The sequence below is a fragment of the Deltaproteobacteria bacterium genome (genome assembly GCA_016709225.1).
Lineage (GTDB): Bacteria > Myxococcota_A > Polyangia > Nannocystales > Nannocystaceae > Xiheibacterium > Xiheibacterium phototrophicum.
In genome coordinates this window covers 516,509-631,851 of sequence record JADJEE010000002.1, presented here as the reverse complement: position 1 = coordinate 631,851, position 115,343 = coordinate 516,509, and the positions used below count along the sequence as shown (strand labels likewise).

Here is a 115,343-nt window from a genome sequence, read left to right as displayed (position 1 = left end):
GAGCAGCTGGGCCTGCTGCGCCGACATGCTGCCGGAGTTGTCGATCACGAACAGGAAGTCGACCGCGTGGCAGCCACTGTCGAGGCCGGGCGGCGAGTCGGGGTTGCCGCCGAGGTCGAAGTTGACCGGCGGATCGAAGCCCTCGCTGCTCGAGCCCGTGGTGGTGGTGGTGTCGGTCGCCGTCGTGCTGGCGGTCGTGGTCGCTCCGGTCGTGCCTGCGCCGCTGCCCTCGGACTCCTGACCCGCCGCGGTCATGGTGACCCCGCCGTTCGTGTCGGAGGTCGTCTCGCTCGCGACCGCGTTGGGGTCGGAGCTGCACGCGGCCAGCCACAGCCCCGACAGCACGCCGCCCATCGCTCGCACGCCCCGTGTTCGTCGCATCGGCATCGTCGTCATCGTGTCGGCCCGCATGGAGTTGGATGGCCATCATCCGCCAAAACTGCGGACGCCGCGACAGCAAGTGCCGATCGTGCGGGGCGGTGGTGGCGCCCGTGCGGGGCATTGTCCCCGATCGACCGGGTGCATGCCCGCGGCGCGAGCCCGGCCGGCCGCGTCGCACCGCCGCGCGCGCTCCGGTCGACCCCGTGCCGTCCAGGCGAGCGGGCGGGTCAGCGCACGCTGAAGTGGATCCGCTCGGCGACCGCGGTGCGATCGCCGTCGTGGGGCCGTGCGTACAGCTCGTGATCGCCCGGGCCGACCGCGACGCGGGCGATCAGGCGCCCGCGGGCGGTGGCGACGACGCGGCCGTCGAGCACGAAGTCGACCGCATCGACGTCGAGGCCGCCACCCGTGGCGGCGGCGAGCTCGATGCGATCGGCGATCCCGGGGGTCGCGCGCGGCAGCACGCTGCCCGCGAGCGGGGCCGTGATCGTGAGCGTGGGCGGGCCGTGCTCGCCGTCGTCGCAACCGTCGACGCGATCGTCGGCCAGCCACGGGAGGCCGTCGGCGTCGCGGCCAGGGGCGCCATCGGGCAGACCCTGAAGCCAGGTGCGCAGCTCGGCGGGCATGCGCGCGACCACCTCACCGTGGCCGTCACAGCGCCAGCGCATGCGACCGTCGCGGGCGCGGGCGACCGGCGTGGCGCGGCGGTGGATCGTGCACGCGGCCTGGGGGGCCGCGCCCGGTACGAAGCCCCGCACCACACGGTCGAGGCAGTCGTCGTGCGGGCGCGTACCCGACAGCGCGCAGACCTCGACGCGCTCGAGCGCATCGTGGGCCAGCAGCGGCGCGCGGGTCGGTACGTCGAGCATCGCGCGGCGCATCACGTCGGCGAACAGCGGCCCAGCACCACCGGCGCCCGTGACCTGTCGCGTCGCACGGCCGTCGGCGTTGCCGACCCACACGACCACCGTGCGCTCGTGGGTGTAGCCCGCGGTCCACGCGTCGCGATATCCCGAGCTGGTGCCGGTCTTGGCCGCGAGCGCGAAGCCGATGTCGAACGGGCTGCGGCCCTCGAGCAAGCGCACGCGCGCGAGGGGATCCGACAGCGCGTCGGTGACCGCTGCGGCGACGCCGGCATCGATCACGCGCACGCCGGCCGGCACTGCCTGGTCGAGATCGACGCGCAGCGGGATCGACTCGCCGCCGCGCGCGAGGGTGACGTACGCCGCCGCGAGCTCGCGCAGCTCGACCTCGCCGGTGCCGAGCGCGATTGACAGGCCGTAGTGGTCGGCCTCGCGATCGAGGCTGCCAAAGCCCAGCGCGTGCAGCTGCGCGAGCAGCCGCGCGGCGCCGAGCTCCGCGGCGAGCCGCACCATCGGCACGTTGAGGCTGGCCGCCAGCGCCTCGCGCAGCGCGATGGGGCCGACGTGGCCGCCATCGAAGTTGCCCGGCGCCCACGCCTGACCGCCGCCCTCGATGAACTCGGTCGGCACATCGGCGAGCAGCTCGGTCGGGCTGTGGCCGGCGGCCAACGCCGCGGCCACCACGAAGGGCTTGAGCGTCGAACCGGGCTGTCGACGTGCGCGCACCATGTCGACCGCGCCGTCGATGTCGAGCGACTCGGGGTCGGCGCTGCCGACGTAGGCGAGCACGTCGCCGCTGGCGTTGTCGACCACCATCACCGCGGCATTGCCGACGCCGTGCTCGCCGATCGCCGCCAGGTGGGTGCGCACCAGCCCCTCGACGTCGCGCTGCAATCGAAGATCGAGGGTGGTGCGAGTGACCCCGTGCTCGGCGAGTCGCGACTCCGCCTGCAGCATCGCGATGAAGTGCGGCGCGAAGAACGGGTGCTCGATGGTCTGCACCTCGAGCGGCTCGGCCAGGGCCCGCGCCAGCGCGTCGTCGTCGAGGTGACCGGCGCCGTGCAACTCGTGCAGCAGCGCCCGCTGACGCAGCACCGCGCGTGCGAGGTGCTTGGCCGGATCGAGGGCCGAGGGCGCCCGGGGCAGCACCGCGAGCAGCGCGGCCTGGGCCCACGACAGGTCACGGCTGCGCACCCCGAAGTAGCCCTGCGCGGCCGCCTCGGGCCCCACCAGGCCGTGGCCGTACGGCAGCCGGTTCATGTACTCGACCAAGATGGTGTCCTTGTCGAGCACCTCCTCGAGGTTCTGCGCGCGTGCGGCCTCGCGCAGCTTGAGCTCGAGATCGCGGTCGCCGGGCACGCCGCGGGTGTCGAGCAGCTTCACCAGCTGTTGCGTGATGGTGCTGGCGCCCGAGACCAGACGCGTGTGCCGCAGGTTCTGCTCGAGCGCGCGCGCGAGCGCGGCGCGGTCGATGCCGTCGTGCTCGAAGAACGAGCGGTCCTCGCTGACGAGCGTCGCGGTCACGAGCCGCTCCCCGAGCTCGCCGCGGGTCAGCGGGCGACCGCGTCGGTTGTGGTCGGTCGGCAGCTCGCGCAGCAGCGCGCCGTTGCGGTCGAGCACGCGCTGGCCATCGAACCACCGATCCTCGAGCGCGTCGCTGGGCTCGCCGGCGCGCTCACGCAGGTCGTCCCACAGGCGTCGCCACGACAGCCACGCGCCCGCGATCACCACGGTGGTCGCGATGAGCAGCAGGCGGCGGCGCCAGGCCTTGGTCACGGCTTCACCGTCACCCGTGCGGTGTCGCTGTAGCCGAGGCTGTCGGGCTCGTACATCAGCTCGACGCGGGCGGGCGCCATCATGAAGCTGCCCGGCGTGGTCGCGCGCACCAGATAGGTGGCCGCGACCCAGCTGCCCCACACGCGATCGAAGTAGAGGTTGACGCGGTTGTCGTGAAGCTCGCTGAAGCTGGCCTCGGCCGCGCCCCACGACAGCATCTCGTGCAACGGATGATCGTCGGCCAGGCCGGGCACCTCCGCGACGGTCGCGAGGTCGGGCTGGATCGGCTCGAAGCCGGCAGCGATGCTGTCGGTGATGGCGACGTAGCCGAGGCGGTCGCGCTCGAGGTCCTCGGGCTCCGGCATGCGTGCGAGCAGCGTGACGCGCATGATCTGGCCCGGGTGCACGGCGTCGAGGTCGAGCTCTTCGCCCTTGGGGTCGGTGAGCACGCGATAGAGGTCGGGGCCGTGCGCGGCGGAGGTCGCCGCCAGTGTGCCGACGGCGGCGTACGGGCGTCGCCAGCGGCCGTCGACCATGAAGCCGATCGGCTTGTCGCTGGTGCTGCGCAGGCGCAGCACGCCGGGCCGACCACGCAGGCGCGACATCGGGATGTGGAAGCGCGCCGCACCGGCGCCGATGCGCAGGGTCTCGAGCGCATCGGCGAACAACGGCTCACCGTCGAGGGTCGCCGACAGCTCGATCGGCTCGGCCGTCACGTCGACCAGGTGCTCCGCCAGCGCGATGAGCCCGAATGCGGTCGACTGCGTGGTGTACGAGCCGGTCGAGCGCGCGAGGTGATCGAGCAGCTTGCCCAGCAGCGGCGACGCCGGTCGCAGCCGCTGCAGCGCGAGCGCGGCCTGGGCCCGCGTGCGCTCGGCCGATCCGTAATAGGCGAACTCGCCCTGCACCGGCTTGGCGACGAGCTTGCCCTCGGTGTCGAAGGCCTGCTCGACCTTGTCGAGCAGCTCGCCAACGCGCTTGTCCTCGCCCGGCAAGCTCGACAGCGCCAGCGCGAGCGTGGCCTGACCGAACGGGCCCTGCGCCGCGGCGGTGTCGACCAGTGCGTCGGCGGCCGAGGCCGGCAGCGCCTTGGCCTCCGACAACGACAGCGCCACCGAGGCCCGCACCTCGAGATCGCCGGGGTACATGCTCGAGCTGCCGAGCTGGCCCTCGAGGTAGCTGACCATGCCCTCGCGCATCCCCGCGGGGATCTTCGCGCCGGCCTGCTCGGCCCTCACGATTGCACGCAGGGCGTAGGCGGTGCCGTAGGGGTTCGACGGGTAGGTGCCGGGCCAGTACGCGAGGCCGCCGTCACCGGTGCGCATGCTCGCGAGGCGGTCGACACCGGCCTGGATGCGCTCGTCGATCTGCTTCTGCGTGTAGCGCAGGAAGCCGAGCCGCGGCAGCAGGTCGCGCGCGGCCAGCAGCGGCAGCGTGCTCGAGGTGGTCTGCTCGACGCAGCCGTGGGGATAGTCGACCAGGAACTCGAGTCGCTCGCCGAGCTCGGGCCACATCGCCACGCCCATCGTCACCAACAAGTCGGGCTCGAGCTCGTCGACGAACACGTCGTCGGGCACCTCGAGGCGGATGTCCTGCGCCGCGCTGAAGCTGCCGGCCAGGCGTGGGCGCTCGTCGATGCCGGGCGCCTGCACCGGCAGCGACACCTCGACGCGATCGCGCAGGCCGCCCGCGGCGGTCGCGTCGAATGCGAACACCCGCGTGCCCGCGTCGACGGCGGTGGTCGGGAATGCCACGCGCGCGTGGCCACCGGCGGCGAGCTCGAGCTCGCGTCGCTCGCCGTCGAGCACGACCGTCGCCGTGAAGGCGGCGTCGGTGCCGTTGTGCACCACCGCGGCCGCCTCGAACTGGTCGCCGATGATTGCGAAGCGCGGCACCGCCGGCACCACCATCAGCGGCTTGCGGACCTCGAAGGCGTCCTCCTTCACGGCGCCGCGGCCGTCGTCGTCGAGCACCACCGCCATCATGCGGAAGCGCGTGAGGTTGTCGGGCAGCGGTAGCTCGAGCTTGGCGTGGCCGTCGGCGTCGGTCACGAGATCGGGGCGCCACAGCGCGGTCTGGACGAAGTTCTTGCGGGTCGTGACCAACGAGGCGTCGCCCTCGGAGCCGCCGTCGCCGGCGACGTGGGAGCCCTGCGCCAGCGCGGCCATGACGTCGCGGTTGTCGATGACACGCAGCGACAACCCGCCAGCCGGTCGTAGCGTGGCGATCGGATCGGGGGCGTGGAAGTTCGTCAGCCGCAGCACGCCCTCGTCGACCACGGCCAGCGCGACGTCGGCGTTGGCCACGGGGGCGCCGTTGCGCGTGACCTCGACGTCGATGACGGCGCGATCACCCGGCGCATAGTGGGGCTTGTCGCTGCGGACCGCGAGCTCGAGCCGCGCATCCGAGAGTGACACCGGCAGTCGCACGGCGCCGAACTTCCACTGCGTGCTGGCTTCGGGCGTGCTCTCGATCGGTAGCACGGTCGCGGTCACGAACGCTGCCGGTGCCTGCGCGGCGTCGAGCGGGATGTCGAAGGTCGCGCTGGGGCCTTCGATGCGACGGTGTTCGATCACACGGGTGCCGGCGCCCTCGCGGGTGACGATCGCGATCGCCTTCGCGAAGGGGTTGGTGAGCTCGATCTTGGCGGTCTCGCCGGGCTGGTACTCGCGCTTGTCGGCGACCACCTCGAGCGCGTGACCCGGGCGCTGCGACGGCTGCTCGCCGCCCCACGACCACGCCCAGAAGCCCTCGCGGCCGCCGCGACGACCGTCGACGAAGGCGGTGACCTCGTAGTCGCCGCCGCGCTCGAGCACCAGCGGGCAGCTGACCACCGAGCGGGTCGACTTCACCTTGCAGCGCGCGACCTCCTTGCGCACGGTGTGCCAGTCGTCGGTCCAGCCGCCGCCGGGCCCGGGCTTGCGCGTGCGCTCCCAATCGATGCGCTCGAGCACGGCCTCGATCTCGGCGCCACCGATCGCGTTGCCCTCGCGGTCGGCGACCGCCAGCTCGAGCGGCAGCTCGAGGGTCTTGCCCCGTGGTAGCTCGAGCGAGTGGTCGGTGACGCGCACGCCGGCGTAGCGCTCGGCGTCGAACACGAGCACCTCGTCGCGGGCCGCGATCGCGCGGTGTGACTCGTCCTGCACCGTGGCCTCGAACACGAAGCGCTGCGGCCCGTCGCCGTCGACCAGCTCGATGGCTTGATCGACCTTCAGGTGGCCGCCGGCGTCGAGCACGGCCTCGCCGCTGCGCATCCACGCGGTCGCACCATCACCGCCGCCATCGCCGTCGTCGTCACCGTCGCCATCGCCGTCCTCACCCCAGTCGTCGTCGTCGTACCAAGCGCCCGCGCTGCGGGTATCGAACGACAGGCCGCGCCCGACCATGTCGCCCTGCGGCAGCTCGGCGGGGCGGCGTCGCAGCGTCCACGCCGCGGCGGCGCCGTCCATCGCGGCGCCGAACAGGTAGCGGCCATCGACCTTCGCGGTGAGAGTGCGCGCGGTGACGGCGGCGTCGACGTCGACGGTGAAGCGCGGCGGCTCGAACTCCGCCACCTGCACGGTGGTCGTGGCCCACGCCGTCGCGTCGGTGACGGCGGGCTCGAACGCGATCGTGTAGCGGCCGATCTCGGCGTGCGCCGCGGTGTCGAACTGGCCCGCGTAGCCGCCGTGCTCGGTGGTCCAGCCCCAGGTGTTCAGCACCTCGTCGCCGGTCGGCGATGTCACGCGCACGCGCACCGGGTGCCGGGGCATCGGCGGCAGACGATCGCCGTCGACGGTGCGGGCGATGCCCTTGAAGAAGATCGTCGAGCCCGGGCGATACACGCCGCGGTCGGTCACGACCATCGCACGCACGTCGCCGCCTTCGACCGGCTCGCCCGCCCACTGCGGTGCGAGCGTGCTGGCGTCGGCGCCACCCTGGCCCAGCCGGATCTGCGCGTGCCGGCCCTCGTGCTCGACGTGCAGCAGCCGCTTGATCGCGGGGTCGTCGGTCAGCGGCAGCACCGCGAAGCCGTCGGCGTCGGTGGTGACGCCCGCCAGCGGCGAGGTGTCGATCGAGAAGGTCGCGTCGGCCAGGGGTTGGCCGTCGCCGAGACGGGCGACGTGGACCAACACCGCGTCGGGCGCGGCCTGGGTGTGCACCGCCAGCGCGCGCTCGTCGTACACCGTGACCATCGACAGCGGCGCCCGCGAGGCCGAGCTCCACGACGGATAGCTGACCACGCGTGCGCCGAAGGCGGGCTGGTCGAGCTGCAGTGCGACCAACCACGGTCGATCGCGGCCGACCTTGGCGGCCAGATCGACGGTGGTGACGACGTCTTGATCGAGGGTCGCGGCCGGCCTCAGCTCGATGGTCTCGTCGGGGCTGCGGTTGGGCATCTCGCGCTCGCGCAGCTGCTGCTGGGCGGCATCGAACGACTCGCCGTCGTCGCCGACCCGCCACAGCTTGAGGGTCGCGCGCTCGACGTTGCGCGTGGTGATCGCGACCGCGCCGGCCTGGGTGCCGTCGAGGGTCTGGGCGCCCTCGGCCATGGTCGCGCTGGCGGCGAGCGGCAGCGTGTCGATGTCGAACTCGACGCCGTCGGTGCCCTGGCCGAAGCGGTCGCGCACCGCGGCGACCACCAGGTGGTAGTGCTGCGAGGGCGCGAAGCCGCCGGAGATGTTGAGGCGACCGGTCGAGCTCCACGTGTCGTTCCACACCGAGAGGTTGGGCACCGGTGGGTCGACCGTCACCAGCGTGGGCGCCTCCTTGTTGGAGGCCGCGACCGGGTTCGTATAGGTGATGGCGAAGCTGCCCCCACCCAGGGAGAGCTTGCCCGACGACCAGCTGCAGGTGTCGCTGCTCCAGCACTCCACGCCGCCGAAGGCCATGCGCTCGGCGACCGAGAGCGCAAGCCGGCGATCATAGTCGCTGGCGCCGGGGTCGTTGCGCACCACGGTGAACCTGCTGCCGGGGGCGAGCGCGGCTTTGGGCGTGACGACGACGACGTGACGCTTGTCGATCTTGATGCCCGCGAAGACCGACTTGCTGCCGCGCTTGAGCTTCACCGGCAGCTCGGCACCGCCCTCGGCGTGGCCCCTCTCGAGCGTGACCAGCCCCGCGACCGCGCGCGGGTCGACGGGTTGATCGAACAGCACCTCGATGCGCGGTCGCGTGCCGACCTCGAGCCCGCCCGAAGGCTCGATCGCGACGATGCGCGGCTCGCCGGGCTTGGGCAGGTACGACAGCATCTTGCCGCCGATCCACACCTGCGGGTCGGCCCGGAACCGTGCGGTCCAGCCCTCGAACACCGGGCGCTCGTGCTCGTCGCGCAGGCCCGCGAGCGCGATGGTGTAGTCCGCCTCGGGATCGAAGGGCGCGTCGGCCACGAACTCGAGCGCGCGGTCGCCGATGATGCTGGCCTTGCCGGCGACCGCCGGCGTGATCGTGAGCAGGTCCGCGGCCGTCCGCGCCGGATCGCCGTGGACCTTGCCGTTGAACGAGATGCGCAGCGTCTGGCCGGCGAACTCGAAGTGGTTGTCGTCGTCGAGCTCGGGCGCGGTGATCGCCAGCTTGGCGTCGTCACCGGCGGTGCGCAGACGCCTCGGCATCGCGCGTCGTTCGCGACGCAGCTGCGGCGGCGGGAACGTCAGCGCGTCGACCGCTGGCTCGGCCTGGGCGACGGCATCGGCGGTCGCGGGCGCGGGCCCCTGGGCCGTCGGCGCCGGCTGGCACGAGAGGACGAGCGCGAGCGCGAGGGCGAGGGCCGAAGGACGCCTGTGCATGTCGGGGCACAGTGTGCACGCGTGGCTGGAAACGCGCTGGTTCGCTCGCATGCGCACCGCGACGCGCGTACGGCCTCGGAGATTTCACGCGCGCGCGGGTGGCCGGCCAACCGGACGCGGGCTGGCCCACGGCGAACCGTTGCCACGGCCGGCCGCATGGCCGATAGTCGCTCCCGTCCATGTCCGCAGCTACCCGCTCCCTGTTCTCGCCCAGCGACGATCACGATCTCGTGCGGCAGACGGTGGCCGAGTTCGCGCGGCGCGAGGTCGAGCCGCAGGCGGCCGAGTCCGATCGCCGGGGCAGCTTGAACGTGCCGCTGTTCCGCAAGCTCGGCGAGCTCGGGCTGCTGGGCGTGACCGTCCCCGAGGCGGACGGCGGCGCCGGCATGGACACGACCGCAGCGGTCATCGTGCACCACGAGCTCGCGAAGGCGGACCCCGGCTTCACGCTGGCCTACCTCGCGCACTCGATGCTGTTCGTGAACAACTTCTATTACTGCTCGAACGCCGAGCAGCGCGCGCGCTACCTGCCCAAGGTGATCTCCGGCGAGTGGGTCGCGGGCATGGGCATGACCGAGCCCGGTGCCGGCACCGACGTGCTCGCGATGTCGACCACCGCGGTGCGGCACGGCGACGACTACGTCCTGCGCGGGACCAAGACCTACATCACCAACGCCTGCGAGGCGCACTGCTTCCTGGTCTACGCGAAGCTCGACGGCCGCATCACCGCGTTCGTCGTCGATCGCGACTGCCCCGGCTTCTCGACCAGCGCGCACATCGACAAGCTCGGCATGCGCGGCTCGACCATGGCGGAGCTCATCTTCGATGATGCCCGCGTGCCGGTGACCAACCTGCTGGGTCACGAGGGCGAGGGCATCACGCACATGATGCGCAACCTGGAGATCGAACGCCTGACGCTGGCGGCGATCAGCGTCGGCATCGCCGAGCGCTGCGTCGAGCTGATGGTCGACTTCGCGAGCGAGCGCAAGGCGTTCGGCCGGCCGATCGCCGAGTTCGGGCAGATCCAGCGCTACATCGCCGATGGCTATGCGATGACCGAGGCCGCCAAGTGCCTGGTCTACAACGTCGCCCGCGAGGTCGGGCCGCAGCTGCGCAACCGCGTCGGCTCCGACGCCGCAAAGCTGTTTGCGGGGCCGGTCGGCAAGACCGTGGCGGACTACGCGATGCAGGTCATGGGTGGCGCTGGCTACTGCCGCGAGTATCCCGTCGAGCGCCTGTGGCGGGACGCGAAGCTCATCGAGATCGGTGGCGGCACGCTCGAAGCCCACCAGAAGAATCTCGCCAAGGATCTCACCCGCACGGGCGCCCGACGCGGCCCGCGGAGCTGAGCCTCGCACCACGACGCGCATGCCGTGAGATCGCGCGTGCGCTTCGCTCGCGACGGTGGTGCGGCAAGGGTGGACGCGACGGCCCGATCCGGTGAAGATGCCCGGCGAGGACGGCAATCGCCCGCCCACAGGAGATCCATGCGCACGCAAAACCTTCGTTGGACTTCATGTTTGTTCGTCGCCGCGGCGCTTGCCGTGGGGGGCTGTGCCAAGGACGATGGCGAGGACGATACGGCCGGTGACTCGACCGGTGCGGGCTCGGACTCGTCGGCGTCCGCCAGCGCCAGCATGAGCGACACCTCGGCGACCATGAGCGCGTCGTCGACCACCGCGAGCACGACCGAGGCGACCACCACCGCGACCACCGGCCCGAGCACCGTCTCGGTGACCGACACCGACGCCACCACTGGCACCACGCCGCAGCCCAACGGCTCGATGTGCGCCAGCAACGACGAGTGCGAGTCGATGATGTGCTTCGTCGTCGGTCCGCTCGGCGGCATCTGTGGCGATTGCCTCACCGACGCCGACTGTGCCGCGACCACCGGCGGCGGCTGCAGCATCCCCAACCCGCTGGCGACCCCGGCCCAGGGTGCGAGCTGCAACATGGGCGAGCCGGGCGGCGGCTGCATGAGCGACGATGTCTGCACCGAGGGCGTCTGCGCGGTCGTGCTGGACGTGCCCGGCGTGCTCACGGCGTCGACGTGCAGCGAGTGTGGCAGCGCGGCGGACTGCATGCCCGACCAACTGTGCTCGCCGACCTACGACATCCTCAACCTGAGCGGCGAGAACGTCTGCGTCGACCCCGGCTCGGTCGAGAACGGCATCGGCTGCACGATCGGCACCGAGGGTGACATGGCGTGTGCCTCGGGCCACTGTGCGGTCGCGACCGCGCTCAGCGTGGTCATGCTCGGCGTCTGCAGCGAGTGCTCGGACGACAGCCACTGCGACGCCGGCGAGACCTGCCAGGACGCGGCGATCGACCTCATGATGGGCCTCGTGCCCTCGATGTGCGTCGCGATGTGAATCGTGCACGCGGGATCGGGCTTGGGCCCCGTTCCCGCGTGACGACGGCCGCTTCGGCGGACGTCAACCAGGGGGCGGGTCGGCGCGCAGCGTTGGCCCGCCTTCGTCGCGTTCGTCACCGCTCGTGGCGTAGACGGCGAAGCTGCCCAGCCAGTGCGCGCCGCCGTAGTCCGAGGCGAAGACCGCGTCGAGGCCTGCGCGCAGGTGGTCGTGCGCCCCGCGCTCGAGCGCGGCGATGCGACGGTCGCCCGTCGGCAACGCCCGCGCGATCGCGGCCAGCATCCACGCCCGCGAGAGGTTGAGCCCGTCGGCATGCACGAGCTTGCCGTCGCTGCGGTCGCCGGGGACCGCGGGCATGGGGAGCTCGGTGGGCTCGGCGTCGAGCCCGGGCAACGCGTCGCGCAGCCAGGCCGCGAACGCGTCGGCGTCGAGCACCCGTCGCATCAGGTCGGCGGTCGCGAGCGATGGCGACAGGAAATCCTGCCCGGATGGCTCGAGGTGCAGCGGCAGTCGCCGGTCGCCGCCGTGCAGCGCGAGCACGCGTTCACCCAGCGCGGCGGCGAACGACGGGTCAGCGCGGACGCGGGCCCAGTCGAGCGCGAGCCCGAACGCGAACGCGCTGCAGCTGTGCTCGCCGGTCCGCACGGGCCGCGGCAACGCTTGGGCCCATCGCAGCAGACGCGTGGATGCGAGCTGCCGCAGCGGCGTCAGTGCGGCGGCGAACCCCGCCGCCGCGGGATCGGACCAGCGCGCGAGGTCGGCATCGAGCTGCAGCACCCACGCGAGTCCGTACGGGCGCTCGAAGCCCTCGCGCGCGGGGGCGCCGACGAATGCGGCCTCGGCCGCGAGGGGCTCGGGGGCGAGGTGTCGTCGCAGCGCGTCGCGGGCGGCGGCTTCGTGGGGGCCGGCCCAGCCGCGCCGCAGCAACCGCACCAGCAGCCAGTGCGCGTGCACGGCCGAGTGCCAGTCGAAGCAGCCGAAGAACGCCGGCGTCAGCTCCCGCGGCGGTCGCACCTGCGCGTCACCGGTGATCACGTGCGCAGGCTTGTTGGGGTACTCGCGATCGATGCACTCGAGCGCGAGCCGTGCGTAGCGCGGTGCCTCTGAATCGACGCCCATGGTGGTCTGCGAGCGTCAAGCGTGCCGCAGGCTTCACGCCGTGGCCACCGCTGACTATGCTCGCCGCGGGCAACCTTGTCGGTCCTGCGAACGCTGGTCAACTCCTCCCGTGCGCTCATCACCGGCGCTCGCGAGGTCGCGCGCTTCCGCGAGATCTCGACGGTGTTCATGACCCACGGCTTCGGCTGGGCCATCGCCCAGCTCAAGCTGCGCCGCGAGCTGCAGGTCGAGCTCGCCGGCGGCGACCTGACCCGCGCCGCGCTCTCCGATCCGGACACCGGCAAGCGTCTGGTCGCGGCGTTGACCAAGCTCGGGCCGACCTTCGTCAAGCTGGGGCAGATCCTCTCGACCCGCACCGACGTGCTGCCGCTGTCGATCACGCGCGAGCTCGAGACCCTGCAGGACAACGTCGAGGCGGTGCCGTTCAGCCAGATCGAGGCCCAGCTGGTGCGGAATTTCGGCGCCGACTGGCGCAGCCGCTTCGCCGAGCTCGACGAGAAGCCGCTGGCCTCCGCCAGCATCGCGCAGGTCCATCGCGCGACGCTCGTCGACGGTACCCGCGTCGCGCTCAAGGTGCAGCGCCCCGGCGTGCGCAGCAAGATCGAGAGCGACCTCGGCATCCTCATGGTGCTGGGTGGCTGGCTCGAGGAGGCCATCGACGAGGCCCGCGCGATGGACATCCAGGGCGTCATCACCGGCTTCACCAAGTCGATTTCCGCCGAGCTCGACTTCGAGATCGAGGCCCGCAACCTCGAACGCTTCCGCGCCAACTTCGCGGCCGTGCCGGAGGTGGTGTTCCCCAAGGTCTACGGCGAGCTGTCGTCGACCGAGGTGCTGTGCATGGAGTTCCTCGAGGGCCGCAAGTTCTCCGAGGTGCTCGACAGCGGCGAGGACACCAAGCCGCTGGTCTCGGTCTATTTCAACGCCGCCTACAAGATGCTGTTCTTCGACGGCTTCTTCCACGGCGACCTGCACCCCGGCAACGTGCTGGTGCTGCCCGACAACAAGGTCGGCGTGCTCGACTGCGGCATGGTCGGGCGGCTGTCGCCGGCCGCCAAGGATCGCGTCATCGACATCCTCTACGCGGTCATCAACGAGGACCTCGAGGTGGTCGCGCGGACGTTCTACGACCTGTCGATCCGCACTGGGCCGGTCGACTACGAGAAGTTCGAGGCCGACGTCATCGAGATCGCCGAGCGCTACCTCGTCGGCATCCCACTGTCGGAGATCCAGATCGGCACGCTGTTCGCGGAAATCGTCGCCGGTGCGACGCGCCACGCGGTGCGGATGCCGACCGACTTCACGATGCTGTTCAAGGCGATCATCACCACCGAAGGCATGGCGAAGACCATCGCCCCGGAGGTCGACCCCATCGAGCTGGCGCGGCCGTTCATCACGCAGATGGTGGCCGAGCGCTACAGCCCGGACCGCCTCAAGCAGATCGCGCTGGCCGACTTCAGCATGATCTCGCGGATGTTCCGCTCGCTGCCGCGGACGCTGCCCGCGATGGTCGATGACATCCGCGCCGGCAAGCTCGCCGTGAGTCTGTCGCCGGACTCGCTGGCCGCCCAGGATCGGCTTGCCGTCGCCCGGCAGAAGCGGACCGTCCGGTTGGTCGTGACCGTGACGTTCCTGGCGTGCGGCACCTACTCGCTGGCGCTGGGGCTGCCGGTATGGCCGCTGGTCGGGGTGCCGGCGTTGACCGCGTTCCTGTTCTTCGGCGCGGGCGTGGGGCTCTTCAGCCTCTGGTGGAAGTGACGCCGGGGCGACCCGTCCCGCTGACGGGGCCGTGGGGTCGATGGTAGAAGCGGCCATGGCCAACCCGACTGCCACCTGCGAGACCACGCTCGGCAACTTCGAGATCGAGCTCTTCGTCGACAAGATGCCGATCACCGCCGGCAACTTCATCAAGCTGGCGAAGAGCGGCTTCTACGACGGGCTGCATTTCCACCGCGTGATCAACAGCTTCATGATCCAGTTCGGCTGCCCGCACAGCCGCGATCCCAACAGCGCCCGCGCCGGCACCGGCAACGGCCCCGACGGCTGCATCGCCGACGAGCATCCCGCCGACGCAAAGATCTCCAACGAGCCCGGCACGCTGTCGATGGCCAACACCGGTCGGCCCAACAGCGGCAGCTGCCAGTTCTTCATCAACACCGTCCACAACGATCGCCTCGACTGGTTCACGCCCGGGCAGTCGCGCCACCCGGTGTTCGGCCGCGTGATCTCCGGCATGGACGTGGTGCAGAACATCGAGCGCACCCCGACCGACGGCCGCGACCGGCCGCGCACGCCGGTGTGCATGACCAAGGTGACCGTCCACGGGCTCTGATCCCCGCGCCGCGGGAACCTCCGCCAGCCGCCGGGCAACCTCGCCCCCACGGCGATGGATGCCACTGCAGCCGGCCCTCGCCCGGGCCCGACGGTGCCGCTGGCGAGCCTCGCCGCGCGGCTCGACGCGTCGGGGCTGCGCGGCGTGTTCGCCCGTCATCTCCTGCGACTGCTGCCGCAGCTGCCGGTGCCGGTCGAGGGCGACGTCTTCGCGGTCGGCGGGCCGATGCACGGGCGCTTCGAGGTCGGCTTCGCCTGGTGTGTGGGCGACGATGCCGGCGCACTGACGCGACTGCTGCGGCGCATCGCCGGCCACGGCGAGCTGCGGGCCTACGTCGAGCTCGCGCAGCTCGAGGCGTTGGCCTCGGCGCTGCCGCACACCCGCACCTCCCATGACGTGTTGTTGGTGGCGTCGGGGCGCCGGGCACCGCCGGCGACGGCCCGCGTGATCGCGCTGGATGCCGCCGTGGACCGCAGCGGCGTCGACCCCGAGATCGCGCGGCGCTTGCCTCCGCCGCACATCTGGTCGCGATTCGGCTTCGCGTACCACGGCCTCGTGGTCGACGACAGGGTCGTCGCCGTGCTCGAGACCACCGTCGACGACGGCGAGCACGTCGCCGTGCAGCAGGTGTTCACCGCATCGAGCATGCGCGGCCGCGGCTGCGGCCACGCGTTGCTGACGAGCGTGGTCGAGGCGCAACGACGGCGCGGGCGCACGCCGATCTACGTGTGCGCGGCCGAGAACGAAGCGTCGATCGCGTTGGCGCGCAGCGCCGGGTTCGAGCCACAGCTGCGCCTGGGCCTCGTCGAAGCCGGCTGAGCACCGCTACGCCGCCGTGTGCGGCCGTGCGACCGCGGGAACCCCGGACGCTCGGCGTCGCACGTCGATCGTGTCGGGTGGTCGTTGCTGTCCGCCTGCCGAGGAGCTCGACCATGGACCTCCCGAACGATGTCGATTCCCGTGTGCGCACGTCGGCGTCGCGACGCCCATCGCGTCGGTCGACGACGCAGCTGCCCCACGTCGCGCAGGGGCCGATCGACCGCGAGCGGTTCTGGTCGGAGCTGTTCCCCGCGCAGGTGCCGGTGGTGCTGCGCGGTGCGCTCGCGCGTCATCCCTTGGTCGAGCTCGCGCGCGGCGGCCCCCAGGGCTTCCTCGACGCGCTCGTGCGGCGCGCCGGCCACAACGCCGTCACCGTCACCAGCGCGCCGCCGCGCAGCGGTGGGCGGATGGGCTTCGGCGCGGGCCGGTGGGTCGACTGGGCCAACCGCGAAGCGACCTTCGCGAGCTTCGCCGCCGACGTCGCCGAGGAGCTGCGCGAGCCGACCGGGCACACCTACTACGTGCAGAGCGCGACCGTGCGCGAGTGCCTGCCCGAGCTGTCGCCGCTTGGCGAGCTGCCGATCGTCGATCCGACGCGCATGCTCGACGAGCGACGTCAGCTGTGGATCGGTAGCGGCGGCCAGCGCATCCCCATCCACCGCGACGAGAGTCACTCGTTCGCGGTCATGCTCGCGGGCGCGAAGGAGTTCTTGCTGTTCCCGCCCGAACAGCTGCCCAACCTCCACACCACCGCTCGGCGGGAACTCGCCGGGGATCCGCTGCGCAGCGCCTGTGATCCGCGGCACCCCGATCTCGCGACCTATCCGCGGATGGCCACCGCGCTGGCGAGCATGGTGACTCTGCGCATCGAGCCCGGCGACGTGTTGTTCCTGCCGGCGCAGTGGTGGCACGCGGTCGACTCGTTCGGCTTCAACGCCATGCTCAACACCCGGTGGTTCGACGTGCCGCTGGCGCAGCGTGGCGATCTCACGGCCTGCTTCGCCCACGCGATGCTGACCGCCCGCACCGTGGCGCCGGCGCAGGCCGAACGGCTGCGATCGCAGCTGCACGCGACACTGTTCGAGGACGACGGTGCCCACGCCCGTCGCGACGACACCCGCGCGGCGCTGCACGGCGAGCTGCGGGCGGCGCTGGCGGTCTCGCGTGCGGGGGCCGACCCATCGGCGCTGCGACTGGACGCGCCGCTGCGCTGCAACCCCTCGCTCGAGCTCGAGCTGCACGGCGGTGACGTGCTGCTGCGACAGGGCCACGTGCGTCACCACCTGCCGTGGGCGTGGTTGCCGCTGCTGCGCGCGTTCACGATCCCGAGCACGCCGACGCAGGTGCTCGCGCGGCTGGGCGAACACTATGACTTCGAGCGCGACGAGGCGCTCTGCCGCATCGAGGCGTTGCTCGCCGATGGGGTGCTGCTCGGCGATCCCGGCCCGCGTGCGCCCGAGGGCGACGCACAGCAGCGCGCACGCGTCGACGCCACCGTCGCCCACCTCGCACTGTCGCTCGCGAGCCTGCCGCCGCATCACCTGCATGCGTTCGAGGACATGGTGGAGACCTTCGCGTTCCTGCGTCACGGCGCGCCGTATCCCCACCTGCCGCCCCACGAGCAGGGCCTGCTGGGCGCACCGCTCGGCCCGGTGGCGCGCGCCGTGTTCCACGAGCGAACCCGGCGCAATCTCGTGGAGCGCTTCGCAGACGATCACGCCGGCGACGGGTTCTGGTCCCGTCCGCTCCGGCTCGCGAGCGGCCACCCGCTGCGCATCGGCGTCGACGGCCTGCGTGGCGACGACGAGGCCGCCGGCACGCGTCATCACGTCGGCTGGGGGCAGCTCGAGGTGTTGTCGCACTTCCGTGACGCTTGCACGCCGACCGCTGCGCTCGCGCGGCTGCGCGAGAGCATGCGCATCGAGGCCGACGAGCTGCGGGCGCTGGTGGTGAGCATGCTCGCCGCCGGTGTGCTGCTACCCACGCGGACCGTACCCGCGCCCGCGGATCGGTGATGGCTCGAGGAACCTCGGCGCCCGCCCGAGCAACAGCAAGGATCGGTAGCGAGCGGGGTCGGCGACAACAGCGGATGGAGACGGGACGATGAAGCGCAAGCAAGCTGACAACAAGACCGAACTCGACAACAAGGTCGTCACCATCGAGGTCGTATCCGACGACGCGATGGCGACGGTGGCGGGCGGCCGCGAGTGGGGCTGGTGGCAGGTCCAGCCGCCCACCAACAACAGCTACGGTGGCTACGGTGGCGGCTGGGGCGGTGGCTACGGCGGTGGCTACGGCGGTGGCGGCGGTGGCTGGGGCGGTGGCTACGGCGGCGGCGGCTGGTACTGACGCGCTCGACGATCCACGCGCCACCGGCTCGTGCGGGTGGCTGCGTGGATCGTGCGCAGGGCATCCACCGAAGCGTCGATGTCCACGCGCAAGCAGCCCCGGCGCTGCGCTCACGCGGCGCCGAGCTGGCGCAGCACGAAGGCGAACACGAACGCAGTCTCGGCCAGTGCGGCGTAGCGCCCCGAGGGCCCGCCGTGGCCGGCACCCATGTGCGTGCGCAGCAGGATCTCGGGTTCACCGACGGCGAGCTCGCGCAGCCGCGCGACCCACTTCGCGGCCTCCCAGTAGCCCACGCGAGGGTCGCTCCAGCCGGCCAGCGCGAGCACGGCGGGGTAGCGATGCGGCCCGACGTTCTCGTACGGTGACCACGCTGCGATCGCGTCGTAGTGCTCGGGCAACAGCGGGTCACCCCACTCGTCGCGCTCGATGACCGTCAGCGGCAGCGTCGCGTCGAGCATCGAGTTCAGCACGTCGACGAACGGCACGTCGGCGACCGCGGCTGCGTAGAGATCGGGCGCTGCGTTGAGCACCGCGCCGACCAGCAGCCCGCCCGCGCTGCCGCCGTGCACGGCGATCCGATCGGGGCAGGCGATGCCGATGGCGATCACGTGACGGGTCGCCGCCACGAAGTCGGAGAATGTGTTGGGCTTGTGCAGCAGCCGGCCACCGTCGTACCAGGCGCGTCCCAGCTCGCCGCCGCCGCGGACGTGGGCGATGCCGACCGCGACGCCGCGCTCGACCAATGACAGTCGATTCGAGCTGAAGCGAGCATCGATCGAGCGACCGTAGGCGCCATAGCCGATCAGCATCAGCGGCTGCGGACGACCCACGTCGCAGCGCCGTCGCACGATCGAGATCGGCACCGCGGTGCCGTCGGGTGCGGTCGCGAGGTGACGCTCGGTGACCAGCGCGCCCGCATCGTAGCCGGGCACCTCGTAGTGCTTGCGCACGGTCCAGCTGCGCGCACGCACGTCGTAGTCGACCACCTGCAGCGGCGTGACCATCGACGAGTAGTAGAAGCGGTAGACGGCGGTGTCGAAGCGGCGGTTCGGCCCGGGATCGAGCGCATAGATCGGCTCGGGCATGCCGATGTCGTGGTGCTGGTCACCGGCGAGATCGACGACGTGCAGCTGCGGCACGCCGGCGCGACGCAGCCACACCACCAGGTGATCGGCGAAGGCCTCGACGCGCTCGAGGTGGGTGTCTTCGCGGTGGGGCAGCAGCGGCCGCCAGTGGTGTGGATCGGTGGCATCGAGCGGTGCCCATGACAGCTCGAACTCCGGCGCACCGTCGTTGTGCAGGATGAACACGCGCTCGCCGTGCAGCGCGACCGAGAGCTCGATGCCCTCGCGCCGCGGGATCAGGCGTCGCGGTGGGTTGCACGGTGTTGCAGCATCGACGACGTGCACCTCGGAGCTGGTGCGAGACTCGCAGGTGATGACGATGAAGCGGCCGCTGCGATCGCGCTGCAGCTCGACGTGGAAGCGCTCGTCGGGCTCGTGCAGCACCCGCACGTCGTCACCCAGCGAAATGCCGAGTGCGTGGCGCCACACCTCGCACGGCCGGCGGGCATCGTCCTGCCGCAGGTAGAAGAGGTGGTCACCGGCGGCCGACCACGCCAGCGCCGCGCCGGCGTTCTCGACGACGTCGGGGAGCACCTCGCCGCTGGCGATGTCGCGGATGCCCAGGGTGTAGCGCTCGTCGCCGCGGGTGTCGGCGGCCCAGGCGACGCGGCGATGGTCGGGGCTCGTCACGAGCGCGCGCACGGCCAGGTACGGGTGGCCCTCGGCGAGCGCGTTCTCGTCGAGCACGAGCTGCTCGGGGCCGTCCGCCGTCGCCTCGCTGCGACGCACGTGCACGGCGTAGCTGCGCCCGGCGATCGTGCGCGTGCCGTACGACCAGCCACCGTCGGGGACCGGCACCGTCTCGTCGTCCTCGCGCATCCGCGCCAACATCTCGCGGTAGAGCTGCTCCTGCAGCGGCTGCGTCGGGGCCATCACCGCGTCGGTGTGGGCGTTCTCGGCCTCGAGGTGCGCGCGCACGGCCGGGTCCTCGCGGTCGCGCAGCCACGCCCACGGGTCCTCCCGCGTGCGAGCGTGGATCGTCAGCGTCAGCGGGCGCGGGGCCGCGATGGGGGGCGATGCGAGCTCGGCACGGGATCGGCCGCCCACGGTAGCACGCACGATCACGCCGCGGCGCAGGCACCGACGCCCATCGGTGCGGCCTGGAGCGCGGTGCAGGCGGTGTCCGCTGGACAGGTCTGCTCGCTCAGATCGCACAGCGTCGCGCAGCAACCCGCGCCATCGCAGTCGGCCACCGCTTCGGCGGGCAGACACGCGAGGCCGTCGCCGCAACCGACGCGGAGATCACAGGGGCTGCCCACGGTCCCGATGACGCCGAGATCGATGGCGAGGCACAACGGGCCGAAGTCACTGCCGGTCGAGATCGTGCACGCGGTTCCGGCCGCGCAGGTCGGTGCGAGCGGATCGCAGCTCGGCACGCAGGCGGTGACGCTGGTGCCGTGCATGGCGTAGCACGTGAGCTCGGGATCGCTGCACGATGGCTCGTCCTCGGTGCCGCCGCACTGCTGCACGCAGACGCCCGCGCCGGTGGCGACGTCCACGGCCCAGCAGTACGCGCCCAGCTCGCAGTCGTCGACGCCGGTCCATGGCCCGTCCTGCGCCGTGCATGGCTCGCCGGCGAGGTGGGGGCGCGCGGTGACCTCGCTGCAGCGCGCGTCGGAGCAGCCGCCGAAGGTGCCATCGCCGTTGGCGGACCACGGCACGCACTTCTCTCCTGCCGGACAGTCCTGCGTCCAGACATCGCACTGCGAGATGGTGCAGCCACCGTCCGGGTGCATCCCGAAGGTGGTGGTCCCGACCGTCGGATCGACGGTGTCGTCGCTGCCCGACGCTCCGCTGCTGTCGACCGCGCCGCCCGTGCTGCCGGTTGCGCTCGCACCGGTGGAGCCGCCGCCCGTGCTGGCGGTGCTCGACGAACCGTCGCCGACGGGGGCGTTCGTACCGCAGGCGGTCAACAGGAGGACGGTCGCGGAGCGCAGCCAGGCCATGGGCGGAGTATCGCCCATGCGTCGCGGCCGCGTGAGGGGCGGCGACGCCGACCCGGATCGGGCCCGAGCGCGCAGCCACGAGGGCTTTGCGCTCGCACCGACGCCCGCGCTGCGCTATGCCAGGGACGCAAGGTGGCGATGTTTCTCGCGCAGCTGTGGTCGGTCATGCTCGCGCTCGCGCCGTGGCTGCTGCTCGGCGCTGCGCTCGCGGGCGTGCTGCACGTGTTGCTGCCGCCGGACTTCGTGCGTCGTCATCTCCACGGCGGCGCTGGCGTGTGGAAGGCGGTCGCGCTGGGGGTCCCGCTGCCGCTGTGTTCGTGCGGCGTGATCCCAGCGGCGATGGGTCTGCGCCGCGACGGCGCCAGCCGGGGCGCGTCGATCGGGTTCCTGGTCGCGACGCCGCAGACCGGCGTCGACTCGGTGCTGGTCTCGGCGAGCCTGCTGGGCTGGCCGTTCGCACTGTGGAAGGTCGGCGCAGCGCTGGTCACCGGCGTGGTTGCGGGCGTGGCGGTCGATCGCTTCGATCCCGAGGGCGCGCCGCCGCGCGCGGGCGCCGACGCGGCGGTGCCCCACGCTCGACGGGGCGTCGCCGCGGCGCTGCACCACGGGGTCGAGATCGTGCGCACGATCTGGCGCTGGCTGGTGTTCGGCGTGGTGGCGTCGGCGCTCATCGGCACGTTCGTGCCGCCGTCGTCGTTGGCTGCGATCGCGGGCTGGCCGGGCCCGCTGACGGTGCTCGCGACGCTGGCGATCGCGGTGCCGTTGTACGTGTGCGCCACCGCGTCGGTGCCGATCGCGGCGATGTTGGTGGCCGGCGGCTTCCCGCCGGGCGCCGCGCTGGTGCTGCTGATGGCCGGCCCGGCGACCAACATCGCGACCATCGGTGCGGTCGCCACGGGCTTCGGCCGGCGCACGCTGGCGATCTACCTCGGCACGATCGTCGTGGGCAGCGTGCTGTTGGCGTGGGGCTTCGACGCGGTGCTGAGCGAGCGCGCGGTGCAGCACGTGCACGCCCACATGCACGGCGACGGCGCGTGGTGGGAGCAGTCCGCGGCGGTCGTGCTCACGCTGGCGCTGGCTTGGTTCGCGCTCGAGGATCTCCGGCGCGCGTGGGCGCGGCGGGCACCGGCGCCTGCACCCGAGGTGCCGAGCATCGCGGTCGGCGTGGTCGGCATGCACTGCGAGGGCTGCGTGGCGCACCTCGAGCAGACCCTGCGCGGCGCGCCCGGTGTGCAGGCCTGCGAGGTCACGCTCGAGCCTGGCCGCGCGGTCGTGCGGGGCGACGTCGATCTCGCGACCGTGCACGCGCTGGTGCGCAAGGCTGGCTACACGGTCGACGCCGCCGCCGTTTCCGATGCGGTATCGTCCGCCGGAGCATGAGCGACGACGCGACCCCCCCGAACTTCCTGCGCGAGCTGATCGCGGCCGACGTCGCGGCCGGCAAGCACGGCGGACGCGTGATGACCCGCTTCCCGCCGGAGCCCAACGGCTACCTGCACGTCGGCCACGCCAAGGCCATCTGCGTGAACTTCGGGCTCGCCCAGGAGTTCGGCGGCCTGTGCAACCTCCGCTTCGACGACACCAACCCCGCACGCGAGGAGGTCGAGTACGTCGAGGCAATCCGCAAGGACATCGAGTGGCTCGGCTTCGAGTGGGGCGAGCGCGAGTACTTCGCGTCGGGCTACTTCGAGCAGCTGTACCAGTGGGCCCTGCAGCTCATCGACGAGGGCCTGGCCTACGTCGACAGCCAGAGCGCCGAGCAGATCCGCGAGGGTCGCGGCAACTTCTACAACAAGGGCACCGACAGTCCGTTTCGCGATCGCAGCGTGGCCGAGAACCGCGCGCTGTTCGAGCAGATGCGCGCCGGCGCGTTCGAGGAGGGGGCGTGCGTGCTGCGGGCCAAGATCGACATGGCCCACCCCAACCTCAACATGCGCGACCCGCCGATGTACCGCATCAAGCACGCGCATCACCACCGCACCGGCGACCGGTGGTGCATCTATCCGATGTACGACTACGCGCACGGGCTGTCCGACGCGATCGAGGGCGTGACGCACTCGATGTGCACGCTCGAGTTCGAGGATCACCGCCCGCTCTACGACTGGTTCATCGAGGCGCTCGCGCTGGAGCACCGGCCACAGCAGATCGAGTTCGCCAAGCTCAACTTCTCGTACATCGTGCTGTCGAAGCGGCGACTGCTGCAGCTGGTGCAGGAGCAGCTGGTCGACGGTTGGGATGACCCGCGCATGCCGACCATCTCGGGCCTGCGTCGCCGCGGCGTGACGCCCGAGGCCATCCGCAACATCGCCGAGCGCGTGGGCGTGTCGAAGCGCGACGGTGTCGTGGACATCACGCTGTTCGAGCACGAGATCCGCGAGCACCTCGGCACCATCGCCGCGCGGCGCATGGCGGTGCTGCGCCCGCTCAAGCTCGTGATCGAGAACTACCCCGACGACGGCGAGGACTGGTTCGAGGCGCCCAACCACCCCGAGCGGCCCGAGCTCGGCACGCGCAAGGTCCCGTTCGCGCGCGAGATCTACATCGAGCAAGACGACTTCCGCGAGGTCCCGCCCAAGAAGTGGTACCGCTTCGCCCCCGGCCAGGAGGTGCGGCTGCGCTACGCGTGCCTGGTGACGTGCCGCGAGGTGATCAAGGACGACGCGGGCAACGTCGTCGAGCTGCGCTGCACCTGGGACCCCGAGTCGCGCGGCGGCAACTCCCCCGATGGCCGCAAGGTCCGCGGTACCTCGCACTGGGTGAGCGCGCGCCACGGCGTGCGCGCGACCGTGCGGCTCTACGATCGGCTCTACACCGTGCCCGATCCGTTGGGCGTGGAGGGCCGCGAGTGGAAGGAGTTCCTCAACCCCGACTCGGTCACACGCATCGAAGACGCAGTGCTCGAGCCGGCGTTGGCCGCGGCGGCGCCCGGTGAGCGGTTCCAGTTCGAGCGGGTGGGGTACTTCTGCGCCGACCTCGACAGCCGCGCCGACGCACCGCTGTTCAATCGCACGATCGAGCTCAAGGACAGCTGGGCCAAGCTCGAGACCCGCGAGGGCAAGCCCGGCGCCTAGTACTAGTCGTGCTGGCGAGCGGCGGGCGGGGTTGTCACCGACGGGTGCATGCGTTCGTAGCGGTGCACGCACCCTGAAAGGACGAACCCACCATGCTCCGTCGCACCGCCCTCTGTCTGTTGCTGGCCGGCACCGCGCTGGCCTGCGATTCCGATCCCACCGAGCCCGTGAAGGGCCGCGAGGCCCTCGCGCCGCTGGTCGGCCGCACCATCGAGCTGACCCTCGCCGCCGACGCGGTGGAGCCCGCGCTCGTCGATGCGATCGCCAAGCACGTGGAGGTCGCCACCGGTGCCGAGTCGATCCGCGTGCGGGTCGAGCACGCCGACGACGGCACGCCCGCGTCGCTGACGATCGACGCCTGGGGTCGCACCACGACGACCGACGAGGCCATCGCCGCGGGCCTGCGGGGGCGCTTTGCGCAGCTGGCCACCAGCGCCATCGCGATCTCGCCGGCCGTCGCCGTCGCGCCCGAGGATCGTCTGCCGGCCTTCGCCGTCGATCCCGACGAGGACGCCGACGCGGCGCGGACCCGGCTCACCGAGGAGCTGCGCGCGCAGGGTGTGGCTGGTGAGATCGACGTCGCGGTCGAGGACGACGAGGAGGGCCGTCGCGAGGTCCGCGTGCAGGTCCGCGACGAGCGTCACGAGTAGCGGCAGAGCCTGCTCGGCTCGGACGCCGCTAGCCGCCGTCGAGATCGAGCGCGGCGAAGTCGGGGAGGGGGCCGGCCTCGGGGTCGTAGCCCTTCACGTGCCAGCCGTGCACGATCACGCGCGCGCCGTGCATGAGCGGCACCAGCGGGACCTCGCTCGCGACGCGGGCGAGCACCTCGTCGACCGCCGAGCTGGCGCCGCCGCGGGCGGTCAGGAGCGCGTCGTCGGTGGCGGCGTCGCGCCACCGCGCGAAGTTGCTGGCGACGCCCGGCGAGGCGCCCGTGCCGAGGATGCAGCCCGAGCCGACCGTCGACGACAGATAGTCGATCGGGTCGGCGGTGTCGGCGATCCAGCCGCCCAGCACGAGGTCGTAGTCGCCGCGATCGAGCCGTTCGTTGTAGTCCTCGCTGTCGCTCGAGACGATGGTATCGACCCGCACGCCGACGTCGCGCAGCTGCTGTACCAACGACGCGGCCACGGCATCGGGCCGCGGGAGATACGGCCGCGGGCCCCACACCCGCACCATCCGCAGGGGCGGCGGCGCACCGCGCTCGCGGATCGCCGCGGCCGCAGCTGCGGGATCGTGGCGAAGTCCGTCGTTGCCGCGACCGAGCGCCGGCGGCAGCAGACAGCGCGCGACGAAGGCCGCCGGGTTGGCGTAGCACAGCTCGGTCAGGCGATAGCGATCGATGGCCAGCGCGAGCGCGCGACGCAGCTCGACGTCGGCGAGCCGACCGCGCTCGGTGTTGAAGGCCAGGAACGCGGTGCTCATGCCGGCCTGGAACAGCTTGCGCACGTTCTTCAGCGCAGCGACGTCGTCGCGCGCCAGCGCGAGCGTGAAGTCGATCTCGCCGGCCTCGAGCGCGGCGAGCAGCTCGACCGGACGCCCGTCGGCACCGGCCGCGAAGTAGCGCACCACCACGCGCGGGATCGCGGCGCGCGTGCGGGCGTGGGGGTTCGCCTCCAGCTGGACGCCGTCGTCGGCGGTGGCCGCGATCGCGTACGGACCGGTGCCGATGGGGCCGCGGGGCGTCGGCTTGGCCACCCGCATGCCGATGCCCGAGAGCACGTCCTCGGCGCGGTGGGTCCACGACATCGACTTGAGCAGCAGCCGCGTGCCGCTGAACGAGGCCTCGATGCCGTACGGGACCAGCATCGGGGACAACGACGACACCACGTCGGCGGGCGTCATCGCGCTGCCGTCGGAGAAGCGGACGTCGTCGCGCAGCTCGATCACGACCGCATTGCTGCCGGGCAGTCGCTGCGGCATCGCGCTGGCCAAGCGCGGCTCGACGCGGTCGCGCTGGCGGACGAACAACGGCTCGTAGACCTGCGCGAGCACGAGGTGCCCCGTGAAATCGTGTGCGCGGTGGGGATCGAGCGACGCGATCGGGGTCAGCGTCCCCACCCGCAGCGCCTTGGCGTCGCCCATCGCCGACAGCATACCGCGCCTGCCCGGTGTCGGCGTTCGCGAGCGGGCCCCCGGCACTGGGGCACGCGACGTACACTGCGGCGCAGGATGTCCGCCCGCGCGCCGTACTACACCGAGGATCACGATCGCCTTCGCGAGTCCGTCCGCCGCTTCGTCCAGCGCGAGATCGCACCGCACATCGATGCATGGGACGAGGCCTGCGAGTTCCCGCGGGGGCTCTACGCGGCGGCCGGTGAGCTCGGTCTGCTCGGCCTCGGCTTCCCCGAGGAGCTCGGCGGCACGCCTTGCGACCCGTTCCACCGCATCGTCGTCACCGAGGAGCTCGCGCGCGCCGGCTCGGGCGGCCTGGTCGCCGGGCTCATGAGCCACGGGATCGCGTTGCCGCCGATCGTCGCGCTCGGGAGCGATTCGCTGAAGCGGCGCGTGGTCCCGCCGGTGCTCGCCGGCCAAGCGATCGCCGCGCTCGCGATCACCGAGCCCGACGGCGGATCGGACGTCGCGAGCCTGCGGACCAGCGCGCGACGTGAGGGCGACCACTTCATCGTCAACGGCAGCAAGACCTTCATCACCTCCGGCATGCGCGCGGACTACTACACCGTCGCCGTGCGCACGGGCGGCGACGGCATGGCCGGGATCTCGCTTCTGCTGGTCGAGCGTGGGACCCCGGGCTTCACGCAGACCCCGCTGCACAAGATGGGCTGGTGGTGCTCGGACACCGCGACCTTGTACTTCGAGGACTGCCCGGTGCCGGCGAGCAACCTCATCGGCCCCGAGCACCAGGGCTTCCTCGGCATCATGCAGAACTTCAACGGCGAGCGGCTCGCGATCGCGGCGATGGCGGTGGGCTTCGCCCAGACCTGCCTCGACGAGGCGCTGGCGTGGGCGCGCCAGCGCGTGACCTTCGGCAAGCCGCTCGTCACGCGACAGGTCATCCGCCACAAGCTGGTCGACATGGCCCAGCGCATCGAGTCGACCCGCGCGTACCTCGAGCTGATGGCGTGGCGGGTGCAGCAGGGGCAGTGGCCGATCGCGGAGGTCTGCATGCTCAAGAACGCGGCCACGCAGTGCCTCGAGTTCTGCGCGAAGGAGGCGGTGCAGATCCTCGGCGGCGCCGGCTTCATCCGCGGCTGCAAGTCCGAGCGGATCTACCGCGAGACCAAGGTGCTCTCGATCGGCGGTGGCGCCGAGGAGATCATGAAGGAGCTCGCGGCGCGACAGCTGGGCTGGTGACGCGGGCTGCAACCGCCGCGCGGCGCCTGCTATCGTCCCGCGCAGCATGCCGCGCCTGGGTGATCGCTCCTCGCATCCGTTGCTCCGTGTGCCCGTCTACGCCAACTTCGCCGGCATGTCGCCGCTGTCGGCTCCGGTGCGGGCGGCGATCGACGGGGCCATCGCCACGCTCGAAGCGCAGGGCGCCGCGGCGGGATGGGGCCTGCTGTCGGCCCGCGATGCACTGCGTGAACGCGCCGCGCGGCTGGTCGGCGTGCGCCCCGACGAGATCGGCCTGGTGCCCAACACCACCACGGGGGTGCGGGCGATCGCGTTCGGGCTGCGCTGGCGCCCCGGCGCGCGCGTGATCGGCTTCGAGGGCGAGTTCCCGGCCAACGTCACGCCGTGGCAGCAGGCCGCCGCGATGGCCGGTGGCAGCGTGACGATGTTGCCGCTGCGCCCATGGTTCGACGCGGTCGACGAGGGCCTCGCGGCGCTCGAGCGCGCGCTGGCGCAGGGGGGCGTGCTCGCGGTCGCGGTCTCGGCGGTGCAGTTCAGCAGCGGGTTGCGCATGCCGCTGGCGCGCATGGCCGAGGTGTGCCATCGCCACGGCGCACTGCTGGCGGTCGACGCGATCCAGGCCTGCGGTGTGGTGCCGATCGACTGCCAGGCCGAGGGCATCGACGCGCTCGCCTGCGGCGGCCACAAGTGGCTCGGCGGCGCGATGGGGATCGGCTTCTTGGCGATCCGCGAGCACGCGATGGCGCAGCTCGAGCCGCGGCTGGCGGGTTGGACCAGCCACGAGGACGCCGCGTCGTTCCTGCTCGCGGGTCCCGGCCACCTGCGCTACGACCGGGCCATTCGTCGGCGTGCCGACTTCGTCGAGGACGGCGGCAGTGCCATCGCGTTGGTGCCGGGGCTGGTCGCCGCGATCGACATCCTGCTCGAGCTCGGCGTGCCGGCGATCTTCGATCACGTGCAGGGTTGGATCGACGCCGCGGAGGCGCAGCTGTGCGCGTGCGGGTTCACCAGCCTCCGCGCCCGTGAACCGTCGGCGCGCTCGGGCATCCTCGGGGTCGTGCCGCCCGCGGGTGTCGACGTCGTCGCGCTCCACCAGGCGCTCGAGCGCCGCGGTGTCGCCTGTGCGATCCCCGATGGCGTGCTCCGTTTCGCGCCGCACTGGTCCAACCACACCGACGAGATCCCCGAGCTGCACGCCGTCGTCGACACCGAGACCAGGGCCTTGCGCGTTCCCACGTAGGAACCGGGTGGCCGTTCGCGGCACATTGCGATCGCCACCCCTGCCCAACTGGCGCCGCGGCTTGCTCAAGTCGAGCAATGGCCCCCGTGTGCAGGATCGAAGTCGTTGGAATCCTTGGGCTCCGGTGTCGGCGCCGCGCTTGCTCATGCAGGGGAGCGAGGCCGGCGAAGACGAACGACGGTGGCCGGACCGAACAACGTCAACCTCGGCGGGGCGTCACAAGACAGAGCCTCGCGCATCCAGTTGAACGACCAAGGAGAACGACGATGGCTCTCGGATTCAGTGTGTGGCTCTTCCTGCTTGGTGTGCTCGGCGCTTCCAATCTCATCATTGCGAAGAAGCCCGACGCCAAGGAACTCATTGCCAAGATCGCGCCCTACCAGGGGTGGATGGGCGCAGGCGCGGCGCTCACGGGCGTCTACTGGCTCATCATGGCGGTGCTCAACATGGGCCTGCTCGGCTCGGGCGTCGCCGGCATCATCGGCTGGGTGACCTGGGTGGCGGTTTCGCTGATCCTCGTGTCGCTGGGTCTGTTGCTCGGCGTGGGTGTCCTCAAGACCTTCATCAAGCAGCCCCAGGCGGTCGCCAAGATGGACCTGATGATCACCAAGCTCGCGCCGAAGCAGGGCGTGCTCGGTCTCATCGCGATGGGCCTGGGCGTCTGGTCGCTCGTGTCGAGCTTCATCTTCTAGTCCGCTCGTCCGCGAAGCCCCGCGTCTTGGTGGTCGCGGGGCTCCTCGTACCCGTGGCCGCCATGGTGGCGGTCACGGGTTTTTTTTCGCCGGAGCGGCGCCGAACCGCCCGCAACGCGCGGGCGTGGATGGCTGGAAGGGGCGTACGTGGCACGCAGGGAAGCCGATTCGAACCGAATGACGATCACCTTGGCGCCTGCGCTGGTCGCGTGCGGACCGGTGGTGGTGCACCGCCCCCGACGCGGCTCCCGTGGTATGGTCGGGGTCGATCCCGAGCCAGAAACGGTGGGCAAGCAGGGCGCCAATCCCCCCGAAGAGGAGGGCAAGCTCGACCGCACGACGCTGCGGCCGCAGGACATCGAGGCTGGCCTCAGCCGCGGGTACCGCTTGCTCGTCATCGGCGAGAACCAGCACACCGCGCACCGGCTGCCCCGCACCGGCGACGTGAGCCTGGGCCGTTCGGACAGCGCCGACATCCAGATGCCCGACCCGCTGATGTCGCGGGTCCACGCGGTGTTGCACGTCGGCGCGAACCTGGCCATCAGCGACCTCGGGTCGAGCAACGGCACGCTGGTCCGCGGCAGTCGCATCCCCGCCAACGAGCGGGTGCCGATCTCGGTCGGCGACACCATCGAGGTCGGCTCGACGGTGGTCATCGTGCAGCCCGAGTTCGCCCGCGGGGTTCCGCCGGCGCTCGAACGCGCAGAGGGGGCCGACCGCACCTTCACCGGCCCCGACGATCCGATGGATCGGATCTACAAGCTGGCGCGCCGCATCGCCGGCAGCAACATCAACGTGCTGCTGCTGGGCGAGACCGGCGTGGGCAAAGAGGTGATGGCGCGGACGCTGCACAGCTTCTCGCCGCGCGCCAGCAAGCCCTTCCTCGGGCTCAACTGCGCGTCGCTGTCGGAGACGCTGTTCGAGAGCGAGCTGTTCGGCTACGAGAAGGGCGCCTTCACCGGTGCGCAGCAGAACAAGCCCGGGCTCATCGAGACCGCCGACGGCGGCACGGTCTTCCTCGACGAGCTGGGCGAGATGCCGCTGTCGACCCAGGCCAAGCTGTTGCGCGTGATCGAGGAGCGCCAGGTCATGCGCGTCGGCAGCCTGCGCGCGCGCGAGGTCGACGTGCGCTTCATCGCCGCGACCAACCAGAACCTCGAGAAGGAGATCGAGCTCGGCAACTTCCGCGAGGATCTCTTCTACCGCTTGAACGGCATCTCGCTGGTGATCCCGCCGCTGCGCGAGCGCGCCGGCGAGATCCAGGGCCTCGCCCGCAGCTTCATCGCCGAGGCCTGCAAGCAGGCCGGGTTCGGCAGCCAGCCGGTGCTCTCGCGCGACTCGGTCGAGTGGATGATGAAGCACAGCTGGCCGGGCAACATCCGCGAGCTCCGCAACGCGGTGAACCGTGCGGTGCTGCTTGCGACCGGCGGCGTGATCCAGCCCGAGCACATGCGCACCGAGGCGTACTCCCCCCGTGGTGGTCGCGGCTCCGGTCGCATCCACGACGGGCGGGTCGAGCCCGCGGCGCCGGTCGCCGCCGTCGCGGCTGCACCGATCGCCGCGGTGCCGGCCGTCAGCGATCCCGACGAGGAGGAGCGTCAGCGCATCATGGCGGCGCTGGCGGCCTGCGGCGGCAACCAGACCCGCGCCGCGAAGATCCTCGGCATCGCGCGGCGGACCCTGACCAGCAAGCTCGGCAAGCTGGGCCTGCCGCGACCTCGCAAAGACCGCGAGGACGCGGACGACGACGACGACGACGAGTGACGGATGGCGCGCGTCGTCACGGACGCGCGCGAGCCCCCGCGCCACGCACGGGTGCAGCTCAGTTGGTCGTGACGCCTTCGGCGGCGAACTCGACGACATCGGCCTCGAAGGCGTCGACGTCGGCGATGAGTCCGGCCTCGATGGCGGTCACCGTCCACACGATGCGGTGGTGTGCGGGCGAGAAGCGCAGGAACACGTGGTTGACGTCCTCGTCGCCGAACAGCGGGCGCACGGCCTCGATCGCGCGGCCATGGGGCACGACGTTGCTGACGTCACAGCGCGCGGCACCATCGGCTCGGCAGCGTCGCTCGACCGCTTCGAGGTACGATGGATCGGCCGCGGCACCGCTCGGGCGCACGCGCTCGAGGGCCTCGAGCGCCCCGGGGCAGCGCACCGGCACCACGCGCTCGTCGCTGGCGTAGGCATCCGCAGCGATCTCGACGGCGAGGTGGATCGAAGCGCCAGCGGTGGCGATCGCCAGCGCCAGCAGGGATGCGCGACACTCGAGCCTGCGGAGCGGATTCATCGTGCCCGCGATCTTGGCGGGCGAGCGCGCCGCTGGCAAGGGGATCCGCCTGGGGCTCGGCCGCGGCCCCGCGGCGCGGGCGGCCCCGCGAGGTCCGTGGACTCGATGTGGTCCGCGGGCTCGGGCGCCGGCCGCCGCTCGTCACGGGAGCAGGGTGATGTCGGCGACCACCGGCAGGTGATCCGAGGCGAGCGCCGATGCGACGCACGGCACGGGATCGCCCGCGAGCGCCAGCCACTGCCCCGCGGGGGGCTCGTCGACGCCGTCGTCGCGGCACGCGTCGTAGACGATCGCGTTCACGAGCTGCGGGCCGTCCAGCCAGATGTAGTCGATGCGCACGCCGTCCGATCCCGCGCTCACACCCCAGGTGCCGATGCGGGACGAGTCCTCGTGGGTCGCGTCGATGGCGGTGAGGCCGGCGTTGGACACGGTCGTGAACGGGTCGTAGGTCATGGGCAGCGCGATGTCGCTGCCCAGACGGTACGAGCGCGGCAGTCCCACCGGCGGTGCGTCGAAGACCTGGCCCAGCGAAGGGTCGTCGGTGTTCTCGTTGAAGTCACCCATCACGACCAGCGGCTCACCGGGGTGTCGCGCGTGCATGTCGTCGATCGCCTGGCGTAGGCGCTCGAACTCGACCTGCCGCCGGAATCGATCGAGATCTTCTTGGCCGGACTTGGCGTGCACCGCCAGCAGCCCCATTGCGCAGTCGTCGATCACGATGCGCACGCCGAGGAAGTCGCGGCCGACGTCGTTGGCGTGCTGGTCGCTCGAGAGATCCTCGCCGCTGTAGGAGTCGATCCGCGAGATCGCGTGGGGGCTCATGCACGCGTTGCGTAGCTCGCCGCCGATCGCCGGTGACGGATCGGCCTGGATCGGCTCGCTCCACCCCAGCGACATCGTCAGCGCCCGCAGCGGTGCGGTCTCGCCGTCAGCCAGCTCCTCGATGCAGACCACGTCGGGCTGTAGCCGTGCGAGCACCGAGCCGAGCGCATTCCACTCGTCGCTGCCCTCGAAGCCGACCGACTTCACGTTGAAGGTCGCCACGCGCAGGCTCGCGCCGTGGCAGTCGAGCACCTCGGTGGTGCTGCTGTCGACCGAGTCGCCGCTGCCGTCCTGGGTGGACCCGGCCTGGGTGGTCGCGCTGCCGCCGGTCGTCGCGGTGCCGCTGTCGCTGCCGGTCTCGGTCGCGCTGCCCGTCGCGGGGCAGGCGGCGGCCGGCCGATCGCACGCCGAGCCGTTGGGCAGACACGCCACGCCGTGGGCAGCGACGAGGAGCACAGACCCCGTCGCGCCGAGGATCCGGAGTGCCGCAGCGATGCGCATGCGGGCGCCATCATGGGCCAACGGCGCCGCGCTGACCAGCCCGCGCCGTGCGTCGCCGGACCATCCGCCGGCGGACCATCAGCCGGCAATTGGCACGGCACCGGTCCGTGGCCGCGATCGTTGTCGGTGCGGCACTGCGTCCATGGGTGTGCGGGCATGCCGTCGTCGACGACCACCCACGCGTCCTGGCTGCCGTCGACCAACGACTGCGGCGGCGGGTCGAGCACCAGCACCAGGTCCTCGGCCTCTGCGGGGTAGAGCGATTTCGTGGTGACCTCGGTCCCGAGCAGGTTGCCGCCGGCGCTGGGATCGCCGTCGTAGAAGCCGACGACGACCCCCGCGGGCACCGCGGCGAGGCCGATGTTGCGCACGCGCGCGGTGATCCCGAATTCCTCGGGGCTGCACAGCGGCAGCACCGCAACCACGAGGTCGGGCGCTGCGAACTCGCCCTGGGGCTGCACGTTCTGGCGGAAGTTGTTGAGTCCGTCCACCAACCAGTTCGAGCTCTCGATGGGCGGGATGGTGCCGTCCTCTTCGATGTTGGTCACGTGATAGTGGTGCTGGTTCCACACTCGCCGCGTCCGCACCCAACGACCCTCGAGGTCGCCGAACACCCGCACGCCCTGCTGCTTGGAGCCGTCGGCGGGGCAGGTGATCGACGAGTAGCTGTTGGACACCGCGATGATGTCGGCGTGTCCGTCGCTGTCGACGTCGGTGATGATCGGGTACTCCCACAGCGTGCCGGTGGTGTTGCAGGTCTCGAACAGCACCGCGCCGGTCGAGCCGTCGTAGATGCGCAGGTACTGCTCGTCGCCGTAGACCACCTCGGCCTTGCCGTCGCCGTCGAAGTCGAACACCGAGCTGCCGGTCGCACGCGAGCTGCAGTCGACCGCCGGCGTGAGCCAGATGATGGTGTCGGTCGGCACCATGACGGTCGGATCCATGATGCGCTCGCCGTCGAAGACGGTGTAGCCGACGCCGGCCGCGACGCCGACGTCGGGCGTGCCGTCGCCGTTGAAGTCGGCGACCGTCGGCGGTCCACCACCGTTGCCGCCGTTGCACGGCGGCAGGCCGTCGTTGATGTCGATGCCGCCGCGGATCATCTCGACGCCCACGCCGGGCGTCCACCGCCACACGTAGAGCTCGTGGGTGGTGCGGTTGATCGCCGCGACCTCGGGCGCACCGTCGAGGTCGAAGTCGGCGATGGCATGCTGGTAGCCGGCGATGCCGACGTCGGCGAGCAACGTGCCGTCGGCCTCGAAGATGTAGCGCGGGCCCACCACCTCGAGCACGCCGTCGCCGTCCATGTCGGCGGCCGAGGTGGTCTGCTGGCCGGCGAACGCGGCCTTCTCGAGCCCGGTGGTGCCGTCGTAGATCGACGCCTCGGTGAGCACCTCGGGGAAGCCGTCCTGATCGAAGTCGGCGATCGACGGCATGAAGCAGCCGCTGGCGGTGCTGGCGACCCACAGCAGCGTGCCGTCGTGATCGAACGCCATCGCGCGACCGTCCACGCTGCAGCCGACGACCTCGTTGCCGGGGTCGCCGTCGATGTCGCCGGTGGCGATCGACAGCCCGGGGTTGAGCTGCGGCGACTGCGGGTTGACGGCCCACTTGTCGACCACCACACCCTCGACGATGGAGATCGCGTGCAGCGTGCCGTTGACGGTGTACGCCCCGCCATCGAAGGTCGCGAACACGATCTCGGGGATGTCGCGCTCGTCGACGATCATGTCGCAGTTGTCGTCGTCGAGCTGGATGACCATCGGCGCCATCATCGAGTCGCCGCCGGGCCAGTGGTACTTCACGGTCGGCTCGAAGCCGCCCTCGGGGATCACCTCGCACACGGGGAGACAGTCGATGTCGTCGCCCTCGGGCGGCGGCGTGCCGTCGGGGCACAGCGGCGGCGCTGGCAGGCACTTACCGGTCGCGAGCGCCTCGCCGCCCTGGCACATGCCCATGCCGCCGCCCATGCCCGGCTCGCCCAGCGAGTACTCGCAGTACTCGTCGTCCTCGCACTCGCTGGCGTCGATGCAGGTGGCGCCGGGCGTGACGCACTGCTGGAACGAGCACACGTCGCCGTCGCCGCAGCACACGTCGCCGCACGCCGACTCGAGCGCGCAACACAGCTCGTCGATGCACACGCCTTCACAGGTGGCCGCGCAGCCGCCCGCGGTGCTGTCCTGGCCGCCGCTGCTGGCGGCTGTGTCGCCGGTGGTGCCGGCGGTGCCCTCGCTGCTGCTGCCGATGCCCTGCGTCAGGCTACCCGCGGTCGCATCGCCGTCGTTACGGGGTGCGTCGTCGCCACCGCACGCGACGGCCGTGAGTGCGAGCGATGCAAGGACGGCGGAGATGAGTGGGCGGACACGCATGCAAGCCATGAGCTTGCGGTAGGACGCCCGTCGATGGGGAATTTCTGGGCCGCGCGCGCCGCCCTCGCACGCGCGGGCGTCGCTCGGTGCCCAACGACGCGAAAACCCCCGCGCACCTTCGCAGTGCACGGGGGTCGCATTCGAACGGGGCCTGCGCTTGCGCCTCTCGGCGCGCGGCGCAGGCTCACCGGGCGGGGACTACATGTCCATGCCGCCCATGCCGCCGCCGCCGGGGCCCGGCGCCGCGGGGGCTTCCTTCTTGGGCTTCTCGGCGATCATCGCCTCGGTGGTCAGCATCATGCCGGCCACGCTGGAGGCGTGCTCGAGCGCGGTGCGCACGACCTTCGTCGGGTCGATGACGCCGTCCTCGATCATGTCGACGTACTTGCCGGTGCGGGCGTTGAAGCCGAAGCCGCCCTTGCCGTTCTTGACCTCGTTGACCACCACGCTGGGCTCGCCGCCGGCGTTGGCGACGATCTGGCGCAGGGGCTCCTCGAGCGAGCGACGCACGATGGTCACGCCGAACTGCTGCTCGGTCGAGCCGGCCTCGAACTTCTCCAGCGCCTTCTGGGCGCGGATGAGCGCGACGCCACCGCCGGGGACGATGCCCTCCTCGACGGCCGCACGGGTCGCGTGCAGGGCGTCCTCGACGCGGGCCTTCTTCTCCTTCATCTCGACCTCGCTCGCGGCGCCGACCTTGATCACGGCCACGCCACCGACGAGCTTGGCGAGACGCTCCTGCAGCTTCTCGCGGTCGTAGTCGCTGGTGGTCTCCTCGATCTGCGCGCGGATCTGCTTCACGCGGGCCTGGATGTCGGCCTTCTTGCCGCCACCGTCGACGATGGTGCAGTTGTCCTTGTCGATGGTGATCTGCTTGGCGGTGCCGAGGTCCTTCACCGACAGGTTCTCGAGCTTCTCGCCGAGATCCTCGGTGAGGGCCTTGCCACCGGTCAGCACGGCGATGTCCTTGAGCATCTCCTTGCGGCGGTCGCCGAAGCCCGGCGCCTTGACGGCGGCCACGTGTAGGGTGCCACGCAGCTTGTTCACCACCAGCGTCGCGAGCGCCTCGCCATCGACGTCCTCGGCGAGGATCAGCAGGCTACGGCCCTGCTTGGCGACCTGCTCGAGCACCGGCAGCAGGTCCTTCATCGACGAGATCTTCTTCTCGTGCAGCAGCACGAAGCAGTCGTTGAGGTGGACCTCCATGCGCTCTTGGTCGGTGATGAAGTACGGCGAGAGGTAGCCGCGGTCGAACTGCATGCCCTCGACGACCTCGAGCTCGGTCGTGCTGGACTTGTTCTCCTCGACCGTGATCACGCCTTCCTTGCCGACCTTGCTCATCGCCTCGGCGATCAGCTTGCCGATCTCCTCGTCGCCGTTGGCCGAGATGGTGCCGACCTGGGCGATCTCGCTCTCGCCCTTGGTGGCCTTCGAGAGCTTCTTGATCGCGTCGACCGCGGTCACCACGGCGGCATCGATGCCGCGCTTGATCTCCATCGGGTCGTGACCCGCGGTGACCATCTTGATGCCCTCGCGGAACAGCGCCTGCGCGAGCACGGTGGCGGTGGTGGTGCCGTCACCCGCGATGTCCGAGGTCTTGCTGGCGACCTCCTTGACCATCTGCGCGCCCATGTTCTCGAACTTGTCCTCGAGCTCGATCTCCTTGGCGACGGTGACGCCGTCCTTGGTGACCGTGGGCGAGCCCCACGACTTCTCGATCACCACGTTGCGGCCGCGGGGCCCGAGGGTGACCTTGACCGCGTCGGCCAACACATTGACACCGCGCAGGATGGAGCTGCGGGCGATCTCATCGAAACGAACTTCTTTGGCTGCCATGACTTGGAATCTCCGGTGGGTGGGAAAGCGGGGTTACTTCTCGATGACCGCGAGGATCTCGTCCTCGCGCAGCACGATGTGCTCTTCGCCGTCGAGCTTGAGCTCGGTGCCGGCGTACTTGCCGAACAGAACCTCGTCGCCGGCCTTGACGTCGAGCGCGATGCGCTTGCCGGCGTCGTCACGCTTGCCCTCGCCGACCGCGATCACGAGGCCACGCGCGGGCTTCTCCTTGGCGGTGTCGGGGATGAACAGGCCGCCGGAGGTCTTGCTCTCTTCGGCGACGCGCTTGACGACCAGGCGGTCGTGGAGGGGACGGATCTTCATGGGTACGAGCTCCTTCGGAGGTGAGGTGGTTCGGCGGGTTCGCCTTGGCGAAGTCGACGGCGGCCAACGGCGCGGCGAGGGGGGAGAAAGGCAATGGGTCCCCACCGCGGTCTCGGGCGAAACTGCCAGAGAATCCCGCGCGTTAGCAGTCGCCCTCGGCGAGTGCCAGGCGGCGCGAGCATAGTCTTGCCGTCGGGCCGGTCAACCCCCGCCGAGCGACGAAAGTCGGGCCGGCCCCGGGCCAGGAAGTGGGCTGACTCACGGCCCTGCGGGCCGCGGGCCGGGGCCTCGATCAGCCGACGCGCGGTCGGTGTGCGGCGGCACCGACCGCTGCGCCATGACCTCCGAGGGCGTGCGGCAGCGCATTGCCTACGTGATCGCGAGCCATGCCCGCTCGTACCAGCGCAGGTGCGGCGAGGTCAGCTCGTGCCAGCGCCGGCGCATCCATACGGCCGACTCCTCGGCCTCGCGATCGAAGCGCTGGCACAGCCGCACCAGCGCCCGTCCCCGTGGCCGCTCGATCAACAGCTCCGCCAGCAGCTGCAGGGCGCGCACGCCGTGACCGTGCGCGGGAAGTCCGTGGCAGCGCACGTCCTCGATGAAGCGGTCGGTGCGGTGGGCACCGATCGAGCTCCGCAGCATCGTGCGCAGCAGCTGGTCACGGCACCCCGGCGCGGCGTGTTCGACCAACGCGAAGTGGGCGGCCGCGTAGGCGAGCTCGTAGTGCCCGGTGGCGAGGGCACACACCGCAAAGTTGTTGATCGATGCTGCCGTGGCCGACGCACGCGTGCGCCAGTCGGCGAGCCAGTCGCGGGCGCGCGCGTACTCACCCTGCTTCAGCAGCGCGTAGCCGACGGCGGCCCACGTCGCGGGGGCCGCACGCAAGCGCGTCGACTCGGTGTCCATCCACGGGTCGAGCACACCCCAGAGGGCCGCATCCGCGAGCACCTCGATGAGTCTCGCGAGCACGTGCTCGCTGCAGCCTGCGCCGGCGGGTGACATCGCCGCGAACAAGCGACGCGCGCCCGCCGAGTTGCCGCGTTCGTCGAGCGCATCGATGAGGGCGATGGCGAACGCCGGTGCCACGCCGTTGCCGGCCGCGAGCGCACGAACGACCGCGTGGGTGAGCTTGGTGAGGCGACCGGCGTCGACGTGGGCCGCGACCGCGCGGGCGGCGTGCGTCGGGTCGACGTGCGGGCGACCCCACAGCTCGCGCGTGGTGTCGCCGGCGGCCTCGATGCGTCCGCACGCGAGCTCGAGGGCGACCGCGCGCGCGAGCAGAGCCTCGGGAAGCTCGGCCAGGTCGGCGGCCCGCAGCACCGCGCGGGCGCGGTCGTGCTCGTCCGCTCGCATCGCCATGTCGAACGCGAACGCGCGCACCGTGAGGTCGTCGGGGCATCGCTCGACCAGCGCCTGCAGCTCGAGCGAGGCGCGCTCGCGCAGCGCCTCGATCTGATCGGCCACGCGAACCCGCTGCATGGCGAAGGCCGGGGCTTCGCGCAGCGCCGGCGGCAGGCGCTCGCAGTACTCCCACGCGCGCGTCCATGCACCTTCCTGCGTGGTCCAGTGCAGCAGCGCGGACCAGCCGAACGCGTAGTCGGGGCGCGCCGCGACGACGTGCTGCATCGCCGCGATGGCGCCATCGGTGTCGCCGGCCCAGTGGAGGATCGCGGCGTGCTCGCCCCGCGCGAGCACGCCGTCCTCGAGCAGCGGCTCGATCGCCGCAACGATCGCCAGCGCCGTCGTCGCATCCCCTCGCGTCCGCGCCAGCGCGATGCGCTCGAGCGCCAGCTCCCAGTCGCCGGGCGCGTGGCTGGCCGCGAGGTCCAGCAGACGCTGGATCTCGCGCATCGACGTGTTCAGCTCGGGACGCCGCAGGATCGAGATGCGCGCGTGGGCGAGTGCCGGGAGCTCGGGGTACGCCGCGCAGGCTTGCGCGAGCAGGGTCAGCGCCTGGTCGGGGCGACCTCGGTCCACGAGCAGGTGACCCCGCGTCTCGAGCAGGTCGGCGGCGGTCGGCATGCGGGCGCACGCGGCCTCGAGGATGGCGAGCGATGCATCGTGCTCGCCGTCGTCCCACGCGAGCCGAGCGCGTGCGATCGCCAGCGCCGGCGCGAACGGGGCCAGCGCGAGCGCTTCGTCGAGCAGCTCCACGGCCGCGGCAGGACGGCCCAACCGCGTCAGTCGCATCGCCGCGGTGGCCCGGACCCCGGCGTCGCCACGCAGGTCACGGCACAGCGCGATCGCGACGTCGCAGGCTTCGTCGGCGCATCCGAGTCGCTCGAGCAACGCCTGCTGCGAGAGCCGCAGTCCGCGGTGCAGTGGATGGCGCGCAGTCATGGTCTCGGCGGGCTCGCGCAACCCGGCGAGGGCGGCCTCGTCGCCGCAGGTGAGCTCGAGATCGATGCGTGCCTCGAGCAGGCACGGCGCGCCGGGGCGGCCCGGCTCCCAGCGATCGAGCGCCGCGCGTGCGCGGGCGAGTCCACCCGCCTCGGCGATCGCGACGATCACGGCGGGGGGCACCGCTTCGATGCCCGGCTCGCCACCGGCGATCGCGGCGTCGAGCATCGTCTCGATGGCGTCCAGCTGCGTGGCGCCCAGCTGCGCCGCCAGCTCCAGTCGTCGCCGCCAGTGGTGGGGCAACGCGGGGGCGGCTGCGATCGCCCGATCGAGGCATGCGGCGGCGGCGTTGGGATCGCCCCGCAGCAGTGCCAGCTCGGCGTCGATGGCATGGGTGGCCTCGTGCGTGGGCGCGAGCGCGATGCAGCGCTGCACCGCGGCCTGGAGCTCGGGCAGCCGCGGGTCGTAGCCTCGACCGCCGCGCGAGATGTCGCGCCACAGCGCTTCCGCCAGCGCGTGCGCGGCCCAGACATCGGCGGGATCGCGCTCGATGCGATCGACCAGCCGTGCGCGGTGTTCTCGGTACGAGCCGCTGGCGTCGAGCTGAGCGAGCAGGAGTCGTTCGAGGCCGGCGTCGCGCGGTGCGTCGTCGAGCCATGCGCGCGCGCGGGCGACGGCCGCCGCGCGCCCTCGCGTCTGGGCCAGCGCTTCCAGCAGCAAGCTGCGCGGGTGCAGATCGCTCGCGGCCTCCTCGACCCAGGCCTCGCACAGGTGAATCACGTGTTGTACGCGACCGCCGAGCTGCGCCACCAACGTTGCCGCGCGCAGCTCGTCGGCGGCATCGGCGTGGGCGCGCGCGTCCGCGAGTGCACGCGCAGCATCCTCGTCGCGCCCGAACTCGGCGAGGAACACGGCGGCTTCGGCTGCCAGCGCGCCGTGCCGCGGATGATCGCGGCGCGCCGCGAGCAGCGTCTCGATCGCGCGGGTCGGTTCGCCCAGCTCGCGCAGCGCCACCACGGCGCCCATCACCGGGCTGGCGTCGCCGGCCTCGTGCGCCAGCTCGACCGCGCGGGCGCCCAGCCATGCGACGGCGGTGTCGATGCGCCCCGAGCGTTGCAAGGCCCACGCGTAACGCTCCGCGTAGGCCGGGTTCGTCGGCTGCAGTGCGGCCGCGAGCCGCAGCGGCAGCAGGGCCTCGCTGGACCGTCCGCGCAGCCACGCGAGGTCGCCGAGCGCCGCATAGGCGGCCGCGCAGTGGGGCGAGCGTCGCACCGCCTCGAGCAGCTGCGCTTCGGCGAGCGACCACTGACTCGCGTCGCGCGCGAGACGAACGGCGCGCTGCACTTCGAAGATCGCGAGCGCCCGCCTGCGCCCGCCATCGGAGCGCAGCTCGGCGGGCGCGGGGGCCTCGAGGATCGCGTCGAGGATGCGGGCGTGGAGCTGCGCGTCGCGGCTGTACGCGGCTTCGTGCTCGAGCAGCGCCTGCAGTCGGAGGTTCTGCGGGTGGCGTTCGTGCAGCTCGAGGTAGGCGGCGAGCGCCAGATCATGTCGTCCGCCGCAGCTGTCGAGGCGGGCCCGCGTCGCTGGGCTCACGTGCGAGCGGATGTCGTCGCGCTCGGCGTACGCGCGGGCGGCCGATGCACCGTCGCAGTGCAGTCGTGCCTCGATCTCGACGGCCACCGTGGTGCTCGCCTCGTCGAAGAGGGCCAGCGCCGCGATCTCCTCGATGCGCGAGGCCGGCACCAGCACGCACGCGAGCGGCCCCAGCGGCGCCTCGGCCGAACGCACGGCATCGGCGAGACACTCGAAGGCACCCTCGCTCGGATCATGCCCGATGAAGGTCCGCGCAGCGGCGTCGTAGCCGACGATGGCGCACGCGTGACCCGAGACCGCGTCCTCGAACGTGATGACGAAGGGGAGCCCGCGATCGAGCAGGGCGCACGCGCTCTCCCACGTGGCCGCGAAGTAGCGCGCCTGCAGGTGGTGTCGCGTCGCCCAGTCGCGGACGCGCCACATCGCGGTGCCGCCGTAGGTGATCTCGGCGGCGATCGAGTCCATGTCGATCGCCTGCCCGAGCGCGCCGGTGCAGGTGACGATGCTCGCGGGCACGCAGGTGTCGAGCCGTTGCCGCGGGCGTGGATGGGGCAGTCGGACCCTGCGACGGTCGGTGCCCGGCTCACGAAGTCGCTCGGCGAGGGTGCGATGGAAGCTGCTGTTCGCGAGATCGGCCTGTTGCCGCATCGTCTCGAGGTCGCCGGCGACCCGCGCGGCCTCGACCCGCAGCGCCGCGAAACCGCGGTGGACCGCTGGCACGGCCAGAGGCGCCAGCGCCTCGAGCGACGCGGCCCGGCGCAGGATGTCGCGCGCGAGCGCCTGTGCCTCGTCGGGCTCGGCGTGACGCGCGGTCGCCAGGCGCAGCGCCAGGGCCAGCAAGAGGATCTCGTGCGACTGTCCGCCGCCGTCGATCCACGCGAGCAGCTGCTCGGCGGCCGCCTCGCCACGGTCGACCGCCGCCTGCGCGCCGGCCAACGAGAAGCCGGCGGCAACGAGGCCGGGGGACTGTGCCCACGCGCGCTCGGCAGCATCGACCGCTTCGTCGAAGCGATGTTGCTGCAGCAGCACCTGCGCGCGGCTACTCGCGACGTAGCCGTCGTCGAGCGAGGCGCCGGCGCGCTGCAGCAGCGCCCACGCGGTGTCGAAGTCGCGCAGCGTGCCCCGCACGACCGCCTGGTGCGCGTACCACCAGGAGGCGACCTCATCCGTCGCGCCATCGATCTCGGGCGCGCGCTCGTAGTCCAGCACGGCCCGGTACAGCCCGACCTCGGCGACGCGGATGCGACGGCGCAGCACCACCATCGGGTGTGTCGGTGCCGTGCGCTCGGCATGGCGGAGCAGCGCGCCCTCGAAGCGACCGCCGAGTCGAGCGCTCAAGCGCAGTGCGAGCAGTGTCTCGTCGAGGCCGAGGTGCACGTGGCTGCGCGGCGGCTGCTGCCACCACGTCTTCGTGCATGCGAACGCGTCCAGGGCGCGACCGGCGTCGAGCATCGCCTCGATGCGCGCGTGGAACTCGGGGGACAGGGGGGCAGCGATCGCGAGCGCAGCGTTCAAGCCCGCGGAAGCTCGGCCGCCGCCGTGACGCCGTTGCGCCGCGGGTCAGCATGCTCGCGCCTGCACGCCGAGCCCGGGGACGGCCGACCCGTTGTTCGCCCGCGCCAGAGGTACGCGCGATCGAGTTCGCGCGTTGGCAGACCCAGCCGGCGAGTGCCAACGCAGGCATCCTCCATGGCCCGGAGTCGCGGGTGCGCCCACGCGCGACGATTTCGGGCCTGGCGACTGGCGCGGGGCCGTTGGCGTTCCACAATCTTCCATGGGTCCCAGCTTTTCCGCATGATGGAAGCTGGGGTTCCTCGAGAACCACCGGAGTCTTCGGATGTCGTCGGCGGTCGCAGTTCACCATCACACGTTGGAGTCGTTCTTCTTCGAAGAGCTCGAGCAGGTGCAGGGCCGGACCGGCAAGTCGTTGCCGACCGAGGTGGAGGCCTACGTCGTGCATCTGCTGGCCGGCTACGCGCGGCGCACCGCGGACGCGGGCCGCACCAGCCGTCCGCTCGCGCTCGACTACATGGAGGCCAAGAGCCAGTCGGGCTCGGCACGCGCGTTTGCGCTGCGCACGGTCGGCGATCGAGCGCTGTACATCAGCGGCGTGGTCCCGCGCAGCCTGCATCGCGGCCCCGTGAACGTTCGCTACGTGCACGGCATCGGCGAGTCGGCCTACCGCGAGATCGCGGCGCCCGGGCCGCTGGCGGTGCTCGGCATGCTCGCGGACATGTTCGTCGACGTCGCCGAGGTCATCGGCGACGTGATCGAGCACGGCGCCCACAACGAGCCCACCGACCTGATGGCCCTGTACGAGCGCTGGCGTGCGCAGGGTGATCCGCGCGACGCCAAGCTGCTGGTACGCGCGGGCGTGCTGCTCGACACCGAGGGCTCGGACATCGAGCAGTGACGATGCAGCCGAGCAACCTCTCGCGGCTGTTCGCCGGGCTCGAGGCGCTGTACGGCGCCGACTCCGGCCTCGATCCCCACGCGTTGTTGCTGCCCTGCGAGGTCGGGGACGACGACGTCCGCGAGCGTCTGTTCGTGCACGAGGCCGACGACGGGGTGCTCGAGCTCGGGCTCGCGATCGACGGCCGCACGCTGGCGCAGCTCGAGGCGACTGCGGTCGACGATGCGCTCGCCGACGACGCGCTCGGCGACACGCTGCCGGTGCTCGAGGGCCTGAGCCACCTGGTGTACATCGCCGAGGCCGCGCGCCGCGAGCGGCCGGTCTCGGCGCTCGAGCTCGAGACCCAGGCCGAGGTCGACAAGCTCGCGATCTGCCTGCTGCACCGCTGGGACGACGCCCGCGCGCAGTTCGAGCGCCTGGTACACCGGCTCTACTACCAGTTCGAGCTGGTCGCCGAGGCGGCGCTGCATGATCGCTATCTCACCGCCAATCGCGTGGCGCTACAGTTCTCGCGGCACCTGCGGCCGGCCGTCGAGCGCGGGCGCCTGGACGAGTTGCGGCGACTGTTGCAGCGCTTCTGGCACGGCTCGATGACCGACAAGACCGCGCTCGCGGCGTAGTGCAGCCACCCGTACCGGCGACGTCTCGGCGACGTCCTGCAGCGTTGTACGTAGCCGCGCACGGATGGCTGCGAACCCGCGGGGGTGCGCGGCCAATCCCCAGCCGTGGGCAGGCACATCACGACCATCTCCACCGTCGCGCTCCTCATGGTCTCGCTCGCGTGCGGGACGAGCGTGCGAGACGACGGCGCGGCGTCGTTCGGCGGCATCACCGATGCCGGCACGGGCTCGGCCGCGGGTACCGAGGCCGGGTCGAGTCCCACCAGCGGCGTCGACGGGGGCAATGACGACGGCGGGGTCGACGGGCCCGAAGGTGGCGAGGGCCCGCTGTTCGACACCCCCGACGGTGCGACCGCGGCCGGTGAAGGTGCCGAGGGCTCCGGCTGCCACAAGGTCGATTTCCTGTTCGTGATCGACAACTCGCTGTCGATGGGCGACGAGCAGAGCAACCTCGCGGCTAGCTTCCCCGACTTCATCGCGACCATCCAGCAGCAGGTCGCGAGCGACTGGCACGTGATGGTGATCGACACCGATCCCCAGGACAAGTGGGACGAGAAGCTCGCCGAGTGCCACGACGGCGACTGTGACGGCGAAGACCCCAACGACGCGTGCGGCATCATCGAGCCCCAGGACCAGTGGACCTGCGGCGCGCTGCCCGACCCGGACCCCTGCGACGGCGCGCTCGGGGCCGGCATCGATCACGACGACGGCGTCGAGCGGGGTGCGTGCGGTCTGGCCGGTGGCCGGCGGTGGTTCGACACCACGCAGCCCGACCCCGAGGCCGCATTCGCGTGTGTCGCCAATCTCTACAGCGGCAACAGCCCCGAGCTGACCATGGCCGGCACGCTCACCGCGGTGTCGGAGCCGCTGGTCGGGGCCGGCGGCTGCAACGAGGGCTTCCTGCGCGACGACGCGGTGCTGGTGGTGACCTTCATCAGCGACGAGGAGGACGCGGGCGACTCACCCGGAGATCCGATGTCCTGGTACGCGGACCTGCTCGCCCGCAAGGGTGGCAATCAGAGCGCCATCGTGGTGCTCGGACTGCTCGGCGACACCAGCTTGCCCGGCGCCGTGTGTCCGCCCGACAGCGTGCCGGGCTCCAACGGCGGCGAGTACTCGCCGCGGCTGATCGACTTCGTCGATGCGTGGGGCGACCGCGGCCTGTGGGGCAGCGTCTGCGCGCCCGACTACGGGCCGTTCTTCGAGCAGGCCGTGGGGCTCATCGACACCGCCTGCGACGAGTTCGAGCCCGAGGGCTAGATCGCGCGGGCGCGTGGCGCCGCGTCGGTTCACGACGCCGCGAGGCCTGGCGGTAGCCACCGCTGGCCGGTTGCACAGTCGACGTGGGCCAGGCGGATCCCGGTGTCGCCGAGCTCGAGGGTGCCGAAGACGATGGGCAGCTGGAAGCGCCGCGGTCCCACCGAGCCGGGGTTGAACACCGCGAAGCCCTGATCGCGCCCGATGAACGGCACGTGGGAGTGGCCGCAGATCACGAGATCGGCGCGGCGCGCCCGGGCCAGGCGGACCACGTCGGCGCGCAGGCGCGGACCGTTGACGGCGATGTGCACGAGGAGGACCCGCAGCACGCGGGCATCGTCGCGCTGCAGATCGAGCACGACGACGTCGGGGGTCTCGTCGCGGTGGGCGTCGATGTTGCCGCGCACCACGATCAGCTCGGCGTGGGCGGCGAGCCGATCGAGCACGATCGGATCGCCGATGTCACCGGCGTGGAGGATCGCCCGCGGCGCGTACTCCCGCAGGCGATCGTCCAGCGCCGGATGGGGATTGCCGTGCGTGTCGGCGACCACGGCGAGGCGCGCCGTGCCCGGCGGGAGCGGCAGCACCGTGTGGCGTTCTCGGATCGACGCGCGCGGCAAGCTTGGCAAAGGTAGCGCGACCGCTCAGCGAGCGGTGACCTCGACCTCCACGATCCGGCCGTCGGCGCGCTCGATGCTCGCAATGCGGCTGGCCTTGCCCGGGCGCAGCCGCGGGCGGGCCTCCACCATGATGTCGTCGCCGCCGCCGCGGCACTGCAGCTGGATCTCGAAGACCCCGGCCTCGCGGCCGTGCTCGGTCCGCACGCGGCACTCGCGGCGGTTGTCGCCGCCGCTGACGAAGGCCTCGAGCTTGCCGTTGTCGGGCAGGGTCAGGCGCGTGCGCTGCTTCTTGGCGGTGCCGCGCTCGATGATCTCGATCTCGATCGTGCGGGGCCCGTCGTCGTCGCCACGCACGACGGCGTGGGTGGGTGCACGGGTCGGGGACGCGCCGGTGTCGGCGGCCGAAGTCGTCATGAGGGCGGGGAGCAGGAACTCGAGGAGGGTGGCGGTTGCGTCCATGGCCGCTGCCGCTTCGCAAGGACCGCGCCAGTGCCACACGACGAGGAGTTGCGGCGAGGGACGCCGCCCGGCATCGGCCAGCCGCTGACGAAACGTCGCGGGCGCGACCGCGCGCGAGGACGTCGCGTCAGCAGCGGCTCCGTGGCCGCCCGCGACGATCTTCGCCAGGAACGTGCGCGGTCGAAATGAACCTGGCACACCAGGGCGTCAGGCTCTAAAGAAAGCATGTTGCCCATCGTCGCAATCGGCCTGTCGTTCTGGCTGGACCTGGTGGTCGCGGGCGCGACGCCCGAGCCGCCCGAGCCGCCCGAGCCGCCCGATCCGCTCGACATGGCGCGGCGCCACGCGCCGGTCGAGCTGGAGGAGACCGAGTTCCTGCAGCTGTCGGCGCGGGACGAGGCGCAGGACTCCGCGGTGCGCGTGCGGGTGTTGGTCGAGCCGCGCTACGCGGAGCTCGCCGACGCATTCGCCGACACGGTGGCGGCGACGCTCGCCGACGCCGACGGCTGGCCGGCCGCGGGGTTGTCGTTCGCGGTGGTCGAGACGGACTGGGACATCACGGTGGTGTTGGCCCAGCCGAAGACGACCGATGCGCTGTGCGCTCCGCTGCGCACGGGCGGCACGTTCTCGTGCGGTCGCAAGGGCCGTGCGGTGATCAACGCCCGTCGATGGTTGCACGGCGCGGCCGGCTACCGCGGCAAGCTCGACGAGTATCGGACCTACGTGATCAACCATGAGGTCGGACACCTGCTGGGCTTCGACCATCGCCCGTGCAAGGCCAAGCGTCGGCCGGCGCCGGTGATGTCGCAGCAGACCAAGGGCCTGGGCGGCTGTGTGGCCTCGGCGCGGCCCAGCGCGGCCGAGATCGCCGCGCTCGCGAGCCGACCTGCGCGCTTCGAGTGACGACAGGCGACGCGCCGTCGCAGGGCCACGAGGCCGCCGGCTCAGAGCTTTGCCGCCACGCCGGCGCGGCTGACCAGCCAGCGCGCGTTGCCCTCGGCGTCGGGCCACACCACGATCTCGAACTGCACGCCGTCCTGCGGATGCGTCGTCGAGAAGGCCACTTCGGAGTACCGCTCGAGTGGGAAGGTCTTGCCGAAGTCGGTGAACGCGATCTCCAGTCCGCTGCCCGTGTCGGTGATGGTGATGTGTCCCAGCTGCCACTGGTCGTACCAGGCGCCGGGGATCGAGCCGAGCGTGAGCGGCGTGGGATCGACGGCGGGGAACTCGATCGGTCCGGCGTAGTGGTCGACGATGGCGTAGGTCATCTCGCCGGGATTCCAGGTGTCGCCGTTGGTCGTGACCGCGACGCCGAAGCCGAGCTCGGGCACCACCTGGATGTCGGTCAGGTAGCCCGAGATCGATCCGCCGTGCGAGACCAGCACTGGCGCGGCGCCCTCGTCGACGAAGAGACCGTAGCCGTAGTGCGCACCGGGCCACTCGAGCGTCGGTGCTTGCGGCGAGGCCATCTCGGCCAAGGTGCCGTCGGCGATGCCGTCGGCGTGACCGGTGGCGAGCGCGCGCACCAGCGGTCCGAGATCCTCGGCACTGGCCCACAGACCGGCGGATGGTTGCAGCGACTCGCCGGCGAGCAACAGCGGCCCGACCCAGCCTTGGCCCTGGGCGTGGCCGCGCGCGAACGTCCGCGTGGCGGCGATCGACGCATCCATGGTCGCATGCGGCATGCCGAGCGGGGTCAGGACGCGGCTCGCGACCGCGCCGGCGAAGCTGCCACCATCGGCGCTCGCAGCCACGAGGCCCGCGAGGGTGAAGCCGCGGTTGGAGTAGTTCCACACCGCGCCGGGCTCGGCCCACAGCGGCTGGTTGCCGTTGCTCACGAAGGAGTCGAGTAGCCCGTCGACCTCGACGAACGGCTCGGTCGGCCAGTCGCCGATCCCCGAGGTGTGCGTCAGAAGATGGCGGATCGTGATGCTGGCGGGGTCGAAGCCGGTGCGCAGCGCGAAGCTGGGGACGATCTGCGGCACCGGTGTGTCGAGCGTGAGCGCGCCCTCGTCGCGCAGCGAGAGCACGGTCATCGCGGTGACGATCTTCGAGCACGATGCGAGGTTGAACAGGGTGTCGGTGGCGACGGCGTTGCCCGCGTCGTCGGCGACCCCGAAACCCTCGGCGAACACGACCTCGCCCTGGTAGACGACCGCGACCGCCAGGCCCGGCGTGTTGGCGATCGCGGTGTTGGCCTGCTCGATGACGAACTGTGGATCGAAGTCGGTGCCGACCCCGGTGGTGCTGCCGGTGTCGACGCTGGCGGTCGTGTCCGCGGCGTCGCCGGACGAATCACCTGGGTCGGTGCCGGTGCCGGTGCCGTCGGCGGGCGCCGTGTCGCCGGGCCTGGTCGCACTGTCGTTCGCGTTCGGGTCGCCGCAGCCGGCGAGCAGGCTCAGTGCGATCGTGGACAGGCAACGGGAGGCCATGATCGAGCTGTGGACGCGGCACCGGTGTTGGTTCCCGCGGCCACGCCGGGGCGGCCCGCGCTCGCGCGCCGACCCGCCCGCTTCGAGTGACGTCAGGCGACGCGTCGTCGCCGACCCACGAGGAGCACGGTCCCGAGCAGCGCCAGCGGGGCCACGTCGCGGGCGGTGGTTCGCACGGTGCACGCGCAGCCGCCATCGTCGTCGCCGGTCTGCGGTGTGCCGCCGCCGGTGCCATCGTCGCCGGTGGGGTCGTCACCGCTCTCGCCACTGCCGCCGCCGGACGACGACGCCGAGCCGCCACCGCTGGCGGTGCTGTCGGCGGGCGCGTCGGTGCCGACGTAGATCGTGACCTCGTCCGCACCCTCGTTGCGGTCGTGATCGATCGCCTCGACGCGGATCACGTAGGTGCCCTGCGGGAGATCGGCGAGCTGCCAGCTGGTCTCGAACTGGTAGGCGTTGGAGATCAGCGGATCGGCGCCCTCGGGCGTCACCACCAGCCGCCAGCCCGCGCCCTCGTGGTCATCGGTGACCTCGGCCGCGACCGCGACGTCGGCCCCCGCGGGCAGCTCGGTGCCGTCGGCGGGCTCGGTGATCGTGACCTCCGGTGCGGTCACGTCGGGCGCGTTGGGCCCGAAGAAGGCCAGCAGCTCGGCGTCGTCGTTCTGCATGCCCGAGTCGTCACCGCAGAACGCATCGTGCACGTAGGTGCAGCTGATGCCGCCGGTCGCGTCGTTGTACGGCGTGCACGCGCTCGACCAGATCTTCTGACCACCCGAAGCGAACGGATACATGATGTGCTCCGAGCCATCGATGTGGTCGAGGCCGAACGCGTGCGCGGCCTCCTGCAGCGCGGTGTTGCCGAGCGTCAAAGCGCTGCTCGAGGCCTCGGTGAACGCGAAGGTCGTGTCGCGCCACCACACGTCGCCGCAGTCGGAACTGCACGAGACGCCGAGCGTGCCGGGGTCCATGCCGATGTCGGTGGGATCGCCGCCCATCATCACCATCGAGTAGGGCAGGTGAGCCGGTGGCGCGCTCTCGTAGGCGATGCGCACGGCATACGGTTCCATCGCGGCCTGGAACACCTGCACCATCGACATCGCCGAGCTGTTGGTGCCCGCGAACGCCGGGTAGTCGATGTCGACCGGGCCGACGCAGCCGGCCTGCATCTCGGCGGCATTGGTGCCCGAGCCGAGCGTGCCGCCGAAGAAGTTCAGATAGATGGTCGCGTAGTGCGGCGGCTCGTCCCACGGCGCGGCGGTGTCGCGCACGCGATCGCGCAGCTGCGCCGGCACCTGCGGCACGCGGGGGCGGATGACGTCGCCATCGAGCACCAGGTCTTGGGTCTCGAGGTGCTCCTGCAGCGCGGCGCGACGCGCTGCGATCTCGTCGGCGTCGAGCGGCCCACGTGGCGTCACCTCGCGGCCGAAGATGCGTTCGGCGTGTGCGGCGGGCGACGCGAGGGCGACCAGGGCGACGGCGACGAGCGAGACACCATGACGAGCGCGTAGGGACACGCCCCATCGTCGCATGGATCGCGGCTGCTCGGGCAGCGCCGGCGTCGCGCCTTCACGGCGTCGCGAGGTACTTCGCCGGATCCTTCTGGACCTCGAGCAACGCCTTCTCGGCGCAGAACACGTAGGTCTTACCCTCGTAGTCCCAGCGCGGCGAGTCGGCCGCGACGCGAAAGCGACGGCCGCTGTACGGGCAGATCGTCACGTCGCCGGTCTGGGCCTCGGTGTTCGGCACCAGCGTGGCCTCGTCGAGGGGATCCGCGGCGTCCGTGGTCGTGGGCGGCGTCGTCGCCGGCGAGGACTTCTCGCACGCGGCGAGCGCGAGCAGGAGGACGAGCGTGCGCGGCATCGCGGGCAGCATGCCATCGTCGCGCGCGCCGGTCATCCGTCACGCGGCGCCGAGAAGGGCCACGCACGCGGCGGTGCGGTTCTACCAGGCCCTGCTCGTCACCACGACGGCCCTTGGCGGCGACGCGCGCGGACGATCGCCTCGATCACGCGCAGCAGCACCGCCCCGGGCACGACGAACAGCAGGCCCACGCGCAGCACCAGCAGCGCGACGCCGAGCAGCAGCGCCCCACCGGCGCCCGCGGGCGCGAGCAGACGCTCGATGAGGTCTGTCCGCGCGGCGATGTCGATCAGGAGCGCATGCAGGACGACGAGCCCGAGCACCACCGCGGCGCAACGCAGGATCGTGGTGCGCACGGGCGACGCAATGCGCACGGCCGTCGTCGAACGCACGCTCATGGCCGCCTCGCGGTCAGCATGGTCAGGAGGATTGCGTTGCCGAGGGGTCCACCCGTGACGAAGCGGCGCTTGCCGTCGTGCTCGGCCGGGATGCCGAACAGCGACGCGGTGCGGACGAGCTCGACGAAGCGATCGGTGTCGCCGCGCCGACGCGCAGCCGCGATCGAGAACCCGGTGCCCGAAACCGACAGGCCGAGCACCACGGGCCCCGAGTCGATGTCGCCGTGGCCGGCGTGGCCGGGGGCGTACTCGCGGATCCCCCCGAATCCGAACAGCGACGCCGCGCCGACCTCGAGCACCGCCCGGTCGAGGTCGTCGGCGAGATCTCGATCGGCGAACGACCAGAAGTAGCCCGCGAGCGCGGTGCCCGAGGCCCGCGGCGCGTCGAGCGGGCTGCCATCGGGCCCCAGCGACTGCACGAGGTAGCCCGAGTCGGGATCGATCCACCGCGCGCGGTAGATCGACGCCATGCGCTGCACGAGGGCGCTGCGATCGACGCCGGTGATCCGTCCATGCTGCGCGATGGCCCCGACGATCGCGGCGAGGTCACACGGATACGCCTCGCCCGGGTACGTCTGCACGATTCCGAGCGGCTGGGCCTCGACGCGGCGCACCAACGCGTCGACGAGACGATCGTGCGCTCCGGTGTGGATCGTGTCGGGATCGAGCTCGCGCAGCGATCCCAGCGCGAGCGCGACATAGCCGAGGTAGCCGTGCCCGCGGTCGTCAGCGAGGCTCGCCCAGGGCCCCTCACCCCACGCCGCGGTCGCGAAGGCGAACGTCGCGTCATCGACGAGGCGCGCCGCGGCGGCGTCGATCGCCGGTCGGTAGCGCGCCTGCAGCTCCGGGTGGGCGAGGGCGACCTGCGCCAGGCCGAGCAGCGTCATCTGCTGCGTGCCCATCGCCCACTCGCCGTCGAAGCGCGCGTTGCCGGTGTGGAACGAGGCTGCGGTGACGGGCGCGAGGGCGGTGTCGGCGACCGCATCCGCGAGGCCCTGTGCCGTCTCGCGATCGTCGGCGAACCACGCTTCGGCGTCACGGCCGACGACGTGCCGCGGCACGAGCGTGGCGCCGACGAGCAGGCACGTCAGCGACAGCACGGCCCGGCGCAGGCGGGCGGGGATCGTCCTCGGCAAGACCCATGCAGTTAGGCCGCGATCGATCGCCCCGCCGCGCCATCCCGCACGAACGGTCGCGGGACGCAGCACGGCGGCGAGGATACGCGAGACGCGGCGGTGCGACCCGCCACATACTCCTGTCCATGGCGAAGCGCCGCGTCCCTCCGCCCGCCCTGGCACCCGCCTCGGGGCTGACGTCGAACCCATTCGCAGCGCTCGCCGATCGCCGCGACGTCGCGCCCGAGGGCGAGGCACCGGCGGTGCCCGAGGCCGCGGCGCAACCCGTGGTCCTTAGGGGCCCGGCGCGCGCCATCGTGCGCTACGAGCGTGCCGGCCGCGGTGGCAAAGAGGCCACCGTGGTCGAGCGACTCGGCCTGTCCACCGCCGATGCACAGACGTGGTGCCGCGAGCTCAAGCGACAGCTCGGGTGCGGTGGCGGCGTCGAGGGCGAGGACCTGGTGTTCGCCGGTGACCAGCGCACCCGTCTAGCGCGGCTGCTCGACGCGCGCGGCGTCGCGCGCATCACCGTGTCGTGACCGCGGCATCCTTCACATCCATTGCGACGACCCTGGTGGCCACGTCATCGGCGACCATACCGCTCGACCGCGTCTGCGCACGGCGGATTGCGTGGAAGAAGTCTGCCCGTGACGCCGCGGCTCGGCCGTCATCGCTGCGGCTTGGTCGACCGCCGCCGCCGCCGGGCGATCGGTATGGCGAGCAACCACGCCAGGGACGCGCGCGATCCGAGGCCCGATGCGCACCCGCAGCCGCCGCCATCACCCTCCGACGGCACGACCACCGCGGTGGTGTCGGATCCTGCGAGCGCGCCGCTCGATCCGCCCGACTCGCTCGTGGGCGTTCCGTCCGCGCTGCCGTCGCTGGTCCCACTGCTGCTCCCGTCGCTGCTCCCCGTGCTCGTGTCGCCCGACCCGACCGTCACCACGATCGGTGTGCTCTTGCGATCCGTGCCGTCTTGCCCGACGGCCACGCCTTCGACGACGTACGTGCCCACGGGGAAGTCGACGTTCGCGAACCCGAACGGCCAGCTCGCATCGCCGGCACCGGCGTCGACCCCATCGATCTCGAGCCGGACCTCGACGACCGGATGGTTGACCGCGAGCTCGATGGACAACCGCTCGCCGGGGACGAGCTCGACGTCACCAGATGGCGACACGAACCGGATGCCGGGAGTCGCCGCATCGTCGCCGAATGCCGGCCCGCAGGTGGTGCTCGGTCCGGACCGCAGCGTCGCGGCGCAGAGGTCGTCCCAGCTCGGCGCCGCATCGCCCGGGTCGAGGGCGAAGTCGCCACACGCATCCGTCGGAGACCACGCGCCCTCGCCGTCGTGGCACGGCGTCACATCGGCGGATCCGGCGATGCCGTCGACCATCGCCTGGAGCTCGGGCAGCACCGAGTCGACGCGTCGAGCGATGATGTCTCCGCTGCACTCGGTCGACTGGACGACGATGCCAGCGAGGTGCCACGATTCATCGGGATACCGAATGTACACGCCCGCGCCGAGATCGAGGCTGCCGCAGGCCGCCAGTGGCGGATCGGCCTGCAAGCGCAGGTTCTGGTCCCCCGCCACGATGATCCTCGCCGTCGCCCAGCGCTTGCGGCCGGCACCGGCGAACGGATCGGTGCCGTCGGCATCCGGTCCGCCCGCGCCGAAGCCCGTGATCACGACCTCGCGTCCGGGCTCGAGGATCCCGGTCTCGCAGCCCGCGACGACCGGCGTGCGCGGCAGGTCGAGGACCGGCTCGGCCAGCACGCAGACCGCCAGGGAGTTGAGTCCGACGTAGGCGCAGTCGTCCTCGGCGAGTCCGGTCAGGAACGCGAGCTCGGGCCCTTGGTCGTCCTCGCCGAGGGTGAGCGGGTCGATGAAGGCGGTCGGACACTCGTAGTAGGTCAGTGCGATTTGAGGATGGATGATCGTGGCCGCGCACGACTGACCGAACAGCGCCCCGGCCGTGAACCGGCCGACCGTGGGGAACTCGCAGGTCTCGGCATCGCCGCCGCCGAGCAGCGGCTGCGGCGGGGCGGGCGGGGTACCGAGTTCGGCGGCGAGCGACAGGGTCAGGATCAAGGGCAGCATCAGTGCCCCGTTGTCGATGCCAGCAGCGGTCGTGACGCGGGCCGCGGATCTCGCAGCACCCGCGGCGATGGCGAGCTCGCGCTGCTCGTGCTCGTCGGGCCGCCCCGCCGCGTCACTCGCAGGTGTCGATCCACGCCTGCAGATCGCCGCGCAGGTCGTGCTGCCACAGCGCCGGCTCCACACCGGCCGCGAGCCCGCGCGAGAACTCGAGCGCCCTCGCCGTGCTCGAGCGCCCGCGCCAGGACGCGGGCGACGAGGTCCGGCTCGCACGCGGACGGGTGCTGCGCGACCCGCAGATCGAGCCCCTCGTACACCCCGCGATCCGAGTCGGAGAGCGCGACCTCGAAGCGTCGCATCGTCGCGGTGAGCCCCAGGTCGCCGCAGTGTACCGCGTTCAGTCGAGCTCGGCCGCGCACGCGCGGGCGTGGGCCCCCGGCGCTGCGCACGGCCCGGCGGTCGTGTCGACGCACAGGCCGAGATCCTCGAGCCCGGGTGGCGCCTCGCCGTCGGCGAAGTACTGCAGGCACGTCGGCACCGCGACGAGGCCGCCCTGCGCACACGCGGCGTCGTCGCCGACCGTGCAGAACCTCGAGCAGCACGCGTCGCCCGGCGCACAGTCGAAGAACATCGGCGCCACGTGGACCGGGAACGCGCCGGCGACCACACACGCCGCGCCCCCGCCCCCGCAGCCGCCAAAGCAGTTGTCGGCGTAGTTCTGCGTGCCGTCGGTGAGCCCGCTGCAGAGGAACCCTCCCGGGGCGTCGCTGCACGCGGTGTTCTGGATCGCGGTGTCCGGCTCGAGGCACCACGTCGATGCCGCCCGCGGATCGCAGCAGGCCCCGTCCTCCCCCTCGGGGGTCATCGGGCAGGTGTCGCAGGCGTTGCCGATGCCGTCGCCGTCGCCGTCGAGCTGGCTGGCGTTGGCGAAGGGGCAGTTGTCGCAGGGCTCGTTCACCCCGTCGAGGTCGGCGTCGTCGAGCGAAGGATCGTCGCACGCCGCACAGGCATCGCCGGTGCCGTCGCCGTCGCTGTCGAGTTGATCGGGGTTGGCCACGCCCTGGCAGTTGTCGGTGGCGTCCGGGACCCCGTCGTCGTCGAGGTCCAGCATCGAGGTGAGGGGTGGAGCGACGAAGTCGACGCCGAGCTCGTCGGCCCGCGCCTGCAGGTTCGCGAGTACGCTCGCCGCATCGACGCGCCGCGCGGCGTCGTCGAGAACGGCGATCCGCCCGGCCTCGAGCGCGCCGTCGTCCGCGAGATCGACCGCGAGTGCGTTGAGCATCGCCTGCAGCTCGGGTGTCGCGTCAGGGCCGTCGGCCTCGTCGTGCGCCGCCTGGAGCACCATCGCGCTCGCGGCCAGGAGGTAGGCGTCATCCGCCGTGCCCGTCCCGAAGACCGCCATCGCGGAGAAATCCACGCCGGGGTCGTAGCCGACGCCGATCGGCAGGGCGGCGATCAGCTCCTCGCCGGCCTGCGCGAGCGCCTCGCTCGGCTCGCTGCCCGCGCCCAGCAACGCGCGCGCGCGATCGGTCGCGAGGTCGGTGAGCACGTTGACGCGGCTCGACACCGTGGGCGCGTCGACGACCACCAGGGCGTCGAGCGACACGGGGGCCCCCGAGAGGTCGCCGACGACCTCGTCGAAGGCGAAGCCCTGGGCCTGCAACCAGGCCAAGGCCCCGGGCAACGCGACCTCGAACGTCCCGAGGTCGTCCGTGACGACCGCGGGGAAGCTCTGCCCGGTGGGCGCCCCCGTCGCGTCGAGCATCGCGAAGTCGAGGGTCGATCCGATGATGAAGGGACCCTTCTCGACCGCTCCCTCGACCGCACCGCCCGCCTCGCCGCCGGTGCCCGTGGACCCGTCGGTCGAGCCGCCGGTCGAGCCGCCAGTCGAGCCGCCGGTGGACCCGTCGCTCGAGTCGGGATCACCGGACCCCGAGCCGCTCGAGGGGCCGCCGGTGGCGGATCCGGTGGAGGCCTCACTGCCGGGCGGCAGCTCGTCGCCTGCGGGCTCACCGACGTTGCAGCTCGCGGCCGCCGTGGTGAGTCCACAGGCGAGCAAGGCCCGGAGTCGGGAGCGCGAGCGGGGGTGGGGCACGTGGCGCGACGTCATCGTCATCAGCCATGGGCGCCCTAGACCGCATCCGTGTGCCGCCCCCTCGCTTCACGCGGATAGATCCGCTCGATCGCGACGTAGGCGGCCGAGGTGGGGTCCGGCGTGTGGACCGACGTGAACCACTCGTGTGGATCGAGGTGGCCGATCGGCGCGCTGCTCGGCCACTCGCCGGCGGAGCCGCACGAGCACCGCTTCAGCGACTGGACCACGCTGTTCCCAACCTTCGGCGTGCCGCCCGAGCACCCCGAGATCGCCGAGCAAGTGCGGCGCATCCGCGTGCTCGAGAAGGACCCCCACGCGATCTCGTTGTTCGAGCAGGCGATGCGCAACGATCGCGAGCGCGCACAACGGCCGCTCCGGACGATCATCGCGCCCGGCTCGGCGAGCGCGAACGACGTCATTCGCAAGCTCGACGGCGACGCGCCGTGGCCGGAGAAGTGGGCCGCGGTCGACGCGGCCCTGGCCGCACGGCGTTGAGCCCGGCCACGCGGAGGCGCCGGCCTCACCCGCACGGTGGCGAGCGGCGGCCCGATGTCGATCGTGCTGTCGATCGCTGCGTCGCTGCTGATGTCTTGCGGACCGGCGTCACCGGGGGTGCACGCGAGGCTCGATGCCGTGCGCGCGGCGTCATGCCTCCGGCTCGAGGCCGGCGTCCCAGCGATGCAGCCACCACAGCGGGCCCAGCACGATGCGTGCGGGGCCAACGCCCGGCAGTGTGGCACACCCCCGCGTCAGCGGGGCGCGGCCGCGATGTTGCCCCCGTCGACCGGCAGCACCGTGCCGGTCGTGCGCTCCGCCAGCGCGAGGGCCAGCATTGCGTCGGCGACGTCGTCGACGCCGACCTCGGCGCCCAGCAGGTTCGCGCGCCAGTAGGCCTCGGGCTCGAGGCCGCGGGCGCGGGCGCGCTCCGCCAACGCTTCGGGATCGAGCAGGTGCGTGCGCACGCGATCGGCATTGACCGCGTTGGCGCGGATGCCATGGGCGCCGCCCTCGACGGCGTACTGCTTCATGAGCGCGACCAGGGCCGCCTTGGCGATCGCGTAGGGGCCGAAGCCAGGGCCGGGGTTGAACGCCGACTTCGAGGCGTTGAAGAGCAGGAAGCCGCCGCGGCCCTGGGCCTTGAGCGCGCGCGTGACGGCCTCGGCGAACCACTGGTGCGCGAGCAGGTTCACCGCGAGGCTGCCCTGCAGGAGCTCGGGCGGGCAGGCGTCGATCGGGGCCTGCGGCGCGGTGCCGGCGTTGCTGACCAGGCCATCGACGCCGCCGAAGGTCGCGACCGCGGCGGCGACACTGCGGTGCACCGCGTCGCGGTCGGTCACGTCGAGCACCGCGAACGGGGCCTTGCACGCCGCGGCCGTGCGCGCGAGCGCTTCGGCGTCGCGATCGACCAGCCACAGCTGCGCGCCGGCGGCCGCCATGCGACGCGCGACCGCGGCACCGATGCCCATCGCCGCGCCGGTCACGATCACCACCCGTCCGCGCAGCGGCGCGCGGCCGCTCGACGCACCCACGGTGAGCTTCGCTTGCTCGAGCGACCAGTACTCCATGTCGAACAGGTCGCCTTCAGGCAGCGCATGGAACTCGCCCACGCGATCGGCGGCCTCGATGACGTCGATGGTGTGCTCGTAGACGTCGGCCGCGATCGCGGCTGCCTTCGCGTCGGCCCCGACGCCGACCAGACCCACGCCGGGGATCAGCACGATGCGGGGATCCGGATCGAGTGCGCGCCGCTGGACGCCCTTGGCCGCGCACTGACGCTCGAAGTACGCACGGTAGCGATCGCGGAAGCCGGCGACCGCACTGTCGGTCTCGTCGGCGTGGCGCGCAGGATCGTCGCCGAGCTCGAGCACGAGCGGCAGTGGCTTGGTGCGCAGCACGTGGTCCGGCGTGGCCGGGCCGCGCGAGGCTCGTCGCGCGAGCGCGGGGTCGTCGACGAAGCGTCGGACGGCCGGCGTGCTGCGCAGCGTCAGCACGTAGCGGCGGTCACCCGCGCCGAGACGGCCGCGCAGCACCGGCGCCAGCGCGGTCCAGTCGCGATCGGCCCGCGCCGTCGCGACCGGCGTGGGCACGGGGCTCGCCGCGATCGCGCGCTCGGCCCGATCGACGGCGTCGATGTGTCGTTCGTAGCTCTCGCGTGCGGTGTCGCCCCACGTGAACAGCCCGTGCTGCTGCAGCAGCAGGCCGTGGACGTGGGGGTGCCGCTCGGCGATCTCGGCCGCCAGCTTCGCCAGCGCGAAGCCCGGCATGACGTACGGCACCATCACGAGCGCGTCGCCGAAGACCTCGCGGCAGCGTGCGGGCGCGTCGGCCTGATCGACCCACGCGAGGATCGCATCGGCGTGGGAGTGATCGATGAACGCGTAGGGCAAGAACGCGTGCAGCAGCGTCTCGACCGAGGGGTTCGGTGCCGACGCGTCGAGCAGGCGCGTGCGCGCGGCGTTGACCATGTCCTCGTCCGACAGCGTCGGCAGCCGCCGCAGCGCGGCGAGGGTCTCGAGCCGCACCGCCGGCAGCCCCGCGGGCTCGATGTCGCCGAGGTCCCAGCCGCTGCCCTTGACGCACAGCACGCGCACCGCGGTGCCCGTGTCGTCGACCAGCGTGGTCTTCACGGAGGTGTTGCCGCCGCCGTGCAGCACCAGCGCGGGCTCGCGACCGATCAGCCGCGAGGTGTACACGCGCAGCGCGACGTCGTCGTTGGAGAGGGGCGCGCCGCCGAAGCGGTCGATCATCGCCTGCGCATCGGCATCGGACCACGAGGAGTGCATCGCGGGCCGAAGCCTACTGTAAGCCGGCGGCGTTGCGGGCCCGCGGGTGACAACCGGCCGCGACGCGTCAGCGATCGTCGAGATTGCGGCAGGTCGGCGAGGTCTCCACGTCGCCGACCTCGGGCAGGGTGCCCATCAGGCGGTCGCCGGCGTGCATGGTCACACCCATCCAGTCGTTCTCGTTCTCGAAGTGGTTCGCCCTCTCGCTCGCTGCCTGCCCGGCCGGATGCACCGAGCCCGGGCCAGACGCGCCCAGGTTCAGCCGGACCACCACGCCCGCCAGTCAGGGGATCATGCGCTCGGCAACGTGACGTGCGAGGTGCTCGACGCGCCGCGCCACACCGCAGGCGATTGCATCGAACTCCCGTACGTCGCGAGGACCCTCATGGGGGGCTCCTCGCTCCCTCCGGCCCCGAGACCTGCTTCGGCGCCGCGTGTGGGTGGGCCGTGGGTGCCGCAAACCTCCCCAGATGAGCGAGCACGACGTCTCGACAGGCTCGGATGTGTTGTTCGTGGTCGGCGATCGAGTCGTCGGCGAACGCCTCTCGCAGCGTCTCGAGCGAATGTTCGAGGCCGCGACCCGCAAGCACATCTTGGACGAGTACCTCCGCGAGGCACTCGCCATCCTCCCCTGACATCAGCGCACCGAACAAATCGACCGCGCCGCGCGTGAACACGGCCGCTGGGTCTTCGCCGGGGAAGGCCTGCTCGAGCGCGACGAGCAGGTGAGCACGACTCGGCGCCAGCAGGCTCATCCCGGCCGCGATCCGCGAGAGATCCGTGCGAAGCAAGCTCCGGGCCTGGCGCAGGAGACTGCGCGGCCGAACTGCCGTCTGAGTCTCGACCAGCACCACCGGCAACGCCTCGAGTACCGCCTGCCGCGCCGCGACGCCCAGCCTCGATCCGAACTCCACGTAGACTGCCCACAGTCGCCACGTCGGCAGCTCGTCGATGGCCTCGAGCAACACGCGCTCGACCTCTGGCCACGGTCGCAAGCGGGCCAAGCTCCGAAAACCTCGCAACTGCGGGTCCGTGGCGACCTCGGCACCGGTCGTGAGGATCTGGGGCGAAGCGATCGGATTCGATAGGCCGAATTGGTACGGATGATCTGCGTCGCGCTTCGTGCGGACCACGACCGTGACCGAAGGATGATGCCAGTGGTACAGGCCGTGCAAGAAGCCGATACCGGGTTCGATGGGATAGGTGTCGCCGACGCGCAGCACCGAGAGTCCGCGAAAGGCGATCTCGCCGACCACGAGTCGAGACGACGACCAGTGGACCCGGTCCACGGAGTAGGCGGCGTGCACGCTGCCACCCGCGACCACACGAAACGCCCCGGAAAAGGAGTGACTGTGGATGTCTGGCGAGCCCGAACCCCAGACCAGGACCTCGACCCAGAAGTCCTCGGAGCGGTACGCCATCAGATTGAGGTCACCGAACTCCGAGTGGTTCCCCGTGCGCATCGCATACTGCTCGACCTCGTGCCACGAGAACGGCGGCAGGCTCGCGGAAGCGAGGATCCGATAGGCCATCGATGTGAAGGTTTCCTGGTGACGTACCCTCGCCCAAGTGGTCTCGAGTTCGGCTCCGAGTTCTTTCAGCGTCGCGAGCAGCATGAGGTTCACCGATCCGGCGTTCTCGCAGTTGTGCTTCCGTCGGCGCGGTCGCGGGCGGCCATCGAGCGGTAGGTTCGCCGAAGGAACTCGTAGAGAATGCACTCTTGCATGTTTGCGTCGGCTCGCAGCATGCGGTTCGCGTGCATGTGGAGCAGGTCACCGACGATCGTGTCGAGCGGTCGCGTGAGCCCCGCGCGATGGTCGAGCTCGAGAAGCTCGGCGGCCAGCGGTACGAGTGCACGTGCGCGCTCGCCCATGACCTCCGCGATGGCCGGGGGCACGTCGGGCCCGAGCCAGCGCTCGACGCGTGCGCGAAGTTCGCGGTAGCGCCGAGCGATCGGCTTGGCCGATACCGATCGCGGATCGATGCTCGTCAATCGGCCTTCGGAGACCCGAGCTACGAGCTGCGTCCGTCGCTCGTGGTCGAGCCCCGTGGCGCAGAGGATATCGTGCATTCCCAACAGTGTGACCCCCCACCGCGCCTCGTGATCGCCTGCCACGAGTCGCAGCACTCGACCGCATGCACGACTGTCGACGCCGAAGATCTGCTCGGCAATGCGGATCCCTGCGGCACCCCCGTAGCGCTGCGCTTCGCGATCGTAGGTCGCGAGCTCTACCCTCCAGAACGACCCGCACGCCCGTAGCCGATCCACCCGTGCTAGCAGGTCGGGCTCGATGCGGCTGTGAAGAACCTGCGGATCGCCTTGAACGCGCAGTCGGATGTGCCGCCTGGGGTCTGCATACCGAATGAAGAACCATCGCTCAATTAGTCCCCGGGTCTGGTATTCGTCGAGCAGGGGAGCCAGTTCCGTCACGAGCGCATGCTCCGTCGAGGCGAATCCGCCGTAGAGCTTGAGGTACAACCACGAGGATCCCGGTCCGAACGTGGTCTGGGGGCACGACTGCGCGGGGGGCACGATCGTCGGCTTCGGGCGAGCGCGCGGAATCCGAACGATCGGGACGAAGTACTCGGCCTCGTACCTCCCTTCGGGCCCCCGCACAAACTGCTCGTCCGGACCTGGATACCACTCGTGCAGCGCGATTGGACCGATCTTCGAGATGCCATGGGCGAATGCATCGATGCTGAGCGAGTTCTCGAGATCGAGCACGCTCAGTTGATCGCCGGTGCCGTACTGCAGGTATCGCGGCAGCCGCCGCGCGTCCCGGAGTTGGCATGCCGCCGCGACCCGGGCCGCCGGAGATCGGGCTGCCCGAAGATCCACGAGTTCGCCATGATCGAGCCGCCACTGCGCAGTGGACACCACCACCGTGTCGATGCGGACTCTTGGTAGGAACCTCGCAACGTCGACCAGGCGTCCCCACGACCAGGCTGCGGACACCCCGAGATCCTGGAACTGAAGCGCCGTCAAGAAGCGGTATGCCGAGATCTCGGAGGAGACGTAGTTATGTGCAGATGTGAGGCGTGGGATGACGAACTTGCCGAGCCTACGTGAACGAAGGTGGACCCGATTGCCGGCGACGCACACCTCGAGATCGGCGAGCGGAAGCTGGTACTCGGGACTCACGCCACTGCGCCCGAGGCAGGGGATCTCGAAGCGACGAAAGACCGGCCGAACAATCACGTTTGCGACCTTTCCCTCGGGAACGTGAGCGATCTCGGCGAACACCACCTCGGAGTCCTCGGCCTCTTCGGCAGCGATGTGGTCGCGAACCAGCGCGTCGATCTCGGGGTGCCCGTGCGCGAAACGGCCCAGGACGCGCGCTCCGGAAGGGCCGGCCGCATTGTGGTAGACGACCTCGACCCCGCCGTCGCTCGCCCGCCGGGCCAGCGAGAAGCCAACGGCCAGTGCCTGGCGCCGCTGGGGTTGCGGTGAATGCGGCGCTCCTGCCATGGACCAGAGCTCGTCGCGGTCGAGCGCGATCTCGTGCTCGTCCTGTTCGATGGCGCGCTGCCACAGCGCCAGCCGCATCGGGTCGACCGAGGAGCCAGCCCCAATCGTTCGGAGCGTGTTCGCAATGGGAATCCCCGAGAGCAGCGGTGATGCGTCCCTCCCGACCGCGCCGAACCCGATCCCGCGTTCCTCGTCGAGCACGTCGCTCAGGGCTACCCAGCGTTCCGCGTCGCCCCAACGTTCGACGAACGCCTCCTTGAACGGGCCCAGCTGCTCCTGTTTCGGCACGATCTGGAGAAGGGTTTCTGCCGTGCGCACGACGAGATCGATGGTCGCGCGGTCCAGTTGGAGTTCATCGCCGTGCTTGTGCAGCTGCGCGTGGAAGCAGTGCTTGTGTTGGTTGCCGTGGAGCTCGCGCAACTCGGCCACCGTCGCCTCGTATGCCGTCAACGGAACCCCGAGCTCGCGGTCATCCATCGCACGAAGGTTGGTCTCGGCCGCGCTCAGCACCGACGCTGCGGGGTGCTGACACTTTCGCAGCGAGTCGATCATGGCGAGGGCTGGACGAACTCCGGTCACGGAGGGTCTGAGTTCGGACTGAAGCAGGTCGTTGTCCACGAGCTCACGAAGAAATTCATGCACCTCCGATGGCTCGACGTCCGGCTCGGCCTCGTGGACCGCCTCCACGAGTTCGGCCGCGGATGCTCCAAACTCTGCGCGCTCGAGGACGCGCAAGAGCGCGTCGGTCACTGGCACACTCACCAGCCGGTATGAAATGCCGGCTTCGGTACGAAGAGACTCGGTGTAGTGGAATGTGTCGTTGCGTCGCGCGAGCGATGTGTTGGGAAACAGCAGCCCCCGCAGCCAGAACTCGGGCGCACCCGAGCAGGCCGTTGCGACCGCGTACAATGTGTCGGCGTCGAAGTCGACGCGACGACGAGCTGCACCAATCGGGCCCAGATCCGCGCGTACATCGGTACCGATGCTTCCCAGCGATAGTCCCGAGAACAAGCCGAACGGCGTCGCTCGGCAGCTCATCCGCGTCATGTAGCGGACCAGGGAGCGCTCGACGTCCTGGCCGGTCTTGCTCTCGGGGCTGTTCCGCCAGCGCTCGATGCCATCGATCATCCCGGGGGCGGCCAGGTAGATCGCTTCGAGGATCTTCGGGTCCGCCAACATCTCGCCGAGGCGATCTCTGAGTAGCCTACGGTCGTGCTCGACCGCCGACTCCAGAGCGCAGGTGTCACTGCAGGTCGTCGCGGACCGGAGATCTCTGCCCCAACGTATGAATGCGTCGACGGGCAACAGCGGCGTGCGTACGACGAAACGCGTCACGTGGATGGATTGTGATTCGCTGTGTTCGGTCGGCGCGTGATTCTGGGAGCGGGCTTCGGCGACTCGCGTGGTCATGGGTCGACTCCTGCGGGGATCACCCATACGGCCAAGCCGACGGGCAGCGTGTTGGTGTCCTCGACCGTGGCGTCGACGAACAGGAGGTTCGTCGCTGGATCGACTTCGGAGGAGATCGACTGCACGACGGCCCCCGTGAGGCGGGCGGACGCGGTCGACCAGACGTCGACCCTCCGGCCGCGCGTCCATGCTCCGCGATCCTCGGGGTCGACGGCGAAACGCACCAGATCAGCGTGCTCGGAGACCACGCGGAGGATCGTGGTCGCAGGAGCGACGAAGGCGCCGACGTCGACGAGACGCTCGGCGACGACACCGGCCATGGGTGAGCGCAGCTGGTGTTCGTCGACGACCGCACGCAGTCGGGCGAGCCGTGCACGCAGCCCCTGGATCCCGGCCTCGAGACCATCCACTTCTGCGGCGGCGTGCTCGGCGGCCAGTTCGGCGCTCTCGACCGTCTCCGCCGGGGCGTAGCCGTCGCCGCGGAGCCTCTCGAGCGTTGCTTGCCGACGTCGCGCGACCCGCCATGCCGCGCGGGCCGACACGCCGGCACGCTGCTGCGCCCGGAGCTCCGCCTGGACGACCTCCAGCTCTGCTCGACCATCCTCGCTGTCGAGGATCGCAAGCACGTCACCTTCGCCCACGAGATCCCCATGCTCGACCGGTATGCCCGCGATTCTCGAGGACATGGGCGCTCGCAGCTCGAAGTGGCGAGCGCTGAGGGCCACCCCCGGGTGCCGCTCGCGATCGTCCGAGTGGACTTCCGGCGGTGAAGTGCGGGTCGTGGGCACGCTTTGGGCGCGCTCTTGATCGGCGTGACTCGAGCCACAGCTTCCTGGCCCCATCGCCGCCGCGACGAGCACCATCCTGAGCAGTCGCTCACGCATTGCGTCCCTGCCCGGCGGCGAGCGCGTAGTAGATGCCGCCAAGCGCCGTGAGTTCTTCGTGCGTCCCCCGCTCGACGATCTCGCCGCGGTCGAGCACCACGATCTGTTGGGCGAACGAGACCGTGCTCAGGCGGTGCGCCACGATGATCCGCGTACAGCTGAGCTCCGCCATGTTGTCCATCATCTCGCGCTCGACGACGTTGTCGACCGAGCTGGTCGCCTCGTCGAGCACGATGATGGGCGGGTGGTGCACGAGCGCCCTGGCGAGCGCAATCCGCTGGCGCTGACCCCCCGACAAGGATGCGCCGCCCTCCGCAATGATGGTGTTGTAGCCCATGGGCATCTGCATGATGTCGTCGTGGATCCGGGCCTTTCGTGCAGCTTCCATCACTTCCTCCAGAGACACCTGCTCGTCCAGCAGTGCGATGTTCTCTCGGACCGACCGCCCGAATATGAACGGATGCTGAGGGACCACGCCGAGTAGGAGCTTCCGGTTCGCGGGATCGAGATCGTGCAGATCGATGCCGTCGCACGATACGCTTCCCGAACTCGGTCTGCGCAGACCCAGGAGCATGGCAACGAGCGTCGACTTGCCGGATCCAGAGCGGCCGACGATCGCGACCGTCGACCCTGCCTCGATCGTCAGTGATACGTCGCGAAGCGCGTCGGGTGATTCCGGGTCATAGCGAAACCGGACCCGATCGAGCTCGATCCGACCTTTCGGTGCCGCCGTGAAGCGACGCTGTCTGACCTCTTCGCGCGGCTCGGAAAGCACGTCGTCGATGCGTTCGATGTGGCCACTCAACTGCTGAACCGCAAATCCAGCAGTGACCAGTGAGAGCAGTGGCCCCATGAAGCCTCCGGCCAATGCGTTGACGGCCAGCATGGTTCCCAGTGACAGTTCGCCTCGGACCACGGCGACGGCACCGAGCACCAGGACCGTCAACGGCGCGATCGTGCCAACGAGGCCCGTGATCCCGCCGAGGACTGCGCCCAGACGGCCTTGCCGCAGTGTCGCGTTGATGTCGTCGACGTAGAAGTCGGCCCAGCGATCGACGGCGCGCGCCTCCGCGCCGCAGAGCTTGAGGGTCTCGATTCCGGCGAGCAGTTGCACGAGTTCCCCTTGCACGCGGCTTCGCGCGTCGATGGTCTCGCGCGAGAGCTGGACTACGCGACGTCGACCGACGAGGAATATCGCCGCCTGCGCCGTGCCCAAGGCGAGCGTTGCGACGCCGAGTGCCGTGTGCAGTGCAAATATCAAGCCGAGATATGCGATCGCGAACGCCCCATCGAGCAGCGTCGACAGTGTGGTCGATGCGAGGGTCTCGCGGATGACCGCATTGCTGCCCACGCGCAGCATCAGGTCGCCCGCGGTCCGGCGTTGAAAGTACCCATAGGGCAGCGATACGAGATGATCGAGGAACCCCAGCGTGAGCTTGAGGTCGAGGGTGGTTCGGAGCTGCAGCAGTAGATGCTCGCGGATGAGACCGCACAACAGCTGGAACGCCAGCATGGTCCCGAGCCCCAGGCATACGAGCAGCAGCAGATGGGAGTCGCCGCGAGGAACCACGCGATCTACGATCACCGCGGTCAAGAGTGGCAGCGCAAGCGCGAAGACGCGAAGGGCCGCGGAGATCGACAGCACCCGCGCGATGAGGCTACGTTGAGCCGCGAGCTGTCGGAAGTAGTTCCACAGTGCACTGCGGCCCGAGGCCGCGGGGACGAAGCCGTCATCACGTTCGAAGATCAACGCGACGCCGGTGAAGGAGCGGCGCACCTGGTCCAGCGGAATGCTTCGACGGCCCATCGCGGGGTCGACGACGTGAATCGCGGCACGGGTCAGACGCTCGAATACAAAGAAGTGAGAGAAGCCCCAGTGCAGCACGGCGCCAGGGGGCAGCAGTTCGAGACCCTCCATCTCGAGGCTCACGCACCGCCCGCGCAATCCGAAGCTTCGTGCGACCTCAATCAGCGACCGCGCGTTCGTGCCGTGCGTCGTGGTACGGAGGCGTTCGCGGATCTGCCGTAGTTCGACATGGCTGCCGTAGTGCCGCAGCACCATGGCCAGGCACGCCACCCCACAGTCGGCCACCTCCATCTGTTGGACGAACGGAATCCGATGCGTCCGCCGTACCGAGAGGCGAGCAAGAAGGCGACCGAAGCGGGCGACGATCATGTCGGCTTGCATGATGTTCATCGACCTCTCCAGCCCGGTAGCAGTAGGTTGACCAAGGGCTCGCGGCGGAGGCGAACCTCGGCATGTCCGTACATCCCATCGTGGTACGCGTAGGACACTCCGTCGGCGTCGAACGTCGCCTCCGGGATCACAGCCCTCACGACGACCCGGGGGCCCTCTTGCGGCGCGAGATCACCAACTTCGGGACCGAGGAGTCGCGAAGCCTCGGTCGGCCCAATGACACCATCGCCGACCTCGGTGATCCGAAACCACTGATACTCGTGGCGATACCCGGGGAGCTCGAAGCGGAGCATGGCACCCTCGGCCAGCTGCGGTCGATCGTCGCCCGGGAGCAGCGCGAGCAGCTCCATCTGTTCCGCCGGGCGGCTCATCGTGACCACCGTGTCGCCTGGCCGGCATGGCTGGCCTGGGCGGCCACGAACATCGGCGACGAACCCTGCGTGCGGCGCTCGGATCTCACGCTGGCGAACACGCGATACCGCGACCTCGAGCTGTCCCCGCAGACTGAGCACCCCATGACCTGCGCCCTCGTCGGAGGGGTCGCGCATCCGCTTGCGGAGCTGGGCATGGAACTCCTCGTCCAGGCGATCGCGATCAGCTCGAGCGTCGCGCGCGTCGAGGCGGGCGAGTACTTGTCCGTCCGCAACGTGGTCACCTGGACCGACGAGTACCTCCTCGAGTGTGCCCGACTCGCGGCAGACGAGCGATACTCGGTCGCCCGCGCGAACGATGCCGATGCCAGTGCTGTATTGATCGACCTCGGCGAGCGCGAACAGCAGTGGGGCGAGAATCAGCAGGGTCACGACGAGCCACCCCGCAGGCGCTATCCATCGCGGCGTCACGCGGACCAGGTCGCCGCGTGTGAGACCTGCGTTGTGGTTTGCGAGGGCCTCGTCACGAAATGGTGAGAGCGGCGTGGCTTCGTCGACGATCGCCTCCGCTTGGCGTGACGCAACGTGCGAGAGCATTGGTGCTACGAACGAACTTAGTAGTTCTAACCACGCTCGCTCGCGAGCGTCGAACGGATTGCCTTCTTTCGGACGAATCGCTACGAGGAGGGCGTGCGGTTCGCCGTCCGAGCTCGCGAGCGGCTGGACGAGCATGCGCGCAGGGCCGATGCGATCGGGATCGTCGACCGTGCACTCGAATGCTGGGTGCTCTGACGCGGAGTCGAGATGCAACGTCCAGCCGTGCCGTGCGGCGTGGCCGATGACGCCATTGCTGGCATCCCACTGGCATGCGGACGTGTCTTCATGCCAGAGGGTTCTCGACCCCGAATCATAGAAGACGCAGTATGCGCGACAAGCGGGGAGCAAGGCAGCGACCGCAGCTGTGAGGCCTCGGGCGATCTCTTCGAGGTCTCGGGCGCTCCCCACATGCCCCGCGATGCTCAGCAGTTGCTGACGCAGGCTCGCGAGGGATGTGGTGTCTCGTATCGTCTCCATCGTCCGCTCGATAGACTCGTGGGAAGGATCCGAACGTCCTTCCCACGAGCAAGGTGAGCCGCCTCAGGGAGTGCTTACTGCGGCGCCGGACACCCGTAGAGGGTTGGGCCCTGCGGGCACGCCGATCCGGTGTCGTTCGGGCACTGGGCGCCCCTCGATGGGCACTGGCCGGTTCCGGGGCAGACGGTCGAGTCTGGGTCCGGGTCGCAACCGAAGACGCTGCAGATCGTCGAGCACGCGGCGCTTCCGGCGACGACCGCACCGCCCGCCACGCTGACCAGGGCTCCGTCCTCGAGGATCAGCAGCGTATCCTTGTTGAGTTTTAGCTTCTTCTTCATTGCTTCTTGTCCACGCGGTTCCCCGAGACAGAGACCGCCCAGACCATCCGAGCGTCCGGGCCAGCCGCATCTACGTCCTTGCCCGCACCCCGGAACGATATGACGGGCGGAGGGACGAGTTTCGAGCGTCTGTGCGTGGTGGTTCGGCGTCATCGCGACACGGGACGCGGACAATGAGATCACCGTGGATACCTTCTTGGGGCCGGAAGTACCGTGCAGGCGCTCTGCGCTTCTCAGCGGCGAGTTGGCGCACCAGGCGCGTGAGACCGCGTACGAGATCGCGGTGGCGCTCGCGCGTCGAGAGCCGGCTGGCCTCGGCGAGACGACGGACGCGGCGCTCTACTGGGCCCACGTTGCACAGATGTTTCCCGAACCGTGGGTGGAGCATGCGTTCGAGCGAGCGATGGCGTCCTTGGCTGATGCGATTGACGGCGGTGTCGTTGCGATCGGCATGTTCGGTGGATTGACCGGGGCCGCTTGGGCCGCACATGTCATCGACGACGCGCCGGACGAGCCCGGGTCGGAGGCTCCGGACACGCTGCCGCCGCGCGTCGACGCGATCCTGGTCGAGGCACTGTCGCGAAAGGAGTGGTCAGGTCACTACGATCTCATCAGCGGCCTCGTCGGCTTCGGGGTCTACTTTCTCGCGAGACGGCGTCACGCGCTCGCGCGCCGAGGTCTGCGACTGACGCTGGATCGACTCGAGTCGATGGCGGAGCCGGCTCGAGGTGGATTGGCTTGGATGACCCCGGCCGCTCTGTTGCCGGCCCACCACCGACGAACGCACCCCGAGGGCATGATCGACCTCGGCCTCGCACACGGAGTCCCCGGCGTGGTCGCGTTCTACTCGGCGATACTGCTCGCCCACGTGCTGCCAGGGCACGAGGAGGCATCGCTCCGGCGCTCACTGCGGTCGGCAGTCGGATTCCTCGAAGCCCATCGTCAACCACAGCGCGAGCACGCAGCCTTCGATTGGTGCGTCGCGCCGGGCGTCGCCGGCCGTGCGGCCCGAACCGCGTGGTGCTACGGCGACCCAGGGGTCGCGTTGGCCTTGCTCCGCGCCTCATGGGCGTTGCAGGACCATGCCCTCTACGAGCGCGCGCTGTCGTTGGCACGGGCATGCGCAACGCGACCGGACGACAAGTGCGCGGTGCAGGACGCCGGTCTGTGCCATGGCGCGGCGGGGCTCGGCCACCTGTTCGGCCGTCTCGGCGACGCCACCGGCGACGAGGTCCTGCGCGACGGCGCACGGAGATGGTTCCGGAACACCCTGGCGCTACGCCGGTCGGATGGTCTCGCCGGCTTCCCCGCGTTCGAGACCGCCGACGCACCTGCCGGGCAGGGCACGTACCGCGCGAGCCCGGGAATCCTCGGCGGAGCGGCCGGCGTCGGTCTCGCGTTGATGTCCGCGCTCGGTGCCTCAGCGGTCTGGGATCAGCGGTTGCTCTTGGACGTGACGCCCGCGGGCTGAGCGGGACTCACGGGAGTCGGGCCCTTCGAGCACGCCGAGCGCGGGGAGCTCCTGCGGCTGCAGGTGGCGCAGCAGGTGCCACCCGATTCCCGCGAGGCCGCGGAACAGGCCCGCCTGTTCGTTGCCGGGTCGCGGGTTGGACGAGAGGGTCCACGCTCCCGTCGCCCGCGCGCGCGCGACCATGCGATCGACCGCACGACGCGACGCCGCGACCAGGGCCGGCTCGTGCAGTCGGTGGCCGGCATCGAGAAGCAGCTCGGAGCGACCGACATTGCCGCAGCAGAAATGATCGAGGTGCCCGAATGCGACGCGTTCGGTCGTTCGCAGCGCCGCCGTCAGCTCTGCGTCACGGCGGGGAGCTCCTCGCTGGTGAACGCGGGCCATGCCGATTCCCGGCGCCCCGTTACACCACGAACTCATGAACGACGGTCCGGGACCCGGGACGTCCGGTCGCACGTCCTGCCAGTTCTCGACCTCCGGATGATAGAGCGTGCGTTCGTGATCGAGAGCCTCGAATGCTGCGTCGCGATAGCGCCGGTCGCCGGTCGCCTCGGACAACCGCTGGAGCGCCAGCGCGGTGCCGCTGGCGCCGTGGGCGAGGCCGGCCAATCGCCGCCCAGTGGGCGTAGGCCAGCTCGCGGGCGTGCCCACGCGTGCTGCGAGCAAATGCTCCCCACACAGCCGCGCCTGCTCGAGTGCGCCGGGCCATGGGCGCATCGCATGGACCGTCAACAACACGAGAATCAAGCCGGCCGCGCCCGACGAGAGGTCGTAGTGGGTGTCGCTGCGGATGACCGCTGCGTCGCAACGACGCACGATGCTCACCGCATCGTCGATGAGAGACGCATCGCCGAGGATGTGGCCCATCCATGCGAGCGCGTACGCCGCAGACGGAGTTCCCATGATGCCGCCGATGCACGTCCCCGGGGCGAATCGCGGGCTCGCGTTGACCTGTTGGCGAAGCGAACGTACTGCGCCCAGGGCGAGGCATCGCGCATCGCGGTCCTGGAGCGCGACGCTCGCGGCCGCGAGAAACAGCGCGACACCGGCAACGCCGTTGTAGAGCGTCGGACCCATGGGGTGCACGGTGTACGCGAGGCTTCCTTCGATGACGTCGATCGTCAGCCATGTGGCGGTGTCGTCTCGGCCCCGCGTCGCCATGCTCTTGATTCTCTCGGTGATTCGCTCGACCTCTCTCACGAGGTCGCGATCGCTCGTACGTGAGGGCGACGGGGCGGCTTCGACCTGCGCACGCTCGCTCCCGCGGGGCTGGCCACGGGCCTCGAACGAGGCGTCGATGAGGCCCACCTGACGACGAATCTCGAGAACGTCGAGCGAGGCGATTCGTGCGCGCGCGATCTGTAGCCCCGGATGGTCCCACTCGGCGCGCCATCGCGAGGCCGACGAGTTGGCCCGCACCTCGAAACGTGGGATGTCATTGCGCTCGAGTTCCGCTTGCTCGCGGCGAGCTGCCTCCCAGAGAGCATGGTGGGAATCGTCGGTCGCGGGGCCGAGCAACGGTTGCATCAGAGTGTCGATGAAGATGGATCGCGCTGCGCCGCTGCGCATCGCGGCCGGGCTGCGCGCACGATCGCGGATGAGGTCGTAGTCCGCGGTGGCACGCAGTAGCACGCGCACCGCGGAGTTCGCGAATGCCTCGATCGGGCCGTCGTCCGCCAACATCGCTTCGCGCTGTGACATCACGAAAGCCGCGGTCGATTCGAAACCCTCGATGATCTCCGCCACGTAGTCGTCGGCCACGGCAAGCGCACCGTCGCAGTGAGGTACGTTCTTGGCCGCGACGAGCTCGACCTGCTTGGCCTGCAGCGATGCCGCGTCGGTGTTGCGGGCGATGGGCGAGAGCCGCTCGAGGCTCGTGGGTAGGGTACCGCCGGGCCCGATACCGCTACCTTCGAAACCACCGCCGTCCGGCGTCGGCGACCAGTGGGGCAACAGCGCGGTCGACAGCACGGAGTGCGTCAGTCGGCGGGTCAGCTGTGCGTGGGCGTCCTCTTCTTGCGGGGCAACGGGCGCCGACCCCGGATGCATCAGCGTCTCGGCGTCGACGAGCACCGGCATCGCTCCGTCGGCGACGATGTTGTCCCGATGGCAGTCTGTGCCCGCCAGTAGATAGACGAGGCAGAGCATCGCCCCCGCACGGCGATAGAAGCCGCCGAAGTCGTCGCGGCTCGCGCAGGGACGCGCGGCCGCGACCTCTACCCAGCCGTACTCGGCCCGCGAGAGCACCCGAAGCCCCGAGAGTGGGACCGGCGCGCCGCGAGCGGCGCACCACCGCAGGAGCTCGGTCCAGCGCGACTCGATGTCGATGTTGCGCGGCTTGTAGATGATCTGGGTGCCATCCGCGAATGCAATGTGGGCGACCGTTCGTCCGCCACGATGGCTGTCCGATAGATCGGGCCGCACCCAAGTCACCTGCGTCGCTGCGGAGCGCACTCCGAGGAATGCCGCGAGGTCGCAGCGGTCGCGGTGCAACCGAATGAGCATTTCGGCGGTGGCGTCGACCCAGTCGTCGACGAGGCTTGCCCAGCAGCGCGCGAGCACGGGATAGCGAGACGCCACCATGGCCAGCCGTGCATGCGGCGTCTCACCGACGAACGCTCGATACAATACGGCCGAATCGGGAGCTGCGATCAGTTGGACCAGGTGTTCGATCGAGGAGCGGTGCTGTGCGCGGTAGATCGAGAACTCCAGACTCAACGTGGGCTCGGAGACGGCCGCGAGCCGCCAGTGCAGCTGCCGCCGGAGCTGTGCCCATGCTCCCGGGTGCAGTGGAACGGGCACTTGGGCGTCTGCCGCGGTCGCTGCGCGCGCCCGCGCGACGCCGACGTCGGCGAGTGGCGCCAGGAGATCATGGAACGGAATCACGAGTGGCGACGGCTCGCGTTTCTCTTCGAACGAGGCGCCGAGCCGCGCGACGTCGTCGAGCAGCGCTTCCACCGAGCGCTCCCACGGCAACTCGACGCCGTCGGCGGCCTGCATCGCGCCGAGCAGCGCCGGGATCGTGTGAGGGGTGGGCCCCAGGGCGGTCAACCGTCGCGCCCATCGGGCCTGCGAGCCTGCGGTCACGCGGGTCTGCCAGAGCTGTTGGAGCTCGTCGCCGCCGCAACCAGCCGCCGGCCCGACCGGCTCCACCAGACCCGCGATGCGCTCGCCGAGCGACGCCGCGTCGGCGTGGTGAAGCTGCACCGTCATGCCCGTGCCCAGGTCTGCAGGACGACGAGATACGCCTTCGCGTCCGTCACCACGCCTTGCTGTGCCACCAGTTTCACGTGGTTCAGCGCGCGATCGATGTGTGCTCGGTACGGGCCGAGCAGCGTGCCTGCCCCGCGAAGGTGCACCGGCCATGCGCCGGCGGCGGACTGCTCGTTCATGCGACCCGGCCAAGACAGGAGCGCCCGGCAGTCACTGCGCGAGCACAGATCTTCGGCGACCAAACGATCGAGGAGGTCGCCCCAGCGTGGCAGCGACTGCTCGGGCTTCCACCCGCGGAACCCGAGCTCGAGGCCCACCCGCGGGGCAATCTCGCCCTCGCCGACGTCGACCGCCAACGCAATCTCCGACGTGAGGTCAGCATATCGTCGGCATGCATCGACGAGTAGGTCGCGTTGTTCTCCGCTCGTCATCTCGGCGATCAATGCCTGCATCGTCTCGGCCTCGGCTGTGCAGAAGCACAGGCGAAGCCCCGGACGCGGTCGACCGAGCATCCACCCGGCCTGGAACAGCTTGACCCCGGACCGCGGTGCGCTCCAGCGCGCCACCGCGCGACGGACGACGGGCGCCAGTGGAGCGTCGAGAACGATTTCGCTGGCGCGAATGATGACGTCACTGGGCTCGGCTGCACGCGGCCCGGCGAACAGCGACGGTCGCCGCTCACCCACGCTGGTATCGAACTCGAGCCAGTACACGCCGAACGCGTCGTACAGCTTCGATCCGGGGTCCGCGGCCGCAGCCAGCAGCGCCCGTACTCGCGTGCCCACCCCGTCATCGCTGGCGAGGTATCGACCCGCTGGCTGCGGACGGCGGAACGCGATCGATAGATCGACTCCGCGCCGCGGACCCTTCATCGCATACTCGAACCCCGAGGTCGCAACCACCGGCAGTTCGTCGCCGAGATCTTGCACCGCCCGGAAGTCTGCTTCCGAGCAGATCCGAGGCACGAGGTGTGGTCGCACGAGATCGAGCTGGCCGCGTAACGATGGAATCATGACGGGCTCAGGGATTCTCGGGCACGGGTTCGGGGGGGTCGTCGTCGAAGCAGCAGTTGGGTGCCTGTGACTCGTACTGCGAGCCGAGCGACCAGCAGTTGCAGGCCTGCGCACTCGTGATCGTGACCGTCGTCGGCGGCGGAGCCGGAGCGGGCGTCCACCAGCTGGCTTCGGTCTCGGGTTCGTCGGCCCAGACGTCCCGGACGTCGGCCAGTGTCTCGAGATCCAGCGTTCCGGCGGCGGGGAGCTGGATCACGCGGTACGTCTTGGTCTCCTGAACCGCGACCACGTGCAGTGCCTCGGGAACGACGGCGCCGGTCCACGCCTCGAACGCAGCTTTCGGGTCGGCGAGCATCTGCTGGCGGAATGCGGGGTTGGTCCGATATGCCGTGAGAATTTCGCCCACGACACCGATCTCGGGTCCGCGCATTCCCGGCTCGGAGGAGAGCACCGCGTGGATCTGCGCCAGCGTGTCCGTGACCACGACCACCGTGACGTTCGCAGGGAACGACAGACCGTTGATCTGGGTGAGGGTCTTCTTCGGATTCGCGAGCAGCTTGGTTCGATAGTTGGCGTCGGTCATCGCCATCTCGATGATCTCGCCGTGGGGGATCTCGGTCCATGTCGCGGCCTCGGCGATCGACGGCGCGGTCGCGACCGCCACGGCGCCGAGCGTTGCGAGTACCTCGAGGACCTCGCGGCGCGAGGGGTGGGAGGCAGGAGCGCCGAGGTACACGGGCTTCTTCGGTTGCTTGGGGTCGTTCATGGTCGAGGCTCTCCGGCGCGTCCCACGTGATGGGGCTCCGCGTCGTAGACCCCTTGTCGGGCCGTGGTCCCGCGATGACGCCCGAGCGCTCGAATGGGGGAGGCGCTCGACTCCTCGCCCTCGCGCTCGCTGCCTGCCCGGCCGGATGCACCGAGCCCGGGCCGGACGCACCGGCTTTCAGCGGGACCAGCACCACGCCCGCCAGCCAGGGCATCGATCCCGATCGGCTCGCGGTGATGCTCGACGTTCTTCCCCGACGCCGGCGACCGCCCCCACGACGTGGCTCAGCGATCGTCGAGATTGCGGCAGGTCGGCGAGGTCTCCACGTCGCCGACCTCGGGCAGGGTGCCCATCAGGCGGTCGCCGGCGTGCATGGTCACACCCATCCAGTAGTTCTCGTTCTTGAAGTGGTGCAGGCGGTGCAGCTTCCACAGCTCGCGGTAGAACGCCGATCGCGGGCGCCAGCTCGAGTGGCACAGGTAGTGGGTCCACTCGTAGACCAACCCCAGCGCCGTCATCGTCGCGATCGCGGTGCCGGCCAGGGGTAGCGTCGGCATCAACAGGGTCGACAGCGTGACCACGGCGACGAAGGCCGAGAGCAGCGATCGCATGGGGATGAACCACCAGCGCGGCTCGTGGGGATCGACGTGGTGGGCCCGATGGTCGCGGGCGACCGCGAGATCGATCGCGTGCCCGCGCCACGTGCGGGGCCGGAAGTGGAGGATGTCGACGTGGATGAACCACTCCGTCAGCGGGTGGATGCCGACCAGCGACGCGGCGAGCACCGCGTCCCACACGCGGAACTCGCCCAGCCACAGGCGCACCGCCAGCGCCAGCACCAGCATCGCGAACAAGAAGATCGCCGACGGGCGCCGCGCGAAGTACGACACCGCGGCGGGCATCGTCAGGCCCGGCGCGCGCGGGTCGATCGGGGTGCGACGGGCACCGAGCCCGAGTCGTGAGGCGACGGTCTTCATGATGGTCCTCCTGCGTTGCCCTCGGGGGTGGTGCTGCGCTGGCCCAGCGCCGCGATGAGCTCGAACATGCGATGGGTGCCGTGCTCGACCAGCGCGCCCGCGACGTGCTTGGCCGACACGTCGTCGCGGCGCTCGACCGCCGAGGCGATCGCGCGGTAGCTGGCCAGGTCTTGCAGCTCGTCCGCCATCACGTGCACGAGCGCGGTGCGGACCGTGTCGTAGGTGACGCGCAACGTGTTGAACGCGAGCTCGTAGGCGATGTTGTCGGAGCCGCGTACGAGCGCGTCCCAGAAGTCGAGCGACAGCTCCTGCAAGAGGTCGAGGTCTTCGGGCGCCAGCTGCATGCGCTCGACGATCGCGAACAGCTCCGCGACCGTGGCCGCATCGGCCCGGCGCGCGGCCAGGCGGGCGATGTCGGGCGCGAGCGCGGCGCGGATCTCCATCACGCTGCGGGCGACGTCGAGATCGATGGTGCCGCCGTCGCGGAAGAGCACGTGGGTCAGCAGGTCGAGCCCGGCGTTGCGCCGGTAGTCGAGCACCTTGGTCGCGCCGCCCTGCGCAATCGACACCAGCCCGGCCTGGGCCAGCCGCCGCAGGGCCTCGCGCAACGCGCCGCGGTTGACGCCGAGGGTCTCGCAGAGCTCGCGCTCGGCCGGCAGCGCGACCCCGGGCTTCATGCGGCCCTGGACGATCTCCGCCGAGAGCTGCTCGAAGACCTCGTCGGAGAGGGTTCGCTTGGCGATGCGCTGCAGGGCCATCTCTTCCTTCTATGTCACCCGGCCATCCGATGGTCAACTGGTCATACCACATGACCGGTGTGAGCGAACCGGGGTGGGGAAGGGGCCGGCTCCGGGGCGGCGCGCGCGCGTGGTCTATCCTGCCGAGCGCCATGAAAGACCCGCGGCCCGAGCCCATCCAGCGACGCGACTACCGTCCGCCCGACTTCTGGATCGACCGCATCGATCTGGCCTTCGACCTCCGCGAGGAGCACACCCGTGTGGTCGCGACGATGTCGGTACGCCGCAACGACGCGGTGCCGCGGGCGGCGGCACTGCGGCTCGACGGCGAGGCGCTGGCGCTAATCTCGGTCGCCCTCGACGGCCGCGCGCTGGGCCCGGGCGAGTACACCGTCGGCGACGACAGCCTCTCGATCGCCACCGACCTCGACAGCTTCGAGCTGCGCACCGAGGTGGAGATCGAGCCGCAGGACAACACCGAGCTGTCGGGGCTGTACCGCTCGGGCAGCTCCTTCTGCACGCAGTGCGAGGCCGAGGGCTTCCGTCGCATCACGTACTTCCTCGATCGTCCCGACGTGATGGCACGCTACGGCACGAGCATCGTCGCCGACGCCGGCAAGTACCCGGTGCTGCTGTCGAACGGCAATCGCATCGAGACCAAGGTGCTGGACGACGGTCGCCACCTCGCGCGCTGGGAGGACCCATTCCCCAAGCCGAGCTACCTGTTCGCGCTGGTCGCCGCCGACCTACGCTGCCGCAGCGCCGACTTCACGACTCGCTCGGGGCGCGCGGTGAAGCTCGAGATCTGGGTCGAGCCCGACAACGTCGACGCCTGCGACCACGCGCTGCGCTCGCTGCAGCGCGCGATGGCGTGGGACGAGCAGACCTTCGGGCTCGAGTACGACCTCGACCTCTACATGATCGTCGCGGTCGGCGACTTCAACATGGCCGCGATGGAGAACAAGGGCCTCAACATCTTCAACGCCAAGTACGTGCTGGCGCGGCCCGAGATCGCCACCGACGACGACTACGAAGACATCGAAGGCGTCATCGCCCACGAGTACTTCCACAACTGGACCGGCAACCGTGTGACCTGCCGCGACTGGTTCCAGCTGACGCTGAAGGAGGGGCTCACGGTGTTCCGCGACGAGTTGTTCACCGCCGACATGACCTCGGCGGCGGTCAAGCGCATCCACGACGTCATCACGCTGCGCACGGCGCAGTTCGCCGAGGACCAGTCGCCCACGGCGCATCCGATCCGCCCCGACTCGTACATCGAGATGAACAACTTCTACACCGTCACGGTGTACAACAAGGGCGCGGAGGTCATCCGCATGATGCACACGCTGCTCGGTGCCGATGGCTTCCGCCGCGGCATGGACGAGTACTTCCGCCGCCACGACGGTCAGGCGGTCACCTGCGACGACTTCCGCGCGGCCATGGCGGCGGGTGGCGGCGTCGATCTCGACCAGTTTGCGCTGTGGTACGAGCGCGCAGGCACGCCCATCGTGGAGGTCGAGGCGCGCTTCGATCGCGAACAGGCCACGCAGACCGTGGTGCTGCGCCAGCGCGCCCCGGTCAACGTCGATGCCGCGAGCTGGACGCCGATGCACATCCCCGTCGCCGTCGGTCTGCTGGGCCCCGACGGCCGCGATCTGCCGCTGTCGCCGCGCGAGGGCCACGTCACGGCGCGGGGCACCACTGCACTGCTCGAGCTGCGTGAGGCTGAGGCCCGCTGGGTGTTCGGCGGTATCACCGAACCGCCGGTGCTGTCGCTGCTGCGCGGCTTCACGGCGCCGGTGAAGCTGCGATTCGATCGCACCACCGACGAACTCGCCTTCCTGATGGCCCACGACGCCGACGCGTTCGCGCGCTGGGATGCCGCGCAGACCCTCGCCGAGGCCAGCATGGCGGCACTGGTGCGCGAGCGCGCCGCGGGCCGACCGCTGCAGCTCGAGGCGCGGTTCGTGGCCGCGATGGGACGCCTCATCGACGACCCCGGGCTCGATGGCTCGCTGCGCGCGTCGATGCTGACGCTGCCCGACGAGCGGGTGCTGGCGCAGCACGCCGAGCGCGTCGACATCGACGGCATCCACGCCGCGCGCGAGCACGCGGTCGTCAGCATCGCGCGCGCGCACCTGCCCGCGTTCTTCGGCCGCTACCACGCCGAGCGTCCGGCAGTGCCGTACCGTGTGGAGCAGGCCGACATCGCCGCCCGGCGGGCCCGCAACGCCGCGCTGCGCTATCTGGTGGCCAGCGGCGAGCAAGACGGCATCGCGCTCGCGCTCGCGCAGTGCCGCGAGGCCGACAACATGACCGACATCATGGCGGCGCTGGCGTGCCTGGTCGACGTCGAAGGCGACGTCGCCGAGGCCCCGCTGGCCGAGTTCCGGCGCCGCTTCGGCCACGATCCGCTGGTGCTCGACAAGTGGTTCGCGGTACAGGCGACCTCGCAGCGTACCGACACGCTCACCCGCGTGCAGGCGCTGCGTGGCGATCCGGAGTTCAACCTGCGCAACCCCAACCGCGCCCGCGCGCTGCTCGGCAGCTTCTCGGTGCGCAACCAGGTGCGCTTCCACGATCTCGGTGGTGGCGGCTACCAGCTCTTGGCCGACGCGATCCTCGAGATCGATCCGGTCAATCCCCAGCTCGCCGCGCGCCTGGTCGGTGCGCTGGTGCAGTGGCGTCGACTCGACGAGGCTCGCGGTGCGGCGATGAAGGGCGAGCTGTCGCGATTGATCGCGCGCCCCGGGGTCTCGCGCGACGTCTTCGAGCTCGCGACCAAGGCCCTCGGCGACGGCTGATCGCCGAGGACGCTTTGTCGGAGCCCGCGGGATCAGCCCGCGGGCTTGAAGTTCGGGTTGTAGTAGAAGCGCTCGTACACCACCTTGCCGTCCTTCCACTTGCGGGCGGCGACCTGGGTGTTGTCCATCTGGCTACCGTCCTTGAACGACGCCGCGAAGGCCCACTCGCTGTAGCTGCGGTCGCCCTCGCAGGCCTGGGCGAGCAGCTCGCCGCGCTTGAACTCGGCGATGTTGGAGAAGAACGCAATCTCGTAGTCGCGGCAGGCGGCCTTGCCCACGCGCGGGGCATCGAGGTTCTCCTGCATGCTGCAGTCTTCGGCGTAGAACTTCTCGAAGGCCTCCATCGCCTTGCCGGAGGCGATCATTGCGTTGAGCTCGCGATCGAGTGCTGCGTGGTCGTGTGCCATGGCGTGTGGTCTCGCTTTCCTGCGGCGCGTCGGCACCGCTAGGCCCCGAAGGTAGGCGCTGCGGGGCCGATCGCGAAGGGCGTCTCGGGCAACGATGCGTCGACGCCCACGCAACGCCAGCTGCCGCCTGCGCGGGCCGGCGGGTCGGACCGGCGCGGGTCCGTGGCGGGGCGTCGGGCCGGGCGCCGCCCGAGAAGGCGGCACCGCTGCGATCGCCCGCGATGGGGTCGTCTCGGCTGGGCGCGCGCGCCCGCGGGTCGGCAGCTTGCCCCCGCGCCGGCGGCCCTTCACTCTTATGGCATCGTGATGGCTCGTTGGATTCGCGGTTGGGGTTGGGGTGGCCAGTGGGGTCGTGGTTGGCTCGGGGTCGCCGGGTTGGTCGCGGGCCTGACGGCCGCCGGGTGCACGAGCACGCCGCCCGGTGGCGAGGGCGACAGCTCGAGCGGCGACGACGACAGCGCGACCTCGGCGACGATGACGGCGAGCGGCAGTACGAGCATCGATCCGTCGGCGACCTCCGGCGGCGAGCAGGTCGGATGGTTCGAGCTCGGCTGGGGCGACACCGAGTTCCACGCGCTGCAAGATGGCGACACGCTGCAGGTGGTGTGGGGCGGCCAGGGCGCGGCGATGTTCCCGTTGCCGCTGCGGGGCGGCGAGTTCACGCTGCCCGATCCGCCCGACGACTACACCAGCCCGCTGGCGCCGATGTTCGATCTCACCATCGACATCGAGGGTCACAACGATGGCGTGGGTGGTCACTTCAAGTACCTCGCGAACTACCCCATCACATTCGACATCCTGCCCGACGGTAGCTACGAGTTCGTGTATGTGGCGGTGCTGCTGCCCGATGGACTCGACCCCGCGGAGCTCGACGGCCTGCCCGCGCACCTGCACGCGCGCCTGCGGCCGGTCGACTCCGCTGCCTTCGACGTCGAGCTCGATCTGATCGTCGCCAACGCACCGCCGCCGGTGTGACGGCGACGGCACCGGGGTCAGCGTGGGCGCGCGAGGCACTCGAGCAGCGCGGGGCCGAACCGCGCGAGCTCCCAGTCATCCAGCGCGTCGCAGGCCCGCAGGGCGTCGAGGTCGCCCGGGGCGGCCTCTGCGATCCCGGTCAGCGCGTCCTTCGAGAGCACGATGTCGGCCTCGACCCCGAGCGCTGCGGCGTGATCGCGTCGCCACGTGCGCAGCGCGTCGAGCCGGCGCAGGAACGCCGCTGGCGCGCGTGGGGCCCGGCCGGGCCAAGGTGGCGGCGGCGCGGTGCGGGCGTGGGCGATGGTCTGCAGCACGCGCTCCGCGTAGCGATGGGCGAGCGGCCCACCCACGCCCGCGATGCGCGACAGCTCGGCGCGGCTGGACGGTCGTGCGACTGCGATCGCGAGCAGTCCCGCGTCGCCGATGATGCGATACGGCGCGCGGTCGTTCTCCCGCGCCAGCGCCTCGCGCAACACCACCATCGCCGCGAGCACGCTGCGGGCCTCGTCGTCGAGCTCGCGCGCGCCGCCGATGCGCGCCCACGAGTGCTCGTCGAAGCTGCGCGCGCGAGCCTGCAGTCGCGTGATGCGCTCGCAGGCGTGCTCGAAGAGCTCGAGGTGCCCGCTGTCGACGATGTGCGGCATCAGTCGTTCGCGCAGGCTCGCGAGGTGTCGCGTGTCGGTGCGGGCGTAGGCGATGGCCTCCGCCGGCAGCGGCCGCTTGGACCAGTCGAAGCGCTGCCAGCGTTTGTCGGTCTCGACCCCGAGCTCGCTGGTGAGCAGGTCGGCGAGGCCGCGTTGCGGCCGGCCCAGCAGCCGCACCGCCAGCAGGGTGTCGAACAGGTTCGTGACCGTGAGGCCGAAGTCGCGGCGCAGCGCGACCACGTCGTTGTCGGCGGCGTGCATGATCTTCACGCACGCGGGGTCTGCGAGCCAGCTGGCCAGCGGCGCCGGATCGACCGCCAGGACGTCGACGATGGCGTCCAGCCCCGGAATCGAGAGCTGCAGCAGGCACACCCGCTCGCGCCAGGCGTACATGCCGTTGCCCTCGGTATCGAGCGCGCCGACCTCGGCGCCGCGCACCTGCTCGGCGAGGTGCGCGAGCGCGTCGGCGTCGTCGACCCAGAGCAGTGCGGACGCCTCGGCCATCTCGCGATCGCAAGTACCACGCCGGTGCGGTCGACGGCCACCCGGGCCGCCGTGATCTCGGCTATCGTGCGGGCGGAAGACCGTGGCCGAGCCGCGAGGCAAGCGCGTCCTGGCGTGGGTGCAGCGAGTGCTGCCGTGGGCCTCGCTCGCGGTCGGCATCGTCGGTGCGCTCATGATGGACCGTGGGCCCGCCCGCGGCGCCATCGTGGCCGGCGTCGCGCTGGCATCGTGGTTCGTGTTGATGCTCGTGATGTGGCTCGAGCGCATCCACGAGGCGCGCGTGGCCGCCCACCAGGGCGATCCCGCCGAGACCGCGCCCGGGGTCCGCATCGTCCGTGGCGCGCGCTTCTCGACGCTGATGTTGGTGCAGTCGAGCATCCACCTGCAGCTCTACTTCGCGCTGCCGTTCTACTTCAGCGCGTTCGCGGGCACGCTCGCGCAGTCGGCCTTCATGGCACTGCTGTGCCTCGCCGCCCTGGCCTCGCTGTGGGATCCGCTCACCGAGTGGCTGTTGGTGCACACGCGCATGGGCCTGTTGCTGCCGGCGTTCGCCAGCTTCGCGGTGATGGCCGCGGTGCTGCCGGGCCTGGGGCTGTCGAACACCGCCGCGCTGTGGGCCGCGACCGGTGCGGGGGCGCTCGCGTTGCCGGTGCTGGTGTTCGCCGATCGCGTGCGGGGCCGTCGTCTCGCGACCACCATCGTGCTGGCGGTGGTGGTGGCGGCGGTGCTGCCGGTCGCGCTGCTGCTGGGCGCTGCGCGGCTGGTGCCGGCGGTGCCGATGAAGCTGGTGACCGCCGCGGTCGGCACCCGCCGCGCCGGCTACGAAGTCGTGGATGCGACCGATCGGCTCGCGCGCGTGCCCGCGCGGTTGGTGTGCGCGACCGCCATCTTCGCGCCGCTGGGCGTGCGCGAGCGCTTGTGGCACGTGTGGCGACACGACGGGCTGGTGGTCGATCGCATCCTGCTCGAGATCCGCGGCGGTCGAGAGGATGGCTTTCGCACCTACTCGGTCAAGCAGAACTTCGGTGACGCACCCGCGGGGCACTGGAGCTGCGCGGTCGAGACCTCGCTCGGGCAGTTCCTCGGCGAGCGCACCCTCGTGATCGAGCCCGCGTCCTAGGACCTGTGTCGAGGTACTCGGCTCACGCGGCGTGCAGCAGCACCAGCGCGGCGCCGACTGCCATCGTCGCGACCGCGAGCGCGCGTCCGATCGAGATGCGCTCGTCGAACAGCCACCGCCCGGCGACCATCGCCGCGGCCATGCCGACGGCGCGTTTCATCGACTCGAGCACCGCCACCGGCACCACCAGGATCGCCCGCAGCTGCAGCGCGATCGCCAGCGCTGCGACGATCGCGGCCAGGCCCAGCCGCAGCGGTGCGACCCCGGCCTGCGCCACGAGCATGCGAGCCCACACCGCGAAGTCACCGCGGGCGCGTCGCAGCGCCCACACGGCCATGCCCACGGCTTGGCCCAGGCCCAGCGCGAGCGCGTGGATCGACGCCGGCGCGTGGGCCATCGCCCGCTTGTCGAGCACGATCGTGGTTGCCCACGCCAACGACACCCCCAACATCGCCACCGCAGCCCGGTGCGTGAAGAGCCCCGTGAGCCACGACGCGCGCCCGCTGCCGCCGGCGTGCAGTGCGATCGCGCCGAGCACGACCATCGCGATCCCGAGCCACTGGGGCGGGCTCGGAAGCTCGCCGAGCAGCGGGATCGCGAGCACCGCCGTCCACACCGGCACGAACGCCAACAGCGGGATCGCACGGCTGAACTCACCGCTGCCGACCGCGTAGAGGAACAGCAGGTTGGCGACGATGTTGAGCGCGATGCTGCCCAGCACCCACGGCCACCACGCGGCGGCGACCTCGAGGCCGCTGCCCTGCATGACCCACGCGCCCAGCACCGGCACTTGACCGACCGACAGCCACATCAGCAGCGCGACCGGGTCCATGCGCGCCACCAGTAGCTTGCGCATTGCGTCGAGCGTCGCCCATGCCAGCGAGCACCCCAGGCCCAGCGCGAGCGCGGCCAGCAGCGCGGTCATGGCACCAGCGCCACGTTGTCGATCAGCCGCACGCGCCCGACGAAGGCTGCGATTGCGCAGCGCGCGGGTCGATCGATCCGCGACAGTGGATCGAGGGTGTGCTCATCGACGATCTCGAGGTAGTCGAGCCGCACGTTCGGCAGCGCCGCGTCGGCGCCCGCCAGCAGGCGGTCGACCTCGCGCTCGCCGCGGTCGAAGTCGGCGCGCACGCGCGCCAGCAGGCGGGGCAGGCCGAGCGCGTGCGCGCGGGTGTCGGCGTCGAGGTAGGCGTTGCGACTCGAGCGGGCCAGGCCGTCGTGCTCGCGCGAGATCGGCATGCCGACGATGCGCCCGGGGAGGAACAGATCGGCGTGCATCCGGCGGACGATCGCGAGCTGCTGGAAGTCCTTCTCGCCGAAGAACGACAGCTCGGGGCGTACCAGCGCGAGCAGCTTGCAGACCACCGTGCAGACGCCCTTGAAGTGCCCGGGGCGCGAGCGACCACAGAGGTTGCGATCGAGTCGTTCGACCTCGACCCAGGTGTCGCGCGTGGGATAGAGCTCGGCGGGATCGAGCGGGCAGAACGCGAGATCGACCCCGCATGACTCGGCCTTCGAGAGGTCACCGACCTCGTCGCGGGGGTAGCGATCGAAATCCTCGTTGGGTCCGAACTGCGTGGGATTGACGAAGATCGACAGCACCACGCGCCCGTCGCCGACCTGCCGCCTGGCCTCGCGCAGCAGCGTCAGATGGCCTTCGTGGAGATAGCCCATGGTCGGCACGAAGCCGACCCGAGTCGTCGCGGGCACTGCAGCGCGCCAGGCCTGCAGCTCGGCCGCGGTTCGCAGGACTTCGATCATGGCGGCGATGGTGCCACGGCCCCGCTGCGCGAACCTCGTCAACGCACCGGCGGAGGCTTGCGCACCAGCTCGGCGCGGTGGCGCTCGGCCAGCACGCGCTCGGGTGCCGCCGGCTCGGGACGCTCGAGGTAGGCGCTCCACAGCTTGGCGGCGGTGCCGAAGTCGTCGGCGACCTGGTGGTCGATGGCGCGCAGGTACAACCGCTCGTGCACCGGCAAGAGGCTCTCGGTCGCACGGCGCGCGATGATCGAGCCGGCCTCGTTGCGGAGCTCGAGCAGCTCGCTGCGCGCGGTCGCCGAGGCGCCGGCGCGGTCGAGCACCATCGCGCGGATGTAGCGGGTGATCGAGCGGTCGTCCGGTGGCGCCTCGACGATGGCGCGGAAGGACAGCGCCATGGCGAGCTCGAGATCGCCGTCGAGCAGCGCGATCACTGCGCCCATGCGATCGCTGCGCCAGCGCTCGACGTCGGCGCTGGCGATGGCGTGGTCGAGCGCTCGGCGGGCGTCGCCGGTGCGCCCGAGGGTGACCAGCGCATACGCCCGCAGGAACCGAGTCTCACGCGGCGGCGGCTCGCGACGTCGTGCACTCTCGGCGAGCGCATGGTCGATCCAGCCCAGCGCACGCTCGACGCGCTCGCGATGGTCCTTGGCGATCGCATCGATGCTGCCCGCGCCCTCGGGCGCGGTGCCGATGTCGCCGCTCGCGACGAGCTCGAGCAGCGCCGCCAGCACGAGCACGTCGGGCACCGACGGGCAGCGCTGCGCGCGTTCGGTCCACACCGAGCCGTCACCACCACCGGGCTCGCCACGCGCCGTGCCACCGCGCAGCGCCGCGGCCTGACGGCCGAGCTCCTCGCAACCGGCCCAGCCACGCGCGCCGGCGCGGGCCCACACGGCCGGTGGCGGCGCCTCGGCCGGCTTCCACGTGCTCGGTGCAGGCGCCAACACCAGGACGATCGCGAGGGCGGAGAACGACGGCATCGCAGTGCAGCATCGTCAGTATGACGCAGGCGCAGGCGCATGCGCACGGGCGAAAACTTGACCCCCGTGGGTGGCGTGCGCCTATTGTCCCGGCTGGTCCCGTTCGACCGCTTCGACCGCTGCGACCACTCCGACCACTCCGACATGGCCCCCCGTCCACCGAGTCCCCAGGTCGCCGACGCGCTCGGCCCCATCGCCCGTGCAGCGCGGCGGGCGCTCGTGGTGGCGGCGCGTTGGGGCGGCGCCGCGGCGCGGTGGCTCGGTCGCGAGGCGCTGCGTCGGCGGCTCGCGCTGCTCGCCGTGGCCACCCGCGTGGTGTGGTGGGTCGCGTTGTTCGCGTGGGTGCAGACCGCGGTGGTGCTGCTCGGTCCACCCGGCACCGGTGGCGATCGCGGCAGCGATCTCGCAGCGCTGGCGACTGCCCACGGCGACGCGTTCGCGGCGGCACGGGTATCGTTCGTGATCGGTGCGATCGCGTGTGCGCTCATCGTGCTGTTGGCCTCGAGCCGGCGCATGCGTTGGGCCGGCGGCGCGCTGGGCAGCATGCACGGCGCCAGTGCAGTGGTGCTATGGTTGTTGGCGGCGGTCTGAGCCACCGCGCCGACGTGGGCATCGCAGGCCCGACGCGGCGGCGCGCGCGGGCGTGAAGGCGGGGGACCGCGGCCCAGAGGGCCCGTGGTCGAGCACCGGCAAGGGGGCGTGCGGCCGACTTGCCCGGCCTTCGACGCTGGGCGACGCTGCAGCACGTCGTCATGCGCGGTGAGGTCCCAAGGAGGCGGCGCGCGGCCGTGCGGCCGGTGCTCGCGTTCGCGGCCGTGATGGCCTGTCGCGCGGCGCCCAGCGGCGAGGGTGAGGGCGACAGCTCGACCGGCCCGCGCGATCAGCCGGCGCCGAACTTCATCGAGCCCGCCGGCGGTGAGCTCCACCTCGACATCGATCGAACCGCCGACGTCACGCTCGACGTCTCGGTCGTGCTCGGCGTCACGCGGGTCGAGCTCGACGGCGACAGCGTCGGCTCGCTCACCACCGCGAGTCGTGTCGGCGCCATGTCCGACGGCTCGCTGCGGCTGTTCACGATCGGCGCGATGACGGCCGGTCATCACACGCTGCAGCTGCGGACCCCCGATGAGGTCTCGAGCGAGTCCTCGGAGGTCGTCGACGTCTTCCTCGAGGCGGTCGATTCGCCGGTGCTGGCGTGGAGCGAGGGCGAAGAACTCGCCCGCGGCGAGGCGTTGCTGCGCGCCGGCGCGGCCGATGCCGGGGTCCTCGCGCTGCGCAGCGACGATGCGGTCGGCACGACCGTGACGTTGCTGGCTGCGACCGCCGACGGGTGGGACAGCTCGCGCACGCGCACGCTCGGCTTGCCGGGCAAGGTGGTGCCTGGCAGCGACGCGATCGCGGTGCAGCTGCGCGACGACGGTGCCGTCGTCCGTGCAGCCTGGGTCGTCGACGCGCCTGCGTCGGCACTGGCGGTGATCACGTTGCCGTGGGACCAGCCCGACGCACCTTCGCCGATCCCCGCGATGGTCCCGGATCCGAGCTGGCTGGGTGGCTACGAGTGGGCCCGCGTCGCCGCGCCGACATGGGTGGGCGATCACTTGCTCGCCGAGGTGTTGGCGGCCGTCGATGTCGAGCAGGCCCACGCCGGCGATCGCGTGATCGGGCACGTGCGCATCGACGGCGATGGCATGCCGGCTGCGCCGCGCAAGCTGAGCCTGCCGGCGGTCGATCACGACGGGCTGGTCTCGGTCGTCGATCCCCTGGCCGAGCGCGCCGGCATCGACGCGATCGGTCTGCGTCGCGGTGGTCGCACGCCGATCGTGCTCGAGCTCGATCGCGCGGCCGGGACCTTCGCGGCGCGCGTGCCGGCGGTGGTCGACGACGCGGCGTGGTCCCAGGTGCAGCCACCGCTGTCGACGGTGGCCGGCGCGTTCGGCTCGCGCACGGTCGCGGCGCTCGGCATCGACGGTGCCTCGCTGCAGCTGTCGTGGCTCGACGATCGCGGCGGCAACCCTGGTGTCCACGCGGTGGCGCCGTTCCCCGACGACGGACCGGCCAGCGCCGCACCGGCGGCGGTGCTGATCGGCGGGGTCGTGGTGTGGTTGGTCCCGCGCGGCGAGGCCGAGGTGCTCGCGATCACCGGCACCGAGGGGATCGCCGCCGTGCAGCCGCTCGCGGGCGCGCACTGCGACGCGATCGCCGGGCCTCGACCGCGTGCCGATGCGCCCCAGGACGCCGTGACGCTGGCGTGCCTGCGCGGCGGAAGCCTGCGGCGGGTCGCGCTCTCGCGGCCGTAGCGGGGCCCCGCGGGCCGCGAGCCGCCGAGGCCTGCACGCGCCGCACCGCTGGCATCCGGCCGCGACCGCGTATACTCCCTGCGGCGCCCGTCCCTTGTCCCGAGGTCGATTCCGCAAGCTCGCGCTCGTCTTGGTCGCACTCGTCGCCGTGCTGGTCGGCGTGGGGGCGTGGTTCATGCGCGTCGAGTCGATCCCCGACGAGCTGCCGCCGGTGGTGGGCGACCCGCTCGCGCTCGAGATCCCGCCGGTCGCCGACGAGCCGGCGCTGCGTCTGCGCGAGCTCGCCGGCAAGACCGCGTTCTTCGTGGTGGTGGGGCCGCAGCCCAACATCACGAAGGAGGGCGAGAAGCTCAACCGCGCGCTCAATCGCTGGCAGCTGCCGCCCGACACCCTCGGCTTCATCATCGGCGACGCCGAGGGTTTCGCGATGTTCCGCGACAAGGTGGCGAAGACCATGGGTGAGTTCGCCAGCGAGCTGCGCTATCCGCTGCACGTCGACTTCGAGGGCGAGTTCCTGCGCACGTTCGGGCTCTCGAAGGGGCACCACGGCTTCGTCGTGCTCGGTCCCGACGGCGCGGTGCTCGAGCGTCGCAGCGGCGGCGCCGAGGGTGACGACCTCGAGCGCATCCGCGTGATGCTGGGCGGTGAAGAGCCACCGGTCGGGTCCGCGATGCCGCGCTTCTCGATCGGCGGGCTGAGCGATGCCGACTGCGGTGGCGGCACGCCCTGCGTCGTCGCCTTCCTCGGCCACGCGGTCGCGCGCAGCGACGTGCCGGGCATCGAGGACGGCTTCGAGGGCGACGACGAGGTTGCGACCCAGCACATGCGCGATCCGGCGATTCGCAACGTCGCGACCGCGCTGCGGGCCAAGCTCGAGCGCGCCAAGGGCGTGTTGGTCGGGCCCACCCGCGACATCGAGTTCCCCACCTGGCTGCGGGTCGACGACTCGCCCGAGGGCCGGGCCGCGTTCGGGGTCGCAGCCGACGAGTCGGCGGTGGTGGTGATCGACGACGAGGGGCGCGTGGCCGTGGTCGAGCGCGGGCTGGTGCCGCTGTACCGTTGGGGCCGCGTGGCCGACCTCCTGCACGTCGAGATCGATCCGAGCCAGTCGGTCGAGCGATGAGCGGCTGGCGACGGCTGCCGCGCGCGGTCTGGGCACTGGGCGTGGTCAGCCTGCTCATGGATCTGTCGTCGGAGACGATCCACGCGCTGCTGCCGACGTTCCTGTCGATCGAGCTCGGCATCTCGGTGGTCGCGATCGGCGTGCTCGACGGGGCGTCCGAGGCGATCGCGTCGGGGCTCAAGATCGTCTCGGGTGCGTGGAGCGATCGCAGCGGCCGACGCAAGCGACTGGCGGTGATCGGCTACGCGATGTCGGCGCTGAGCAAGCCGTTGTTCGTGTTCGCGAACTCGCTGTGGCCGATCGCGGCCGCGCGCGCGGCCGACCGCGTGGGCAAGGGCATCCGCGGCGCGCCGCGAGACGCGTTGATCGCCGACATCACGGCACCCGAGCACCGCGGCGCCGCGTATGGGTTGCGACAGGCGCTCGATACCATCGGTGCGGTGCTCGGCCCGCTGTGTGCGTTGGCGTGGATGGTCGGCAGCCAGAACTCCTACCGCCTCGCGTTCGCGTTCGCGGTGGTGCCAGCGCTGATCGCCGTGGTCGTGCTGGCGACGGCGGTGCGCGAGCCCGCGGAGCATCGCGCGAAGGTCGGCAAGGGGCCGGTCTCGTGGCGGCGCGTCCGCGAGCTCGACCGTGGCATCTGGGCGGTGCTGGCCCTGACCGCGCTGCTGACGATCGGTCGCACCAGCGAGACGTTCCTCGTGCTCGCGACGGTCGCCCGCGGGCTCTCGGTGCCGAACTCACCGCTGGTGCTGGTGGCGATGAACGCCATCTATGCGCTGGCCGCGTTTCCGGCCGGGCGGCTCGCCGACACGATGCCGCGGGTGCGGCTCTTCCTCGCGTCGGGCCTGGTGTTGGTCGCGGCGCAGCTCGTGCTCGCGCAGGGCGGCTCGATCGCGACCAGCTTCGCGGGGCTGCTGTTGTTCGGCCTGCACATGGCGCTCGGGCAGGGCTTGCTGTCGGCGTGGATCGCCGCGCTGGCGCCCGCCGATCTGCGCGGCACCGCGTTCGGCCTGCTGCACCTCACCACCGGCGTGGCGGCGATCGTCGGTGGCGTGGTCGCGGGGGTCTGCTGGGAGCTGGGTGGCCCAGCGCTCACCTTCGGCGTCGCCGCCGGGGTCGCGATCGCCACGGTGTTGCTGGCGCTGGTGCTGCGTCGCGTGCTCACTCCGGCAGCGTGAACGAGCGCAGGAAATCGTCGCCCGCGGCATGGCAGTGCACGCACGCGACGGCGGTGCCGTAGCTGGTCGCGGATTGCTCGCGGTCGTAGGCCGCCCACAGCCAGGCGTCGCGATCGCGGCGCGCGACCAGCAAGGCCGACAGCTCGCTCGCATCGGCACCACGGACCTCTGCGATCGCGGTGGCACCGGTGGGCCAGCGACTGATCGCGGCGCCGGCCTGCGCCTGCGCCAGCGTCGGGTCCGCGAACACGCGCACCTGCGCGCCGTGGAAGCTCGGCGCGGGCACCTCGGTCGAGTCCCAGGCGGCGTAGTCGGCGTCCTGCAGCGCGCGCAGCAGCGCGTCGGCGCCGCTCGCCGCGTCGTCGGGTTCGTCGGCGTCGCAGGCGAGCGCGGCGACGATCACGAACGCGGCGAGGCCAGCGGGCGTGCGCATGGTCGTGGCAAGGGTAGCAGAGCAGGGCGCACCGCGGCGTCGGTGGCCGTTGGCAGCGCGGCGAGAATCCTCTACAAGCGAGGCCGGATGGCCTCCCGCAGTCGCGCCGCCTCGCGGACGTTGGTGCCGCAGCAGCTGGCGGTGCAGGCGTTGCGCAGCATCGACCGCGAGGCCGCGTTCAGCAACCGGGTGCTCGGCGAGCTGCTCGAGCGACCGGGTGCGATGGAGCCCGGCGCACGCGCGCTGGTCACCGCGCTGGTCTATGGCGTGCTCCGGCACCGCGCGCGGCTCGACGCCCACATCGATGCGGTCGCCCACGATGCGGCGCGGCTGGGCGAGCTGCCGCGATGGCTGCTGCGCGTCGGTGCCTACGAGATCATCGAGCTGCATCGCTCGGCGGACAACGCCATCGATCACACCATCGCGGCCTCGCTCGCGTTCGATCCCAGCCGACGCCTCGCGAAGCTGGCCCACGCGGTGCTCGAGCGCGTGGGCGCGGGCGCGACGCAGCGCGACGAGGCGCTGGCCGCCGGTGCGCCGCTCGACGTGCTCGCGCGGCGCTACAGCGTCCCCCGCTGGCTCGCGGGCCGATGGCTCAAGCAGCTCGGTGCGGAGCGGGCGCTGCGACGCGCGGCCGCGCTGGCCGAGGTGCCGAGCGTCGATCTGCGGGTCGACCTGTCGCGCATCGACGCCGAGGCCGCGCGCGCGCGGCTGCTGGAGGAGCGCCCCCACGCGCGCATCGAGGCGGTCGAGGGCCAGCCGCAGGCGCTGCGGGTCCACGGCGGTGGCGATCTCTTCTTCGGCGCACTGCACGACGAGGGCTTGGTCTCGGTGCAGGGGCTCGCGGCCCAGCAGCCCGCGATCGAGCTGGCGCCGCGGCCCGGCGAGCGCGTGCTCGATGCCTGTGCCGGCCTCGGGGTCAAGACGCTGCAGCTCGCGGAGCTGATGACGCGCGAGGGCGAGCTGGTCGCGGTCGACATCGATGCCAAGAAGCTCGCGCAGCACGATCGCCTGATCGATCGCGGTCGGCTCGATGTCGAGACCCTGCAGCTGCACGCGATCGCGGGCGACCTGTGCGGCGAGTTGCCCGAGCTCGACGCGTACACGCCGTTCGACGCGATCGTGCTCGACGTGCCCTGCACCGGCCTGGGCAACCTCGCGCGGCACCCGGAGATCCGCTGGCACCGTCGTTACGAAGACCTCGCTGCCGCCACGCCCACCCAGTCGCAGTTGCTGGCGCGGGCGTGTGATCGACTGCGACCGGGGGGGCGGCTGGTCTACGCGGTGTGTTCGGCCGAGCCGGACGAAGGCGAGCAGCGCGTGCACGAGGCGCTCGACCGCGGCGGCCTCGAGCTCGAGCATGCGCGCACGTGGACCCCCGAGGACGACGCGACCGAGGGCTTCTTCGTCGCGCGCCTGCGACGGAACTGAGCGACGCTCGTGAACACGCGTGGTGGCCGTGGATCTCGACTCACTCCTCGAACGATTCGAGCCGCATCCGGCGGCCGCCGACTCCGTCGAGGGTCAGCGGCTGCATCGCACCGTGCGAGCGCGGTTGCTCGACGAGACCGTGCCCGAGACGCGCATCGCTCGCTTCGTGGTCACAGGGAGGCTCGGCGTGGGTGGCATGGGCGTGGTCTATGCCGCCCACGACGCGCAGCTCGATCGCAGGCTGGCCATCAAGCTCGTGCGGCACCTCGACCCCGAGCAGCGTGAGCAGGACCAGCAGCGGCTGATCCGTGAGGCGCGGGCGCTCGCGCAGCTTTCGCACCCCAACGTCGTCACGATCTACGACGTGGGCCTGCACGACGAACGCGTGTTCATCGCGATGGAGCTGGTGACTGGCGCCACGCTGCGGCGCTGGATCGGCGACGGCGACCGCCCGTGCGACGAAGTCTTGCGTTGCCTCCTGCAGGCCGGCGAAGGCCTCGCGGCCGCCCACGAAGCGGGCATCGTGCACCGCGACTTCAAGCCCGACAACGTCTTGGTCGGCGACGATGGTCGCGTGCGCGTGGTCGACTTCGGGCTCGCGCAGGGCGACGGCGTCGCGTCGACGCACGGGGCGATCAGCCCTGACGCGATGACCTCGACGTCGCTCACCGCCACCGGCATGGTGGCTGGCACGCCGGCGTACATGGCCCCGGAGCAGCTCGCCGGTGCCCCCGCGGATCCGCGCACCGATCAGTTCGCGTACTGCGTCGCGTGTTGGGAGGCGCTGTATCTCGAGCGCCCGTATCGCGCGACGAACGTCGCGCAGCTGCGCCTCGCGTTCGCCGATGGTGTGACCACGCCGAGCCAGCCAGGGCGTGCACCCGAGTGGTTGCGCGCCGTGCTCGCGCGCGGGCTCGCGAACGACCCCGGGCAGCGCTGGCCTTCGATGCGGGCGCTGCTCGAGGCGTGCTCCACGGCGTCGCGTCGACCGCGGGCGCGGGGGACGTGGAGGAAGGCGGCGCTGGCGCTGCTGGGCGGCGTCACGCTGACGCTCGGCGGATTCGCGGCGTGGCAATCCCATCGGCGCGCGGCCTGCGAGCGCGAGGCGGCAGCGGCCATCGCCGTGTGGAACGCCGACGCGGACGCCACGATGGTCGCCGCATTCGCCGGTGTCGGCCTCGCGCACGCACGGGACAGCGCCGAGCGTGTCGGTCGACGGCTCGACGACTACGCGGCCACGTGGGCGCAGACGCACGAACGCGGCTGCCTCGCACACCTCAGCGCAGCGATCGACGACGAAGCCTGGCGGCGCCGACAGACGTGTCTCGACGATCGGCGCGAGCGACTCGTGACGCTGCTCGAGTTGCTCCGAGCCCCCGATCGCGATGTCGTGAACGCGGCGGTGAGCGTCGCGCACGAGCTGCCGTTGGCGGTGGCATGCGAAGACGACACCCGGCTCGCGGCAGAGGCTGCCGCATTCGGCTCCGCGTACGACCCGCGGCAGGTCGCTGCGGTGCGCCAGTCGATCGCGCGCACCGAGCTGCTCGCCGACGCGATGCGCCCCGACGCGATCCCGGCCGCGCTCACGGTCCGCGAGCGCGCGCAACGACTCGGCGATCCGGGCCTGGTGGCCGAGGCCGAGCTCGCGGTGGGCACCGCGTACCTGCAGCTGGGGGAGTATCAGCCCGCCGCAGATGCCTACGAGCGGGCCTACTTCGCCGCCCGTCCGCTCGGCGCCGACGATGTTGCGCTGCGCGCAGCGATCCAGCTCATCGATGCGGTGGGTCTGCGGCTCGCGCGTTTCGACGACGGCCTCGAGTGGAGTCGTCACGCCCAAGGGCTGCTCCAGAGCAGCGGCAGCGCTCGGGGATGGCGCGAGGCCGATCTTGCCGAGAACGTCGCCGCCGTGCTCCGCGAGAAGGGCGACATCGGCGGCGCGCGCACGAGCTTCGAGCGCGCCATCGCCCTGCGCACCGAGGTCTCCGGGGCGGATCATCCCGCGGTCGGGCGTGCTTGGGTCGAGTTGGGGGCGATGCTGGCGCAGCGCGGCGAGGGCGACGGTGCGGAGCTGGCACTCGGTGAGGCCGAGCGAGTCCTCGTGGCCGCCTACGGCGCGGAGTCGATGCAGGTCGCGCAGGTCTACAGCGCGCGCTGTGCCGTCGCGCGCTACCGAGGCGACCTCCAAGAGTCCGCCGATCAGTGCGCACACGCGCTGGCGATCCGCGAAGCCTGGCTCGCGCCCGATCACCCCAGCTTGGCGCCCGGGCTGTCCAACCTCGCATCCGCACGCCTCTCGCTCGGGGACCTCATCGGCGCGCGCGCGCTGCTCGTGCGTGCCGTCGATCTGCGCCGCAGGAGTCTCGGCACCACGCACCCCTCGCTCGCGACCTCGCTCGCGAATCTCGGCGTCATCGATGCGCATCTCGGGGAACCGCAGGCCGCGGCCCTGCACTTTGCCGAGGCGCTCGAGATCCGTCGCTCGGTGCTGCCGCCGCGGCATCCAGACATCGCATCGACGCTCATCGGCCTGGGCGACGCCTACCAACAGATGGCGGAGTACCAGCGCGCGCTCGCGAGCTACGACGAGGCCGTGCAGATCAGCGCACCCGACGGCGACGCGCGCATCCACGGGCGCGCGCTGACCGGCCGGGGCCTGGCGCGACTCGAGCTCGGCGATCCGGGGCAGGCGCGCGCGGACTTCGAGGCGGCCCTCGCGACGCCCTTCGGTGACGAACCCGATCCCACGGCGCGCTGCGGACTGCGCCACGGACTGGTTCGGGCGCTCGTCGAGGGCGAAGGTGATGGCCCGCGCGTGCGCGAGCTGGCACGCGCGGCCCTCGACGCGTGTCGAGAGATCGGTGTCGAGGACGCCGCCACACTCGCGGATCTCGTCGCGTGGCAGCGCGGCAAGTGACGCGGTCGCCCCCTTCGCCGTGGGCGGGCACGCACACGTCGCCTCGCATCGTCGGCGGCCACGCGCGCGACGGGACGTCCGAGCCCAGCGCCTGGCGATCGAAGCCGGCGCAGTCGTGGCCGTTGCGCGACGGCTGGCTGTGCAGGCGGCGAAGGGCGGCGAGGCAGCGGCTGCGCGGCATGATGCGAAGCACACGTGGGTCGCCAGCGACGCGGTGACGAGCTGCACGTCGAACCGACGGCGAACCGCGTCAGCCGCCGACGTGCTCGCGCGTCGCGCTCGCGAAGGCATCGAACTCGGCGTCGCTGCCCCGCGGCACCATGCCCTGCCGATCGAACTGTGCCAGTAGCTCGCGCAGTCGCGCTCGCGCCCGCGTCACGCGACCACGGATCGTGTTCTCGTTCTCGTCGAGCACGGCGGCGATCTCGGCGGTCGTCATGTCTTCCCAGTAGAAGAGCTGCAGCACGAGCTGATGCTGGATCGTCAGGTGACGCAGCGCCTCGACCAGCGCCGCGCGATCGGCCCGCGCGATCAACACCGACGACGGGCGAGGATCGAGGTCGACCGCCGAGACGTCGTCGAGGTTGCGGGTCGAACGCGTGCGCTCGCGGATGAACTCGTGCAGTACGTTGCGCGCGATGCCGAAGAGGAAGCTGCGAAAGCTGAGCACCGCTCGCTGCGCCGCGAAGGCCCGCTCGAGGCGCAGAAAGGTCTCCTGCGTCAGATCGTCGACGGCCTCCGGGGGCGTCATCGTGCGATAGAACCGACGCACCGCGGGGCAGTGCAGGCGCACCAGCTCGGACCAGGCGGCCCGTTCCCCCGCCCGGGCGCGCGCGAGTAGCTCGAGGTCGGTGGGCATCGCAGGGCAACCCGACTCTACCACGGTGGTGGACGCGGGCCGGGCCGCGCGGGGACCCGGCCTCGCGGGAAAAAGCGGACGCGCGCGACTTTCGGGGATCGTTCCACGCGGCTGCGACACACTGGTGCGAGATGGAGGTCGACGAGCCGGAGTCGGGCGAGGGGGGCGACGCCGTGGAGGCGCGTCTACGTGCCGCCCGGCCCCGCGACGCCGCGCCCGGCCTCGGCGACGAGGTCTGCATCGCCCGCATCGAGCGGGCCTTCGGCGGGGTCGCGAGCGTCCGCGTCGGCGAGTACACCCTCGAGGCGCTGGTCGGCGAGGGTGCCTACGGCGAGGTCTATCGCGCCCGGCATCCGCGGATCGACAAGACGGTCGCGATCAAGCGGCTCCGGCCCGAGGTGGCCCAGCGCATGGGCGCGGCTGCCCGCGCGCTGCGCGAGGCGAAGGTGATGCTCGCCCTCAACCACCCCAACGTGGTGCAGGTGCTCGACGTCTTCGCGCAGGACGACGCGGCGACGTACATCGTGATGGAGTTCGTCGACGGCGACTCCCTCGCCAAGTGGCAGGCCCAGCGACGCTCGTGGCAGGAGGTGCTGTCGGTCTACCTCCAAGCCGGCGATGGCCTCGCGGCGGTGCATGCCGCCGGCGTACTCCACCTCGATCTCAAGCCCGGCAACCTACTCGTCGGTCGCGACGGACGCGTGCGCGTGGTGGACTTCGGCCTCGCCCGCGAGGTCTCGCGACGCCTCGACGACGACGACACGCTGGTCGACGTGCGACCCGCCCGCGGGACGATCCCCTATAGCTCGCCGGAGCAGCGTAGCCAGGGCGAGGTCGACGAGCGCTCGGATCAATTCGCCTTCTGCGTCGCGCTGTGGGAGGCGCTGCACGGCGCATTCCCCTTCAGCGCCGATGAACTCGCGCAGATGCACTACGTCAGCTTCGAACGCAGCGCGCTCGGAGCCCGCGGTCGCGTGCCGCGACGGATCGATCGCGCGCTCCGCCGCGGCTTCGCGCGCGACCCCGACGATCGCTGGCCCAGCATGGCCGCGCTGCTGTCGGCCCTGCGGGCACCCGCGTGGTACCAACGCTCCTACGTGTGGAGCCTCGGCGGCGCTGCGCTCGTGGCGATCCCGGTCGCCCTGGTTGCACCTGCGCCTGCGGCCGAGTGTCTCGACCCCGACGAACAGCTCGTGGGTGTCTGGGACGCCGACGTCCGCCGCAGCGTCGCCGCAGCGTTCGAAGGCAGCGACAAACCGTGGGCGCCGCGGATGCAACAGACGGTCGCGACCGTGCTCGATGCCTACGCAACCGGGTGGCACGGCGAGATGACCGAACTCTGTGCGCTGCGAACCAGCGCGGCGCTCGAACCCGATGCTCGGACGCAGATGGCGTGCCTGCAGCGTGCCCGCGATCGCCTCGCGCGGGTTTCGTCGATGCTCGCCGAGGGCTCCGACGAGCTGCTGGTCCACGGCGATCGCGTGGTCGAAGAACTCGGCGCGACCCCGCAATGCCTCGCGCCCGCGGAGCCAGCGACGGCACAGTCGTCCCCGGGCGTCCGCGATGCGATCGCCGCGGCAGACCACGCGTCGCTGTGGTTGGCCGCGGGGCGCGTGCCGGAGGCCGAGGCCACCGCAGAGCAGGCGGTCACGCAGGCGGATCGTACCGGCGACGCGCAGGCGCGGGCCGAGGCCCGGCTCGCGCGCGGCCGCGTGCTCGCGCAATCCGGTCGTTCCCAAGCGGCGCTCGAGGATCTGCGAGAGGCGGCAGCGCTGGCGGTCGAGGCCGGGCGCGATGAGCTCGCCGCCGATGCGTGGCGTCGGCTCGCGGGCACGGTTGCGACGCAGCTGCGCGATGCCCCCACCACAATAACATAACTGCGACTCGCGGAGGCAGGGGTGCTGCGCCTGGGTCGTCCGCCCCGTGCCTTCGCCGACGTGCTCGATGCCCGCGGCCGCTGCGAGAGCGTCGCCGGCGACGACGTCGCGGCCGAGGCCTCGCACCGCGCCGCGCTGGTGGAGCTCGGCAAGGTGCTCGCCGCCGATGATCCGCGGTGGGCGGAGACCTGGCTCGCGCTCGCCGGTATCGCAGCGCGCCGAGGGGCGTTCGCCGAGGCGGCAACACTCGACCGGCGCACCCTCGAGCTGCGCGAGGCTCGACTGGGCGGCGATCACCCCGACGTCGGCGACGCTCTGCTCGGGCTGGCGCTCGTGACCCGGGACTTGGGCGAGCCCGACGCCTCGCTCGCGTACGCCGACCGCGCCCGGGACATCCTCGAGCACCACTACGGCGTCGACTCGGTCCGCATCGCTCCGGTGCTGACGTTGCAGGCGCAGCTGCTGCTCGCAGCCGGGCAGCTCGATGGTGCCGAGTCGGCGGCAGAGCGCGCGTGGACCCTGCAGCGCGAGCACCTTCCGGTCGATCACATCGAACGCAAGGAGGGTGCGCTGGTGCTACTGATCGAGATCGCCCAAGCGCGTGGTGACGACCGGCGGATGCTGGCGTTGATGGCGACGGGGCGCGACGAGGCCCGCGCGCGCCACGATCCGGTCGAGATCGCGATCATGGATCAGGGCATGGCGTGGTCGCTGCACGAGCTCGGCCGCGAGGACGAGGCCGAGCGCCTCTTTCGCCAGGTCCTCGCGCAGCCCGACATCGACCCCGCCGTGCTGGCCTACGCCACTGCCGGGCTGGGGGCGGTCAGCCTGGCGCAGGGCCACGCGGCGGCCGCGGTCGAGCTGCTCGAGGCGGCCATCGAGCAACTCGCCGGCGCGGGCGACGAACACGAACCCCAGCTCGCCGACGCGCGACTCGATCTCGCCCGCGCGCTGGCGAAGCTCGGTGCGCCGCGTGCCCGCGTGGTCGACGTCGCCACGCACGCGCAGCAGTACTTCCAGCGGATTCAGGACAAAGACGCGGTCGAAGAACTCGATCGCATCATCGCAGAACACCATCACTAGCAAGCGGGAGGATCTCTTCACATGTCCGACGGCATCATCACCTTCATCGGCGGCCAAACGACGCCGTTCACGACGACCACCCTGCGAACACGCGCCTCGGACGCGGGCACGTTCCATCTCGAGGGCGACTCGAGGACGATTCGAGAGATCAAGTTCACGCCGACGGGGTCAGCGACGCTCACGATCGAGATTCGGCCGGAGGCGGGGGACCACGTCGTCGACACCACAGGCGTGGGTCCGATCGGCACCGAGAGCACCTTCCTCGAAGGTAGCGGCGCGCAGGCGATCTCGTGCCGCAGGCTGCGCTACCCGGACAAGGTCGGTGGCTACGAGGACGTCGACGTCTGGGTGCTGACCGAGGAGGACGTGAATTCGCCGGCGCGTCAGGATCCCGAGTACGTGCCCGAGGCGGAGGCCGCATCGGACGGGGCCCCTGCGGGCTTGGGTCCGGACCGGCGATTCCCGCTGAAGGTGACGATCGTGCATCCCTCCTGATGATCTCCACCGTCGGTCGCCGCACCACCTGCGACCCGGCTCCGAAGTGCAGCCGGGTCGCCACACGGCTCGACCATCCGATCGCGTCAGGTCGCGTCAGGTCGCGTCAGGTCGCGTTCAGGTCGCGTTCAGGTCGCGTCGCTGTCGTCGTTGCTGCGGCCGGGGGCCCGCTCGACGTCCTTGCCCTGACCCGGCGCTCGCAGTGGCCGATTCTCGTCGGGCTGGTGGGTGTCCGGCCGCGTGGTGGTCGGGCGGTCCTTGTTCGTACCTCGATTGTCGGGTGTGTTGGGCATGCCGTCGGTTGTGCAAGTGGTCGGCCAGCTCTGTTCGGCCCACGTCATCCGCATCGATCGCGTCTTCGGGTGATGGTTGGGCTGGGCGACGGCGCGCCATCGAGCCACGAGGCGCGTGCGGAGATCGAGGCGGGGCATCGACGCCGTGGTGAGTCCGAAACGCCACGGGCGGGCGTGACTCGGGTGGGCGTGGCTGCGCGGCTCGGCGCGCGATGACGCCTGCACCCATCCGCCGGTGACCTTGGCACCCACGGTGCACTCCGCGATTGCACCCCATGGCTACCACCACCAAGTCCACTCGAGCCAACAAGACCGCGAACAAGCCCGCGAAGAAGAAGTCTGGCACCACCACGAAGCAGGTCGCGAGCAAGGCCCGCAAGGTCGCGAAGAAGGCCGGCGCATCCGGCAAGAAGGCCGCGAAGAAGGCCGGCAAGTCCACGAAGACGAAGGCCCGCAAGGCGGCCAAGACGGCGGTGACCGCCGCGAAGAAGGTCGGTCGCGTCGTCGGTCACATCGGCAAGAAGGCGCTCGCGTTCGCCGGGGCGGCGGTCGGCGACATGCTCGATGATCTCGGTGGCGGGGTCGCGGAGGTGAAGCAGACCAAGGCCCGTGTCGCGAAGAAGAAGTTGGCGAAGAAGACGACGACGTCGAGCCGACCCACCTGATCGGCGTCAGAAGCGGCCCGACACCGCGAGCCCGACCAGCGCGCGACCCACCCACGGTGCGTAGGGCAGCCACGGGTGCCGTCGCAGCTGGCGTGTGCGGGCAAGGCCGTAGGCGCCGGCGATGACCGCTCCGACCCCGATTGCGCCGGGCACGACGAAGCTGGCGATCATCGCGTCGCGCTGGGGTCGGAGCTCGGCGGCGGATCGGTCATGGGCGATCCCGTCGCGCCATGCGAGGCCGTAGTGTGTGCCGAGGCCGGTGGCGAGTCCGACCATCGCCAGGCCGCCGGCGAGCAACGACGGCGCGACCACGTGCGAGCGATCGGGCGCGGTGACGCGCGACGCCGCCGAGGGGGTCGACGGTGGCGTCCGCAGCACGGTCACGCGGCGATGCTGCGGCACCCGCGGATCGACTCTCAGGCTCACGCGATACCGCATGCCCTGCGCGAGCTCGAAGGACTTCGACATCGAGCCCGCGCCGACCTGCACGCCCAGCGTGTACGCGCCCGGCCCGAGACCGGCGAAGAGATACAGCCCGGACGCGTTGGTGCGACGCACGAGGGGCTCGGGCAGGCACGCACACGTCAGGGTGATCTCCACGTCCACGTGCGCCGCCGAGGTCCGTGGATCCATGACGAGCCCGGAGACGGAGCCGGCGTCCTGGGCCCGCGCCGAGGCTCCCGGTGCCCACGCGAGTCCGAGGGCGAGGGCCATGCACGCGGCGGATGACTTGCCTCGCATCGGGACGGGAGGAGCAACGCGCCCCGCGCCCCGGACTTACGGCTAGGCGCGCAGCTCGGCGGACGCAGCCGCGTTCGAGCCGGGCCCCGCCGCCACGTGGGCCAGCGCCGAGGCGGTCCCGCAGCCGACGATCGCGGGCGCCTCGCCCACCAGCGACGCGTCGGTGAGGGCCTCGACCATGAACCGCGCGAAGTCGATGCGGCGCGTGCGGTTGCTGGCGAGGATCGGATCGCCGACGTGGCGGCTCCACACCGGCAGGCCTTGGCTCGGGCCCTCCTCGAGGTCGCTGCCGCGCACGACCGTCCACGCGCGGCCGCTCGCGAAGATGCGTCGGCACGCCTCGACCTGATCATCGAGCTCGGCGAAGCGCACCAGACGGGCGATCGCGCCGAACGTCGCGACCATGGCGCGAAACCACGGCGAGTAGACGTCCTTGCCGTCGCGGGTGATGTGCCACCCGCACGAGAACACCAGGCGCGCGTGGGCGAGGGCGTGGTCGAGCACCGCCTGTGCCGTGCCGGACGCGTACTGCTGCACGCCCCACGGGGCCAGTACCGTGAGCACGCCGTCGCAGCCCGCGACCGCGCGGCGGATCACCTCGGGATCGTTGGTCGCGCCGGGCACGATGGTGATGCGATCGGCGAAGTCGGCCAGCTTCCCCACGCTCTGCGCCCGGCACACGCCGACCACCGCGTAGCCGCGCTCGAGCGCGTGCTGGATCATGTAGCGGCCGAGCTTGCCGGAGGCACCGACGATGCAGATCGTCGTGATGGGCGTGCTGGCGTTCGAGCTGGCGTGGGACATCGCGTGGGACATGGCGTAGGTCTAGCCATGCATCGCCGCACACGCCACGCCGATATCCGTCTTCGTGGTATGCATATCTGCATGGACTGGCGATCCGTCCGCTTCGACTGGAACCGCGCCCGTGCCTTCCTCGTGACCGCGGAAGAGGGCTCGTTCTCGGCGGCCGCACGGGCCCTGCGGATGGCGCAGCCCACCGTCGGTCGGCAGGTCGCCGCGCTCGAGGAGGAGCTCGGGGTCGCGTTGTTCGAGCGGGTCGGCAGCGGGTTGGAGCTCACCGCTGCGGGGCTCGACCTGCTCGCGCACGTGCGCTCGATGGGTGAGGCCGCGACCCGGCTCTCGCTGGGCGCGACCGGGCAGGCGACCGCGGTCGAGGGCCACGTGTGCATAACCGCCAGCGAGCTGATCTCGGCGTTCCTGCTGCCGCCGGTCGTCGCCCGCCTGCGACGCGAGCATCCCGGCATCGAGCTCGAGATCATCGCTTCGAATGCGGCCCGCGATCTGCGTCGGCGCGAGGCCGACATCGCGATCCGAAACTTCACGCCCACGCAGACCGAGCTCATCGCGACCAAGATCGACGACCGCGCGGCGCGGCTGTACGCCACGCCGGCGTACCTGAAGCGGCTCGGCAACCCGCGCACGGCCGCGGACCTGCGCGACGCGGAGTTCCTCGCGTTCGATCGCACCGACCTCATGATCAAGGGCCTGCGTGCGCTCGGGATCGAGGTCGGCCCGGCCAACTTCCCGATCGTCACCGACAACCACCTCGTGCAGTGGGAGCTCGCGAAGCACGGGGTCGGCATCTGCATCGTGATGGACGAGGTCGGCGACGCCGAGCCGGCGGTCCGCCGCGTGCTACCCGGGCTGGCGCCGCTGCCGGTGCCGCTGTGGCTCGCGACCCACCGCGAGCTGCGGACGAGTCGGCGGATCCGCGTGGTGTTCGACGCACTCGCGCAGGGCCTGCGGCGTCCCCAGGCGCGGGCCGCCGCGGCCACCCGCACCCGCGCGTCGCGGTCGCGCTGAGCTGGGTAGCACGTGCTCGCGCGTGCGGATGCATGCGGGCGCGATCGCTGTGATGCTCATCCGCCCGGGGCGAGCGCGATGCAAGCCTCGAGCTCGGGGCCGCGCCAGTTCGGTCGCTCTGCGACGCGCTGGCACCACTGCCCGACCGCTCGCGCCTGCGCGCGGAGCTGCGCGACCGAGACGCTGTCGAGCTCGCGGCAGTAGGTCTCGCGCGCGTCGCCGCTGAACTCCGGTGGCACCGGCAAGCCCTCGAGCGCGTCGGCGAGGTGGGTGTAGACCCAGCCGGTGCGCAGCGCCGCCGCGCCGACGAGCGCGGGATCGTCGAGGTGCTTGAACTCGGCCAACGCGGTCGTGATCGCCTCGCCGGCCACGCGCTTGCGGGTGAAGGCCGACACGAAGGCTTCGGGCTCGGCGGGCAGCTCGATCGCGAGGTAGGTCTCGAGCTCGGCGTCCACCGCCACGAGCTGGCCGCGCGCCATCGCGGTCCGCATGGCGGCGGCGTCGTCGGGCGTGCCCACATCGGCCGCCACCGCCAGCGCGTCGTCGATGGCGTCCAGCGCGTCCGCGGCCGCGCTCGTCCGTGGCTTCACGCGGATGCGACCCAGCTGCGGCGCGCCGCAACCCACCCCCGGCGCGGTCAGGGTGTCGACCTCCAAGCACAGCCCGTGGACGCCCCGCGCGTCGCAGCTGCCGTGCCACTGCGCGACCGCGGCGGCGAGCTCGTCGGCGACGTCGGTGACGGCGCGGCCGTCGTCGCGTGGGGGCGACGCACTCGCGGCCTCATCGCCGCTGCTCGCAGCGCAGCCGAGCGCGGCCGTCAGCGCGAGGGTGATCGAGCACAGGATGATGGATGTATCGGTCGTGGATGGACGCATGTCGTGAACCTCGCCGGGGCGGTAGCACCGGCGTCGGATTCGATTGCGGTGCGACGCGAATCGAGTCGGGCGACCCATGGGGAGCCCGACGACGCCCTCGTGCAGCTTCCGAGCCTTCGATGCAATCGATCGCGCGCGTCGGGTTACCGCACCCCTTTGATGTCCCGTCCGCGTCACGCCCCCGATCCCTGCGCGCCACCCCTGGCCAGGCCCGCGCCGACCGAGCGACACTGGCTGGCGGTCCCGATGGCGATCACCGAGCCCGACCACGACGGCGACGCCGTCGGCGATGCCGAGACGCTCGTCGGTCTCGGGCGCACGCGGCCCGCCGATTCGCGCGGCGAGGCCTCCGGTGACGGCCTCGATGAACTCGATGCGCTCGAGGATCGGTTGCTCCACCGCGAGCTCAAGGCGCGGCTGTTCGGAAGCGACGTCCAGGTGCGGATCGGGCGCTACGACGTGATGCGCCGCATCGGTGGCGGTGGCATGGGCACGGTCTACGTCGCCCACGACGCCGATCTCGACCGACGCGTCGCGCTCAAGCTGCTGCGACCCGATCGACATCACGGCGCGCAGCGCATGCTGCAAGAGGCACGCGCATTGGCGCGCCTGACCTCGCCGCACGTGGTCGCGATCCACGAGGTCGGGACCCACGAGGGGCTGGTCTACCTCGCGATGGAGCTGGTTCAGGGGCGAACGTTGCGGCAGTGGCTGCAGGAACCACGCCCACGTCACGAGATCTTCGCCGTGTTCCTGCAGGCTGCGAAGGGCTTGCAGGCGGCCCATGCTGCCCGGCTCGTGCATCGCGACGTCAAGCCCGACAACCTGCTCATCGGTGACGACGGGCGCGTGCGGGTGGTCGACTTCGGGCTCGCCAAAGCCGGTGACGAGCGCGAGGCCACGCCCACGCCCGCGGCGGTACCCACTGCGGACACCGTCGCGCTCACGGTCACCGGTGCGCTGCTCGGCACGCCCGCATACATGGCGCCCGAGCAGTTCCTCGGCGCGGCCGTCGATGCCCGAACCGACGTCTTCGCGTTCTGCGTGATGTTGTTCGAGACGCTCGCGGGGCAGCGGCCGTTCGATGGCGACGACGTGCCGACCTTGGCGCGCGCGGTCGTCGACACGCGAGCGCGCCGGTTCGAGGCCGCGGGCGTACCGGATGCGCTCGCGCGCTTGATCGACCGCGGCTTGTCACGGGAGCCCCGCGAGCGGCCGGCGACGATGTCACCGTACGTGGAGGCGCTCGAGGCGGTGTTGGTCGCGCGCCCGCGACGGCCGGCCCGACGCGTCGCGTTCGTGGGGCTGATGGTAGCGTCGGGCGCGGCGGTGTACGCCGGTGCGCGTCAACGGTTTGATGCGATGACGACGGGCACGGCCGATGCCGGCGTCCACGTCGGCGAAGCCGTCGCGGACGATGCCGAGGAGGCGGCCGCGCTGGCGCCGTTGCTGGACGCCACCGCGCCGACCGACCGTCTCGCGCTCGCCGAAGCGTTCCTCGCCGACCATGGCGAGTCCGCCGCGCCGTGGCGACGCGCGATCGCCCACGCCGCCGCCGCCGCGGTGCAGTGGCAACGATCGTGCACCGCCGCGGTCGATGGTCTATGCGTCGTGACCGGGCCCGAGGCGCGCGTCGACTGTGACGTGCCGCCGCTGCGACCGCTGACGCGGATCGCTCGCGATCCCGAGTTGGTCGCGAGCGCGCGCCGGCACCTCGACGCGGTGATGGCCGTCGCGGGCGTGGCGGCCGGCGGTGACGACGGCGAACGTGTCGCGTTCGCCGCGGCGGTGGCCGATGCGAGCCTGACATTGGCCGACGCGGACCTCGAGGTCTATCTCGAGCTGACGCCGCCCGGCGACCTCGACTTCGAAGGGGCGCGGGGACTGTCGGAGCAGGCCTTCGGGCTGTTCATCGATCGCATGATGACCGACGGCGAGCGACTGGTGACGCGCTACGCCGCGGTGAAGCCGTACCGTGACGTCCGCGCCAACCTCCGCGCAGCAGGTCGTACCGGCCTGCTGTACGAGGCCGTCGCCTCCGCGATCCTCCGCGCGGGCCCCGGGGTCGACGCGCAGCAGGCGTGTGCCGAGCTGAGTGCCGGGTTCGTCGATCCCGTCCGCGTCCTCGCGGCCGACGCGTACGACTGGTGCCTCGACGCGGCCGACGCGGCCGATCTCCGGGGCGACGCGGCCGCGCACTGGTGTCTCCTGCGAGCGCCGCTGGCGAGGCCCTCGCCGTGAGCGCGACGGCGGACCGCATGCGTGTCGGCGTCGCGGCGGCGGACCCCGGGCTGCTAGCATCTTCGGCGATGGACGACGACGCCGAGCTGCTCGCGCGCTGGCGCGAGGGAGATCGGCGCGCGGGAGAGCAGCTCTTCGAGCGCTACTTCAAGACGCTCGCGCGGTTCTTCCGCAACAAGGGTTCCGACCGCATGGACGATCTCATCCAGCAGACGGTACTCGGCCTGCTCGAGGCCAGCGCGAGCTTCCGCGCCGAGGGTAGCTTCCGCAGCTTCGTGTTCGGCGTCGCGTACAACGTGCTGCGCAATCACTACCGGGCGCAGCGTCGCGACGATGCCCACCTCGATTTCGGTGAGACCTCGGTCTTCGATCTCGCCCCCGACGCGCACGAGTTGATCGCGCACGCGCAGGAGCAGCGACTGTTGCTGCAGGGCCTGCGGCGAATCCCGCTCGAACACCAGGTGCTGCTCGAGCTCTACTTCTGGGAGCCGCTCGGGGCCGCCGAGATCGCGGCGGCCCTCGGCGTGCCCGAAGGCACCGTGCGGACGCGGATCCGTCGCGCCAAGGCGCTGCTGCAGCAGGCGCTGGCGGAACTCTCGGCCGATCGCGCGCTGCTCGAGAGTACGATCAGCAACCTCGACGACTGGGCACGCGCGCTGCGTCGAGGCTGATGTCGCGTGCGGCTCGCCTCGGCCAGCCGCCGCTACGCCAGGCCGGGCTCACGGTAGACCGCGAGCCCGAGGTGGGCCGCGAGGTGCTCGAGCTTGTCGGGGTTGCGGACCATGTTGATCTCCGCCACGCGCTCGCCGTCGAGCACGAAGGTCAGCACGGAGATCAGCAGCGCGTCGGTGCGAGCGATGGTCGCGGGCTCGCCGTTGATGTCGAGGGTCTGCAGCCACGCACCCCAGCTGGGCATCTTCGACAGCAGACCGTGGATGAACTTGGACACGGTGTCGGCGCCCACCAGCGGCTTGCGTGCGGCCGAGGCCTTGCCGCCGTGATCGGCGCGGGCGACCACGTCGTCGGTGAGCAGCGCCCGCAGCTGGGCGACATCGCCACCCCGCGCGACCTCGGCGAAGCGGGCCTGCAGCTGCGCGACTTGCATCGGGTCGCTGCGGAAGCGGGGCTTGCCGCGCTCGATGTGCTGCTTGGCGCGGTGGACCAGCTGACGCGAGGCCGTGACCTCGATGCCGAGCGTGTCGGCGATCTCGTCGTGGGTGTAGTCGAACACCTTGTGCAGCAGGAACGCCGCGCGCTCGCTGGGCCCGAGCGTCTCGAGCAGCAGCAGGAACGCGAAGGAGATCGACGCGGGATCGATCTCCGCCAGCTCGGTGACTGGCTCGGGGAACCATGGCCCGACATACTGCTCGCGGCGCACGCGGGCCGATTGCAGGGCATTGATCGACAGGCGCGTGACCACGGTGGTGAGCAGCGCCGGCAGCGAGCGGATGGCGTCGCGCGGCATCTCGCTGCAGCGCGTGTAGGCGTCCTGCACCACGTCCTCGGCCTCGGCCATGCTGCCGAGCATGCGATACGCCAGCGCGAGCAGGCGCGGACGCTCGCGCACCAGCTCGTCCTCGATGCTCATGCGGCGACCTCCGCCGGCGCCAGCGCGCGCCGACGTGCCCGTGCGGCTGCGTTGGCCTCGCGCTCGAGCAGCCACACGGTGAAGCGACAGATGCGTTCCTTGGTCCACGCCGCCGCGGTGCCGCCGAGGCTCGCGTCGCGCAGGCGGCCGTCGGTGCGGTGCAGCTGCACCAGACCGAGCTCGCGGCCGAGGCTGACGCAGCGGCCAGCATCGGTCGCGGTGAAGCTCCGCGGCGTGCGACCGCGTAGCTCGCCGGCCAGGTTGTCGGCGGCCACGCCCGCCATCGGCAGCGCGAGCCGACACGACATCAGGCTCGGGGCCCCACGCGCGGGCTCGGGTGCGGCCGCGTCGCCGATGCCGTAGATGCGCGGGTCGTCGATGCAGCGCAGCGTGCGATCGACCCGCAGGCGATCCAGCGCGCCGGTCGGCAGCCCGACCTCGCGGGCCCACGGCGTCGCGCGGAAGCCCGAGCTCCACACGCACGCATCGACGGCCTCGGCGCCCTGCGTGCCGATCACACGACCGGGCTCGACCGCGACGACCTCGAAGCCCTCGCGCAGCGTCACGCCCAGGCGTGCGAACGCCCGCAGCACCCGCGCGCGGCCGCCGGGGGCGAGCGCGCCCTCGCCGAGGGTCGCCCGCGTCAGCAGCTGCACCGAGAGCTGGCCGAAGCTCTCGGCGATCTCGCTGGCCGCCTCGATGCCGGTGAGCCCACCGCCGACCACCGCCACGCGGGCGCCGGACGGCAGCGCCTGCAGCCGCGAGGCCAGCGCGCGCGCGCCGGCCTCGTGGGCGATCGAGTACGCGTGATCGTGGGCCCCGGGGGTCGTGAGCTCTGCGGTCGAGCCGAGCGCCAGCACCAGGCGATCGTAGTGCAGCTCGCCGCCGTCGGTCTGCAGGATTGCGCGCCGGCGATCGAGGCCGCGGGCGCGCGCCTGCACGAAGGTGATGCCCGCGCGTGCGCACCAGTCCGCGAGCGACGGCGCGGCCACCGGCTGCCCACATGCCAGCTGATGCAGCCGCACGCGCTGCGAGAAGGTCGCGCGCGGATCGACCAGGGTGATCGCCAGCTGCGGTGCCCGCCAGGCCAGCCGCAACGCCGCGCGCATGCCCGCGTAGCCCGCACCCACCACCACCACGTCTCGAATCGTCTCGCCCATGTCGTGTCTCGTCCTTCGAAGACCTGACAGGGCAGGGCGCCCGGGCGTGACAGCCCGGGCGAGAAATCGCCGCGACGCGCTCCCCTGGGCCGTGCGGCCCTTGGCGCACGGCGGGCGGGCGGCCCCCTAACGCGGCGGGGTACCGGCACCGAGCAGCGCGCCGAGCACGGTGTCAACCGTGGTCGCGCCCCGCGAGGTGCGGTGACCGCCTTCGTAGGCGACGTGGCCGGCGATGAGGCCCTCGATCATCTCGCGGTACATCGCCGCGAGGTCCGCGGGCATGCCGAAGCCCGTCAGCGTCGGCACCACCGCCTCGGTCGGTGCCTCGGCGACGGTGATGGGCTTGCCGAGTCGCTTCGACGCCGCGGCGGCCACGTCGGCCATCGAGACCTTGCTCGGACCCGCGAGCTCGATCACCTGCGTTGCAGCAGTGCCCTCGACGAGGGTCTGCGCCGCGAGCTTGCCGATGTCGACGGTGGCGACCATCTCGATCGCCAGCGATGCGGGCATGAAGCTCGGCAGCAGGCCCTGGTCGAGCAGGCCGAGCGAGCCGCCGAGGTTCTCCATGAAGTACGCCGCGCGGATGAAGCTCGCGCGCGTGTCGGGCAGCGCCCGCAACAGCGCCTCGGTGTGGTGCAGGCCGGCGATCGGGCCGGTGCCTGCGGGGTGCTGGGCGCCGATCGACGACAGCAGCACCGCGTGGGGGACCCGGGCCTCGCGCAGCGCGGCGGCGATCGAGTCCGAGGTCGCGCGCTGGTGCGCGCGGGTGTCGGCGGCGGCCAGGTTCGGCGGCACCAGCACGTAGGCTGCGCGCGCGCCGGCGAACGCGGCGGCCAACGCTCGGGTGTCGCCCAGGTCGGCGACCGCCACTTCGGCGCCGTGTGCCGCAAAGCGGGCCGCCTTCTCGCGCTCCCGCACCACCACGCGCACCCGCTGGCCCTGGGCCAGCAACGTGTCGGCGACGACACCCCCGGTGTTACCCGAAACCCCTGTGATCACGAACGTCATGACACTGCTCCTCTCGGTCGCGGCTCGGCTCCTCGCGGCGCCGCGGCTGGGGTCGATTGTGGTCTCCGGCCGTGATTTGTACAGTGCATGTTGATCATGGAAGACATGCATGCCGTGCAGCTCGGCGGCCTCGATCTCAACGCGCTGGTCGTGCTGGACGCACTGCTGCGCACGCGCAGCGTGACCGCGGCGGCGCGGAGCGTCGGGCTGTCGCAGTCGGCCACCAGTCACGCGCTCGCGCGGCTGCGTCGCACCTTCGGCGATCCCTTGCTGGTCCGCGGCGCGGGTGGTCTGGTCGCCACCACGCGGGCCGAGGCGATGGCCTCGCCGCTGCGCGAGGCGCTGGCCGCGATGCAGCGCGCCGTCGCTGGACCCGCGCGCTTCGACCCCGCGACCGCGCAGCGTCGCTTCGTGCTGTCGTTGGCGGACTATGTCGGCCTCGTGATGCTGCCCGGCCTGCTCCAGCGCGTCGCGGCGGAGGCCCCCGGCGTCGATCTGCAGGTGCGCAACCACGACGGCCACGGCGGCGAGTTGCTCGCCCGCGGCGAGTTCGACCTGATGGTCGTGCCCGACAGTCGACCGGTCGAAGGCTCGGGGATCCGCGCTCGCAAGCTGTTCCACGAGCGATTCGTGTGTCTGGTCCATCGCGATCACCCCGCGCTCGCGCGTCGCTGGACGCTCGAGAGCTTCGTGCGGCTGCGGCACGCCGTGATCGCGCCCACCGGCCGACCCGGTGGCGTGGTCGACGACGCGCTCGCCGAGCTGGGGCTGACGCGGCGCGTGGTGCTGTCGCTGCCGCAGTTCTTGCTCGCGCCCTTCGTGGTGGCCGGTAGTGACCTCGTGTTGACCTTGCCCGAGCGGGTCGCGCGGGTATTCGTCGAGCAGCTGCCGCTCTTGCTGGTCGAGCCGCCGCTGCGGCTGCGCGGCTTCACGATGCAGCTGCTGTGGCACGAGCGTAGCCACGACGATCCCGCGCATCGCTGGCTGCGCGAGCTGTGCACCGAGGTGATGGGGGTGGTGCCCGGCGCGCGCGCGAAGGTTCGTGGGCGCGCGCGGGTGCCCGCGACCCCACGTCGCGGCGGATGACGCACGTCGCGGGCCCGCGATCGCGATGTCGGCAGGCTCGACGCTGCCGGCGAGATCGTCGATCCTCTTCGGGATGCTGCTGCGGTGGTCGGCGCTCGGCGTGCTCGCGCGGCTGCTCGCGGTGGCGGGTAGCGGCTGCACCTTCGTGGGCGATCTCGGCCAGGACAGCATGTCGGCGGGCGGCTCCGCGGGCGGTTCGGACGACGGCGTCGGCGAGGGCGGCGATGCGACCGACGGCGACGTCGACACCACGCTGCCGATGCTGCCGCCGCTCACCAACGTGCGCGTGCGCATCGTCGGTGACGCCGCCAACATCACCTTCGACGCGGTCGACGCGGCGGTCGACTACCGCGTCTATGCCCTGCCACCGAACGATGCGATCCACGTCGGTGGCGACGGCGTGATCGTGATCGACGATGGGCTCTATCGCTGCGCTGGTCAGCGCGAGGCGCTGTACATGCTCGAGGACATCGTCAGCCCCGACGAGGGCTGGAACGACGTCGCCGCCGGCGGTGCGACGCTGGTCGAGCGACAGGTGGTCGGCTTCACGCGCACCGAGGGCGACGCCGAGCTCGGTCACGTCTACCTCACCGAGGCCGCCGATCGCCTGCCGGTCTACGCCCTCGCCGATCCCGACGTCGAGGACGACGGCGCCGTGGCGTGCGGCCGGCCGACCTTCGTGGCCTCGCGCGCGCACCAGTACACCGCCGACGCGGCGGTCCGCGACGCGCTGGTGGCCCAGCGCTGGCGCGACGACGGCATCGCGTTCTGGGTGCCGATGATCGCCGGTGCAGCCACGCGCCCGATCTATGAGGCAAGCCTGGTCGACGACGCGTTGCTGCGCTGGATCGACGGCCCCGAGGCGACCGCACGCGGGCCGGGTACGACGATCCTGCAGGTGCTGCGTGAGCCCGAGCCCGGCACCGTGCCGCTGATGCGGGTGCACGTGCAGCCGTACTGCGGCCGCGCCCACGACGAGCTCGTGGCTGGGCTCGCGGGTTTTCGACGGGTGCGACGGCAGGGCGATCAACCGCTGCCGGCGCTGCGGTGGTCGGGACTCACGGGGCCGATCACGCTGGTCGCGGAGGCGCTCGACCAGGGCTGCCCGTACCAGGGCATCCTCTCACCGCAGGGCGAGCCCGCCTTCGTCGACGAGGGCGCGCCGCACGAGGCCTACGTGACGCTGGCGCAGATGCGTGCGGCGTCGCCGAGCGGCGAGGTGTTCGTCAACGGCCAGTACGACGATCCACCGCCGGCCCGCGCGATCCGACGCAGCTTCATCACCGTCGCACCATCGCTGCCGACCATGGACGTGTACGCGACGTTCCCCGAGGACGAGGACTTCTTCGCCGGTTTCGCGGCACCGACCGGGAGCGTGTACGGCCTGCACTTCGACGCGCCGATGTATCTGATGTCGTCGTACTCGAACTCGCACGTCCACTTCGGCAGCATGCTCGGCGAGTTCTGGCTGGCCTACAACGACATCGCCGCCGGCGTGAACGGCATGGTGCGGCTGGGCATCGACGCGCCGGCGCGCGTCGATGCTGGCAGCTACCTGCACGTCACCGGTGAGGTCGGCGCGCTCACGACCGACCGTCGCTTCCCGCAGCTGTTCATCAGCGATCAACCCGCGCCGCTGCAGGACAACCTCGCCAGCGGCACGACCGTGATCGTGGGCCCGCGCAGGTACGCGCCGAGCTTCATCGACCTGCAGATCTGCGATCACATGACCTGGGACCTCGGCTACGAGTGCGCGGGGCTGCCGACCTTTGCGGCCGACGCCGCGCCCCAGGTCGCGCCCATCGCCGACACCGCGGGCAGCGACAACGCGGTGCAGCTCGACGTGTACCTGTCGCCTTCGCGGATCTACCTGCTGCTCGACGGCAAGCCGTACGCATGCACGGACCTCCCCGCGCTCGCCGACGACGGTGTCGCGCATGGTCCACCGGTCGGTGACGTGCGCATCGCGTGGGGGGACGTGCTCGCCCACTCGGCGATCGATTTCACCCTCGGCGGCGGACCGCTCACGGTGCCGGACAGCTATGGCTTCCACCGTCGTCACCTGCCGACGACGACGCAGCGGCACTTCGACAACCTCGGTGTCTCGAGCGGCGTCGCGGCGCCGCCGTGGGACGAGGTGCAGGTGCCGTGCAGCGGCGGCCCCTAACCCACCACAACTAGCGCGCCGGCCGTGATCACGGCGCGTGGCGGAGGTCCTCGTCGGCGCCGGGGCCGTCGAGCGTGCGCAGGAACGCGACCAGATCGGCGCGATCATCCGCCGTGAGCCCCAGCGGCACCAGCTCGTTGGTGCCCGGGTAGCCACCCGCCGGGCCACCGCCGGCGTCGAAGTGCGCGACCACGGGCGCGAGCCCGAGCGCCTGCCCGGTGTGCAAGAACGATGGCCGCTGCGCGACGCAGCGCAGGGTCGGTGTGCGGAAGGCACCCTCGTGGCTGTCGTCGACCGCGTCGGGTAGCCGGTCGTCGTCGCCGTCGCTGTACACGCCGCGGCTCGACAATGGATCGGCGATCGCGAGCGCGAGCCCGACGATGGCGCCACGGTCGTCGGCGTCGATGAACGCCGAGGCCACGATGGCCGGCACCACGCCGACGTTGTGGAACTGCTGGTCGGACAGGAACGGTCCGCCGTGGCACGACACGCAGTCGGCTGCGCCGACGAACAGCTTGGCGCCGCGCTGCTCGGACGGCGTGAGCGCGTCCGCGTCGCCGTGCAGCCACGCATCGAAGCGACCCGGTCCGCACGCGAGCTTGCGCTCGTAGGCGCCGATCGCCTTGCCGACGTTCACCACCACGCGCGTCACCGCGTCGCGATCGGCCGCGTCCATGCCGTCGAACTCGGCGCCGTCGCCGGGGCTGCCGTGGATCTCACCGTCGCACACCATCGGCACCTCGTTGCCCGCTGGGGTGCAGCCCGTCGCCTCGGGGGAGATGCTCGGGAAGCGGGCAGTGTCGTCGAGCGGCGGCATCGGGCCGAACACCGCCTCGTAGGGCTCGCGAAAGTGCGCGAACACCTGCTGCGCGACGTACAGCCGCGAGCTGTTCATCTCGACCGGCGACTCGAGCGGGCCGAAGACCTGGTTGTAGAGCGTGTCGTGGCGACCGTCCCACATCAGCAGCTGCGCGTGGCCGACGTCGAGCAGCGAGGGCGCGCGCCGCCGCCCCCAGCCGGCGCCCAGCGAGATCTGCTTGCTCGGCGAGCGTGTGTCGGTGAAGGCGTCGTCGGGCACGTGGCAGCTCGCGCACGAGACCTTGCCGGCCTCGCCCTTGTTGCCCAGCGAGGTGCCGGTGCCGTTCTGATCACCGTCGAGCAGTCGGCCGGAGAACACCGTCGTGAAGAAGAACGCTTGCCCGAGCGCCGCTGCGGCAGGGTCGTCGGCCCAGGCGTTGGTGAGGTCGGGCGGTGGTGCGGGCAGGGATCGGGCGAGAGCTCGAGCAAGGCGGCCCACTCCTGCTCGGAGAACTCGGGCGGGACGTCGTCGATGCCGGTGGTGGTGCCGTCGTCGCTATCCGACGCCGTGGTGCCGCCGCTGCCGTCGCTGGACTCGACCGTGCCGCCGCCGCTGCTCAATTCGCTGCCGTGGCCACCGGTCTCGAGCGCGCTCGTGTCCCCCGACGTGGCCGGCTGCCCGCAGGCCAGTAGCGCGCCGCAC

90 protein-coding genes (1 of these 90 cut by a window edge) are annotated in these 115,343 nt (G+C 71.4%); 39 read left to right on the top strand and 51 right to left on the bottom strand.

All coding sequences use genetic code 11. The features are described from left to right. The 3 genes from IPH07_16875 to IPH07_16865 form a co-directional block, all read right to left on the bottom strand. Positions 1-381 carry the beginning of a VWA domain-containing protein gene (locus IPH07_16875; GenBank protein MBK6919071.1) on the bottom strand. 681 nt of this gene lie to the left of the window's left edge, so 381 of the gene's 1,062 nt are visible here — the first part of the coding sequence; it begins with the start codon at positions 379-381; its stop codon lies off the left edge, out of view. Between the two features lie 227 nt (positions 382-608). Next, complete coding sequence (pbpC, locus tag IPH07_16870) at positions 609-3,020, bottom strand: penicillin-binding protein 1C (GenBank protein ID MBK6919070.1); 2,412 nt, start codon at positions 3,018-3,020, stop codon at positions 609-611. Beyond that, positions 3,017-8,785, bottom strand: a complete 5,769-nt coding sequence (locus IPH07_16865) for a hypothetical protein (GenBank protein MBK6919069.1) — start codon at positions 8,783-8,785, stop codon at positions 3,017-3,019. The genes pbpC and IPH07_16865 overlap by 4 nt, the downstream gene beginning before the upstream one ends. A 179-nt stretch (positions 8,786-8,964) precedes the next feature. On the opposite strand from IPH07_16865, the gene IPH07_16860 reads away from it, so the two are divergent. Next, the gene (locus tag IPH07_16860) at positions 8,965-10,134 is read left to right on the top strand and encodes an acyl-CoA dehydrogenase family protein (GenBank protein MBK6919068.1); all 1,170 of its coding nucleotides are present in this window, start codon (positions 8,965-8,967) and stop codon (positions 10,132-10,134) included. A gap of 138 nt (positions 10,135-10,272) precedes the next feature. Next, complete coding sequence (locus IPH07_16855; GenBank protein ID MBK6919067.1) at positions 10,273-11,157, top strand: hypothetical protein; 885 nt, start codon at positions 10,273-10,275, stop codon at positions 11,155-11,157. A 63-nt stretch (positions 11,158-11,220) separates the two neighbouring features. Here the strand turns inward: IPH07_16855 and IPH07_16850 are convergent, their stop codons facing one another. After that, the gene (locus IPH07_16850; protein MBK6919066.1) at positions 11,221-12,276 is read right to left on the bottom strand and encodes a DUF2891 domain-containing protein; all 1,056 of its coding nucleotides are present in this window, start codon (positions 12,274-12,276) and stop codon (positions 11,221-11,223) included. 75 nt (positions 12,277-12,351) lie between these two features. Here IPH07_16850 and IPH07_16845 point away from each other — a divergent pair, with 75 nt between their 5' ends. The 5 genes from IPH07_16845 to IPH07_16825 all read left to right on the top strand — a co-directional run bounded on the left by IPH07_16845 (position 12,352) and on the right by IPH07_16825 (position 17,776). After that, on the top strand, positions 12,352-14,034 hold the full coding sequence (locus IPH07_16845; protein MBK6919065.1) for an AarF/ABC1/UbiB kinase family protein: 1,683 nt from the start codon (positions 12,352-12,354) through the stop codon (positions 14,032-14,034). A 55-nt stretch (positions 14,035-14,089) separates the two neighbouring features. Then, positions 14,090-14,608, top strand: a complete 519-nt coding sequence (locus IPH07_16840; GenBank protein ID MBK6919064.1) for a peptidylprolyl isomerase — start codon at positions 14,090-14,092, stop codon at positions 14,606-14,608. 54 nt (positions 14,609-14,662) lie between these two features. Further along, positions 14,663-15,427: a GNAT family N-acetyltransferase gene (locus tag IPH07_16835; protein MBK6919063.1), complete on the top strand. Its 765-nt coding sequence runs from the start codon at positions 14,663-14,665 to the stop codon at positions 15,425-15,427. 113 nt (positions 15,428-15,540) lie between these two features. Beyond that, positions 15,541-17,442 (top strand): cupin-like domain-containing protein, encoded by a 1,902-nt coding sequence (locus IPH07_16830; protein ID MBK6919062.1) that lies wholly within the window; start codon positions 15,541-15,543, stop codon positions 17,440-17,442. Between the two features lie 88 nt (positions 17,443-17,530). Beyond that, entirely contained in the window at positions 17,531-17,776 is a 246-nt protein-coding gene (locus IPH07_16825; protein ID MBK6919061.1) for a hypothetical protein, read from the top strand. Between the two features lie 110 nt (positions 17,777-17,886). On the opposite strand, the gene IPH07_16820 is transcribed toward IPH07_16825, so the two are convergent. Together IPH07_16820 and IPH07_16815 are read right to left on the bottom strand one after the other, a co-directional pair. Continuing rightward, the gene (locus IPH07_16820; protein MBK6919060.1) at positions 17,887-19,947 is read right to left on the bottom strand and encodes a S9 family peptidase; all 2,061 of its coding nucleotides are present in this window, start codon (positions 19,945-19,947) and stop codon (positions 17,887-17,889) included. 14 nt (positions 19,948-19,961) lie between these two features. Then, on the bottom strand, positions 19,962-20,846 hold the full coding sequence (locus IPH07_16815) for a hypothetical protein (GenBank protein MBK6919059.1): 885 nt from the start codon (positions 20,844-20,846) through the stop codon (positions 19,962-19,964). A 132-nt stretch (positions 20,847-20,978) separates the two neighbouring features. Between IPH07_16815 and IPH07_16810 the strand changes: the two genes are divergently transcribed. The 3 genes from IPH07_16810 to IPH07_16800 all read left to right on the top strand — a co-directional run bounded on the left by IPH07_16810 (position 20,979) and on the right by IPH07_16800 (position 24,567). Next, positions 20,979-22,226, top strand: coding sequence for a permease (locus IPH07_16810; GenBank protein MBK6919058.1), 1,248 nt, complete (start codon positions 20,979-20,981; stop codon positions 22,224-22,226). Then, entirely contained in the window at positions 22,223-23,917 is a 1,695-nt protein-coding gene (locus tag IPH07_16805) for a glutamine--tRNA ligase/YqeY domain fusion protein (protein ID MBK6919057.1), read from the top strand. Before IPH07_16810 ends, IPH07_16805 begins: the two co-directional genes overlap by 4 nt. A gap of 92 nt (positions 23,918-24,009) precedes the next feature. Next, entirely contained in the window at positions 24,010-24,567 is a 558-nt protein-coding gene (locus tag IPH07_16800; protein ID MBK6919056.1) for a hypothetical protein, read from the top strand. 28 nt (positions 24,568-24,595) lie between these two features. On the opposite strand, the gene IPH07_16795 is transcribed toward IPH07_16800, so the two are convergent. Then, complete coding sequence (locus tag IPH07_16795; GenBank protein ID MBK6919055.1) at positions 24,596-25,999, bottom strand: ABC transporter substrate-binding protein; 1,404 nt, start codon at positions 25,997-25,999, stop codon at positions 24,596-24,598. A gap of 87 nt (positions 26,000-26,086) precedes the next feature. Here IPH07_16795 and IPH07_16790 point away from each other — a divergent pair, with 87 nt between their 5' ends. The 4 genes from IPH07_16790 (at position 26,087) to IPH07_16775 (ending at position 30,925) form a co-directional block, all read left to right on the top strand. After that, complete coding sequence (locus tag IPH07_16790; GenBank protein MBK6919054.1) at positions 26,087-27,229, top strand: acyl-CoA dehydrogenase family protein; 1,143 nt, start codon at positions 26,087-26,089, stop codon at positions 27,227-27,229. A gap of 46 nt (positions 27,230-27,275) precedes the next feature. Beyond that, positions 27,276-28,469 (top strand): aminotransferase class V-fold PLP-dependent enzyme, encoded by a 1,194-nt coding sequence (locus tag IPH07_16785; GenBank protein MBK6919053.1) that lies wholly within the window; start codon positions 27,276-27,278, stop codon positions 28,467-28,469. A 266-nt stretch (positions 28,470-28,735) separates the two neighbouring features. Further along, positions 28,736-29,161: a hypothetical protein gene (locus IPH07_16780; protein MBK6919052.1), complete on the top strand. Its 426-nt coding sequence runs from the start codon at positions 28,736-28,738 to the stop codon at positions 29,159-29,161. Positions 29,162-29,416: 255 nt separating this feature from the next. After that, a complete protein-coding gene (locus IPH07_16775) occupies positions 29,417-30,925 on the top strand; it encodes a sigma 54-interacting transcriptional regulator (GenBank protein MBK6919051.1) in 1,509 nt (502 codons plus the stop codon). A 58-nt stretch (positions 30,926-30,983) separates the two neighbouring features. On the opposite strand, the gene IPH07_16770 is transcribed toward IPH07_16775, so the two are convergent. From IPH07_16770 to IPH07_16745, 6 genes are all read right to left on the bottom strand, one after another. Continuing rightward, a complete protein-coding gene (locus IPH07_16770; protein ID MBK6919050.1) occupies positions 30,984-31,451 on the bottom strand; it encodes a hypothetical protein in 468 nt (155 codons plus the stop codon). Positions 31,452-31,592: 141 nt separating this feature from the next. Beyond that, positions 31,593-32,525: an endonuclease/exonuclease/phosphatase family protein gene (locus tag IPH07_16765; GenBank protein ID MBK6919049.1), complete on the bottom strand. Its 933-nt coding sequence runs from the start codon at positions 32,523-32,525 to the stop codon at positions 31,593-31,595. Then, entirely contained in the window at positions 32,477-35,143 is a 2,667-nt protein-coding gene (locus IPH07_16760) for a hypothetical protein (protein ID MBK6919048.1), read from the bottom strand. Before IPH07_16760 ends, IPH07_16765 begins: the two co-directional genes overlap by 49 nt. A gap of 198 nt (positions 35,144-35,341) precedes the next feature. Beyond that, on the bottom strand, positions 35,342-36,979 hold the full coding sequence (gene groL, locus IPH07_16755) for a chaperonin GroEL (GenBank protein ID MBK6919047.1): 1,638 nt from the start codon (positions 36,977-36,979) through the stop codon (positions 35,342-35,344). Between the two features lie 33 nt (positions 36,980-37,012). Further along, entirely contained in the window at positions 37,013-37,303 is a 291-nt protein-coding gene (groES, locus tag IPH07_16750; GenBank protein MBK6919046.1) for a co-chaperone GroES, read from the bottom strand. Positions 37,304-37,672: 369 nt separating this feature from the next. Next, positions 37,673-42,751: a C39 family peptidase gene (locus IPH07_16745; GenBank protein ID MBK6919045.1), complete on the bottom strand. Its 5,079-nt coding sequence runs from the start codon at positions 42,749-42,751 to the stop codon at positions 37,673-37,675. A 322-nt stretch (positions 42,752-43,073) separates the two neighbouring features. On the opposite strand from IPH07_16745, the gene IPH07_16740 reads away from it, so the two are divergent. The 3 genes from IPH07_16740 to IPH07_16730 all read left to right on the top strand — a co-directional run bounded on the left by IPH07_16740 (position 43,074) and on the right by IPH07_16730 (position 45,529). Further along, the gene (locus IPH07_16740; protein MBK6919044.1) at positions 43,074-43,649 is read left to right on the top strand and encodes a hypothetical protein; all 576 of its coding nucleotides are present in this window, start codon (positions 43,074-43,076) and stop codon (positions 43,647-43,649) included. Between the two features lie 2 nt (positions 43,650-43,651). After that, positions 43,652-44,269 carry a hypothetical protein gene (locus tag IPH07_16735; protein ID MBK6919043.1) on the top strand — a complete coding sequence of 206 codons (618 nt, stop codon included), beginning with the start codon at positions 43,652-43,654 and terminating at the stop codon, positions 44,267-44,269. 105 nt (positions 44,270-44,374) lie between these two features. Next, positions 44,375-45,529, top strand: a complete 1,155-nt coding sequence (locus tag IPH07_16730) for a hypothetical protein (protein ID MBK6919042.1) — start codon at positions 44,375-44,377, stop codon at positions 45,527-45,529. Positions 45,530-45,558: 29 nt separating this feature from the next. On the opposite strand, the gene IPH07_16725 is transcribed toward IPH07_16730, so the two are convergent. Both IPH07_16725 and IPH07_16720 read right to left on the bottom strand, forming a co-directional pair. Next, positions 45,559-46,155: a metallophosphoesterase family protein gene (locus IPH07_16725; GenBank protein MBK6919041.1), complete on the bottom strand. Its 597-nt coding sequence runs from the start codon at positions 46,153-46,155 to the stop codon at positions 45,559-45,561. 15 nt (positions 46,156-46,170) lie between these two features. After that, positions 46,171-46,605: a hypothetical protein gene (locus IPH07_16720; GenBank protein ID MBK6919040.1), complete on the bottom strand. Its 435-nt coding sequence runs from the start codon at positions 46,603-46,605 to the stop codon at positions 46,171-46,173. Positions 46,606-46,830: 225 nt separating this feature from the next. On the opposite strand from IPH07_16720, the gene IPH07_16715 reads away from it, so the two are divergent. Then, positions 46,831-47,508 (top strand): DUF3152 domain-containing protein, encoded by a 678-nt coding sequence (locus IPH07_16715; GenBank protein MBK6919039.1) that lies wholly within the window; start codon positions 46,831-46,833, stop codon positions 47,506-47,508. Between the two features lie 41 nt (positions 47,509-47,549). On the opposite strand, the gene IPH07_16710 is transcribed toward IPH07_16715, so the two are convergent. The 5 genes from IPH07_16710 to IPH07_16690 all read right to left on the bottom strand — a co-directional run bounded on the left by IPH07_16710 (position 47,550) and on the right by IPH07_16690 (position 52,431). Beyond that, the gene (locus IPH07_16710) at positions 47,550-49,037 is read right to left on the bottom strand and encodes a beta-lactamase family protein (protein MBK6919038.1); all 1,488 of its coding nucleotides are present in this window, start codon (positions 49,035-49,037) and stop codon (positions 47,550-47,552) included. A gap of 92 nt (positions 49,038-49,129) precedes the next feature. Further along, the gene (locus IPH07_16705) at positions 49,130-50,551 is read right to left on the bottom strand and encodes a hypothetical protein (protein MBK6919037.1); all 1,422 of its coding nucleotides are present in this window, start codon (positions 50,549-50,551) and stop codon (positions 49,130-49,132) included. A 52-nt stretch (positions 50,552-50,603) separates the two neighbouring features. Further along, positions 50,604-50,897: a hypothetical protein gene (locus IPH07_16700; protein ID MBK6919036.1), complete on the bottom strand. Its 294-nt coding sequence runs from the start codon at positions 50,895-50,897 to the stop codon at positions 50,604-50,606. A 98-nt stretch (positions 50,898-50,995) separates the two neighbouring features. Further along, on the bottom strand, positions 50,996-51,295 hold the full coding sequence (locus tag IPH07_16695) for a hypothetical protein (protein MBK6919035.1): 300 nt from the start codon (positions 51,293-51,295) through the stop codon (positions 50,996-50,998). Continuing rightward, complete coding sequence (locus tag IPH07_16690) at positions 51,292-52,431, bottom strand: hypothetical protein (protein ID MBK6919034.1); 1,140 nt, start codon at positions 52,429-52,431, stop codon at positions 51,292-51,294. The genes IPH07_16695 and IPH07_16690 overlap by 4 nt, the downstream gene beginning before the upstream one ends. A 125-nt stretch (positions 52,432-52,556) precedes the next feature. On the opposite strand from IPH07_16690, the gene IPH07_16685 reads away from it, so the two are divergent. Beyond that, positions 52,557-52,949 carry a translation initiation factor gene (locus tag IPH07_16685; GenBank protein ID MBK6919033.1) on the top strand — a complete coding sequence of 131 codons (393 nt, stop codon included), beginning with the start codon at positions 52,557-52,559 and terminating at the stop codon, positions 52,947-52,949. Positions 52,950-53,077: 128 nt separating this feature from the next. Here the strand turns inward: IPH07_16685 and IPH07_16680 are convergent, their stop codons facing one another. From IPH07_16680 to IPH07_16670, 3 genes are read right to left on the bottom strand one after another with little or no spacing between them, the layout of a single operon-like run. Beyond that, positions 53,078-54,508 (bottom strand): hypothetical protein, encoded by a 1,431-nt coding sequence (locus IPH07_16680; GenBank protein ID MBK6919032.1) that lies wholly within the window; start codon positions 54,506-54,508, stop codon positions 53,078-53,080. Beyond that, complete coding sequence (locus IPH07_16675; GenBank protein MBK6919031.1) at positions 54,508-54,864, bottom strand: YaeQ family protein; 357 nt, start codon at positions 54,862-54,864, stop codon at positions 54,508-54,510. Before IPH07_16675 ends, IPH07_16680 begins: the two co-directional genes overlap by 1 nt. Positions 54,865-54,902: 38 nt before the next feature. Then, the gene (locus IPH07_16670) at positions 54,903-56,270 is read right to left on the bottom strand and encodes a thrombospondin type 3 repeat-containing protein (GenBank protein MBK6919030.1); all 1,368 of its coding nucleotides are present in this window, start codon (positions 56,268-56,270) and stop codon (positions 54,903-54,905) included. Positions 56,271-56,720: 450 nt separating this feature from the next. Between IPH07_16670 and IPH07_16665 the strand changes: the two genes are divergently transcribed. After that, positions 56,721-57,095, top strand: a complete 375-nt coding sequence (locus IPH07_16665; GenBank protein MBK6919029.1) for a hypothetical protein — start codon at positions 56,721-56,723, stop codon at positions 57,093-57,095. A gap of 254 nt (positions 57,096-57,349) precedes the next feature. Here IPH07_16665 and IPH07_16660 read toward each other — a convergent pair whose 3' ends face one another. The 8 genes from IPH07_16660 to IPH07_16625 form a co-directional block, all read right to left on the bottom strand. Continuing rightward, a complete protein-coding gene (locus tag IPH07_16660; GenBank protein MBK6919028.1) occupies positions 57,350-59,383 on the bottom strand; it encodes a bifunctional aldolase/short-chain dehydrogenase in 2,034 nt (677 codons plus the stop codon). Positions 59,384-59,450: 67 nt separating this feature from the next. Continuing rightward, positions 59,451-59,657, bottom strand: coding sequence for a hypothetical protein (locus tag IPH07_16655; GenBank protein ID MBK6919027.1), 207 nt, complete (start codon positions 59,655-59,657; stop codon positions 59,451-59,453). A 109-nt stretch (positions 59,658-59,766) separates the two neighbouring features. Beyond that, complete coding sequence (locus tag IPH07_16650) at positions 59,767-61,008, bottom strand: hypothetical protein (GenBank protein MBK6919026.1); 1,242 nt, start codon at positions 61,006-61,008, stop codon at positions 59,767-59,769. Continuing rightward, positions 61,005-64,262 carry a lantibiotic dehydratase gene (locus IPH07_16645; protein ID MBK6919025.1) on the bottom strand — a complete coding sequence of 1,086 codons (3,258 nt, stop codon included), beginning with the start codon at positions 64,260-64,262 and terminating at the stop codon, positions 61,005-61,007. The genes IPH07_16650 and IPH07_16645 overlap by 4 nt, the downstream gene beginning before the upstream one ends. Next, positions 64,259-65,146: an HlyD family efflux transporter periplasmic adaptor subunit gene (locus tag IPH07_16640; protein MBK6919024.1), complete on the bottom strand. Its 888-nt coding sequence runs from the start codon at positions 65,144-65,146 to the stop codon at positions 64,259-64,261. Before IPH07_16640 ends, IPH07_16645 begins: the two co-directional genes overlap by 4 nt. Continuing rightward, positions 65,139-67,343, bottom strand: coding sequence for a peptidase domain-containing ABC transporter (locus IPH07_16635; protein MBK6919023.1), 2,205 nt, complete (start codon positions 67,341-67,343; stop codon positions 65,139-65,141). Before IPH07_16635 ends, IPH07_16640 begins: the two co-directional genes overlap by 8 nt. Further along, positions 67,340-68,788, bottom strand: coding sequence for a GAF domain-containing protein (locus IPH07_16630; protein ID MBK6919022.1), 1,449 nt, complete (start codon positions 68,786-68,788; stop codon positions 67,340-67,342). The genes IPH07_16635 and IPH07_16630 overlap by 4 nt, the downstream gene beginning before the upstream one ends. Positions 68,789-68,862: 74 nt before the next feature. Then, positions 68,863-69,126 carry a hypothetical protein gene (locus IPH07_16625; protein MBK6919021.1) on the bottom strand — a complete coding sequence of 88 codons (264 nt, stop codon included), beginning with the start codon at positions 69,124-69,126 and terminating at the stop codon, positions 68,863-68,865. 283 nt (positions 69,127-69,409) lie between these two features. Between IPH07_16625 and IPH07_16620 the strand changes: the two genes are divergently transcribed. Then, positions 69,410-70,597: a lanthionine synthetase C family protein gene (locus IPH07_16620; protein ID MBK6919020.1), complete on the top strand. Its 1,188-nt coding sequence runs from the start codon at positions 69,410-69,412 to the stop codon at positions 70,595-70,597. Here IPH07_16620 and IPH07_16615 read toward each other — a convergent pair. The 5 genes from IPH07_16615 to IPH07_16595 all read right to left on the bottom strand — a co-directional run bounded on the left by IPH07_16615 (position 70,547) and on the right by IPH07_16595 (position 77,324). Next, the gene (locus tag IPH07_16615) at positions 70,547-73,810 is read right to left on the bottom strand and encodes a type 2 lantipeptide synthetase LanM family protein (protein MBK6919019.1); all 3,264 of its coding nucleotides are present in this window, start codon (positions 73,808-73,810) and stop codon (positions 70,547-70,549) included. The two genes, IPH07_16620 and IPH07_16615, sit on opposite strands and share 51 nt — an antisense overlap. Then, the gene (locus IPH07_16610) at positions 73,807-74,823 is read right to left on the bottom strand and encodes a hypothetical protein (GenBank protein MBK6919018.1); all 1,017 of its coding nucleotides are present in this window, start codon (positions 74,821-74,823) and stop codon (positions 73,807-73,809) included. The genes IPH07_16615 and IPH07_16610 overlap by 4 nt, the downstream gene beginning before the upstream one ends. A 7-nt stretch (positions 74,824-74,830) precedes the next feature. Next, positions 74,831-75,589: a hypothetical protein gene (locus IPH07_16605; GenBank protein ID MBK6919017.1), complete on the bottom strand. Its 759-nt coding sequence runs from the start codon at positions 75,587-75,589 to the stop codon at positions 74,831-74,833. Between the two features lie 284 nt (positions 75,590-75,873). Further along, positions 75,874-76,566 (bottom strand): sterol desaturase family protein, encoded by a 693-nt coding sequence (locus tag IPH07_16600; GenBank protein ID MBK6919016.1) that lies wholly within the window; start codon positions 76,564-76,566, stop codon positions 75,874-75,876. Next, complete coding sequence (locus IPH07_16595; protein MBK6919015.1) at positions 76,563-77,324, bottom strand: FadR family transcriptional regulator; 762 nt, start codon at positions 77,322-77,324, stop codon at positions 76,563-76,565. Before IPH07_16595 ends, IPH07_16600 begins: the two co-directional genes overlap by 4 nt. A 131-nt stretch (positions 77,325-77,455) precedes the next feature. Between IPH07_16595 and pepN the strand changes: the two genes are divergently transcribed. After that, positions 77,456-80,107 (top strand): aminopeptidase N, encoded by a 2,652-nt coding sequence (gene pepN, locus IPH07_16590; protein MBK6919014.1) that lies wholly within the window; start codon positions 77,456-77,458, stop codon positions 80,105-80,107. A 32-nt stretch (positions 80,108-80,139) separates the two neighbouring features. Here the strand turns inward: pepN and IPH07_16585 are convergent, their stop codons facing one another. Continuing rightward, on the bottom strand, positions 80,140-80,514 hold the full coding sequence (locus IPH07_16585; GenBank protein MBK6919013.1) for a nuclear transport factor 2 family protein: 375 nt from the start codon (positions 80,512-80,514) through the stop codon (positions 80,140-80,142). A 306-nt stretch (positions 80,515-80,820) separates the two neighbouring features. Between IPH07_16585 and IPH07_16580 the strand changes: the two genes are divergently transcribed. Then, a complete protein-coding gene (locus tag IPH07_16580; protein MBK6919012.1) occupies positions 80,821-81,489 on the top strand; it encodes a hypothetical protein in 669 nt (222 codons plus the stop codon). A 17-nt stretch (positions 81,490-81,506) separates the two neighbouring features. On the opposite strand, the gene IPH07_16575 is transcribed toward IPH07_16580, so the two are convergent. Further along, entirely contained in the window at positions 81,507-82,637 is a 1,131-nt protein-coding gene (locus IPH07_16575; GenBank protein ID MBK6919011.1) for an HRDC domain-containing protein, read from the bottom strand. Between the two features lie 82 nt (positions 82,638-82,719). Between IPH07_16575 and IPH07_16570 the strand changes: the two genes are divergently transcribed. Next, positions 82,720-83,757 (top strand): DUF2914 domain-containing protein, encoded by a 1,038-nt coding sequence (locus IPH07_16570; GenBank protein ID MBK6919010.1) that lies wholly within the window; start codon positions 82,720-82,722, stop codon positions 83,755-83,757. 22 nt (positions 83,758-83,779) lie between these two features. Here the strand turns inward: IPH07_16570 and IPH07_16565 are convergent, their stop codons facing one another. From IPH07_16565 to IPH07_16555, 3 genes are read right to left on the bottom strand one after another with little or no spacing between them, the layout of a single operon-like run. Then, the gene (locus IPH07_16565) at positions 83,780-84,682 is read right to left on the bottom strand and encodes a DMT family transporter (protein ID MBK6919009.1); all 903 of its coding nucleotides are present in this window, start codon (positions 84,680-84,682) and stop codon (positions 83,780-83,782) included. After that, positions 84,679-85,521: a pantoate--beta-alanine ligase gene (locus IPH07_16560; GenBank protein ID MBK6919008.1), complete on the bottom strand. Its 843-nt coding sequence runs from the start codon at positions 85,519-85,521 to the stop codon at positions 84,679-84,681. Before IPH07_16560 ends, IPH07_16565 begins: the two co-directional genes overlap by 4 nt. Before the next feature lie 38 nt (positions 85,522-85,559). Then, entirely contained in the window at positions 85,560-86,501 is a 942-nt protein-coding gene (locus IPH07_16555) for a hypothetical protein (protein MBK6919007.1), read from the bottom strand. 144 nt (positions 86,502-86,645) lie between these two features. Between IPH07_16555 and IPH07_16550 the strand changes: the two genes are divergently transcribed. The 4 genes from IPH07_16550 (at position 86,646) to IPH07_16535 (ending at position 91,102) form a co-directional block, all read left to right on the top strand. Beyond that, positions 86,646-87,092 carry a hypothetical protein gene (locus IPH07_16550; GenBank protein ID MBK6919006.1) on the top strand — a complete coding sequence of 149 codons (447 nt, stop codon included), beginning with the start codon at positions 86,646-86,648 and terminating at the stop codon, positions 87,090-87,092. A 119-nt stretch (positions 87,093-87,211) separates the two neighbouring features. Beyond that, a complete protein-coding gene (locus IPH07_16545; protein MBK6919005.1) occupies positions 87,212-88,798 on the top strand; it encodes a hypothetical protein in 1,587 nt (528 codons plus the stop codon). A gap of 94 nt (positions 88,799-88,892) precedes the next feature. Beyond that, positions 88,893-89,921 (top strand): hypothetical protein, encoded by a 1,029-nt coding sequence (locus IPH07_16540; protein MBK6919004.1) that lies wholly within the window; start codon positions 88,893-88,895, stop codon positions 89,919-89,921. Continuing rightward, on the top strand, positions 89,918-91,102 hold the full coding sequence (locus IPH07_16535; protein ID MBK6919003.1) for an MFS transporter: 1,185 nt from the start codon (positions 89,918-89,920) through the stop codon (positions 91,100-91,102). The genes IPH07_16540 and IPH07_16535 overlap by 4 nt, the downstream gene beginning before the upstream one ends. Here IPH07_16535 and IPH07_16530 read toward each other — a convergent pair. Then, the gene (locus tag IPH07_16530; GenBank protein MBK6919002.1) at positions 91,086-91,535 is read right to left on the bottom strand and encodes a hypothetical protein; all 450 of its coding nucleotides are present in this window, start codon (positions 91,533-91,535) and stop codon (positions 91,086-91,088) included. The genes IPH07_16535 and IPH07_16530 overlap by 17 nt on opposite strands. A gap of 87 nt (positions 91,536-91,622) precedes the next feature. Between IPH07_16530 and IPH07_16525 the strand changes: the two genes are divergently transcribed. Continuing rightward, positions 91,623-92,966: a methyltransferase domain-containing protein gene (locus IPH07_16525; protein ID MBK6919001.1), complete on the top strand. Its 1,344-nt coding sequence runs from the start codon at positions 91,623-91,625 to the stop codon at positions 92,964-92,966. Between the two features lie 28 nt (positions 92,967-92,994). Next, positions 92,995-95,880 (top strand): serine/threonine protein kinase, encoded by a 2,886-nt coding sequence (locus IPH07_16520; GenBank protein ID MBK6919000.1) that lies wholly within the window; start codon positions 92,995-92,997, stop codon positions 95,878-95,880. Positions 95,881-96,130: 250 nt separating this feature from the next. On the opposite strand, the gene IPH07_16515 is transcribed toward IPH07_16520, so the two are convergent. After that, positions 96,131-96,739 (bottom strand): sigma-70 family RNA polymerase sigma factor, encoded by a 609-nt coding sequence (locus IPH07_16515; protein MBK6918999.1) that lies wholly within the window; start codon positions 96,737-96,739, stop codon positions 96,131-96,133. Positions 96,740-96,870: 131 nt separating this feature from the next. Here IPH07_16515 and IPH07_16510 point away from each other — a divergent pair, with 131 nt between their 5' ends. From IPH07_16510 to IPH07_16500, 3 genes are read left to right on the top strand one after another with little or no spacing between them, the layout of a single operon-like run. Further along, positions 96,871-98,616 carry a protein kinase gene (locus tag IPH07_16510; protein ID MBK6918998.1) on the top strand — a complete coding sequence of 582 codons (1,746 nt, stop codon included), beginning with the start codon at positions 96,871-96,873 and terminating at the stop codon, positions 98,614-98,616. Positions 98,617-98,637: 21 nt separating this feature from the next. After that, positions 98,638-99,699 carry a tetratricopeptide repeat protein gene (locus IPH07_16505; GenBank protein ID MBK6918997.1) on the top strand — a complete coding sequence of 354 codons (1,062 nt, stop codon included), beginning with the start codon at positions 98,638-98,640 and terminating at the stop codon, positions 99,697-99,699. A gap of 21 nt (positions 99,700-99,720) precedes the next feature. Further along, positions 99,721-100,194, top strand: coding sequence for a hypothetical protein (locus IPH07_16500; protein MBK6918996.1), 474 nt, complete (start codon positions 99,721-99,723; stop codon positions 100,192-100,194). A gap of 128 nt (positions 100,195-100,322) precedes the next feature. Here the strand turns inward: IPH07_16500 and IPH07_16495 are convergent, their stop codons facing one another. Continuing rightward, positions 100,323-100,487, bottom strand: a complete 165-nt coding sequence (locus IPH07_16495; protein ID MBK6918995.1) for a hypothetical protein — start codon at positions 100,485-100,487, stop codon at positions 100,323-100,325. Between the two features lie 275 nt (positions 100,488-100,762). On the opposite strand from IPH07_16495, the gene IPH07_16490 reads away from it, so the two are divergent. Then, a complete protein-coding gene (locus IPH07_16490) occupies positions 100,763-101,152 on the top strand; it encodes a hypothetical protein (GenBank protein ID MBK6918994.1) in 390 nt (129 codons plus the stop codon). Positions 101,153-101,158: 6 nt separating this feature from the next. Here the strand turns inward: IPH07_16490 and IPH07_16485 are convergent, their stop codons facing one another. Continuing rightward, complete coding sequence (locus tag IPH07_16485) at positions 101,159-101,893, bottom strand: hypothetical protein (GenBank protein ID MBK6918993.1); 735 nt, start codon at positions 101,891-101,893, stop codon at positions 101,159-101,161. A 42-nt stretch (positions 101,894-101,935) separates the two neighbouring features. Next, entirely contained in the window at positions 101,936-102,697 is a 762-nt protein-coding gene (locus IPH07_16480; protein ID MBK6918992.1) for an SDR family oxidoreductase, read from the bottom strand. A gap of 81 nt (positions 102,698-102,778) precedes the next feature. Between IPH07_16480 and IPH07_16475 the strand changes: the two genes are divergently transcribed. Beyond that, positions 102,779-103,717, top strand: coding sequence for a LysR family transcriptional regulator (locus IPH07_16475; GenBank protein ID MBK6918991.1), 939 nt, complete (start codon positions 102,779-102,781; stop codon positions 103,715-103,717). A 56-nt stretch (positions 103,718-103,773) separates the two neighbouring features. Here IPH07_16475 and IPH07_16470 read toward each other — a convergent pair whose 3' ends face one another. Continuing rightward, entirely contained in the window at positions 103,774-104,592 is an 819-nt protein-coding gene (locus IPH07_16470; GenBank protein ID MBK6918990.1) for a hypothetical protein, read from the bottom strand. A 246-nt stretch (positions 104,593-104,838) separates the two neighbouring features. Between IPH07_16470 and IPH07_16465 the strand changes: the two genes are divergently transcribed. Together IPH07_16465 and IPH07_16460 are read left to right on the top strand one after the other, a co-directional pair. After that, positions 104,839-106,833 carry a serine/threonine protein kinase gene (locus IPH07_16465; protein MBK6918989.1) on the top strand — a complete coding sequence of 665 codons (1,995 nt, stop codon included), beginning with the start codon at positions 104,839-104,841 and terminating at the stop codon, positions 106,831-106,833. A gap of 68 nt (positions 106,834-106,901) precedes the next feature. Next, complete coding sequence (locus IPH07_16460) at positions 106,902-107,504, top strand: sigma-70 family RNA polymerase sigma factor (GenBank protein MBK6918988.1); 603 nt, start codon at positions 106,902-106,904, stop codon at positions 107,502-107,504. A 32-nt stretch (positions 107,505-107,536) separates the two neighbouring features. Here the strand turns inward: IPH07_16460 and sigJ are convergent, their stop codons facing one another. The 3 genes from sigJ to IPH07_16445 all read right to left on the bottom strand — a co-directional run bounded on the left by sigJ (position 107,537) and on the right by IPH07_16445 (position 110,589). Beyond that, the gene (sigJ, locus tag IPH07_16455; GenBank protein MBK6918987.1) at positions 107,537-108,421 is read right to left on the bottom strand and encodes an RNA polymerase sigma factor SigJ; all 885 of its coding nucleotides are present in this window, start codon (positions 108,419-108,421) and stop codon (positions 107,537-107,539) included. Beyond that, entirely contained in the window at positions 108,418-109,581 is a 1,164-nt protein-coding gene (locus tag IPH07_16450; protein ID MBK6918986.1) for an FAD-dependent oxidoreductase, read from the bottom strand. The genes sigJ and IPH07_16450 overlap by 4 nt, the downstream gene beginning before the upstream one ends. 126 nt (positions 109,582-109,707) lie before the next feature. Then, complete coding sequence (locus IPH07_16445; GenBank protein ID MBK6918985.1) at positions 109,708-110,589, bottom strand: NmrA family NAD(P)-binding protein; 882 nt, start codon at positions 110,587-110,589, stop codon at positions 109,708-109,710. Positions 110,590-110,694: 105 nt separating this feature from the next. Here IPH07_16445 and IPH07_16440 point away from each other — a divergent pair, with 105 nt between their 5' ends. Beyond that, the gene (locus IPH07_16440; protein MBK6918984.1) at positions 110,695-111,675 is read left to right on the top strand and encodes a LysR family transcriptional regulator; all 981 of its coding nucleotides are present in this window, start codon (positions 110,695-110,697) and stop codon (positions 111,673-111,675) included. Between the two features lie 25 nt (positions 111,676-111,700). Next, entirely contained in the window at positions 111,701-113,842 is a 2,142-nt protein-coding gene (locus IPH07_16435; protein MBK6918983.1) for a hypothetical protein, read from the top strand. Positions 113,843-113,870: 28 nt separating this feature from the next. On the opposite strand, the gene IPH07_16430 is transcribed toward IPH07_16435, so the two are convergent. Then, positions 113,871-115,139, bottom strand: coding sequence for a hypothetical protein (locus tag IPH07_16430; protein ID MBK6918982.1), 1,269 nt, complete (start codon positions 115,137-115,139; stop codon positions 113,871-113,873). Between the last annotated feature and the right edge of the window lie 204 nt (positions 115,140-115,343).

Excerpts from the sequence above, each read along its gene's own strand:
- IPH07_16865 (MBK6919069.1), bottom strand. The coding sequence starts at position 8,785 with ATGCACAGGCGTCCTTCGGCCCTCGCCCTCGCGCTCGCGCTCGTCCTC.
- IPH07_16860 (MBK6919068.1), top strand. The coding sequence starts at position 8,965 with ATGTCCGCAGCTACCCGCTCCCTGTTCTCGCCCAGCGACGATCACGAT.
- IPH07_16855 (MBK6919067.1), top strand. The coding sequence starts at position 10,273 with ATGCGCACGCAAAACCTTCGTTGGACTTCATGTTTGTTCGTCGCCGCG.
- IPH07_16850 (MBK6919066.1), bottom strand. The coding sequence starts at position 12,276 with ATGGGCGTCGATTCAGAGGCACCGCGCTACGCACGGCTCGCGCTCGAG.
- IPH07_16840 (MBK6919064.1), top strand. The coding sequence starts at position 14,090 with ATGGCCAACCCGACTGCCACCTGCGAGACCACGCTCGGCAACTTCGAG.
- IPH07_16835 (MBK6919063.1), top strand. The coding sequence starts at position 14,663 with ATGGATGCCACTGCAGCCGGCCCTCGCCCGGGCCCGACGGTGCCGCTG.
- IPH07_16830 (MBK6919062.1), top strand. The coding sequence starts at position 15,541 with ATGGACCTCCCGAACGATGTCGATTCCCGTGTGCGCACGTCGGCGTCG.
- IPH07_16825 (MBK6919061.1), top strand. The coding sequence starts at position 17,531 with ATGAAGCGCAAGCAAGCTGACAACAAGACCGAACTCGACAACAAGGTC.
- IPH07_16815 (MBK6919059.1), bottom strand. The coding sequence starts at position 20,846 with ATGGCCTGGCTGCGCTCCGCGACCGTCCTCCTGTTGACCGCCTGCGGT.
- IPH07_16805 (MBK6919057.1), top strand. The coding sequence starts at position 22,223 with ATGAGCGACGACGCGACCCCCCCGAACTTCCTGCGCGAGCTGATCGCG.
- IPH07_16800 (MBK6919056.1), top strand. The coding sequence starts at position 24,010 with ATGCTCCGTCGCACCGCCCTCTGTCTGTTGCTGGCCGGCACCGCGCTG.
- IPH07_16795 (MBK6919055.1), bottom strand. The coding sequence starts at position 25,999 with ATGGGCGACGCCAAGGCGCTGCGGGTGGGGACGCTGACCCCGATCGCG.
- IPH07_16790 (MBK6919054.1), top strand. The coding sequence starts at position 26,087 with ATGTCCGCCCGCGCGCCGTACTACACCGAGGATCACGATCGCCTTCGC.
- IPH07_16785 (MBK6919053.1), top strand. The coding sequence starts at position 27,276 with ATGCCGCGCCTGGGTGATCGCTCCTCGCATCCGTTGCTCCGTGTGCCC.
- IPH07_16780 (MBK6919052.1), top strand. The coding sequence starts at position 28,736 with ATGGCTCTCGGATTCAGTGTGTGGCTCTTCCTGCTTGGTGTGCTCGGC.
- IPH07_16775 (MBK6919051.1), top strand. The coding sequence starts at position 29,417 with ATGGTCGGGGTCGATCCCGAGCCAGAAACGGTGGGCAAGCAGGGCGCC.
- IPH07_16770 (MBK6919050.1), bottom strand. The coding sequence starts at position 31,451 with ATGAATCCGCTCCGCAGGCTCGAGTGTCGCGCATCCCTGCTGGCGCTG.
- IPH07_16760 (MBK6919048.1), bottom strand. The coding sequence starts at position 35,143 with ATGCGTGTCCGCCCACTCATCTCCGCCGTCCTTGCATCGCTCGCACTC.
- groL (MBK6919047.1), bottom strand. The coding sequence starts at position 36,979 with ATGGCAGCCAAAGAAGTTCGTTTCGATGAGATCGCCCGCAGCTCCATC.
- groES (MBK6919046.1), bottom strand. The coding sequence starts at position 37,303 with ATGAAGATCCGTCCCCTCCACGACCGCCTGGTCGTCAAGCGCGTCGCC.
- IPH07_16740 (MBK6919044.1), top strand. The coding sequence starts at position 43,074 with ATGTCGTCGGCGGTCGCAGTTCACCATCACACGTTGGAGTCGTTCTTC.
- IPH07_16735 (MBK6919043.1), top strand. The coding sequence starts at position 43,652 with ATGCAGCCGAGCAACCTCTCGCGGCTGTTCGCCGGGCTCGAGGCGCTG.
- IPH07_16720 (MBK6919040.1), bottom strand. The coding sequence starts at position 46,605 with ATGGACGCAACCGCCACCCTCCTCGAGTTCCTGCTCCCCGCCCTCATG.
- IPH07_16715 (MBK6919039.1), top strand. The coding sequence starts at position 46,831 with ATGTTGCCCATCGTCGCAATCGGCCTGTCGTTCTGGCTGGACCTGGTG.
- IPH07_16710 (MBK6919038.1), bottom strand. The coding sequence starts at position 49,037 with ATGGCCTCCCGTTGCCTGTCCACGATCGCACTGAGCCTGCTCGCCGGC.
- IPH07_16700 (MBK6919036.1), bottom strand. The coding sequence starts at position 50,897 with ATGCCGCGCACGCTCGTCCTCCTGCTCGCGCTCGCCGCGTGCGAGAAG.
- IPH07_16695 (MBK6919035.1), bottom strand. The coding sequence starts at position 51,295 with ATGAGCGTGCGTTCGACGACGGCCGTGCGCATTGCGTCGCCCGTGCGC.
- IPH07_16685 (MBK6919033.1), top strand. The coding sequence starts at position 52,557 with ATGGCGAAGCGCCGCGTCCCTCCGCCCGCCCTGGCACCCGCCTCGGGG.
- IPH07_16680 (MBK6919032.1), bottom strand. The coding sequence starts at position 54,508 with ATGCTGCCCTTGATCCTGACCCTGTCGCTCGCCGCCGAACTCGGTACC.
- IPH07_16675 (MBK6919031.1), bottom strand. The coding sequence starts at position 54,864 with ATGCGACGCTTCGAGGTCGCGCTCTCCGACTCGGATCGCGGGGTGTAC.
- IPH07_16670 (MBK6919030.1), bottom strand. The coding sequence starts at position 56,270 with ATGCTCGACGCGACGGGGGCGCCCACCGGGCAGAGCTTCCCCGCGGTC.
- IPH07_16660 (MBK6919028.1), bottom strand. The coding sequence starts at position 59,383 with ATGCACTCCTCGTGGTCCGATGCCGATGCGCAGGCGATGATCGACCGC.
- IPH07_16645 (MBK6919025.1), bottom strand. The coding sequence starts at position 64,262 with ATGACCACGCGAGTCGCCGAAGCCCGCTCCCAGAATCACGCGCCGACC.
- IPH07_16640 (MBK6919024.1), bottom strand. The coding sequence starts at position 65,146 with ATGCGTGAGCGACTGCTCAGGATGGTGCTCGTCGCGGCGGCGATGGGG.
- IPH07_16635 (MBK6919023.1), bottom strand. The coding sequence starts at position 67,343 with ATGAACATCATGCAAGCCGACATGATCGTCGCCCGCTTCGGTCGCCTT.
- IPH07_16630 (MBK6919022.1), bottom strand. The coding sequence starts at position 68,788 with ATGGAGACGATACGAGACACCACATCCCTCGCGAGCCTGCGTCAGCAA.
- IPH07_16625 (MBK6919021.1), bottom strand. The coding sequence starts at position 69,126 with ATGAAGAAGAAGCTAAAACTCAACAAGGATACGCTGCTGATCCTCGAG.
- IPH07_16615 (MBK6919019.1), bottom strand. The coding sequence starts at position 73,810 with ATGACGGTGCAGCTTCACCACGCCGACGCGGCGTCGCTCGGCGAGCGC.
- IPH07_16610 (MBK6919018.1), bottom strand. The coding sequence starts at position 74,823 with ATGATTCCATCGTTACGCGGCCAGCTCGATCTCGTGCGACCACACCTC.
- IPH07_16605 (MBK6919017.1), bottom strand. The coding sequence starts at position 75,589 with ATGAACGACCCCAAGCAACCGAAGAAGCCCGTGTACCTCGGCGCTCCT.
- IPH07_16600 (MBK6919016.1), bottom strand. The coding sequence starts at position 76,566 with ATGAAGACCGTCGCCTCACGACTCGGGCTCGGTGCCCGTCGCACCCCG.
- IPH07_16595 (MBK6919015.1), bottom strand. The coding sequence starts at position 77,324 with ATGGCCCTGCAGCGCATCGCCAAGCGAACCCTCTCCGACGAGGTCTTC.
- pepN (MBK6919014.1), top strand. The coding sequence starts at position 77,456 with ATGAAAGACCCGCGGCCCGAGCCCATCCAGCGACGCGACTACCGTCCG.
- IPH07_16585 (MBK6919013.1), bottom strand. The coding sequence starts at position 80,514 with ATGGCACACGACCACGCAGCACTCGATCGCGAGCTCAACGCAATGATC.
- IPH07_16580 (MBK6919012.1), top strand. The coding sequence starts at position 80,821 with ATGGCTCGTTGGATTCGCGGTTGGGGTTGGGGTGGCCAGTGGGGTCGT.
- IPH07_16575 (MBK6919011.1), bottom strand. The coding sequence starts at position 82,637 with ATGGCCGAGGCGTCCGCACTGCTCTGGGTCGACGACGCCGACGCGCTC.
- IPH07_16565 (MBK6919009.1), bottom strand. The coding sequence starts at position 84,682 with ATGACCGCGCTGCTGGCCGCGCTCGCGCTGGGCCTGGGGTGCTCGCTG.
- IPH07_16560 (MBK6919008.1), bottom strand. The coding sequence starts at position 85,521 with ATGATCGAAGTCCTGCGAACCGCGGCCGAGCTGCAGGCCTGGCGCGCT.
- IPH07_16555 (MBK6919007.1), bottom strand. The coding sequence starts at position 86,501 with ATGCCGTCGTTCTCCGCCCTCGCGATCGTCCTGGTGTTGGCGCCTGCA.
- IPH07_16550 (MBK6919006.1), top strand. The coding sequence starts at position 86,646 with ATGGCCCCCCGTCCACCGAGTCCCCAGGTCGCCGACGCGCTCGGCCCC.
- IPH07_16535 (MBK6919003.1), top strand. The coding sequence starts at position 89,918 with ATGAGCGGCTGGCGACGGCTGCCGCGCGCGGTCTGGGCACTGGGCGTG.
- IPH07_16530 (MBK6919002.1), bottom strand. The coding sequence starts at position 91,535 with ATGCGCACGCCCGCTGGCCTCGCCGCGTTCGTGATCGTCGCCGCGCTC.
- IPH07_16525 (MBK6919001.1), top strand. The coding sequence starts at position 91,623 with ATGGCCTCCCGCAGTCGCGCCGCCTCGCGGACGTTGGTGCCGCAGCAG.
- IPH07_16515 (MBK6918999.1), bottom strand. The coding sequence starts at position 96,739 with ATGCCCACCGACCTCGAGCTACTCGCGCGCGCCCGGGCGGGGGAACGG.
- IPH07_16510 (MBK6918998.1), top strand. The coding sequence starts at position 96,871 with ATGGAGGTCGACGAGCCGGAGTCGGGCGAGGGGGGCGACGCCGTGGAG.
- IPH07_16500 (MBK6918996.1), top strand. The coding sequence starts at position 99,721 with ATGTCCGACGGCATCATCACCTTCATCGGCGGCCAAACGACGCCGTTC.
- IPH07_16495 (MBK6918995.1), bottom strand. The coding sequence starts at position 100,487 with ATGCCCAACACACCCGACAATCGAGGTACGAACAAGGACCGCCCGACC.
- IPH07_16490 (MBK6918994.1), top strand. The coding sequence starts at position 100,763 with ATGGCTACCACCACCAAGTCCACTCGAGCCAACAAGACCGCGAACAAG.
- IPH07_16485 (MBK6918993.1), bottom strand. The coding sequence starts at position 101,893 with ATGCGAGGCAAGTCATCCGCCGCGTGCATGGCCCTCGCCCTCGGACTC.
- IPH07_16480 (MBK6918992.1), bottom strand. The coding sequence starts at position 102,697 with ATGTCCCACGCCAGCTCGAACGCCAGCACGCCCATCACGACGATCTGC.
- IPH07_16475 (MBK6918991.1), top strand. The coding sequence starts at position 102,779 with ATGGACTGGCGATCCGTCCGCTTCGACTGGAACCGCGCCCGTGCCTTC.
- IPH07_16470 (MBK6918990.1), bottom strand. The coding sequence starts at position 104,592 with ATGCGTCCATCCACGACCGATACATCCATCATCCTGTGCTCGATCACC.
- IPH07_16465 (MBK6918989.1), top strand. The coding sequence starts at position 104,839 with ATGGCGATCACCGAGCCCGACCACGACGGCGACGCCGTCGGCGATGCC.
- IPH07_16460 (MBK6918988.1), top strand. The coding sequence starts at position 106,902 with ATGGACGACGACGCCGAGCTGCTCGCGCGCTGGCGCGAGGGAGATCGG.
- sigJ (MBK6918987.1), bottom strand. The coding sequence starts at position 108,421 with ATGAGCATCGAGGACGAGCTGGTGCGCGAGCGTCCGCGCCTGCTCGCG.
- IPH07_16450 (MBK6918986.1), bottom strand. The coding sequence starts at position 109,581 with ATGGGCGAGACGATTCGAGACGTGGTGGTGGTGGGTGCGGGCTACGCG.
- IPH07_16445 (MBK6918985.1), bottom strand. The coding sequence starts at position 110,589 with ATGACGTTCGTGATCACAGGGGTTTCGGGTAACACCGGGGGTGTCGTC.
- IPH07_16440 (MBK6918984.1), top strand. The coding sequence starts at position 110,695 with ATGCATGCCGTGCAGCTCGGCGGCCTCGATCTCAACGCGCTGGTCGTG.
- IPH07_16435 (MBK6918983.1), top strand. The coding sequence starts at position 111,701 with ATGTCGGCAGGCTCGACGCTGCCGGCGAGATCGTCGATCCTCTTCGGG.